Raw genomic sequence first — 114864 nt, forward strand, 5'->3', positions numbered from 1 at the left:
GTAAGACCCCTCATAGACGATGAGGTTGATAGGTTCGGTGTGGAAGTGCGGCAACGCATGGAGCTGACGAATACTAATCGGTCGAGGACTTATCCACGTTTTAATCTCTTAGCATATCGAGTGTATCCAGTTTTGAAGGTACAAAGGTATCTTCTATATTCCTCAGTAGCTCAATGGTGGAGCAACCGGCTGTTAACCGGTAGGCTGGCGGTTCGAGTCCGTCCTGAGGAGCCATTTGCTCCTGTAGCTCAGTCGGTAGAGCGTTTCCATGGTAAGGAAGAGGTCGCAGGTTCGATTCCTGTCGGGAGCACCATAGGATTATTAAATGGCCCGTTGGTGAAGCGGTTTAACACAGCAGCCTTTCACGCTGTCATACAGGGGTTCGAATCCCCTACGGGTCACCATAAAATCTCGGAGGCTTAGCTCAGCTGGGAGAGCATCTGCCTTACAAGCAGAGGGTCGGCGGTTCGATCCCGTCAGCCTCCACCATTTATACTTATCTTTGGATTAAGGAAGGTCGACTAAATGCGCAACGTCCTGTTGCAACGTCGACAATCGAACATCCATGGTCGTCGCGGGATGGAGCAGCTCGGTAGCTCGTCGGGCTCATAACCCGAAGGTCGCAGGTTCAAATCCTGCTCCCGCAACCAAATTTACCTGCACTACGTCGAAAATAGCTTCGAAGTTCAGGTAAACGTATTAATCATGGAGCTGTGGTGAAGTTGGAGTTCACGCCGGTCTGTCACACCGGAGGTCGCGGGTTCGAGTCCCGTCAGCTCCGCCATTTTATCTAACAAGAGTTTCTTGAAAGATATAATTGGCACTATGAAAATTAACTGAAGTATGTTATACTATGAAAGTTGATATGCCGGTGTAGCTCAATTGGTAGAGCACCTGACTTGTAATCAGGGGGTTGTGGGTTCAAGTCCTATCGCCGGCACCACTATTTAGTGGGGAGATAGCGAAGTGGCTAAACGCGGCAGACTGTAAATCTGCTCCCTATGGGTTCGGCGGTTCGAATCCGTCTCTCCCCACCATTCATTAGATGGTATGAGCCATTAGCTCAGTTGGTAGAGCATCTGACTTTTAATCAGAGGGTCGAAGGTTCGAGTCCTTCATGGCTCACCATTTTCACTCATATCATCTGCGGTCATGGCGGAATTGGCAGACGCGCTAGATTCAGGTTCTAGTGGTGGCAACACCGTGGAGGTTCAAGTCCTCTTGACCGCACCAAATGCGGACGTAGCTCAATTGGTAGAGCGTCGCCTTGCCAAGGCGAAGGTCGCGGGTTCGAGACCCGTCGTCCGCTCCATAATATGTGCCCTTAGCTCAGCTGGATAGAGCGTTTGACTACGAATCAAAAGGTCGGGAGTTCGAATCTCTCAGGGCACGCCATCTTATCTTTCATAGTAAATGTCGGGAAGTAGCTCAGCTTGGTAGAGTACTTGGCTTGGGACCAAGGGGTCGCAGGTTCGAATCCTGTCTTCCCGACCATTCAATCACAAGTTGCCGGGGTGGCGGAATAGGCAGACGCAACAGACTTAAAATCTGTCGGGAGTTTCTCCCGTACCGGTTCAAGTCCGGTCCTCGGCACCAATCATGCGGGTGTAGTTCAATGGTAGAACTCCAGCCTTCCAAGCTGGTCGCGTGGGTTCGATTCCCATCACCCGCTCCATACAATAAACGAAGCAGACGGAATGTCTGCTTTTTTTTGTCCAATTTTTCCTTGCGTTAATTCTTTACATTGTGCCAAAACTAGAAACAAGACTCCAGATTACAGGAGGGCACAACATGCGCAAGACACAACTTGTAACAACGATAATCGTGATGGCAGGAATGCTATTGTTTAGTGGATGTGCAGATCGTTACGATCGGGCACCGCAGCAACCCCCAACATCAAAGACTTACTCGATCTACAAGAACCAGAAGCCTGGTGGATTTCGAATCACGCAAATGCACGGCGTAATCGATATGATTAGTGGCCTCATGCGATAAAGGATAGAAATGACAACTGTCGAATTCTGTAGAAAAGAAAACGTGGTAGAAACGTATGTTTTCGTGTAGAGTAAGGCTAAGATCGCTTGCCCAATGGTATTTGATCTCTTGCCTGACCTCTTGCTTATGAGCAAGAGGTTTTTTTAACGCGTAAGAAAATTTAATATCTTGGAGTATTAAGGTTTCTGGAATGCATAAAAAAAGATCGACCCTCGCGTCGATCCTTTTTTCGTTGGGCAAGTATTTCCACTAAATTTGAAGCCTAATCGATTATTCATACGTATGGGGCAAAACAATAATAAATTGAGTAGACATCGGATCTGATTCACAACGGATGCTTCCGTGATGTTTTTCAATAATATTTTTACAGATTGAAAGTCCAATCCCGGTACCGTTATCCTTTGTGGAAAAGAAAGGTTGAAACAGTTGAGCAGCAATTTCTTTAGGGATGGGTTCTCCGTTGTTTTGAACAACGATATGGACGCCGGCCTCGGTAGAATAACTAGAAATAATGATTTCTTTGTCATCGGTCGTACTTCGCATAGCATCCATGGCATTATTGAACAGGTTGACGAGAACTTGCTTCAACCCTTCCTGATAGCAATCAATTGTTCTGGATTCTATTTTACGTGTAAACATAATGTTTTCGGCAATCAAGCGCGGGGTAATCAGAATCTCCAGTTCATTTAGCAAATCGTGAAGATCGACTTTTTTGAATACTTCATCCAGTATTGGTTTTTTGGAGAAGCTTAAGAACCCGGTAATCTGGCGGTGTAAATTATCGAATTCATGCATGATGACCTGGATGTAGGATTCCAAATCTTTTTGGCCGACAATGGATTCGTTAATCAATTTGAGGAATCCCTCAATCGCGCACAGAGGATTACGTAATTCGTGAGCCATGCTGGCCGCTAATTTTCCCAGAATCGTGAGCTTGTCCTTGTGAAGATATGAGATAGTTTCTTCCTTTTGGGATAGCTCTTCATTCACCAGCTGTTCAAAGTGATAGATCGACAGATAGAGACTCTCATCCATCATTTCTCCGATGCGATGTTCAATATAATTAATTTCTTTGTACGTCAAATTCCACTCCATCATAGCTGGAGTGACTACTTTCCAAAAAACATTTCGATAAATTTGATGAGTTCTCAAAATCACCGATAGCGGCATTTCAACGGATCGAAACCAGTTTCCGTTTTCTAATGAAAGTGTATAAAGTTCTTCAGAGACATCTCTGATCAACGAGTTGGCAATAATTTGCGTTCTGCGATCAATAAAAGAACGAGGTACAGAGACATTCTCTAAATGCTGGTTGTTTGATTCCACCCATTTTTCGGCGATTAAAGGACGTAAGGTGAGAATTTTATTGGTGATCTCTTCAAGATTTATAACAATTGTGTCCATCATCAGCTTTTTTCACCCCATGTTTTATCGTAGGGAAGTATGGGGAAAATTTCAAGCAACTTTGCACCTAATTAATGGAAGATAAAACTTCATTTTCCGACAATATTTCTGAGTATTCGATCTTGAATCATGTATAGTGTCTAGTAAAATTGAGCAAATAAGCCTAAGTTTAAACTCTGACGGCTTGTCATGTTTCGTCCCAATCTCGCATAAAAGTAAGAAGTAAACTCGTGCGTGGAGGATGAAAATGGACGGCAACTACTGGATTGCCTTTTTTAACATTATCGTCATCGATCTGGTCTTGAGTGGAGATAATGCAGTGGTCATCGGTATGGCCTGTCGAGGATTGGCGCCAAAGGAACAGAAAGAAGCCGTCTTGTATGGGACTTTGGGAGCTGTTATCTTACGGGTAGGTCTGACTGCGATGGCTACCTGGATGCTTAACATTCCATTTCTCAAATTATTCGGTGGCCTGATGTTATTCTGGATTTCAATAAAAATTTTGACGCAACATGAATCCGACACCAGTGATGTTGCGTACGGCCGCAACCTTAGCCAAGCGATCAAGACCATCATCTTGGCGGATTTCATCATGAGCTTGGACAACGTGCTGGCGGTAGGCGGTGCTGCACACGGAGATGTCTGGCTTGTTTTGTTTGGGTTGGGATTAAGTATCCCTTTGCTGATGTGGGGAAGCTCCCTCGTTGCGAGACTGATCAACCGATTTCCTTTCATCATGTACGTTGGCTCCGCTATTCTAGCCTATACAGCAGCGGAAATGTGTGTGGAAGATCCGTATATAAGCCGCTTTATGTATGCGATGCCATTTTTTGAAATGGTCATACCGCTATTGGCGACCATGGCAGTCATCATGATCGGCAGGTTCATGAGGAAAGCGTAAAGATCTTAAGTAAGACAGCAAGACAGGAAGGAACGAATTTCCTTCTGTGTTGCTTTTTCTTTTTCTAGCGGAGTAAGATGCCTAGTTTCACTTTGATCGGGTAATAATAAAGGCAAAAAAGAAAGGAACCGATGCAATGAATACCGGTATTCTATCACTTTGGGGTATCTGGGATACGATTTACCAAAATTGTTCGCGCCTTCAATACATTGAGAAGGGGAAAAATATCTTTCGTGTCGTTACTCTCCACTACAGTGGGGAACCCCTCACGACCTCAAGCAAGCAAACCATTGAGTCCGGCCATCTTATTATCAAATTACATATACATAACTACCTATTTGCCAACCTGTGCAGAGGGATTAAGAACGATACTCGCATGATTTTGCTACTGCGTCGTCAAATTACAGAGTCCTTGCCGATGCTTGCCGCTTTTCTTGCTGCACACCCCCGAGCGGATGAGATCAAAGGGATCGTTGGCACGACTATGCTATACAAAGGAGTTGAACAACTGGGCTTCTCCATATCGGATGTCCCGATGACGTGGTTTTTTCGCTATAAGCGCTGGTATTTGCGATTGATGTTAAGAATTATTCATCCAGATGGAATAAAGCGTTTGAAGACATTTGATAAAAATATCCCGTTGAAACGAGTCTACATGTCAAAAGAAGAGCTATTGAATCGGTACCTTACTTCACAATAGACGGGGAATGAAAATAATGAAACGGAGAATTTTGATTTGCACGGAAGACTGGGCGGGGAGTGGTCACAGACTTGCCGCTTCCGCTCTCAAGCAAGCATTGGAGAAGCGAGCGTCTAACGGTTCAAGCATTGAAGTTCAAGTCATCAGTGGACTTCGAACGGTCAGTCCCCTGCTTCAGAAGCTCTCCTGCAAAGCGTATCGGACAAGCCTTCGCTATACGCCCGGGCTATGGGAAAAACTGTATCAGCAAGAAAAGAACTGGGGCAAAGCGATGAAGAAACCGCTAGGGAAGTGGCTCGGCAAACGTTTGCTAACGCGGGTGATTGAAGAGTTTGCTCCAGATACCGTAGTAGCCACACACGCGTACTGTCTGGCTGCCTTGTCGGAAGCGAAAAAGATGTCTTCCGTACCGTTTGTGTTGGGAAGTATGCCTACGGATTATTACGTGAACAGCTTCTGGGTTCATCCCGAGGTTGATTTTTATGTGGTTGCTCACGAGGAGCTGAGTTCTTCTTTGCAAGTTTACTATGGAATTCCTTCCGAGAAGATTTTTTCATATGGAATTCCGTTACGTCCGCCGTTTGCTGCAAATCATGGGAGGAATAAAAGCGTTTGGAAACAAGAGATCGGTCTGAAGCCAACCGTCTTCACTGTTCTGGTAACAGGAGGGGAAGATGGATATGGGGATTTCTTGCCGCTATTAGCAAGACTTCTGCAGTCAGGTCGGCCTCTTCAAATTGTGATCATTACTGGCAAGAATGCTTCCCTTTTCCAGATGCTCAGAGAGTTTGTACCAACGGATACCGCTCCGCATACGGTTCATATTTTGGGATATGTGGAGGAGATGTGGGCGTATATCGGGGCAGCTGATGCGGTCATTAGTAAGCCAGGAGGTTTAACTTGCTCGGAAGCGATGGCCATGGGAACGCCTCTAATTGTTTATCGCCCATTACCGGGACATGAACAACGCAACAGCAGGTTTCTTGAGCGTATCGGCGTCACTTCTGAAGCTTCTTCCCTTGATGATATTACCCGATTCATTAACCGTTGGCTGATCCGAAATGAGGAATGGAAGCATACTTGTTCACAGATTCAACAGCACGGAAAGCCCGATGCGGCTTTTGATATCGCTGATCATATCCTCAATAGAGTCTAGCTAAAATTACCATGAATGCTCCCTTAATTGTTTAGGCATATTAAATTTACAGACAAGAGGCATAGGTTGTTAGTGGCATTGAAGGTTGGGACAAGCTAATCTTGAATGCTACTAACAACTCAATAGTAGCAAAATATTCAAACAGAATTGGAGATGAAAGGTTATGGCAAATCAAGGCGGAAGTCGTAACAACCTTTTAGTTCCTCAAGCAAACCAGGCTCTCGATCAATTGAAATACGAGATTGCTTCTGAGTTTGGTGTACAACTTGGCGCAGATACTAGTTCTCGCCAAAACGGTTCGGTCGGAGGAGAAATTACCAAGCGTTTGGTTTCCTTCGCAGAACAACAATTGTCTGGACGCCACTAATTGAATACCTGGATGAAGAAAGAGTCCTCTGAAAGGGACTCTTTTGTATTAACATAATTCCCCTCCATTCTATCCATAATAAATTTAGGAAAGGCGGGGATTTTCTTGATTGCCCTACTGATGATTATGATCTTGATGCTTTTGATCGCCCTCATTTTTATAACTCGTGTGCGGTTACTGTTTTCTTACCAACGGATTCGAGAACAGGATCATTGTGTGATCGAAGTGACCGCTTGGTTTGGACTTATTCGCTATAAATATGAAGTACCCGTCATCAAGCTTTTATCCGGTAAGATAAAGCTACAACGAGAAGTAGAAACGAGCGCGAAAAATGCCGAACCTCCTTCCGATGATTTATTCATAACCGATGAAACGATTAAATATTGGACGGATCATTATGAAGAAATAATTGATCAAGTACATAATTTTTTTCCAACGTTACGTGATTTTCTCAAACACTTGCAATGCAAAGAAATTGCTTGGCATACAAAAGTGGGAATAGGGGATGCGGCAGCCACCGGGACTTTGACGGGAATCGTCTGGAGCGTGAAGAGCATGATCCTTGCGAGTTTGACCAGGTATGTGACCTTGCGTACGTTCCCACGCTTAAGCGTACAGCCTGAATGGAATGGAATCGGGGTACGGACAGAAGTGCGGTGCATTTTTACTGTTCGAGTTGGACATATCATTGTCGCGGGAATTCGTATTTTATTGAAGCTTCGAAAAGGACGCGAGCGGAAATGGAAAACGACTCCATCCAGAGCTTAAGAACGGCGAATTCACGCTAAAAGCAAAGCAAAACAAGGCACCTGCAAAAAAGCGGGGCCTTGTTTTGTTAATCGCCAAATGGTAACTTGCATGGTCAATCAGATTCGTTCCTCATCGATTTGAAAAATGACTTCCAGCAGACCTGGAAAAAGCGCATTCAGATCTTCCTTACGAAGAGAATAATGATGCTGTTTGCATTCAATTCGTACTTTAATGACTCCTGATTCACGTAGCACCTTTATGTGGTGGGATAAAGTGGACTTGGCAACATTCATTTCTAAAAAAGTAGAAGGGCATTGCTCACTATCCTGATACAAACTTCGAGCAATCCTCAGACGAGTAGGATCACTCAGAGCATGAAGGACACAGGTCAGCTTTATACAGTTAACGGTTGGTTGATAAGGTGTTCTCATAACCAAAATGTAGCATAGCGCTTGAAGAACATCAATGTGTAATACGATTTGAAATTCAGAAAAAATATTGTTGGAAAATAATACCGAGATATATTATGATAGTACTATATTTATCGAACTATCAAATTAAAAGGCAGTCGATAAGCATGTATTTAGTTTGAGGAGAAGAATTTATTGGAGGGTGATGGAATATGGGGAATCCTACTCAACAAGCAGTTGATTTTTTTCAAGTAATTCAGGAACGCCGATCTGTGAGACACTACGATCCTACGTGGAAAATTCCACAACAAGAGATGGAGGAAATGCTTGCTCAGGCGGTCTTGGCGCCTTCCAGTTCAAATCTTCAGCCGTGGCGGTTTCTTGTCATTGACGACCCAACGCTTAAGGAGAAGCTGTTGCCGATTGCGCGAAATCAACAGCAGGTTGTAGAAGCATCTGCAATCATCGCTGTATTGGGTGATTATGAAGGCTACAAAAAATCAGAACAAATTTACCAAAAGTCGGTGGAGAAAGGCTTCATGACCGAAGAAGTTAAACAGACGCTTGTTGGGAACATTACCAAATCGTATTCCAACAGAGACCCAGAAATCATCAAAGAAATTGCATTGGTTGATGGCGGGTTGGTATCGATGCAATTGATGCTGATCGCCAAAGCGAAAGGGTACGACACGGTACCAATGGGCGGCTATGATGAACAAGAATTTATAAAAGTTTTCCAAATTCCCAAAAGGTATGTCCCGATCATGTTGATTGCCATTGGTAAAGCGGTGGAACCCGGACATCCGACAACCCGTTTGTCTATTGATGAAGTGACTTTCTGGAATGAGATTTAACGGGTGTGTGATGGTACGAAATAATTTGCCACGAACCAATAATTCCCCTTTTAGTTGACGATTCATTAAAACGATTTCATAAGGGAATGATACTACCTATACTTCATGATTAGCTTACACGTTAAAGAGGAGGTATCATTCATGGCAGACCATCCCATTCAGGGCTTAATGAGAACGACAATGGAAAACCTTAAGCAAATGGTCGATGTTAATACAATTATTGGCGATCCTGTAGAAACTCCAGATGGAAGCGTCATTTTACCGATTTCCAAGGTAGGCTTTGGATTCGCAGCTGGGGGAAGCGAGTTCCAATATAACCATGAGCATCAAGTAAATCATGACGGTAACAGTCATCCGTTCGGCGGAGGTAGCGGGGGTGGGGTATCCATTACACCTGTAGCATTCCTCGTAGTCGGTAAACAAGGAATTCGCTCCATTCCGCTGGAGAACCAAACTCACCTGTACGACCGTATCCTTGACACTGTGCCGCAATTTGTGGATAAGATACAAGGAGTCATGTGCAAAAATAAAGGGCAGGATAACAACACAACCATTATTACAAAGGTGGAGGAAGACGATATCGAAACGATTATGAAGCGGAGCTAGGTCTATCCGAAGTAAAAAAAAGTGGTACCTGTCCAACATGACAAGGTACCACTTCCTATTTTACACCGGTTCCATTTCAAAAGGCTTGGTTCAGATACAACCCGGTTGCCGAGGCTTGTTGAATAAACAGATTGGGTAATAAATAATTGGTATACGGGTTTAGAGAAGGCAATGGATAGGCACCAACCAAAGGGGTTTGTTGAATACGTCTCGTTTCCTTAGACATGAGGGTTGCCACTCCATCAGGACCGCTTAAAGCTGACTGAATCTGTGCAAAATGGTCTTGGAGATTTTGCTCAAGTTTCTGATCATCAACATAAAGTCTGCCATCTGCTAGTTGGTCGACCCCAATGTCATTCAATCTCGATGAAATGCGCTGCGTACTTGAATTCCACGACTGAATGACACTTTTGGACAAAGGCTCCTGTTGGATGTAGGTGTTGAACTGATTGTATTGATGGATAAGAGATTTTACTTGTGAAACCAATTTGGAAGCATTCGCCGTCACTTCGAGGGTAACGGGTCCTGAAGTCACCTGATGAAAGAAAACCGTCACATCTTTAGCGTCCCCAACCGTTACGGTATTGGAGGAGGATGAATAGTTTTTGCCATTTACTTTGTACTGGGCGTCTTCAGCGGCTTGCGTAACCGTACCAATCCCAGATGCTTGCACACTGTTTCCTTCTACGTCGAAGATTGAGAAAGCGTGAGGCAGACCTGTTTCATTGCTGGATAGTTCCAACGTGCTGGTATTCTGTTCATGGTTTTGAATTACACGAGCTGTAAGGCTGCTTTCGCTCTGATTAATCGCCGATGCCATACGAGTGAGGGTTTCAAGGTTAGAATCGTGATTGGACGCCTCAAAAGAAATCGTATGCTCCTGACCGCCTACATTGAGGCGAAACGAATTCTTGCCAGTCTGCACAGATGAAGGAGCACTGGAGTTCAATGAGCTGCCGGTATTTTGCTGTTTACTGGCTAATTTGGCAACCTCTATGGAGTAAGATGCCATGGAAGCCTTAGGCTGTGCTGATCCGGTAAGCTCCTTTTTATTACTTGAGTTAGCCAAACGCATATTAATCAGGCTGTTCGGTTGTTCAGAATCAAAGGACCGGGTTTCTTTGGCCAATTGGTTTGCTTGCTCAATATACTGACTTAGCTTGGCCGAAGTATCCTGGGACCATTGCTGCTGCTTTGAATACAGGGATTGAAAGGAATGACTGGAAATCGGAATAATCGGTGCACGTAATGATGCCTGATACATCTGAAAATTATAGGAACGAAAGCGTTGGGAAGGTATTAGATAAGGAGAGATCGCGTTCATGTCTGCTCACTCCTAGAAAGAATATGATACCTCATTATACTTCTGGTCAGCTAAACCCTCAAGATCTTCCATGGATGAACCTGCCAGTAAAGAAAAAGCGCTCCGTCTAATCATGACGAAGCGCTTCTTTCCTTTTCCGTTATTCTAATTCCAGGAGCAAATCTCCCGCTTCAATGGTGTCTCCCGCTTTCACTTGAATGGCTTTTACCTTGGCGTCGTTCGGAGCTTGAAGGGTAGTTTCCATCTTCATGGCTTCGCTGACTAACAAGTGCTCACCTTTGCGAACCTTATCGCCCACTTCTACCAGTACCTTCAATACTTTTCCAGGCATGGAGGCGCCCAGCTGATACGGATTTTGCGGGTCTGCTTTAGGACGAAGGGATTCCAGGACCTGGGCGGACTGGTCACGGATGAGAATCTCACGTGGCTGACCGTTCAATTCGAAGTAAACGATCCGGTTGCCGTCTGGATGCAGATTGCCCAAACCTACCAGCTTGATAATCAAAGTTTTTCCGCGTTCGATGCTAACCGATGCTTCTTCGCCCGGACGCAAGCCATAAAAGAAAGTTGAGGTGTCCAGAACAGAGAGATCTCCATACTCTTTGATGTTTTGGTCATACTGCAAGAATACTTGCGGATACATAATGTAAGAAAGAACGTCACAAAAAGATGGAACGCGTCCGATTTTTACTTCCAGCTCCTTCTGTACCTTCTCAAAATCAATTGGCGCCAATAGCTCTCCCGGTCGAGTGGTGAAGTAATCGCGACCTTTCAGGATTACTTCTTGCAATTCTTTTGGGAATCCACCCGGTGGCTGGCCCAGATAGCCTTGGAAGAACTGGATTACTGAATCAGGAAAATCAATTCGCTGACCTTTGTCATAGATCGTTTCTTCGGTCAGGTTGTTTTGCACCATGAAGAGAGCCATGTCGCCTACAACCTTGGAAGAAGGGGTTACCTTGACAATATCTCCAAACATGTGATTCACAGTGGAGTACATGCTTTTCACTTCATCCCAGCGGCCTTCCAATCCCACGGCTTTGGCCTGCTGCTCGAGGTTCGTATATTGACCGCCTGGCATTTCATGAATGTAAACTTCTGTGTTACTTGCTTTCATTTCACTTTCGAAGCCTTGGTACAGCGGGCGAATATCCGCCCAATAATCGGACAGCTTGTTGAAAGCCTCCAGATTAAGACCTGTCTCATGTTCCGAGCGCTCCAATGCGGCAACAAGTCCATTCAAGCTTGGCTGAGAAGTCAGACCAGACATAGAGCTGACACACGCATCCACGATATCGACACCGGCTTCCACCGCTTTTAACAGCATTGCCCCTCCATTGCCAGAGGTGTCGTGCGTATGCAGATGAATCGGAATGCCAATCTCTTGTTTCAAGGCGCGAATCAATTCATAGGCGGCGTATGGCTTCAATAAGCCGGCCATGTCTTTGATCGCCAAGATTTGCGCTCCTGATTTTTCCAGTTCCTTGGCCAGCTTCACGTAGTAATCTAAGGTGTACTTAGTTTTGGAAGGATCGAGAATATCACCTGTATAGCAGATAGACGCTTCGGCGATCTTGCCAGTTTCACGAACCGCATCAATGGCGATTTGCATGCCAGGTAGCCAGTTCAAACTGTCAAAAATACGGAATACATCAATGCCATTTTTAGCCGATTCTTTGACAAACGCTTGAATCACGTTGTCAGGATAGTTGGTATACCCAACCGCATTGGCTCCGCGCAACAGCATTTGGAATAAGATGTTCGGGATTTTTTGACGAAGAATCTGGAGCCGTTCCCAAGGGGACTCCTTCAAGAAGCGCATGCTCGTATCGAACGTAGCTCCGCCCCACATCTCCAATGAAAAGAGGCCAGATGCCAGTTTACCTGTAGCCTCGGCAATAGCCACCAGATCATAGCTGCGAACACGTGTGGCGAACAGAGATTGATGCGCATCGCGGAAAGTGGTATCCGTGACTAAAACTTTTTGCTGGGATTGAATCCACTTAATGAGACCATCTGCACCATCACGTTCCAAAATTTGTTTCGTTCCGTCTGGATAAGGTTGGGAAACGGGGGTTTTAGGAATGCGCGGGAATTCAAAAATCGGTTTTTTCTCATTCTTCGCCATTCCCGGATGCCCGTTAACAATGGTGGTGCCAATATAATTAAGCAGCTTGGTACCGCGGTCTTGCGTACCAGGGAACACAAACAGCTCTGGTTTTGAATCGATAAAAGAGGTATCATACTGTCCGCTCAAAAAGTCAGGATGAGTGACTACGTTGGACAGGAATTGCAAATTGGTTTTTACACCGCGAATGCGGAACTCGCGAAGTGTACGGTGCATTTTGCTTGCCGCCTGTTCGAAGGATTTGGCGAAGGTGGAGATTTTCACCAGAAGGGAATCGTAGTAAGGCGTAATGATGGCTCCAGGATAACCGTTGCCGCCATCCAGACGAATCCCGAAACCGCCTCCGGATCGCCAAGCGAGAATTCTTCCAGTGTCAGGAGCAAAGGAGTTCTCAGGGTTTTCTGTGGTTACACGACATTGAATAGCGTAGCCGCTGGTTTGAATTTCTTCCTGAGAATGGATGCCGATTTCATCATCAGACAGAGTGTGTCCTTCGGCGATTCGAATTTGCGTTTGCACAATGTCGATACCTGTGATAAGTTCAGTGATGGTGTGTTCCACCTGGATGCGGGGGTTCACTTCAATAAAGTAGAATTTCTTTTCAGGTGTGAGCAAAAATTCTACGGTACCGGCATTGGCATAGCCAGCCTTTTGCATTAAACGAAGGGCTGACTGACAAATTTCTTCCCGCAGGTCATCACTTAACGTAACGCTAGGCGCTACTTCCACCACTTTTTGATGACGGCGCTGAATAGAGCAATCGCGCTCATAGAGATGAACGACATTACCGTGCTCGTCACCTAGTATTTGTACTTCAATATGTTTGGGCTGTTCGAGATAACGCTCCAAATAAACTTTGGCATTCCCAAAAGAGGAACGGGCTTCAGAACGGGCACGATCAAGGGCATCTTGTAATTCATCCTGGCTGCGAACAATCCGCATGCCGCGACCGCCGCCACCGGAGACGCCTTTGATAATGATCGGATAGCCGTACTCTTTTGCGAACAAGAGAGCTTCTTGCAGGGTTTCAATGGGTTCGGGTGTACCCGGAATAACAGGAATTCCTGCTTCAATAGCCATTTTGCGGGCTTCCACCTTGTCACCGAACTTCTCGATTAGCTCAGGAGATGGGCCGATAAATTTGATTCCTTCTTCTTGGCAGCGGCGGGCAAACTCTCCATTTTCCGATAAGAAGCCATAGCCTGGATGAATGGCATCGATGTCGTTTCTTTTAGCGATTTCAATGATGCTTTCAATGTCCAAATAGGCTTCGATTGGCCCTTTGCCAGCACCCACGAGGTAGGATTCGTCGGCTTTGAAGCGATGAATGGACACGTTGTCTTGCTCGGAATAGATTGCGACCGTACGAATTCCAAGCTCAGTAGCCGCCCGAAAAATACGGATGGCAATTTCGCCGCGGTTTGCTACAAGCAGACGGTTGATTTTTCTCTGTTTCACGATTTCTCCCCCTTGGCGCTCTCTATACAGAATCACAATTCATCTGTATAGAATAAATATACAAAAATTCAACTACATTGACACGACTTTTTGTCGAAGAATCTTTTCTGAAGGTAAACCGTTGATTCGAATTCGGATTGGCCTGGCTATACAATAGCATTATTTTGTTACAAAAATATGAAAACTTGTGTCTGCAATATATCGTTCATAGTATGAAAAAGATTGTTATACTTTATGCTAGTATTATGGGATGGTAGGGTTTGAAGGGAGATTATACATGAAGCTCATCTTGATTATGCTTGTCACCATGCTGATAAGCAGTATTGAAACGGTGTCTTACGCGGCTAGGTTATCCGGGGCGAAAACGAGGCGGGTTGGAGCCTCCACCTCAATATTTAATATACTCGTTGTTCTGTCACGATTTGCCGTGATGGTTCAGGGTCTACTGATTGCTTCGATTGTAGACCATGTGATCGCGATAAATTCGAAGATTATAGACCCGCTTATTCGTGAGCAAAACATACAGGATATGCTGGTTGATTTTAGAGTGATTCTGCTATCCATGTCGGTAGGAATAATTATTGGGATTCTGTTCACACCTTCCGTTGCTCGAATTATCGCGATCGGGACTTTAAAATTAGACAAGCACGGGACTGTTCCGCGCATTGTACTAAACGAGGGGTTATTTCGCACGATTAGCAAGCTTCCTTCACAGATCTGGCTGCCGTCTTTTCGCAGTAATTGGCGGGAGATCAAGCAATCGAAGCTGGCTTATACGTTTTTTACATTAAACGCGGCGATCTTTGCTTTTTATTCGATTGCCAGTTTGTCCTCCCTGTTCGCTGGCGCATTGATTCCCGATCACCGACTGACGGCCAATAGTATGGCTACGTTAATTAATGGGATTGGAACCGTGCTTCTCGTCATTTTCGTCGACCCGGTTAGCGCCAAATTATTGGATGATGTGGTATTGGAGAAGGAGCCAATGCGAGAGCTGAAAGCGGCGGTTTTTCAGTTGGGAGCAGGTCGATTATTCGGCACCTTGCTGGGACAACTTCTTTTATGGCCTTTTGGGTACTTCATCAAATATTTTGTCATCGTGTTCGAAAAAGTATTTTCATGAATATGCCAATCCCTCTTTGTCCACAATGATAGAAAAACAGGAGGGATGGCAAGATGGAGTTTGATCATACTGAGCCTGTCGCCATCTGGAAGCAGTTAATCCCCAAGAAACATTGGCTGTTTTACGAGGACCTGCCTGATGACGAGATGATATTTACCTATCGGAACCGAGTTTATTTTATAAACTTTGATGGGTCCGTTCTCTCCATCCCGAAGCCAGCCAGTCTGGATTTGCTGGATTTTGGGATGCTTCTGGATCGTTTGGCAATCTCGGACGAGGTCATCGATTTTGACGATGAGGGTATCTTTGATTATGGAAGCATACTGAAGCGAATGGGGTATGTAGTGCCTACCAGCCAAAAGCATGAAAAGCATACGTACTCCATTGAGCTAGTGAATACGATTGTCCCAAAGACGTTTACCTCGCGCTATGAGTTGAAGCAGGTAAGCTTTCTTTATGCGCTTTACCACGCGGTGATGAGATGCCATGAGCTGAACGCCAAATCCGACTGGGAGTTTGAGCATGAAGTGAAGCGAATTGAACAGCTTGAGACTCTTTATCGATCGGAAGTGTCCAATAGCGTGTAATCCTGTTGGAGTTTCTTCTATTTTTGTAGTGAAAAACATAGTAAGTTGATGTAAGATAGGTAAGGGATACATAACAATCACCAGGCAATATTGAGGAGGTTTTTTAAAATGACTGTTGAACGTCAAGGTGTTACTACCTTTAAAGGAAATCCTGTTACGCTTTTGGGTAACGAAGTTAAAGTAGGGGACAAGGCTCCTAACTTCAAAGTATTAGCTAACAACCTGACAGAGGTTACTTTGGATGATTCCAAAGGTACTGTGCGCATCATCTCTGTTGTTCCTTCCCTTGATACAGGCGTGTGCGACCAACAAACTCGTCGTTTCAACGAAGAAGCGGCTAAATTGGATGGAGTAACGATCCTTACTGTGTCTGTTGACCTTCCTTTTGCTCAAACTCGTTGGTGCGGAGCGGCTGGAATTGATAAAGTTCAAACAGTTTCTGACCACCGTGATCTTTCCTTCGGTTTGGCTTACGGCGTAGTCATCAAAGAATTGCGCTTGCTCGCTCGTTCCGTTTTCGTTGTAGACGCGAACGACAAAGTGGTGTACGCGGAATACGTGCCAGCTGTTGGTGAGCATCCAAACTACGAAGCAGCGATCGAAGCGGCTAAAGCAGCGAAGTAATTGGTTTAAACTGAAGAAACCGGCATCCATGGGTGTCGGTTTTTTTGTTTTGGTATTGTGTTTTTTGTTTGTTTTTTTGTTTTTTTTTGCTTCACCAGCGTAAGATAAGATTTCGTCCACTAGGAGCATCATTGGAAGTGATACCTAGCGTAAAGAACGGAGAAAGGGATAAGAGCCGTCATCCAACCCCGCAGGGGCGCGAAGCGTTTGGCGGCTCCCTTTCGGAGTGAGCGGAGCGGACTTCCTCAACATCATTGCGAACTTCCACAGAGCGCACTAGGGACGAAATCTTTTCCCCTCCGTAACTCCAATAAGGTATAACGAAGACATATTACTGGCAACACTATTACCACAATCGTTTGAAAAGGAGGGAGATTAAGATGTTTCCTAATCTAAGTGTTGAAGAATTTGAATTCTATCTTGGCGCGCTTTACGAAATTACGTATTTATTGAACGAAAACAAGTAATAAAAAATCTCACCCTTCCAACAAAATTGACGTGAATTCCTTTCGACTGAATATAGATGGTACTAAGTGGAAGGAGTGAGAATAAGAGTGGCCAAACGACTAGATCGCCTTGAGAAATTTCTGACAGGGAATCTACAGATCTCGGATAAGCAACTACCCCTTTCCAAAGAAGCCAGGGATATTTTGACTCGGCCAGTTCAATTACCTTCAGCAAGCAAGGCTGATAAATCAGATGGAAAAGGCAACGCCTGATCAACAAGATCAGTCGTTTTTTTTTATCGACATAAAAGAAAAGACTTCGTCCGCTCGTCGCTCATTTTAAGCGAAACCAAGCGGAGTGAACGAAGGAAGGAAAAGAGTCGGCATTCTTTACATCAGACTAAGAAACGAAGTGATTTTCTTGTCGATCCCTTCTGTAGTGAACGGAGCGGACAGTTGATACTACACGCAAGCTTAAACAGAGCATAAAGGAACGAAGCCTTTTCTCATCTTGAAAACCTCTTGGCTTCCCGGCTGATCAAGCTTGCTTCATTTTATTCGGAGCGGCTATACTGGGGAAAGCAAAAGTGCCCAAGTAAAGGAGTAACATCATGAGTGAAGAACTCTTGCGCATTACCGTCAAAGAGGAGGAAGCCGGACAGACAGTAAGAGACGTCCTGCAACAAAGTTACGGGGTATCCAGACGACTTCTCATCGCGGCGAAGCATACGGGTGAGATTCTGCTTAATTCTTCTCCTGTCTATGTTACAGCCCGTGTAGAAGCGGGCGATGTCATCACCGTCATCTTGCCAGAAGAGTCCTCAGAGTCACTGGAACCGGAAGAGATGCCGCTTGCCATCCGTTATGAAGACGATGATTTCATGTGCATCGCCAAGCCAGCCGGGCTCGTCGTTCATCCGACACGAACCCATTTAAGCGGGACGCTAGCTAATGGGGTGGTTGCTTACTGGCTCAATAGAGGAGAGAAGCGGAAATTCCGACCCGTTAATCGACTGGATAAGGATACCTCCGGGTTGCTTCTGGTTGCGAAGAATCAATGGGCTCACGAGCAATTCTCACGGATGCAACAAGAGAAAACCATGCGAAGAACCTACCAAGCCATAGTTCACGGGTTGCTTGTACTCAATGAGGGAACTGTCGATGCGCCAATCGGGTTGCGTGACGACTCGATCATCGAACGCCAGGTACGTGAAGATGGTCAAACGGCCCGGACACACTATCAGGTTCTGCTGAGAGGACGTGAGGCTAGCTTGGTCGAGCTACGGTTGGAAACTGGCAGAACGCATCAGATTCGCGTTCACATGAGTTATCTGGGACATCCGCTGTTGGGAGACGATCTCTACGGAGGCTCCAGGGAGCAGATCACCAGGCAGGCCCTGCACGCCGTCCGTTTACGGTTCATTCATCCGCGCACAAAAAAGCTGTGTGATTTCCAGGAACCTTTGCCACACGATATAGCTATCCTTGTTAAACAGCTCAAGGCGCTTGACCTGTAAGTCGGAGGGTTGAGCGTTTTTGGGGATAGGGCGTATTCCGTGCTGGCACAAAGAAAGCGTTTACGCTATGATAGGAAGTAGGAGGCTTAAGATGAGTCACTCACCTTTTCGTTACCAATCTTCCAATTACATCTTATCCACCGGATTTTCGCAATTGCCGAAGGGAACACCAATGTCTGACGTCCAAAAGGTATTTGCCTGTTCGTTAGTCATCGATCGGGATGAGGGACTCGTGGTCGACGCATCCTTTACCTTTTTAATGGGATTGAATGAGGAGTTCCTGCGTGGACTGGTGATCGGACACAAATTACCTGAAAATTGGAACGAAATGCAAAAGGAAATCCGCTTACGTTTTCTTACACCGACGCAAGGGGCCATCTTGCAGGCGATTCACTCCGCAATGGACCGTTATTTGGAAGCTGTTAAACAAGACACGGCTAATCAATAAAATCACATAAAGCATCGCTGGCTGTCTATGGGGAGTGGCTCCGTCAAAAGAACTGCTCTCAAATAGAGTAGACAACACCCAGTCTTTTGCTTATCGTCTTTTGAACATCCTCAAATTTGCAGACGGGATCCGTATGCCTAGATGGGTGTCAACTGGTGAAAAGCGGGACTGGGTTTTCTTATTTTTCAGTAGTTTTTAAAGGAGGGTGTCGAATGAAACTGATCAGCTATCAACCGCTTGCACATTCCCAACTGGAGTGGAGTACAGGGATATATACAGATCACGGCATCATTGATCTGGCTACATCATCTATCCGAGCTCCACAAAAGATGCAGCAGCTTCTTGAGGATTGGGAAAAATGGCAAATGGAATTGAATCTTCTTGCATTCGAAAAGGAACACCACATCGCTTTGGAGGAGGTTCGTTTGGGCCCACCACTGCCGCGTCCCGCCAGCTTCCGGGATTTCTACGCTTTTGAGACACACGTTCGAACCTGCAGGCAAAAGCGCGGGTTGGAGATGGTCCCCGAATGGTATCAGTTTCCTGTCTTCTATTTCTCCAATCCAGCCGTGATGACAGGAACCGGTCAGCGCATCATGAAGCCCAATTCGACACGAGAGCTGGATTATGAGCTGGAGGTCGCATGTATCCTTGGCAAAGGCGGAGTCAACATTCCGGTGGAAGAAGCGGATTCCTATATCGCAGGCTTCTGCATTTTGAATGATTGGAGCGCTCGGGACGTTCAGCGGGAGGAAGTCAAGGTTGGACTGGGACCCGCCAAAGGAAAAGATTTTGCCACCTCAATGGGGCCGTATCTCGTCACATCGGATGAGCTTGCCGATGTAAGGATTTCTGACGAGAAAGGGGATCGGTATGATTTGACGATGATAGCCCGAGTGAACGGCAGGGAGTATTCCCGCGGGAACCTTGCGGATATTACCTTTACTTTCGCGCAGATGATTGCGCGCGCATCCGAGGATTGTCCACTATATCCCGGCGATGTCATTGGATCAGGAACTGTGGGAAGCGGATGTATTCTGGAGCTTGGCGGCGAAGAGTACGGATGGCTTCAGCCTGGTGACGTCGTGGAATTGGAAGTAGAACGTCTAGGAGTGCTGTGCAATCGGATCAGCGAGTAATCAGTATATAAGGGGGAAATCAGATGGCCTTTTATCATCGAATGGGTGAACTTCCGCAAAAGCGGCACACGACCTTTTACAAACCTAACGGAGAGTTGTATCGTGAACAGGTGATGGGAACCAAAGGCTTTTCGGGTATTCAATCAATCCTCTATCACCACAATCCGCCAACACAGGTACGAGAAGCGCGTAAGTTTGCTCAGCTTGATCTGGAGTATGTGGAATCTGATGTGTTGAAGCATCGCCATTTTCTCACGTTTGATTTGCCAGCGGGCAAAGATCCTGTGATGGGACGACGTTATCTGATGGGGAATCAGGATGTGGTACTTGGCGTCTCGATTCCGACTGAACCCATGGAGTATTTTTATCGGAATGCGGACGGAGATGAGTTGTTGTTTGTCCATGAGGGTAAAGGGGAATTGCAGACGGTGTTTGGCACGCTTACGTATCGGGAAGGCGATTATCTGGTCATTCCGATCGGTACGACTTATCGAATTGTTCCTTCGTCTGAGAAGACCAGATTCTTGGTCATCGAATCAGAGAATGAAATCGTTTCGCCCAAGCGCTATCGCAACGAGTACGGACAGTTGTTGGAACATTCACCATTTTGTGAACGTGACATTCGACTGCCGGAACGATTGGATACGCATGCGGAAGCGGGAAATTACGAAGTTCGGGTGAAAAAGGGCAATACTTTATACAGCTACCAATTTGATTTCCATCCGCTAGACGTGGTGGGGTGGGACGGATATCTTTATCCCTATGCCTTGAGCATCCATGATTTTGAGCCAATAACTGGACGCATTCATCAGCCGCCTCCTGTCCATCAGACGTTTGACGGACGTAATTTTGTGATCTGTTCATTTGTCCCTCGCCTCTACGACTATCATCCGAACGCAATACCGGCTCCTTACTTCCACAGCAATGTAGAGAGTGATGAAGTCTTGTATTATGTGGCGGGGAATTTTATGAGTCGGAACGGAATCTATGAAGGATCCATCACCCTGCATCCAATGGGGATTCCGCACGGGCCGCATCCAGGTAAAATAGAAGCTAGTATCGGCAAAAAAGAGACACAAGAGCTGGCTGTCATGCTTGATACTTTCAATCCGCTGAAAATGACACGCAAGGCTCTGGAAATTGAAGATGGTAACTATATGTACAGTTGGTTGCCGAAAACGGAATAAGAAAGGGGCACCCCTATGGAAATTGAGATTGGCAAGATTGAACGACAAGACAAATACAAACTTTTAATCGGCTGTGTGGTTCCACGCCCAATCGCCTGGATTACTTCGTTGAACGAGAGCGGAGTGGTGAATGTTGCTCCTTTTAGCTATTTTAACGTCGCCTGCATCGATCCGATGATGATCTCTGTTTCGGTTGCGCGCAAGCCGAACCAGGTGATGAAGGATACAGCCCACAATATCGCGGCGACAGGAGAATTCGTCGTGAATATGGTGGACGCAAGCAATGTGGAAGCCGTTAATCAAAGCTCGGCAGACTATCCCGCAGGTGTCAGCGAAATGGAGGAGATCGGACTTACTCCGGTTTCCTCCCACATGGTGAAACCGCCGCGCCTGAAGGAATCACGGGTCCATTTCGAATGCCGTTTGCATCAAATTGTGACGTTGGGCGATCCCGCCGCCTCGGATTTGATCATCGGGGAAGTGGTTCATGTACATGTTGACGATGCGCTTTATTCACAAGGAAAGATTGATATTGTTCAATTTGCTCCTATTAGCCGACTGGCTGGACATACGTACGGAACTATCGGTGAAACCTTTGACATCCCGCGTCCGATCTACCAACCGAAACCGAACCAAAAGTAAGAGGCTAATCCAAGTCAGACCTAAGACGGAGGACAAATCCCCCTCAAGCCAGTTATGAGCAGACTTGATAATCGGTAGGATAAGAGTATCAAGATTAACGGATCAGAAAGGATTGATTATCATGTCTCGTTTGTACCGTTCAAGAACAGATAAAAAACTATTTGGCGTTTGCGGGGGACTAGCCCGAATCATGGATGTTGATTCAACCTTGGTAAGACTAGCTGTCGTTTTGTTGATTGTGTTCACAGGTATTCCGCTTCTCCTGTACTTCCTCATGGCCTTGATTATGCCGAAGGAACCGCTCTTCTATAGCTACACGGAGGACAAAGATCTGTTCAGCTCTGCCTCTACTGCCAATTATGGCGCATATGATCTGGATCGAGATATTGACCGGATCGAGAAGCAAGCGTTGCAAGCTGAAGTGGTGCGCCTGCGAGCAGAATTAGCCAAGCTTCGATAAAAAACGGAGCCTGGAGAAAAACGAGTCAGCGATTGCTTGCCGAGAAAAAATTTTCTGGAGACTGTCAATCAACGACCTCCCGCTGCATATCTTGTAAGGTGGAAGGAGCAATCCTACATAGGGAGGGAACGGCATTGTATTTGGGAGTTTTCGACATGAATCAACGTCTTGAGCAAACGCGTAAAGTTTTACGTGAAAAAAGGCATCTCAAACAATTACTCGAGGACGATATTCGAGAATTGGAGCGTGACGTTGAGGAATTGGAAGAAATGCTGCTTGTATCAAACCAAAAAGTTTTACGATAAACATGGGGAAAGCTTCTGTTCAAAGGAAACTCGGCAATTGTGTCGGGTGGCTGGGACGGGAGCTTTTCTGTCTGAGCTTGAGAATTGCGTAGCGGATGACGACATGTTAGGATGATACCATTGATTGGATGAAATGGAGGAATTCCAATGGATAAATTTCAAGAGTATCTCGCTCAATACGAACAACAAGTGGAACAAGATATTGATAAGCGTGTCGCGTTTATCCGTGAAGAAATTTTGGACAAAGGGCTCAAGGGTGCCGTCGTCGGGATTTCCGGCGGTATTGACAGTGCGGTAACCGCTGCGCTTTGTGTACGAGCATTGGGGAGAGAGCGCGTGATCGGCGTATGGCTTCCAGCGTACTCACTTGATGTTCATGCGGAAGATGCGAAAAGATTGGCGGATGCCATTGACTTGAATTTGGTTACTATCTCCGTGAATTCGGCTTATGACGCGATGACCGAAGAGATTGAGAAGGTCTTGCCCATTGATGATAAAACCAAAGGAAACACCAAAGCGCGCCTGCGGATGACCTCTCTGTACGCAGTAGCCAACCAAAAAGGCTACCTGGTAGTAGACACCTGCAACAAAAGTGAAATTTACGTCGGGTACATGACCAAGGGTGGGGATGGCCTAGCCGACATTAATCCGGTTGCCAGCTTGACCAAGCATGAGATCCGCATTATTGCCAAGCACTTGGGGGTTCCATCCACAATCTTGACAAAAGCCCCTTCCGCTGACTTGTGGGAAGGTCAAACAGACGAGCAAGAGATGGGCTTCACCTATGAAGATTTGGATCGTTTGCTGATCACAGGGGAGACCAGGGAGAGCGCTATGGAAAGAATTGAGTACCTGCATCGCATCTCTGAGCATAAGCGCCGCCCAATGCCGGAAATCTAGGAGAAGCGTGATGAAACAATTTTCTAATGTTACTGTTTTCACAAGCTGTCTTTGGCAAATCAATTCAACGATTGTGGAGAGACCGGATCGGATTTATGTGTTTGATCCTGCTTATTTTCCACATGAAATAGAACGGATTACTCAGTATGTGACTGAAATACAAAGAAACCGTCCGATCTCGTTAGTCTTTACTCATGGCGATTGGGATCATATCGTCGGATACCGAGAGTTTGCTGATGCTACGGTCATCGCTCATGAGGCGATTAACAAGGACGATCAATTGGCAGAACAAATTGCGAAAGCGAAGCAATTTGACGCAAGGTATTATGTGGATCGGGGGCATGAGCTGCTGATTCCTCAAGTGAACCAACAAATTACAGCTGACTGTACAGTCGAGAATCGTGATGGAGTAGTGTTCATTCCAACTCCGGGGCATACACATGACATGATGGCTACTTATTTTGTCCACGAGAAGGTGCTGGTAGCTGGTGATATGCTCTCAGATTTGGAGTTTCCCTTTATCTATCATGACAGCTCAGCCTACTTGAGCAGTCTGAAGAAACTGAAACAACTTCTTGAGACTAGGGAAATTGAGCTGTTGATTCCTGGGCATGGCCATTGCACGACGAATCTTTCCGAGATGATGAAAAGAATTGAACAAGATGTTGCCTACGTTGAGGCTGTCAGAGAGTTAGTATTTGGTCTTGTTGAGCAAGGGCATAGCAAGGAGCAAATTTGGCCGGAGTTTCAGACGCTGAGGTATAAAGGAGAGGAAATTGGACCAAGCTTGATGGGGCAGCATGAATCCAACCTCGATCAGTTGATCCTGGAAGCGAATCGCCAGTAAATTGCTGATGGGAATTGATTTCTTGCAAAACATTGATTCTGGTCTCGATTTCCTTCATAATAGAGTGTATGTGTTTAGATTGAATTATTGAAGTGTAAGAGGTGGATGTTAATGTCTACAACTGAATTGTTACTTGGAGCAAGCTTCGAAGGTCGCGTTTTGCGCACGTTGCAATCCTTTTTCCGTCGTTCTAACGATGTGTTATTGCGTGAAAGCTTATGGGCTACTGGTCTTGAAATGGATCAAGTAGATGTTGTTATGAGCATGCTGGATGATAACCACACTGTTAGTGAGATCATGGAAAGCCTTCGTCAAAAAGGTGTGTTTAACAAGTAAGGCGGTACCATCCGTTTGAACAATTGCCGCAGATAGACAAAAAACCGGTTTCTTCCATAAAAGGAGGAACCGGTTTTTTACGTTACACGTCTCCTTGTATCAAAGGACGGCGTTCACGTTTCTTACGATATAAAAACAGAATGGCATAAATCAGGAAGTAGCTGCCGATTGATACGAAAACTCCCATAATGGCGCTGCCTGTCAGATAAGCAAGGAGGTTTTCTTTTATCATGGTAATGAATCCTCGTGATTTCTCGATATGATCTTGTAGCGGTTGACCAATGAGCAAGTTACCGATATTGAAGTTTAAGAGCATAAACAAGGGAAGCGTGATTTTGCCAATCACAAAACCAATCAGGGATGCGGAGACACTGGAGCGGAATAACAGATTCATCGGATATAGCAAGATGAACGCCAAACCAAAAGTAGGCAGGGTGATGAACTCAACAAAAATCCCTACGGAGAATCCTCTGGCAATGATGGAAGGATCACCTTTCAAGCGGATCAGTTTGAGGTATTCATACTTTAATCTACGATAGATTGCTCTCCAATGGATATGTCTCCATTTGAATTTTTTTATAGTATCGATCCACACATTTCAAATCCCCTTGTTCAATTTAATAAGTATTTCCATTATACCCAAAAAGAAGGCATCAAGCCATTGGAAGATTAAAACAAAAGGGTTATGAATGTTGCTCTAGCCAACGGACCAGTCTGGGCCATACCTGTTTTTTAGCGTAAGTGCTAATCACCAGGCTTACATGACCTGTTTGCGCTGCCAGGCGTTCTACAGTCTGGCTGGATACCGCTGTAAGAACAGGATCTGCCTGAGCGGGTGTGACCAGTCTGTCATTTTCGGCGATGACCGCTATCAATGGAATTGTGATCTGGTTTAGTTGAATGGGTTGTTGCTCAAGTCTGTACGTTCCGTTCATCAGCTGATTTTCTTGATAGAAACAGCGGATCCATTCAATAAAAGCGGACTTCGGAAAATAAACGGATGCATGAATCCAGCTATCCAAGGCAAGCCATTTGCCAAAATAATCAGGATCTTCTCCATGAAGAATTAACTGCTTCAACGGTAAAAAGATGTTCTCATAAGGACGCATCAACATATTGCCCCAGGTAACCCACTCGCCTGGCACATTCCCTACAGAATGGGCCCACGCCTCTACATTCAGACGTTCGGAGGACAACCAACTGTCAATTACATCCGATTGCCCAAAATCAATAGGAGAAGCAAGCAACGCAAGGGTAGCAGGTTCAAATGTCCGTTCCAGATGTCGGGAAGCATAAGCGGTCCAGATTGCCGCCAAGGTGCCTCCCATGCAATATCCGAGCAGATGATAGGAAGAGTGGCCTTCCACAGTTTGCATGGCTCGGATGGCCCTGGGCAGATAATGGAGCAGAAGCGTTGAGATCCCGATACAAGAATCTTCAGGGCCAAAGCTTCCCCAATCTAATAAATAAACAGTAAACCCTTGCTGAATAAGAAAGGCGATAAAGCTTTCTTGCTCAGACAAATCGAGGATAGTGGGCTTGTTGATTAATCCGTACATGACAAAAAGCGGGATGGAATTAACTCCAGACCCGCTGGTGTAACGGTACAATCTGCTTTTGTTTTTTCGCCAAATCAACTCTCTTGGAGTAGGTCCCAACTGAGGCGATTCCGCAATCTCCAATCGTTTAATCGCTAGTTCGATTTTCGTCGAGAGGAGCGGTTCGCTGTTATTGACAGTCCTATGGTTGAAGCCTTCAGATTGAAAGGTCGTGAGGATTTGGCTGAGGCTTCGCAGATAGTTAATTTGCTGAATCCGATGGAGTGGTGTTGTTTTTGGCACGGCTTGTTTTCCTTGGTTTTGTTGTAGTTGTGGTGGTAGAGGCTTGGGCTGTCACACTGCCCTCTGTCATCGCGGTAAGCTTGTCTGACAGTGAAGTGAAGGCTTGCTGTAAAGCTGTGTAGTCTGATCGTAAGGAGGACAATTCATGCTCCAAGTAGACGATGCGCGCATCCTGTGAAGTTAATTGGGCAATGGAATCTTCCAGCTTCTCGATTCTTTCCTCCAAATAAATTACGGTCTCCGTTGTCTGTGCCAGTTCTTCGCGTGTAGGGAGATTGAGCGAATGCAACCATGTACTGCTCGTTTTGTTCAGCGAATCTTGTAAGTGAGCCGCTGATTGAAGATAGGTTTGAATCCAATCAGCAAACGCGTCTGTTTGAACCACGGGATTGGCTACTGCCGACCACTGCTTTTCCACCAAATCAAACATTGCTTGCTGCAAGGCAAAAATCGGTTGTTGCTCTGCCATCTTGATTCCTCCTCTTGGCATATCGGCCAACACATAATGGACTCGTTTGAATCAATTATCATCGTGAGAATCTTTAGCTGAGTTTGCATTGAGGGGCTTGCCTGTGTAAAGAGAGAAGAAGCTCTCCAGCATTCGGTTGTATTCTCCTAATGCGCTTGCCCATTGTTTCAAGAATTGTTCCCCGGCATCGGTAATTGAATAAAGTCTGCGTGCGGGGCCACCATCGGCTGCGTCCCAAGCAGAAGTGATGAATCCTTCCTTTTCCAGTTGGCGCAATGTCCGATATACGGTTCCCTGATCGACACTGGGAAAACCAAATAAGCTTAATTTTTGAATTAAATCGTATCCATGAGTCTCCCATGATCGTAACAGGAGAAGTAAATAAGGTGTCAACCAGCTTCTTATGGGTTTCACCATATCTTGGTCCATTGGAAACCCTCCTTCGCGAGGCGTAACTATTACTGTTTACTACCTATGTGTAATTTACACTTAAGAACGTAAAATGTCAATGCAATGCCTTACTTTGATTTCCGGTTATCATTTGGCATAATAATGGTAAAATGAGTAAGAAGAAATGGGTAATGAAATGTGGTGAAGGGCATTGCAAGAGATTGTTCAGCAATTTGGCGGCTTTATCGAGCAATATGGATACATTTCTCTGTATGTTTTGTTTTTTCTGGGGATCATCGGTGCCCCCATGCCTGAAGAGACACTGCTGGTCTTTTCCGGTTTTTTGGTTTTCAGAGGAAAGCTTCTGTACTTTCCTACTGTCCTCACTTGCTATTTGGGATCGATTAGCGCAATGACGGCTGCCTATTGGATTGGACGTTTATTGGGGTACCCGTTTATCGAGAAGTATGGAAAACGATTAGGTTTAGGCTATACGTTATACAAACGAACGGAAGAGTGGTTTAATCGAGTTGGGAAGTGGGCGCTGCCAATGGGATATTTCATCCCGGGAGTAAGACAGTACACCGCCTATTTTGCAGGGATTACCAAGCTGCCATTTCCGACATTTATGCTCTATACTTACACGGGTGGACTGTTTTGGAGCGTGCTGTTTGTGACGATTGGCTGGCAATTGGGGGAAAGTTGGCCCACTTTATTTGCTTTGATTTCGCGGAATCTGGCGATATTCTTTGGCGGTTTGCTCCTGTTAATTGTGGGCTTAACCTACGTGCGCAAATTATCGAGTGCCAAGCAAAAAAATTCAACTCTAACGATCAAAAATCCAAACGGGAGGGATTAACATGTCAGACAGTGTCCAACAAGGCGAGAAGCGCGACACACAGGAAGAGGCAACGAAGCAAACGGCGAATCTGCCAGCTATTTTGAAGAAAGAGCCGGTAGAATTGGTACCGATTGAGATACCGGAAGAGCATCAGCGGTTTTATGACAAGCTTCGTAAAAAAATCGAAGCATACATTCGGGAAAAGGGAGTCAAGGACAGTATTGCCCAATATATTCTCCTGGCGCCTGATTTGTTTGTTCTGTTGGCACGTCTTTTGGCGGACAAGCGTGTTCCCATGCAAGCCAAGACCATTGCCGGGATTGCCATTGCCTACTTTATCTCACCCATCGATTTTATCCCAGAGGCATTGTTGGGGCCGCTTGGTTTGACAGATGATGTCGTGCTCGCTGTTTATGCCTTACGCAAAATCCTGGTCGATGTAGACGAGTGGATTGTCCGAGAGCATTGGAACGGTCAGGATGATTTGTTGGAAGTGATTACTCGCGTGATTAAATCAGCGGACAATCTGATCGGAAAGAAGGTTCTGAACAAAATACAAGACGTGCTGTTTGGGAAGAAGCGCTAATTAACAGTGCAGACGCTTATAAAAAATACAGGTCACGAAGAAGTATGGGAAAAGGAAGCGGTTGAAAGATGAGATTTTTAAGTGATTACGCCGAGGGAGAGCGGTTGGTATCGTTTTGTCTCGTAAAAAACAGGGAGATTGGCGTCGCCAGTAATCAAAGCGAATATATGAATTTGGAACTGGGAGATTCTAGCGGCAGTATCACCGCGAAAATTTGGGATGTAAATGAAGAACTGAAATCTATGATTCAGGTGAAGTCGATTGTCAAGGTGGATGCTCAGGTGCAATCCTATCGAGGCAAAAAGCAGCTAATCATCTCGCGGATTCGGCCGGCTTCTTCTTCAGATGAGGTAGCAATTGAATCACTGGTACCAGCATCTTCTTACGCGTTGGATGAACTCTTGAGGAAACTTGAGGACGCGGTGGACGAGCTTAAGAGTCCCGTACTCCGAGCCGTCATTAACGAAATCTTGACGCGCGAGGAACTCAAAAGCCGATTGATCAGCTTTCCGGCAGGCGTGAAGATGCACCACAACTACTATTCCGGGTTGCTGGAGCATATCGTGTCATTACTCGAGGTAGCCAGACGACTGCTCCCTCTCTATCCCCATGTAGACCACGATGTGCTGTTGTCCACTTGCATCCTGCATGATATCGGTAAGCTGTATGAATTAACGGACCCATTCGCCCCGGATTATTCGACTCCCGGACAGTTAATCGGGCATTTGGTGATGGGAGTTGATTTGGTAAGTGACGCCTGCCGGGTGCTTGGAATCGAGAGTGACAATCCAGAAGTGTTGCACCTCAAGCATTGTATTCTCAGCCATCATGGGGACACGGAGTTTGGTTGGGGAAGTGCGGTTTCAGGGAAAACACCGACAGCCATCCTGTTTCACTACCTTGATCAGATCGACAGCAAGATGAATGCTACGGGACAGACGCTCTCTCAAGGCGAGGCGGCAGAGGAAGAGTGGACCTATTCACCAGCGCTCAAAAGAAAGATTTGGAGAGGTTATTAAACTTGTGGTAAAATAAATCCCTTCGTAGTAAACGAGTGAAGGTTATTCCTTTGCTGTTTACACGCTAGGGATTTTTTGCTCTCTATCTGCTAAAAAAATCTTATGGTTGTAGGATTTTTTTTATTTATGTAGAATATCTAGGTTATTCCGCCTCTACGGAAAAGTACTGGTTAGTTAAAGAAGGAGAATGTTCATGAAACGGCCAACCTATACGCCAGCAAGCTACATCAAGAAGGTTTTTCGGCTAGGGGAGCGTTCACTTCCAAAAGATGAAATCATCGATCGCTTAAACCAATGGCTTGAGCAAATAGGAGAACCAACTACGAGTGAACGTGTTTTGAATGAAACGTTATCGTTGCCGGAAAGTCCGGTACGCGTAGGTAGTTCGGAAGCTATCATTGAGCTTACATACCAACCACATCAACTTTTCGACCTCGCCTATCGATATGTACGTGAATCACACGCCCCTAAGTCAATGGAACAAATTTTGCGGGAAGTCCGCAGACAGACGACATTTTCTTGGAATCAGGCTGCCAGACTGCTTATTTTGGAAAAAGACCCTCGTTTTGTTCAATACGCTGGAGATTCCCGTTGGTATTTAGCGGAGTGGCAAGTAATGAACGATCAGGTATATACCTGGATGGTGAAGACAGCAATCGATCGTACGGCCTTGCGGAATGTCCCAATAATGGCTGAACAGGAACTGGGGCTTGCTTTTAAGGAGCATATTTTCGTGCCTGAACAAGATGACCGTTTTGTTGTTTCAGGAGAAAATCTCTACCTGAATGCGGACCTGAAGCAATCAGTCGAACAAGTGCAGGATCAAGAAAAGGATACGCTGATTGATCCCGAAACGATTTTTGAAGAAGTGCAGGTTGCAACAGTTGTCCACTCGGAAGTTGATGCCCTGCAAGAAATCGCTGCTGCAATGACGGTAGTTGAACTAGAAACAGAATCAATGACAACCAAGGAGGAATCCGATATGAATATGACTCAACAACAAGTAAATGCTTCTGTTAAACAGGAAGTATCTCAACATCTCCGTCAAGCATTGGCAATTTTGGAAGCGCGCAATCATCAAATGTCACAGGAAGTTATCAACCACTTCCAAGAAAGCAACATTCAAGCGATTGAAGTGCTGATGAAAGAGAAACATAAGAATGAACAAACAGTAGTTGGCTTGGGCCAAGTACTTGCCCAATTTGAACAACAATGACCACGCTAGAGATCTCTATCCAACTGGAGGAACGGTTCAATTTATTGCGTGAAGTTGTCCAGATGTATCGGTTACGCCTTGTTCAAATGGAGCAGGAGGTTGTTGAATTGTTTGCGACCAATCAGCTTCAAGCGATATCGACTTGCATTATGGAAAAGCAACGGATTGAACAACGAGTTCAAAAGCTGGAGGTTTTCATCGAGCATTGGGAACCTTTAGCGGATATGAAGATCGATTGAATGAATATGGAAAAAGGAAAAACTTGAATAATACTTGTTAAATGCGGTATATATAGTGGGATGAATTGCCCCGCGCATACCGCGCTGGGATGAAAGGAGATTCAACCCCCATGTCAGTCGGTAGAAATGAACTTTGTCCGTGCGGAAGCGGAAAAAAATATAAAAAATGTTGCGGCATTGTTACTCCTATCACCCAATTGCAGGGCTCGAGGGAACAAAAATTGCGTCATGAGTACATGAATTGGATTGAGCGCTTTAATGGTTACATCTCTACGCAATTATCCAAGGAAGAGATGGATCAGGCCAGAGAACGGTTTTCTGACTCCACTGGTTTAACGATTGAAGAGACAAATAACGATTTGTGGGACGTTCATTTTCTGAACTGGTTCGTGTTTGATGTCAATCGAGGAAAATCCACCTTGATTCAAGACTTCGTCAAACAGTATGGCAAGCGCATGGATCGAACGGTACAGCAAACCTTCCTTGAACTTTCTCTTGGGATCTATGAGATTGATGAAGTAGAAGAAGAAATAGTAAAAGCACATAATCTGCTGACCAAAGAAGAGCATCGAATTATTGGCGCAAATGTATTTGGCCCCGAGAACGGACAACTCATTATTGGACGACTATTGCCATTGGGTGTACGCGATCTGCTCTTCTCAGGTAGTTTGATTGTACAACCTGGTATTAAGCCTGCGCTTTTTGATTGGTTGAGTGGGCACAATCTGACCGTCGCAGATGGGCAGAAGACTGATCTTCGCGCGCATACACTCGATTTGTATGGTCTCATTTTGCAAAGCAAGCCAAGCAGAATGAATACCCAGCCGAAACTTCAGGATCGTCTGGTTCGTCGTGTTTATACCAATATAGAGACCGAGCAGTTGCGCAAGATTCTGGAGAAACAGCCGTCTTTTGAGATGAAGAAACGCAATGATTCGGAAGAGATTTGGGTATATTCGTCTCGCAAGGAAGAATTTCTGTTCCGCTCCTTGAATAACACATTGCTTGAGCTCCATGAAGTGTTAGGCGAGGTATTAATCGTGAATGGTCAAGTCTGGATAGAAGGATTTGAAGATCAGATTCAGGATGTTGAGGTTCTTCTTCAGCTCGAGAATCACGGGTCAGTCGAAGAGATTGCCAAGCTTACCTCGACAGGTTCCAAATTAGGCAGAGGAACGATCTTTATCACTAGCCAACCTACCCTTCCGAAGAAGGTCCTTCAATGGGCGGTGCAAACGTATTTTGCCGAGAAATGGTTAGTGAGTCCACATCCGGAAATCAAAAACCTGCCTCCATTGTTGGCTGCCGCCGCCAATGTTGCGGAGTTGCGTGACAGAGTGGAGCATCAGGTTGATAAAATGGAGGATGAGGCGCGATTAGGTGTTGGTGCTGCCCGCTTTATGCGAGTGGAGATGCTAAGACCGAGCCTAGCTCTTCCGGTTCAATCCGTTCATATTCAAAATCTGTTGAATCGTCCATTGGTACAAGGGTTGCCGGACAGCTCCTACACCGTTCAATCGAAGCAGCTTGATGATATCGCCTTGTTCGTTTCTGAAGTGACAGGTGGCAAATCGGACGCAACCATTAAGAAATACGACGAAGCGATGAATCTGTTCCGTTCATTTGTAAGAAGCGCATTTGGTCCGGAATTTACCTGGGACCAGTTAAGAAGAGAAGAGGTAGCTTATTTCCTTGTCCAGGATGTTACCGAGCGCAGTGATTCGTTAACCAAGACATTGGCTGCCAATCTGCTTTCTGTTCTTTCAGCGTTCTTCAAATGGGTGGATAAACAATATGCAACCAATCTGAGCAACAAGCTCCAACCGTTGTTAGGCGATATGAAGGAAGATTTGCCGGAAGCGTATAAATTATTGTCTACTCTGGCGAAAGAAGCTTCTCAAAACCTGCATGAGCGAACGCTCTCTCCACAAAACGTGGAAGAGACACACATGCTTGTACTAGCGAAGCAAGACCAACTTTTGCAAGTTAAGCTTGCGGATGGACAAACCATCGATCTCGCCATCGGTGAAGGGGTAGATTCAGTCCTGGATACAGATTGGATGCTTGCTGGTTTGATTGGTCAAGCGGAAGATGGCACCTGGCACTTATACAGCGCGCCTAAGGTATATCCTCCAGTGATCAGCACGCTTCTAGGAGTTTCCGTTTCCGTTCTAGTATAAAGAAAACGATATAGATCAGCGAAAGAAAGAGCAGCAGCCATACAGATGAGCTGGCCTGCTCTTTTTTTATTGAGCAAGAACTGGAGGGAAGAAAATCTTGAAGGATAGTGTACTGGATCAGATATGTGACCAATTTGGTTGCAAAGAGTCAGAAATCAAACTTCTCGGGGGTTATCACAACAATGTATGGGAGATCAATTGTGGTAGACCCATCGTGATCAAGCTCTTGGATCAATCACCCGGGATCATCGAGACGATTCGATCAGAAGTAGAATGGATGGAGTATTTACTTGAAAATGGTTTTCGGGTCGCTAAACCCGTACGGTTTAACGAAAAACATGAAGTGAAGGAAATCTCGGAACACCATATCTTGATTGCTTTTGAAAAGTTACCCGGGTTTCATGTCAGTGTTGAAAACAAGGAGTTGTGGAACAACGATTTATTTAACAAATGGGGACAGGTCATGGGGAAAATGCACTCCCTAGCCACAGCATATAAGCCAATCAACCAACGCCCGCAATGGTTTAAGCATCCATTATTCAATAAGGAGATTTGCTCATTAGAACCCGCGTTACTGAAAAGGTGGAAGAAGTATCAAGCGGGGTTCAGGCATCTTTCAGTATCTGAGGGCACTTTTGGGCTGATTCATGGGGATTTGCACCATCAAAACTTGCTGTATCAAGAAGGGGAAATATCCATTATTGATTTTGGCGACAGTGAATACCATTGGTTTGCTTACGACATAGCCATCGCCATTTATCATTCGGCGCAAACAATGAAAAAGGGAAAAGTGAGGATGGAATTCGCGAAACGTTTTTTCCATTCGTTTATGGACGGGTATTTTAAAGAAAATTCGAATATAGAAATCGTTTCGCAAATTGATCAATTTATTAACTACAGGCATCTTTTCTCATACGTGTATCATTGGGAATTTTCAGGTAACCATCCGTTCACTGAGTCACAGCGAAACTATCTTGAAGAGATGAGATTATCATTGCTCAATGAAGATTCGTATTTGGGGTTATCATTAGTTGAGTAACGGCTCTGTTGCAATCGATGCAACAGAGCCGTCTTTTTTTAGCTAGATAGAGTGAAGTCGTCTCGTTTATTTATGACCCTCGGTGAAAATTTGGAAGGTTACACCAAACTTGTCCGTAACAATTCCATAACCAGGGCTAAAGAAGGTTTCTTGCAAAGGCATCTTTACTTGTCCACCTGGCTGTAAGGCTTCAAAAATCTGTTTAGCCTGATTCGCATCATTCATAGTAATACAGATGGTCACTTGATCTCCGCTTTGGAGTGTTTGACCCGGGAACGTATCAGAAAACATGAGGTCCGATTCGCCGATTTTTAGCGAGGCGTGTGATACAAGATCTTTTGCTGCTTCTGGTAACGGAAAATCAGGGTTTGGCGGCATTTCACCGAAGCTTTGTTGGAACAAAACTTTGGCGCCTAATGCTTGCTCATAAAACTGAATTGCTTCCTTGGCATTTCCGTTCATCATTAAATAAGGGATCAAACGCAACGTCATGCAGAATCAGCTCCTTAGATTTCTTAATGGGTAGAAAGGCGACTAAATCTTTGAAAGATCACTACCATTATTCCCCACATACTGATTATAAAACAAAGAACGTATGTTTGTAAATTCGGAGATGGGAGCCTTGGCTACGTCATCAAATTCACAGAACCGTAATAATATCTGCCTATTTGGAGTTACAAATACCAAATGGGAAATTTGTATAATGATTCCATGTGAATTATCGTTTTAATCCAACCGATATTGGAGATACACATGCGATGAGGTGTGAATGATGGGGATATTTAGTCGATGGATAGAGAGTCTTGATTATGAAGTTACAATTTCGAAGGCTTGCACACGAAAAAAAAGTCCGCATTCCCGTTGTGATCAATGCCTTTCTGCCTGTTCCAAACAAGCTCTTTTACTACATGAAGGACAAGTAGCAATAGATCGCAACCTCTGTAATGATTGCGGCGAATGTCTGGTTTCTTGTCCAGTGCAGGCTATTAAAGGTATTTATCCGAAAAGAAATCGGATAGGAGAACACCTTGTTTATTCGGATGAGTACGTACCAACAGAGAAGGAATTGCTGGTTCACTATAAAAAAGGGATCAAGGCTATAACAACCGCTGGCAAACAATTGAATGAAAAGTGGAAAGACGTGTTAAGCAAGACGAATGAATCGCTGGAAAAGTTGGGGGAGACTCCTTTTCGTGTGGTCGAGAAGCAGCTGACGCAGGAAGAAGTCACGTATACACGCAGAGAGCTGTTTTTTTTCTGGAAAGAAGAAAGTCAATCACTGCTCAAAGAAATAATGCCCGCTCAATTTCGCTTTAATCAGGAAGACTTGAATCTGCTTCATCATTATCCAGATTTTCAATTTGCAAGTATTGAGGTCAATCAAGAGACATGCTCGATATGTGGAGCCTGCACATTTTTATGTCCAACCCATTGTATAAAGATTGAGGATGGAAAAATGTTGTTGCAACCTAGCCAATGTACCAAATGCAACCTTTGTGCAGAGATATGTCCCGAAAAGGCAATTTCTGTCACTCTAGGAATTTTGCCCAAAAAAGATACGATCCTGCTAACAGCAAAAAAAGTATGTGAGCAATGTGGATCGACTTTTGAAAGTTTGAGTCAGGACGGTATGACTTGTGTCTCATGTACAAAACGGGGAAGGTTCGGGTCAGTTCATGAACGTACAGGCGTGTAGGAGGGGAATGTCTTGACGAAGAGCTTTTCCAATGTTTGTCCAAGAGACTGTTTTGGATCTTGTCGTATCAGAACCGTAGTAAATCAAGGGAAAATTGTTGAACTAACAGGGTTCCCGAAGGATACATACACGCATGGAGCCCTATGTGCCAAAGGGTATGCCTATCATCATCTACAAGAATCTGCGGACAGGGTCCTATATCCCATGAAACAAACAGGTAGAGGATCAGGGAACTGGAAGAGACTTTCATGGGAGGAAGCGCTGGGAGAGATAGCTGATCGGTTAATAAAAATCAAAACAGAAGAGAAGACTCTTTTGCCAGTTTGTCTCAATAAGTATTTAGGAAATACCGGGGTTCTAAACGGAGCGGTTGAAGCATTCTTTCGCAGCATTGGTTATGTCACTTTCATGGTTGGAACCCCTTGTGATTCGGCTGGTATTGATGCTTTGATTTTAAGTTATGGGGCTAGTCGAAAGCCTCGTCCTGAAGACATGGTCAATTCCCGCCTTATCCTGATTTGGGGAGCGAACCCCGCATGGACAGCATCCCATCAGATGCGTTATGTCTATGAAGCCAGGGCACGCGGAGCCAAGATCGTGGTAATCGACCCACAGTACACAGCGACAGCAGCCCGAAGCGACTTGTATGTAGAGGTTAAGCCAGGTGGTGATGGCTATCTTGCGCTTGGGATGGCCAAGACAATTGTTCTTGAAGGGCTTACGGATGATACGTTTCTGAAAGAAGCAACTTTGGGATGGGAACCTTACCGAACGTATCTGTTAACAGTTGAATGGAAGGAAATTACAGAAGGATGCGGTCTCGAGGAGCAAGACATCCGCGAATTGGCTCGTCTTTACGCAGGGGTTAAGCCATCCACAATCTGGCTGGGAATCGGCGCCCAGCATCATCCTTCCGGTGGTCAGAATTTCCGGATCATTGATAGCTTGGCAGCTCTAACGGGAAATATCGGTATTTCAGGTGGGAATGTTCACTATGCGGTATCTGAAATAGCCCCGCAGGTGGGCAATTATTCTGGTATAACACCTCCCCCCGGTTCCAAGGGTTGGGTGAATCCAAGTGGAATAGAGGGACATCGACGTATCGGTACCGGGAGAAATAAGGAATTAGCAAGTTTGACTCCTCCCGTACGATTATTGTGGGTAAGTGGCCGAAACCCGATCGCTCAAGATCCTGAGAGTAAAAGCATACGCAAGGTTTTTCAACAGATTGAGACCATTGTGGTTACGGACCAGAGAATGACGGCAACCGCTGGACAAGCAGACTTTTTTCTGCCCGTATCGACATTTTTTGAATATGAGGATGTTGTGATCTCCAATTGGCATTATGGGGTCGCTATCAATCAGAAAGCGATGGAGCCAGCAGGGGAAAGCAGGACGGATTATTGGATTGTCCGTGAACTAGCCAGAATGCTGAACGAACGGTATCCGGGCTTCAGTACGTTTCCGACAGAGCTTGAACCACATGGCTGGCTAGATTTAGTATTGGAGCCTTACTACTCTGGGTGGGGGATTAAGCACTATCGAGAGCTTGCCATTCATCAGGTACAACTCGATTTTCCTGATGTTCCGTGGAAGGATCATCGCTTTTTAACTCCCTCTGGGAAATATGAATTTTATTCAGAACGGGCAAAGAGTCTAGGTGTTCCCGAAATCCCAATTCCCGCTCAGGTTCAGAAGTCGACATCAGCATATCCGTTGCAGCTATTGAGTGTGCGCAGTTATGCCAGTTTGAATTCTCAATTCCCACACTTATCTAAATTATTGACAGGAGAAGGGTCGAAGCTGCTCATTCATCCGCACACGGCATTAGCCAAGGGAATTGAGGAAGGGCGGGTAGCTTGCGTGTATAATGCACTGGGTGAAATTCGGCTGCCTGTCTTATACACGTATTCTGTACCCTATGATGTGCTAGTGGTATATGTGGGGATGACGAATGAGGAAAACAAAGTGGTGAACTCGTTGTTGGATTTTAGGGAAGCGGATTTGGGTACGTTGAGCAGTGGTGTTCCAGGTCTCTCCTTTCAGTCCTGCTATGTCAATATTACGAGGAGCGTAGGGCATGGCTGAAAAAACCTTTTTGTTTGACCCGAATAAGTGCCTAGGATGCCGTGCTTGTCAGATGTCCTGTGCAACGAACCGGAATTTGCCCAAGGGAGTATTTCTACGTAAGGTAAACGAGGTTGAACTTAAACTAAATGGTCAATGGACGAAATATTTTTTATCATCTGCCTGCCATCAATGCCAGAACCCAGAGTGTATGCGTCTGTGTCCAGAGCAAGCCATCCGCAAGCGACGGGACGGAATCGTGATCCTGGCAACCGATAAATGTACAAAATGTTCGGTGTGTTTGCATGGGTGCCCATTCGAGGCTCCGGTTCGTGATCAAGAGTCAGGACAGATTTATAAATGCGATTTTTGTTACGACAGATTGGATGAGGGAAAAGAAGCCTATTGTGTAGGGGCTTGTCCGGTCAACGCTCTGATGCTCATTGAGTTGCCTGACAACTTTAAAGAGAATCCAGAGTGGGTACGCAGGTTACCCAATGTTCCCAGAGTTCAATTAACCAGACCCTCCGTGCGGTACTATCCGTTAAGGGTTGGCCGTCAAATGCGGCGTAGCAAGGAAGGGTTGAAACAGGGGGGAAGCTATGAAAATGAGGACTGAGATCAGCATTCGACAAGAATGGCTGTCAGCGTTACTAAACAATCGGGATCTTCCTTACTATGCGCGCAAGGTGGCGAGTAGACTGGGCCGTGTCGTACTTATAGTGAGTGCTACCGGTCGAGTGTTAACGCTTCACGATTCAATGGGATCAGGAATTGAATTGGAGGAATTTTGCCCAACACTTCCAGAGTATCAGGATGCAAACAATTGGAATCTGTTAAATGGCGACAGGCTCCCAATTATTCGCGGGCAATGGTTTGATAGTAGTTCAGCGAGCGTGATAACGGAGTATTTAGCAGTTCCCCTGTCTTCAGGGAGTCATCTTGCCGGTTATCTCTATGTATTGGGTGAACCTGATCTAAGCGATGAAGATCAACAGTATCTGTGGGAATCGGCACTGACTGTCATGCTTGCGCTTGAAGAGAAGGGGCGGTTTCAGCAGGAGGAAGAACGCTACCAAACAGAGTTTTTACGGGATATCTTGTACAACAATTTTGATTCCAGGCGAGCCATCCTTCATAAGGCCAAGTTTTGGAATTGGGATCTTGGTGGAGCTTGGGCTTTAGTTGTAGCAGAGGGAACTGGTTTCGTTAGTGCGGAAAACCAACGAGAAGTGGAAATAAAACCATGGATTGATCATGCCGTTAGCATCGCTTGGAGAAGTAATGGAAATAAAATGAGAATCCCTCTTACAATTGTCCAAAATGGTCAAATTTTAATCCTAGTTCCATTGTTTGAATCAGATAAGCGTAAAAATACATTACTCATGAGCAAGTTCCTGGAGAAGCTGATGGAGTCTGCTAGGCAAAGTGGGGTTGGCGAACTGGAAGTAGGTGTGGGGACTTTTGCAGATTCGATTGATGGAGTATACAAAGTGTATCAGGAAGCGAAAATGGCTTTGGAATTAGGGAAAGCGTTCGCTTATCGTTTTCCGTGCTTTTTTGATGAAATCGGCGTGCTGAAGTTTGTATTTAGCCAACCAGCACAAGAACTTCAGGAGTTTGCCCAACGGGTTCTCGGTAAATTATCTGATTATGATCGAGAAACAGAAGCCGGCTTGCAAGATACGTTAATGGCGTATTTTAAAGCTCGTCTACAGATACCGGAGTGTGCGCGCGAACTGTTTATTCATGAGAACACGTTGCGCAACAGATTAAAAAAGATCGAGCAACTAACCAATCTGGATTTACATCGAGTCGATCATTTGTGCAATCTTTATATTGCCCTTGAAGTGCTGCGGCTGGGAGGGGAATCCATGTAATCAATCATAAGGAAAAGACCCAATGGAGTTTTCGACAACGAAGACTCCTTTTTCTTGTGATTTCTACATAGGTAAAAAGATATGCCATAAGCGAAATATCTTCCTCGTAATACTATTCATTCAAACAGGGAGGATATTTATGCTGAAGATGAAGCGTCGCCAGTTCTTAAAAGGTATGGCGGTAACTGCAGCTACAGTCGGACTAGGAATTCCTGGGGCTAAATTTCTGAAAGCCGGATCAGAACCAAACTCTCAGCTGACAGAAAAGGTTTTCCGTACAGGACATTCTAATAACTGCGATGGAGCTTGTGGTCATCTGGTCCACGTGGTTGGTGATCGTGCCACTTTTATTGAAAGTGCCGAATGGAAAACCAATATCGATGGATCAAGTTGTCCGGATTTTCATAAGCGGATCTGCTTGCGGGGTGTCTCTCAACTGCAAAACACGTACAGTCCCAATCGAATCAAGTATCCATATCGTCGGGTAGGTCCACGTGGTTCGGGTGAATGGGAGCGGATCAGTTGGGAGGAAGCGATTTCGACGATTGCGGAGAACCTGAAAAAAGTCCAGAAAAAATACGGAGAGAAGTCCGTCTGGATTGCCCCCTACACGGGTTCTTTGTCGCTTTTGGAAGGTGTGACTGGTGCAGGCTACCGTTTTGCCAGTGCGATTGGGGCCTCTGCCGGGGACTTCATTGGAGACAATCAGGGAGACAGCGCGTGTCCAGCCGGGTTCAACTACGTGTTGGTGGATACGGAGAATCCGGCTAATGGCGGCGGAATGTTTGATGGACATGAATTCTCTGATTATCTCAATTCCAAGGTGATTATTCTATGGGCGAATAATGTGGCGGAAACGGCTATTCCAGATTGGCGCACTGTATGCGAGGCCAGGAAAAACGGTACGAAGCTCATTGTAATCGATCCTCGCTATACTCCAACATCCGCAGCCGCTGACCTATGGGTGCCGATTCGGCCGGGAATGGACACAGCCCTAATTGATGGCATGATGAACTGGATCATTCAGAATAGACGCTACGATGAGGGATATGTACGTCAATATACGGTGGCGCCTTATCTCATTCATCCGGAAACGAAAAAATTTCTCAAGCACAAGGATATTGTAGCGGGTGGGGAAGACAAGTATCTTGTGGTGGATGAACAAGACGGCAAGATCAAGAAGTGTGACGATCCTACATTGGGTAAAGCGGCTTTGTTTGGGACCCATGCGGTTGGAACATGGAAGGCTAGGACTGCTATGCAAGTTCTAGCGGATACATTGTCCAAATACACGCCGGAGTATACGGCAAAGATTACGGAAGTAGACCCTGAAACGATCGTACAACTGGCTAAGCTTTATTCGGGTAACCATCCGGCTGCGATCAAGGTAGGATTCGGACTATCTCACTGGTACCGAGGGGACCTGACCTATCAAGCTTTGCTTACGATGTCGGCCCTGACGGGGAATATTGGGGTACACGGCGGAGGTGTCACGATTGTTAGCGGTGTGTTTACATCAACAGCCTATGATATTCCGCTCTGGTTCTTTCCTGATAACAAGCAGTTTACTTATTTGCCTCCGATGCAAGCCTGTGACGCGATGCTTGAGGATAAACCATATCCGGTTCGCGCCGCGTGGTTTATGGTGGATAATTACGCGCAGCAGATGTCCGATCGTAACAAAGTGTTAAAAGCTTTGGATAAGCTTGATTTCTTGGTTGTCTCTGATTATGTGCTTTCCGCCACAGCGGAGATGGCTGATATCGTCCTGCCAGCCTGTACCTATTTGGAGAAGACGGATTTGCTAGGCTCAAATAACCACTACCTCCAGTATATGCCCAAAATTATCGAGCCGTTATGGGAATCCAAGTCTAACCTTGATGCGATCCGAATGGTTGCTGAAAAAATGGGAGTGGGGCGATACTTTTCCAAGACACCAGACGAGTACATCAAGGAGATTCTGCACATTGGTGATCCTCACGCAAATCCGCTGGTTCGAGGTCTCACATGGGAGCAGCTGACGAGTGGGGCTTATCGTCTGAATACGGAGACTGTTCCGTATGTGCCATTCTTTAATAAACAATTCCCGACGAAATCTGGGAAGATCGAGTTTTATGTAGAGCGCTTGATTCCCTATGAACAAGAGGTTTGCGATTTCAAAGAACCTTGCGAAGCATCTCCCAACAATCCGCTGTTCAAGAAATACCCGCTGGTGTTTCTTAGCACGCACACACGCTTTAGAACTCACTCCCAATACAGTGATTTGCCGTGGTTAAAAGAGATCAATAACAACGGAGAGGGATTCCTCGAAATCAATCCACTGGATGCCGCCAAACGTGGGATTCAGAGCGGAGATGTTATACGAATCTTTAATGACCGGGGCGAGATGAAGGTGCGAGCGCGTTTGACAGAAGGGATCAAACCTGGGGTAACCAATTGCTATCAAGGCGGCTGGGTCACGAAGCAGGTCAAACACTACATTGAAGGACATCCCAATAACCTGACCCATCAAATTGCGAATCCCGCTCAGTCCATTGTCCCCAATTTTCAATCGAATGCGGCTTATTTTGACTGTTTAGTGGAAGTTGAGAAAGTGAAGGAGTGAATGAGGGATGAGTAAGCATTGGGGAATGGTAATTGATCAGAACCGCTGTATCGGCTGTTGGACCTGTGCGGTGAGCTGCAAATCCATTAACAATCAGCCATTGGGAATCTTTTGGAATCGGGTATTAACGACTCAGCAGAGTGAGTCCGAGTCAGCTGCTTCGCCAGCAACTGAAGCCATTGATGTACCACACGGGGTATTCCCGCATCTGGCATTGGCCTACCAGCCAACTTCGTGTCAGCATTGTAAAGACGCACCCTGTGAAAAAGTCTGTCCGGTATCCGCAACCTTCCGCAGAGAAGACGGGGTTGTGCTGGTGGATTATGAACGTTGCATCGGTTGTCGTTACTGTATGGCGGCTTGTCCGTACGGCGCGCGGGTTTTTAACTGGAAAAAACCGGAGTACACACCAGAAGCACCAGTGGGCTATGGCAAGGACTATCGCTCAGATGGTCGTCTGGTGTTTACGCCACAGCGTCCGATCGGAGTTACAGAGAAGTGCACATTCTGCGTGGAGAGGATCGATGAGGGCAAAAAGCCGATGTGTGTGGAACTCTGTCCGGCAGGAGCGCGTTTCTTTGGGGATCTAAATGATCCGCGAAGCGAAGTCAGCCAAATGGGTGGACATCAGTTGATGAGTGAATTAGGAACCCATCCGAGCGTTCGTTATATTCCGGTGGACAAACGGCCTAAGGTTTAAATGAGGGGAGGAGGTTAGATTTATGGAAGGCAATAAACGCGTAAATAAAGGATACGTCGCATGGCTGCTCATTCTCGGGGCCTTTTTGCTCATCGGAATTGCAGCTTGGGTGTATGAACTGATATTCGGTCTGGGTGTAACAGGTATGCGGGATGTAATCTCTTGGGGGCTCTACATTATTTCATTCACTTTTTTTGTCAAGCTGTCCGCGGGTGGGCTGATCGTGGCTTCCTCGGCAGAAGTATTTGGAGCGAAAGCATTACGGCCATTGGCGAAACTTGGCGTGCTCACAGCCGCCGTCTGTATTTCAGTCGCGGGGCTCTCCATCATTGCGGATTTAGGCAGGCCGGATCGTATCCTGAACCTTTTTATGCATGCGCATGTTACGTCACCGATGGTTTGGGACGTGACGATTGTTTCACTTTACTTCCTTTTGGCTGTAGTAGAACTTTGGCTGATGTCTGGAAAGAATCATAGCGTGGGGCGTGAGAGAACTCTAAAAACGTTAGCTGTGATCGGGTTGCCGGCGGCTTTTTCCTTGCATTCCATTACCGCCTTTATTTTCGGGTTACAGATATCCCGGCCATTCTGGAATACAGCGCTGATGCCTCCATTGTTTGTTGTATCGGCCATTGTTTCTGGGACGGCGTTGGTGGCGATTATCGTTTGGATTCTGGAGAAGATCAAAGCAGTAAAGCTAAGCGGAAAAACATGGAATACATTGTGTATTTTGATGGCGGTAAGCCTTGCGATTGATTTGTTTATGACGTTTTGCGACTACCTGACCACTTTATGGGATAAGGTACCAGATGATCTCAAGGTTTTGAGCACTTTATTACCTGGAGGACGGTATGAACCGCTGTTTTGGCTGGAGTGGGTGATTGGCGGAGCGATTCCTTTCATCATTTTGGTTGTTCCTAGCCTCAAGCGCAGAGTAGGACTGGTTGCGATTGCTGCTTTACTGATTCTTGTGGGTGTGTTCGCTTTTCAAACAGAGTTGGTGGTCGCTGGTATGGCCAATCCACTTATCCAGTTGCCGCCAGGAATATCTGTGGGGACCTTTACTTTGGGAGCATCGTCATTTGAACTAGTCGGGCAATATATGCCAACTTGGGTTGAGCTTGCGATCTTGATTGGTCTCCTCGCCTTAATCGCTATACTTACGATACTCGGATATCGTTTCCTTAACATTAAAGGCTCGATGAAGGACAGTGAGGAGTCTTGGAGTCAGTCGGTAAGGGGGGAAACCACTTGAAAAAAGAGGCTGCCAAACTTCTCAGTAACTGGTGGACTTCACCGGACCAAATGTTCATCGAGCATTGGTTAACTCCAGGCAGATGGGGGAGTGTTATTGAACTGTGGCACGAGCTTGATCTTCCGAAGATTCACTTGGTAATGAATCTGTATGTTGCTTTGACCGAGGAAAGCGATCAGATCAGACAAGAGTACGAACGCCTCTTTGTTGGACCGGGACGAGTTCCTTGTCCTCCGTATGAGGCGGTTTGGCAATTGGAACGACCAAGGCATGAAGAGGGAATGGTTACGGGAGAAGCTACTGATGCGGTGAGTAGACTCTACGCTTCGATGGGTCTTCATGCTCAGCCAGGGTGTCCAGAATTTCTAGATCACGTGGCTATAGAATTGGAGGCACTTGCGCATGCTTGGTCGGGTAGAGCAGGATTCATGGATGCCCATCATCTTTTGGAGAATCACCTGGCTAAATGGATTCCCTTGTTTTGTGAATCGGTAGTAGAAGATACCAAATTAGACTTTTACCGAATATTGGCGGTTTTGACGATGGAGTCCGTTCAGAGTTGGGCTGAACAAAGCCGACTAGAAGTTGAGGGATTATTCACTTAACCGAAAGTGTAGATGTGGAGATGAGGTGACCTTCACTCTAGGTGCTGTGAGGCCCGTGACCGACGATGGGCCTCACTCAAACGAAAAAAAGGGGGACTTTTCATGCCAAGGATTTCAATTCCGGGATTAATCTTGATTATTATTCTTGCATTGGTTTTATTTGGGCCCAAGAAATTGCCGGAGATTGGAAGAGCGTTCGGCCAAACTTTAAAGGAGTTCAAAAAAACGACCCGTGATCTAACAGCAGATGTGATGGATGATAAGCAGCCCTAAGGACTGAGCTAAAAGAAGTCGGTTGCTAGAGAGAGGTGTTGATCATAAGTAAGGATCAATTGATCGATCGTTTTGGGAGAATTCATGATTATTTGAGGATCTCCGTTACGGATCGTTGTAATTTACGATGTATCTATTGCAGACCAGAAGAATCGGCAAGTCCTTTCGATCACAAGGAAATTTTACGTTATGAAGAGATTGGGGAAATCGTAAAGGTTGCCGCAAAGCTAGGAGTGAAACGGATTCGATTGACGGGCGGTGAGCCACTTGTCCGACGTGACCTGGAAAAATTAATTAAATTGCTTTCCGACATACCAGGTATTGAAGATATTGCCCTTACAACAAATGGGATATTTTTGGCGGAGAAGGCAGCTGTGCTGAAGAAGGCGGGCTTATCACGTGTCAATATCAGTTTGGATTCTATGAAGCCAAACCGTTATCGACAGATGACCAGAGGAGGGGACATCCAGCGAGTTTTGGATGCAATAGACGCAAGTCTTGCATTAGGTCTCGCACCTGTAAAGTTAAATGTCGTGTTAATGAGAGGATTCAATGATGATGAAATTGAAGACTTTTTATTCATGACCCTTCAGCGGCCAGTCCATGTTCGATTTATTGAATATATGCCAATCGCAAGCGATGCTAATGAGTGGCGTACTCACTATCTGCCGTTAATTTCCGTATTGGAACGAGCGAGTAAATTCGGAAACCCAGCAATCATGACCGGCAATATGATAGGAAATGGACCAAGCGAAAATTACACATTGCCAAATGCGTTGGGAAGCTTTGGGCTTATTCATCCGGTAAGCAATCATTTTTGCGGAACATGTAATCGTCTCAGGTTGACTGCTGATGGGAATCTAAAATCCTGCCTATACTGGGGAGACGAACTTTACATACGACCTTTCACTCATCATCCTGAGGCCTTGAAACAGGTATTTTTAAAGGCACTGTCCACAAAACCTGAAGAGCATGGAATGAATCTCCATAGTGAGGAACAAAGCCATACTCCGACATGGCGCTGGATGTCCCAGATCGGGGGATGAGAAAGATGGCTAGACAAAAGAGCAGACGCCTAGAGATTAGGCCATCTGCTCTTTTCTAATCTTATCCCTGCAATGAAGCTCTTTCCCAACCGCGAATCGTACTATCCTTGGGCAAAAAGAATCCAAGTATACCGATGGACGGAAGAATGGTACAAATGGTCAGAACGAGAGGCAAACCGTAATGATCAGCGATAGTACCGAGGATGGAAGCCCCGATCCCTCCCATTCCAAAGGCAAGGCCAATAATCAAACCGGAGACTGTACCAATTCGCCCTGGTAGAAGCTCCTGTGCGTACACAACTGTGACCGAAAAGCTGGACAACAGGATTAATCCGTCGATAAACAACAAGGGATAAGCCCAGAATCCTTGAACATAAGGCAACAGAACGGCTAGAGGGAGCGCGCCGAGTGTCGAGATGATCATCAGGTTGCGTTTCCCGAAGCGATCCGCCAACGGACCTCCGAAAAAAGTGCCAATTGCGCCGGCCATCAGGAAGATAAACGTGTAGAGCTGGGCTTGATCAATGGAATAGTGCTTGACATTAATCAGAAATAATGGGTAGAAGCTTTGCAATCCGGCACTGATCCAAGAACGGACACTTACGAACAGCACCAGCAAGCTGAGCGCCATCATTCGTTCCGACTTATTCGTTAAGGCAATAGGAGCTGGTTTGGCTTTTGACTGACGATGCTGATTGCTGTACCAGTACGCGATAAATAGCATGACGATAAATGCTAGTCCAGCCGGTACGGTAAACCAGGCAGCGCCCATCTGGCCAAAGCTAACAAAAAAGAGGGCCGTCATTAAAGGAGCAAGTGCCTGGCCGGCGTTTCCCCCTACTTGGAAGATGGACTGGGCAAGTCCGCGTCTTGGGCCTGCTGCCATATGGGCGACTCGAGAGGCTTCCGGATGAAAAACCGCTGACCCTATGCCCACGAGGGCCACCGAGAGTAGGACCATGTGATAACTGGTGGCGAAGGCGATCCCGACCATTCCCGTACCTGATACCAGCATGGCGATGGGCAGTAAAAAAGGACGCGGGACCTGATCGGTGATATACCCGATGACAGGCTGCAAGATTGAGGCGGTAACATTGACAACAAGGATAATGAGACCGAGTTGGGAATATTGGAGAGCCAGATTCTTTTGTAAAATTGGTAGTAGTGCTGGAATTACGGCCTGTAAGCTGTCATTAAGCAGGTGAACCAAACTGACCGCAAACAAGATCTGATAGACCGTTTTATTGGAAGCCGACATGGGGGTGTTCTTTCACTCCTATCTATATTGTATCTGTAAAATGTACCACCAACGTTTAAGGAAGTCACTATATCCGTAGAATTTTCAGACAATGATGTAACTTAATGGTAAGAATTGTTATAATAAGAGGAGTTACAGGTTCCTCATGTCTTATTTTATTCCTTCATGATGGAATGGTATCACCTAGAGTCAAAGAGGAGGAGTCACATGAGTATACAAGGTCGTTGGTTGGTGGTCGGTGCAGCAAATGTAGATATCAAGGGAGAACCAGATCAGACATTGTTGTTGGGGACAAGCAATCCGGGCGTTGTCCATATCTCACCAGGCGGGGTAGCTCGTAACGTGGCGGAGAATCTGGGACTCTTAGGGGAAGATGTTACGCTTTGCGCCTTGGTTGGGGAGGATACAGATGGGGAATCACTTAAGCAATTGACAGCGAGCAGAGGTGTAAGTACCGTAGGCATGCTGCGATTGGCCAATCAACGGACAGGAAGATATGTTTCGATACATAATGAACAGGGTGAAATGATCGCGGCGATCGCAGATATGGAGATTAATGAGGCCTGGACCGAGGAACATCAAGCGCTAGGGTTGGAATTTATTCGAGAACATAAAGTTTCAGGTGTTTTAATTGACGCCAATGTACCAGTGCATGTCATGGACGCTTTTTTGGAAGCGGCCAATGTGGAGAAGATTGCCATTGTTGCCGCACCTGTTTCGCCTAAAAAGGCCCTGAAATGGAGAGGGCGCTTGCATGGTGTTTCTCTCCTTGTATTAAACCAGCAAGAAGCCGCCGTTTTGAGTGGAATGGATATCGAGACCAAGAGTGATATCGAGAAAGCTGCCGCTAAGTTGCACGATCAAGGGATCGCGTATGTATTCATCACGAAGGGTGGCGAAGGGGTGTGCGCGTATCACAATCAGGAATTGGTCTGGTTATCGGCATTGGAAGCTGAAGGTAAAGAGGCTACGGGTGCTGGAGACGCCTTTACGGCTGGAGTGATGTACGCTTTGACGAAAACAGACTCTTTAATCGAGCTTGCGGCCTACGGGTTGGTGATGGCGAAATCAGCGCTGGTAAGCAAACAGTCTGTTGCCGAGTTGATTGACATCCATCGATTGGAAGAAGCGAAAAACGAGTACATAAGGAAAATGGGTGCCTAATCCTTGAGCCTGCTGGTCAAATCGACAGCAGGCTCAAACATTTTTCTACAAAAATTTTCATTTTTATGATACAATATTTAGCAGGTCTTTTGCTATAAATCCCCTCTCATCAACTGATATCTTCCAATTCGTATTTGTCCCAAAAAAGTGTCGAATGCCGCTTGTACGATTTTTTTGAACGTTTACATATAAATGATAGTACTGTAAAGGCTTTATAACCATCTGGACTGTATAAGGAGAATGATTAGAATGCCTAAACCAGTAGCACGGGAACAAGCTGCTACCACTAGACGTAGCCCAGTTAAGCCGAAAAAAAAGAAAAAGCTGAGGCGTATTCTTACCTTAGGTTTATTGTTATTGCTGATCGTTGCTGGTGGAGCTACTGCTTCCGTCTACTGGAAGGTAGATGACGCAATTAATTCAGCCAGCTCTGACCAACGAGACGGCGTTAGAACACTGGCGGCCGGTGTAGATAACCTCTACCATTCTGACAAGCCCATGTCCATCGTCATTCTAGGACGAGACACTCGGAAGGAAACGGGGTCACTCAATACGGACGTGATGATCACTGCTGTTGTTGATCCGGTTACCAAGAAGGTCACGATGCTCTCTATCCCACGGGATACACGTATTAAGATTCCGGGGTATCGGGGTTATCATAAAATCAATTCGATCTATGCGAACGGCGAGGCCGAACGACGTCAAGCCGAAGTGAGTAATCAGATACCGACGGAAAATGGTGTGACCTTAACCAAAAAGACGATGGAGCAAATGCTCGGAATCCCGATCCAGTATTACGTGGAAGTTGATTTTGATGGATTCAAGTCTATTATTGACGAGCTGGGCGGAGTCCAAGTGAATGTCGACCGCAAGCTAGTCTATGATGATCCAACCGATAATACGCACATCAACCTTGAACCGGGTTTGCAAACCTTGAATGGTGAACAAGCACTCGGCTATGTTCGCCACCGTCACGATAACCGAGGGTTGAAATATTTCTCCAACGATTTTGACCGCAACCGTCGTCAGCAGGAAGTCATTAAAGCGGTGATGGATAAAATGACTTCATTTGAGGGCTTTACGAAGGTCTTTAAAGTGATTGAGGTAGCAGGACAACACGTTCATACAGATTTGTCGCCTGACCAGATCAAAGGCTTGGCGGTTAACTTTAAAGGGGTTAATTCCAACAATATCGAAACATTGGAAAACGACGCCTACTGGAATGCTAGCATTGGTTATACCTTGTTGCCATCTGACAAACTGAAAGAAATCCGCAGCACTTTGCAAACGCAAATGGGTGTCAATGATTCTGTAGCCGAATTGAATGATTCCGTTACGGGTGAAGGTCCGCAGGAAGCCACGGCCAATAGCAATCCAGTTAAAAAGAAATCAAGCAAGCATAATACCGTATCATCCAAAATAGATTCTTCTAAGCCGAAGGAATCAACTGATCCAACCCAATCTGGCAAACAAACAACATCCCAAGATCCAGCAGCAACACCACCGCCAGATATTGCGTCGCCTGCTCAGCCGGAACAGGGAACTGACACAAAAAGTAGCGGAACAGAGCCGCCACCGGATATTGTACCGCCGGCAAACGCCAATCCCGGTGGAGCGAATACAACTCCCCCTGCAGGCAATGGTACCAACGGATCAAATGGATAAAGCATAAAACCCGAAACAACTTCAGGAATCAGGAGGAGACAAAAATCCTCCTGATTTTTTCATATTTCAAGGGTTTATTCACACATAAAACATGGTAAAATAATAGTATATAAAAACTGATACTTCTGAAAATTAAAGCCGAAGAGGATGAGGAGGGGTTTGTATGACACTATTTTGGGTTAACCTAGCGCTCGTACTAATCTTTTTGGTTCTTTTTAGTCGCCAACAACAAGATGAGATGGTCTACGATGAAGAGTTTTTCCTCCAAAACCCTGGGGCCCTGGAAGAATATCAGCAGATGCCGATCGAGTTCCAGAAAGCCTTTTTTCGGAAGCACAAGGAATGGATTAAGGAGAAATATATGCGGGGGGACAGTTACGTGTTGGGATACTGCCCTAACCAAGAAATCCGGCGGGCTTGGCTGACGGAGTTCGTCACCAGAAAAAGCTGGGGTGGCCCATCTGCAACTCCATAGAGGAAAGGAAGCCAGTAATCGTGTCTGCGCGCGGTTACTGGTTTTTTCTGGTCGACTAGAAGCTCAACGTCCTGTTGAAACGCCGACATTAGCTCATCCTGAGCGTCACAACTAAGGTTCTACCGGCGCCAGAGGCTTGGAATCGCCAAGTTTTCTTTGTTAAACTAGACAGACAGGCTATGAAAAAAGGAGTGAGGAGAATGCAAATCTATGAGTGGATAGCAATCGGTATCATTCTTTTCATCGTACTATATGGCTTGATTGCCTCAAATGGAAGAAACATGCGCAAAGAACGTTTTCGCTCGAATAATTCAAGTGATTCAGGAATCTATAGTTATACGGACTCCAGTGGACCCAATCACCATTCGAACTGCTCAGACGGCTCGAAAGGCGGATGGTTTGGCGGGTGGTTTGATGGCGGCTCTGGAGATGGTGGATGTGGAGATGGAGGAGGCGGTGGAGACGGCGGAGGTGGCGGTGGTGACTAGACAATTTTTCTACTACAATAAACTTGAGATAGTTTTGAAAAGGAGAAACATACATGCTGGAAAAAATGGTGCAAATCCTGGAGAAATATTTACAACAAGAAGGGCAAGTAGCCGATATCCTACTCAAGTCAGAGCAGTCTGTCTATGATGCGGGAGACGCGCATGAGATCGAGCTGAAATTCGTTTCCAATGAACACTCGGATGACCCAATCGCACATATTCATTTGTATCCGATTGACGAGGAAACATGCGAAGTGGAGGTTGAAGTGATTTACAGGTCAACAGAGGACCAACCCAGAAGCGTCTCCACATGGTGGGAGCAAATGGCCCAGATTGTTGAAGGAGCAACCGTTACCGAGAAAAAACGGTTTGCCTCTCCAACAGAAATACTGGAAACGGAGTGGATTGTGAATTACTTCTTTCTAATCAGTCTTGATGAGCAAGAGGAAGCCGTTTCACAGAAGCTTCTTGCCAAATGCGCCCAAGAAGTGGGGAAGCTTGTTCGACTATAACAAATTAATAATCAAAAGGGACAGCCTGTAAATATGCTGTCCCTTTGCATTTCTCCATTAGATTAAACAAGAGCGTCTTGTGATTTCGCTTTAACAGTCAGTCCTGTTTTTTCTTCGTATACTTTGAACAAGGCGGCCATATCTTCTTTTGGATACTTTTCTTTGGCAAGCTCGTACATTTGCTCAGCGAGTTGATTGATGGGCATGTCCATTCCATAGGATTGTGCCAGTTCTGTAGCAAGCTTCATATCTTTATGCAGCAGCTCATTACTGAAACGTGCGACAAAATCGCGTTGGTGGACCAGTGGTACAATACGATGCAGCATTTTGCTGTCCCCTGTGCTCACCGCAAGCACATCGTAGAGCAATTGCGTGTCCACGCCAGCTTTTGTCGCCAACAAAAAGGTTTCAGCCAAGGCTGCGGTATGTACGCCAATCAGATAATTGTTCATTAACTTCACGATGCTTCCGCTGCCAATCTCGCCAATATAGAACAAATTTTTACCCATCGCTTCAAAAGCGGGCAGTGCTCGCTCGTAATCCGCTCGACTGCCTCCACACATGATGGCTAATGTGCCAGCTTCCGCACCCATTGGGCCTCCACTGATTGGGGCATCCATATAAGAGCCACCTTTGGCTTGAATCGCTTCGTGGCAGCGTTTGTTCATCAAGGGGCTAACCGTACTGTGATCAATGATCAGTTTACCGGTTAAATTGGCCTCCAGAATACCGTTCGCGCCAAAGTACACTTCTTCGATGGACGGGGGAAGTGGCAGACATGTGAGAAGAATATCCACTTCTTCCGCTAATTCACGAGGATTTGCCGCTTCCACTGCACCCATATTGACAGCCGTCTCAATTGGTCCGCGATTTCTTGATACGACATGAACACGAAATCCGGCTTTTAGCAAATTGCGCACCATCGGCAAACCCATTGTTCCAAGGCCAATAAATCCAATTTTCTCCATTCGAGTATCCCTCCACTTTTCTATCTAAGGCATAGTCTACATGGGTATCTGTTCGCATTCAAGTTTGAGACCAAAGATAAATTTCAAGGGGGACAGAATATTTGGATAAATAAACGGAAAACCAAACCCAAAAGAAGGATTTTCAAAGTTTCTTCAAGAATTGTTAGCACAAAGAATATGAATGAGTATTCATTCAAAGTGTGGAGGGGATTCTCTATGCAACTTAACCGAGTACTTGAACCCATTCAATTGGCAGCGCTTACTTTACCTAATCGGATTCTGATGGGGTCGATGCACGTTGGAATCGAGGGAATGGATCGCGGGATGGAGCGTCTTGCCGCATTTTATGCGGAACGAGCCAAAGGCGGCGCCGGATTGATTGTGACAGGCGGGATCGCCGTATCTCCTGAAGGGGGAATCGGTCCAGAATACTTAAATATTTACTACGACGATCATATTGAGCAGGCGCGTATCATCGCCGATGCCGTACATGAGGAGGGCGGGCGCATTGCTTTGCAATTGTTTCACACAGGGCGCTATGCGTATAAGGAAAAAACAGGACTTGATCCAGTGGCACCGTCACCGCTTCGGGCTACGATTAACACAACGACACCACGTGAGTTGACAGGTGAAGAAGTGGAAAAGACCATTCAAGATTTTGTGGATGGAGCTGTGCGCGCCAAAAGGGCGGGATTTGACGCGGTTGAAATCATGGGCTCTGAGGGATATCTAATCAACCAGTTCCTATCCCCATTAACCAATAAACGAACAGATGAATGGGGCGGAGACTTTGAGCGCCGCAGCCGGTTTGGCGTAGAGATTGCTCGTCGGGTGAAAGAAGCGGTTGGGCCAGCGTATCCGGTGATCTTCCGCATGTCCGGGCTTGACTTGATGCCAGAGAGCACGACGATGGAAGAGACCCTGAGGTTCGCTCAGATGCTCCAGCAAACAGGCATGGATGCCTTGAATGTAGGGATTGGCTGGCATGAGTCCCAGGTGCCGACGATTTCGATGATGGTGCCACGTGGCTCCTTCGTATGGGTCGCGCAACAAATTAAATCCGTAGTCGATATACCTGTTGTCGTCAGCAACCGGATTAACGATGTCCGTCTTGCGGAAGAAATCTTGCGCACTCACTCTGTTGATATGGTCTCGATGGCTCGTCCATTTTTGGCGGACCCGTATATTGTAGCCAAAAGCGGAGCAGGACAGTTTGACGAAGTGAATACTTGTATCGCCTGTAACCAAGCTTGCCTGGATCATGTGTTCTCGGGTAAGCCAGCTTCTTGTATCGTCAATCCAGTAGCTGGACGCGAGCTTGATTTGCCGTTAGTGCCGGCAAGCGAGAAGAAACGAGTAGCGGTCATCGGCGCAGGTCCCGCTGGTTTGGAAGCGGCGCGGGTGCTCGCCGAACGCGGACACGAAGTTGTCTTGTTCGAGAAGTCAACGGAGATTGGCGGACAATTGCAATACGCCAAGCAAGTTCCAGGGAAATCGGAATTTAATGAGACTCTTCGCTATTATCGAACTCGTTTACATAATCTAGGGGTGGAGTTGCGCTTGGGCACGGTTGCGACAGCGGATAGACTTGTCGTCGAGAATTTTGCGGAAGTCGTTGTCGCTACTGGTGTGACACCACGTACGCCAGCCCTTCAAGGTGCCGACCTGCCGCATGTGGTGAACTATTCTCAGGTGTTTGAAGGAAAAGCCCGCGTAGGTCGTCGTGTGGTCATCATCGGTGCGGGAGGTATCGCCTGCGACTTGTCCCACCTGCTTTTGTCTAGTGGAGGGGTTCCAAGCGAGGCGAGGCCTTACCTGGTCGGCTATCATATACTTGATCCGAAGAACGTAGAACGCTATGCCGCTAGTGGACGTAAGATTACCATGCTTCGCCGAGGTAAGCATGTGGGTACTGGATTGGGGAAAACAACGCGTTGGGCGACAATTGCCACTCTAAAGCATCACGGAGTGGAAATGATGACGCAAATCGACTACAAGGAGATTACCCCAGAGGGTGTCGTGATACACCAAGACGGTGAAGAGAAACTGATTCCAGCCGATACGGTCATTATGGCTGCTGGAGCGAATCCGAATCGTCATTTAGCTGAAGAGCTGGAAGGTCGCTTACGTGTCCATATCATTGGGGGAGCCAAGGAAGCTGGCGAGCTTGACGCGAAGCGAGCGATTTATGAAGGGACATGGATTGCGCGTCAAATCTAGTCAGGCAAAAGTACACATTTTGAATGAAAAAGGAAGCGTGGAGCTTGGAGCTTGACCCGCTTCCTTTTTGGTTGGCTTAGGCCAAGAGAAAAAGAACGTGGAGATTATAGCTGCAACGAAAGAAGTTCAACAAACAACACCTTGTCAAGCGATAAATGTGACGATATAATGAAAATATAAATTAACAGAATTGTTAGAATTTATGCGGGCGAAATAACTGCAGAAATGATCGTAATAGGCAATCGGTATCGATCCTCTAGGTGATGACCTTGTAACTGTTGGAGCAAACCTAACGATTCGTGATGGGGGCGATCAGCATGGAAGGAATTCTGCTTGTGGAATTGGTCTTTACAACAACTGTTTCAGTGTTGGCCATGTTCTTGCCATTTCTCATGTCTAAGGCTGACAAGTCAGAAGCATAAAGCCAAAATTCAATCGAATAAACAATGCTCCCGTTTGACATTGCGATCAAACGGTTTTTTTTGTTTCCGGCATCTTAATTTATCCAACAATTTCATTTATTGCCACTTTTATGCCTTTTATTTACAATAGAGTAGGAAAGGGAAATTTTTTATTCTGCAATCATACATAAAGGATGATGAATCATGAGATGGAAGCCGCTAGTGCTGTTGATTGCGCTTCTCATACTGCTTGCCGGATGCAGCCATTCCACAACATCGCAAAAGGTCGAGAGCTCAATCTCGGATGATGAGATGAAAAAGGTAGCGACGGAGTGGATTACGAAACAGCAAAAGCTGAATGAAGCGACGGACGAAACAGATCTTAAAAAGCGAATCAATGAATTGTACGTTCCAGATGGTACGGCTGCGGACAATGTATTCAAAATCGCCAAGAAGAGCCTTGGAAATCAAGTGGCCGTGAAGATCGATCGTTTGAGTGTTAACTCAATTAGCGCGGAAAGTTTTGAATTTAAAGCCATGTATGAAACCACGTACGTATCCCCGAACAAAGAAACCTTCACCCGCGCCGAAGAACATACATTTGTGCTGCAAAAGGTGAATGGAGTATTTAAGTATGCGAGCAATCATTAGAGGACCCGAAGTTTCCTCAGGAGAAAACAATTCACGATGAAAGGCATCCACTTCAGAAGATGGATGCCTTTTGCTATGCCTTATAAAGTTAACCCAAATCTCTTCAATTCAATAAAAATACCTTCCAGTTGCCTTCCTTTTTCCGTGAGCGTATATTCCACACGCGGCGGGACCTCCGGATATACCTTTCTTTCCAAGATTCCATGATCCTCTAGCTCCTTCAGGCGGAGCGAAAGCGTCTTCGGGCTGATTCCATCCATCGATTTCAATAAGTCGCTGAATCGCATTGTTCCTTCAATCAGCAGATCGCGAATAATTAAAAAAGTCCATTTCGTCCCAATCACGTCAAGTGTCTTGGCAATAGGGCAAGGTTCACCAGGTGCTCCTTTTGTTAGTACAACCGATTCAGTACCACTCATGGAAACATCCTTTCCTTTCCTTTTTTGAAGATTTTCTTGTGAGTATTTTCTTTACTATATCACAATAGTAACTTTACGGAAACTATATGAATTAAATATCACTACTTCCCTTAATGAAGCAAATGTAATTATGATACTTATGAAGCGGAATTCAATCTTTTGAGGAGGTAGAGGTATTCACCATGGGAAAAAATATCTTTATTATTAACGGTCATCAACAATACGGCTCAGCGGAAGGAAAGTTGAACAAGACCCTGACGGACAAGATGGTGAGTTTGTTAAGTGAACAGAATCAAGTAAAAACCACCATTATTCAAAATGGTTACAGCATCGAAGAAGAACAACAAAAGTTTTTATGGGCCGATCTTGTGATTTACCAAACCCCAATCTATTGGTTCAGTGTGCCGGGATTGCTGAAGACCTATATGGATGAGGTTTATGCTTACGGATTGTTTTTTAAGGGCGGTGACCAATATGGGCGGGGTGGAATGTTGACGGATAAAAACTATATGTTTTCAACCACCTGGAATGCTCCTGAAGAAGCGTTCAATGATCCAGCGCGCTTTTTTGAAGGGAACAGTCTGGAAGATGCTTTAAGCCATCTGCATCGCTCCCAGAAGTTCCTTGGAATGAAGCCGTTCAAGAGTTTCGCTTGCTATGATGTGGTGAAAAATCCTCAGATCAATCAATTTGTATCCGAACTGGAAAAGCATCTGAAATCGGTTCTGAATGTTTTATTTAGATAGGATTTAAGAGGGAGGAATCAACATGCTGCAAGATCAAAAGGTTGTCATTATTGGTGGAAGCTCCGGAATCGGTTTGGAAACCGCTAAACAAGTGATCGCGCAAGGAGCGGAGGTCATCATTGCCAGCCGTTCCGAAGATAAATTACGGCAGGCGACTGATCATTTAGGAGCAAGAGCTGTGGCCCATCAACTGGATACCACGCAAGAAGGGCAGGTACACGCTTTCTTTGAACAAATCGGCTCGTTCGATCATCTTGTGGTTAGCGCGGCAGAAACATCTGGCGGTCCTTTCCTCGAAACGGATACAGCCCAAGCCAGACAGCTGTTTGAAAACAAATTCTGGGGTCAGTACTACACGGCCAAATACGGTGCTCCGAAAATAAAGCCAACTGGCTCGATCACCTTATTCTCCGGGGTTGTCGCCTACAAATCGATGGTTGGTTCGTCAACTCTAGGCGCAGTCAATGCGGCTGTATCGAATCTGGGACAGACCTTGGCGTTAGAGCTTGCTCCCATCCGTGTGAACATCGTTTCTCCCGGGATCATTGATACCCCTTCCCGCAGTAAAATGCCAGAAGAAGCCCGCAGTAACTTCTACGCTACGGTGGGAAACAAACTTCCAGTGAAACGAATTGGTCAAGCGGAAGATGTTGCGCAGAGTGTACTATATCTGCTGCAAAATCGTTTTGTGACCGGAACGGTTCTTCATGTGGAGGGAGGACATATTTTAATTTAGGACCAAAACGTCAGACAGCCACTATTCCTCAACAGGCTAGAGGAGTAGTGGCTGCTATTCGTTCATACTGTCATTTTACTCAAGGGATGCGAGAGTCTCCCATGCTGCCACCACTCTATTCTTTCCAGTGGTTTTGGCAGTGATTTCCGCGTTGTCCGCAAAGCGGATGAGCTCCTCGATATTTTTGGCCTGACATAATTCACTAGATGCTACACCGGCGCTAATCGTCACCTGATAAGGACGTCCGATCGCGAACTCTTCTTCGATCTGCTGTCGAAGCTGTTCGGCAAGCTGCAAGGCTACCTTGCCATCCGTCTTGGGGAGAATCAGTAGCAATTCCTCGCCACCGAAGCGTCCCGGGATGTCGTTCTTGCGAAGAAGCGAGCGGAGCATATCAGCCAGTTCACGAAGCACCTTGTCACCTTCCTGATGGCCATACTCGTTCACTCTCCTGAAGTTGTCGATATCGATCATGATGAGTGATAAGTCAAGCCCATGCCGTTGTGATACCTCAAACTCTTCACGCAGCTTACGAAGGAAGAATCTTCGTTGATAGAATCCTGTCAGGTTGTCGATCATCATTTCCATATAGTGTAGCGCATTGGCGATGTGCGGCTTAATAAAAGAAAGAAAATGTTCCATATGAAGACGCTTGGTATCGGCTAGGTCATTGGCGTAAACGTTAAGTTTGATGAACTCGTCACCCTGCTGATACAGCATGTACTCATATTGAGACTTCGATTGTTTGGATTTCTGGAACACCAGCTGCTCGTTCTTGTCAATCAAGCCGATCGCGGAGTAGAACAGCGTTTCCTTTTGGTAAAACAGATTGCAAGAGATCGCCGTATGCGTAACCGGAAAATAACGGAACAACGAGTTGGACAGCTTCTGAAACGTGTTGGTAAGCTCCAGCGATTCGGTTACCTGCTCACTCAATTGAATGATAATTTGCAGATCAAGAGATTGGTCTAAAAGCTGCGTGCGTTCTTCCATCAATCGTTGGACAGTGGGGTCAGCGCGCATCACCGAGTCACAAGGAATGTAGTCAGGCTGAACAACCTCGGCCAATTTGACGGTGAGAGACTTGCTCCGGTGATCCTTTTCGATTAACTGATAGCCATTGGCGGCGCGACGCAGATAGAGCATCGAGCGCTGCAAGTCTCTTTTTTGCATCGTCAGATCAGCATATCCGCGGTGCAAGTCAGGCCAGAAAACATCATACCCGTAGTTTTTGAGATACTCCTCAAAATTCTCCAATTCCTCTTCCGCTTCAAGTCTGTTGTGTTTGAGCAGCAAATCGACCATTTCCCGATAAGACCAGCCCGTTTGCAAACGATAACCATTCGCAGCGATACTCTGTCTGAAATAGTCGCATGCTTGATCCACATTGCCTGTTTGGGCCTGATAGAGACCGTCGATGAAAAGTGTGTATTCATTCGGTTGCTCCCATTCGCAAGGAGAAGGCAACTTTTTGCCCTGTCGATAGGTCGAGTAGCGAGAATACACCTCCATGATGAAGTTGGTGAAATTGGTTGATTGCTGTTTAGACAGCTGGACGTAGATCTCATCAAACTGTGACCATTGCTCCCATTCACAGGAGTATAAGAGCTGATGGGTATGATATTGCTCCAGTAAATCCTTGCGTCTTAACTCATCAACCTGTGGCACATTGAGCATATGATACCGATAGCTGGATGCGTCACCTTGATAAAGAGAAATTTCCATGCCGTTGAGATGGCTGATTTGTTCCTTTCCTTTAAATCCATACCGTTTGGAGATGTCCAGACAACGCTGAATGTAACGACGGGACAAGCGAATATCACTATGGAAAATAAAGGAATTGGATAACTCGATCATCAAATCCTGGTGCGGGGTTCTTTCTAATGTCGATTCGATCTTATCCAGCAGTGCGGCGGCCCATTCCTCCAGCTCAGGGAAGTACTGAAACAAAACAATCGTATAGTTGATGCTAAGCTCCGCAAAGGTACGCGTAGAAAGACGGTGCCGGTTAGGATAAAACACATTCAAATACGCGCGATGAATGATTTCAGCGTTTTCGCGGTGGAGCGGAGCAAAGAAATCGATATAGTTCAAGAGAATGGTCGCATATACCTTTTCGATTAGGGTTTGTGTAGGGTCCAACAGGAATTCCAATAATTCTTCTTTGACCGCTGCTAGATCAAGCTGATTGGTAAAGAGATGGATCCGCATCAGCACAAAACGATCGATGCCTGACTTGGTTCGCTTCACAATTGATTTTGCTACCTTTTCCGCTTGGGGGTACATATTCAGCCGCATATACAGCTGACAGAGCAATCGATCCCAACAAATAATCTTGGTGCGTTGCAGTTTGTGTTGTAATTGTTTGATATCCTCAATGAGCAGACGTTTGCGATCAACAGTCAGCAGGTTGCGAATTCGTCGATAGTACTTAATCAAGTAAAAATACTCGGTCCGACTTTCCTCGGCGAGACGAGCAATCTCAATCAGTGTAGGGTAAGAGATAAAGCCAACTTTTTGCAACAGCGGCAGGGCTTTTCGATAATAGGCGACCTTACTTCCAATGGGTAAATCAAGCAATAAACGCTGGGTTACATCGAATGGGATAAATAGGCTGTCCTCGGAGAAAATCAGGACAAGACCGGATCGCGCAAGCTTTCTCAACATTGGGAAAAAGTGAGTGTCATCCAGATCGTTCGCTGCAAAAATAGTTCTCGCTCGTATCGGGTGTGGCATGCAGGCAAAAACCCGTAATAATTCCAACTCTTGCTCATGTAAGCTGTTCAGTCGTTGATCCATTAAATGATGGATATCAAGCTCGGCCAATACCTGTTTGCATGTAGGAGTTGCAGCCCAACCATTTCTCGTTAGTTGGATACCTCGAGTATGGATAAGCTCGTCCAAAATCATCGGGCAATGATGGTACTCGATTTGTTTTTCCATCATCCACTCAGACAACAGGAACAACAGGGAGTCTTCCGCACGGCCAAATTGCGAGATTAACAGGCTGTGATACAACTTGGTCTCTTTTTGGCCCAAGGTAATCGTGAAAAAGGATGCCGCTTGAAACAGACTTGGACGAGTTGTCCCGTTAAAAATAGCGTGAAGACCTGTGACGCGAGCGCCGTAGCGTTGCCAAAATAACAGAAATACACGCTGAGAGTCTTCATCGAGAAGTTCCGAATCCTCGTACAGATAATAAAAGCTCTGAAGCTGAAACAAGGGAAGGATCTCCGTGTAGAAGGAGTACAACCAATCTGCCAAAGAGTGAATCAAATCATTGCCTTCAAAGTGACTGCTTAACAGGTGTTCGAACTTGCGTGTGAGCCCACGGAGTTTACTGCTTGTTTCAGGCAGGTATCGATAGGCCGTGTACAGCGTTCGTTCAATTGATTCGCGAAGGGTAGAGAAGGGCAGATTTTTGCAACGAATCGTAAAGAAAAAGTGATATTCGAGAACCTCCATGACGTGATGGCGAAGAACGTTGAGACGCGTGACCTCATCTTCACAAATGATCCCCATTACCTGTAATCCTTCCGACCGGAGGAAAGACCGGAGCGCTTGTTGACTCCTGCGATCAATCGGAGGAACCATCGGATGAAGCCATTTCACGTCTGTCTCGATATGGAAGTCGTTTATCGCATGCGAGGGCTGATCCAAAAGGGCCAATAGGTCAGCCATAATCTCCTCGACCGAGATGAAGCTTTCCGGCATCACGATTAAACGATGACACAATACATGAATATTCTGCGGAAGCGTTCCACTCACCATGCGATGTTTATCGGGCAAGCGACCGCCACACACCCATTGAATCATCATGCCGATGGAGTAGAAATCACAGACACGAGTCATTTCATGTTTCCGAGAATAGCTGGAAAACAAAATGTACGGAAAATCGTCCAGTAAATTATTCACAAACGGATAGGCGGAAGGATAAGGCTGGACATCTAGGATTACCGTATGATTCTGCGGGTGAAAATAGATCAGCTCGGGTGACAGAAAACCCATAAAAAACTGGTTCTTATGTAACTTGGCAAGCGCATCTGTTAGGGAGATAATGATTTTGATCTTAGCCAAATTATCCAGTTCTACATTATTTATGTAAGAAAGCGGAAGATATTTTTCTGGAACTGGTGGTAAAGATGCATACAGATTATCCCCGTCAACAGACCATTCGATCAATTGTCGAAAGTTTTCTCCAGAGGCCACTTGCTGCCACTTATTCAGCCGATCAATCATCAAACTTTGATGGAAATACTTCCATGTTTTCTTATGAAAATGAATTCTCGTGCCAAAAGCATGGTGCGTCAAGGTCATACAACGTTGGGATGGTGGTTGATGAGTTGAATCATGTTCCATGACGTCACTCCATTTTCCAGAATTATTTGCAAACATCAGTTACTTTCAGATAATATATTTTATACTGAATTTTACTAATAGAAAAGGTTATATCGCTGTATTATAAATCACAAGCCGTGTCAAGATTTCGGAGGTTTTGTCGAAAGACTTCCTTTTCAGGGGAATTCAGTGTTAAATAATGAGGACACTACATAATTAGAGATAAGTAGGAGAGGCTGGTGTAGGTCGTGAGTGAAAACGGAATCCTGTTGGGGAAACGTCATTTCCTTTATTGTAAAGACAAAACAATTAATGTGGAAGGCTGGATCTTCTATCTAACACCCGGCTATAAAGTCATTGCTGGCGGATCCTCTCAACCTGGTGAAACGATGATTAGTCTTTATAAGGAAAATGAGAAAATCGCTCAGCTATCATTAACTCATAAAAATTCAGAGTCTAATTTGATGATTCAAGCCGTATCCAGTGACATTTCGCTTGAAGTGTCTTCTTTGCTCCAAACCGTTACACTTTCCGAAAAAAACTAGAGGTTCGTCCACCGGTTGTTTCTTGTGCCTGGTGGCTTATTTTTTTTACTGAAGTTTGTGATAATAGGTGCATAGTTACCACTGGAGGAGACAAGACACAATGGATCAATTGAAAATAGGAGATTTTCATTTATTCTGGCTGCAAGGCGGTCTAACACAACTGGATGGAGGCGCCATGTTCGGGGTAGTTCCCAAGGCTCTCTGGAGCAAGCGATATCCGAGCAATGAATTCAATCAAATACCTCTTCGGGCTGATCCGGTCTTGATCCAGACACAAGGGAAGAATCTCTTGATCGAATCGGGAATTGGGAAGAACCGACTGAATGAGAAGCAGAAGCGCAACTACGGATTGGCGGAGGAAGCGAGAATTGAAGACTCGCTGAATGAACTGGGACTTACGACACGGGATATTGATAAGGTACTGATGACACATATGCATTATGACCATGCCAACGGACTCGTTTCAAGGAATGGAGAAGAATTGTATTCGACTTTTCCTAATGCCGCAATCTATGTGCAAGAGTTGGAATGGGAAGAGATGCAAAGTCCCAATATTCGTTCGCGCAACACGTATTGGGAAGAGAATTGGAAGCCAATCCAGTCTCAAGTCATCACATTCGGTGAAAACTTAGAGGTTCTGCCTGGTATTACGATGCACCATACTGGCGGACACAGCTATGGACATGCCATCGTTCAACTGGAAAGTCAAGGGGAGAAGCTTCTTCATCTGGCTGATATACTGCCAACACACGCCCATCAGAATTCACTCTGGGTGATGGCTTACGACGACTATCCGATGACTTCGATATTTGCCAAGGAAAAGTGGATCAAGGAAGGAATTCGAGATCATGCGTGGTTCAGTTTCTATCACGATGCCATTTACCGCGCAGTGAAGTGGAACGAGCAGAACGAGCTGATCGAGAAGCTTGAACGGTCAGCAGAATAGTTAACAAAAAATAATTTCTTGTTAAAAAAATCTAAATAATGAATTGACGAACCTAATCTCGCTCTCTACAATAAGGAAAAATCCGAGAAACTGTACTGTTGACCTTCTTGAACAGACAGTTTGAAGGGGTGGAGAGCTTGGGTAGGGTTCGTCATTTTTTACAGGAGTTTCATCCCATCATTCATTCGCTTTTGATCGGGACTGTTTTAGTCAGGGCGGCTGGATCCATGAGTATGCCATTTCTGGTGATATATTTATCAAAAACAACCAGTATGGATTTGCCAACCATTGGGCTGATTGTTGGCGCGGGTCCGCTCGCTGGAACGATTGGAGGCTTTGTCGGGGGGACGTTGTCCGAAATCATTGGGCGCAGGCGTGTGATGATGATGGCGCTGTACGTCTGGACGTTTGTATTTTTGGGCTTTGCGTTTGGGAGCGGTACGCTGTTCTTCCTTCTGCTCAGCATTTTAAGCGGGCTGTGCCGATCGTTTTACGAGCCGGTTTCACAGGCTTTGATGGCGGATTTGACGACGCCGGACAGACGGTTTCGGGTATTCTCGCTGCGCTACACCGCCATCAACGTTGGGGTTGCGGTGGGGCCGATCATTGGTGCTTTGCTGGCTGTAAAGGGAAGCGCATTACCATTCGTGGTCACAGCCATTATTTATCTGATCTATGTCATCAGCTTGCAGGTTCTCTTAAATCGCTTCGGGATCAAGCAGATTGAGGGACAGAAGAAAGAACAAATTACCTTTCGAGGAGCTTGGGATGTCGTGGTCAAGGATTCCGCTTTCCGTCTCTTTATCGTGGGAGGTATTCTGGGGGCGATCGGCTATTCGCAAATGACCGGAAGTCTCTCCAAATTCCTGGAGATGTCAATGGCGGATGGGGTCAAACTGTTCTCCATCCTGATGAGTGTCAACGCGATCGTGGTCGTCGTTATGCAGATTCCCTTTACTCGCTGGGGTGAAAAAAGAACTCCCCTCCAAAGCATCTTGGTGGGGAATATCATGTACGCCATCGGGGATATCGGATTTGCTTACGCCAATAACTGGACATATTTTATCGTATCGATGGCGTTCTTTACTTTCGGTGAAATCCTGACCTTTACCGCATCAGACGTGTTTATTGATCGACTGGCGCCAACCAAAATGCGCGGCACCTATTACGGGGCCAAGAGCTTCAGCAACCTGGGGCATTTTATCGGGCCATGGATTGGCGGGATTATACTCACTTCCTATGGCGGTTCTCCGCTGTTTCTGCTGGTTGCTGTTATCTCCCTTAGCAGCACGTTATTCTACTGGTGGGGACAACAACAGTATCAGCGAAGCACAGGCAAACAGATGGAGGCGCTTAAGCCAGAGCAATCAGCCGGTTGATTACTGCAATGCGCGCAGGATTCGTTCAGCGATACGAGCGTAGCCATCACTGTTGGGATGAAAATGGTCGGTATAAAGATACTGGCGCTCCTTCTGGTAAAACAAATCATAGGTAGGAACGACCAGCACGTGATTATAGTTTGCGGCGATCTGACTGGCTTCGTAATTCCAGGCGATGACCGGACCCGCTGTATCTGCGGCAGCTTCTGTATCACCAAACGGATTATACAGCCCAATGTAGATAATGGTCGCGTTAGGATTGTATTGGTGAAGCTTTTGGAGGATCTGTGTGTAGTTCTTACGTAGAGCAAGGGTAGCTTGCTCTATTTTCTTTTTGTCCAGCTGTTGCAGGGTGTCGCTTGACTGGAACAAATCATTGCCGCCAATCGTGAAGGTGATGATATTGGCTTGGGCTAGGAGCTTCTGGACTTGTGATTGATTGAGTTGGTCAAGGAGTCCAGCTGATTTCAATCCGTTAATCCCAAGGTTCGTCAGTGTAATCGGCTGTTTTTTCTCTTTTTCCAGCGACTGGCGCAGTCGACCTATATATCCTAATCCATCGGCGTCTCCAGTCCCTCTGGTCAGTGAATCGCCGAGTGAAACGATGTTAAGCGTTCCTGTGGGAAGCGGAGCGGGCTTGGCCGAGGGATTCGTGTTTCCGCTCTCGGGAAGCTGGGGTTTGGCTGGGGCCAGGGTCTCTGGATGAAGCGAGAGACCAAAACCTGTAAGCAGGATCAGAAAAGATAGCAAGGCGAGAATACCTACACTTCGCCATAACAGGTGACTTCGATTGACTCGTTTTCCTTGGGGGGGGCGCACGGAAGTGTCCTCCTTTTTCGTTTTTATATGAGTGCATGTTATACTAAAATCACTTTGGAAACAACTGTCTTAAAGATTAGGCGAGAAGGTGAGCAGGTATGTCGGAAGTGGTTTTATCCGTTTCTCACTTACAAAAGACGATCGGCAAGCGAAAGATCATTCAGGATATCTCATTCGATATGATCGCGGGAGAAGTGTTTGGATTTCTTGGACCGAACGGAGCCGGTAAGACAACGACCATCCGCATGTTGGTTGGATTAGCCAGCGCAGATGCGGGAGAGGTATTGATTGGCGGCTACTCCCTCACCGAACAGTTTCCTAAAGCGATCTCTCAGGTGGGGTGCATCGTGGAGAACCCGGAGCTGTATAAATTTCTGACCGGAAGAGAGAATCTGGAGCTTTTGGCCCGAATGAGCAGCAAAGTATCGCTTGAGAGGATTGAAGAATTGATTGATTTTGTTGATTTGCGGGAAGCGATTGATGACAAGGTCAAGACATACTCGCTGGGTATGCGCCAGCGATTGGGAATTGCGCAGGCACTCTTACATAAGCCCAAAGTATTGATTCTCGATGAGCCGACGAACGGACTTGATCCTGCCGGGATTCGCGAACTTCGCCAATTTATCCGCAAGCTGGCCGTAGAAGAAGGACTGGCGGTGTTCATTAGCAGCCACTTGCTAAGCGAGATTGAGATGATGTGTGATCGGGTGGCGATTATTAACAAAGGCAGGGTCATCTCTGTAGGATTGGTTCAGACCTTGATGGAACAGTTTGCGGATCAGGTGGAATGGGAATTCGAACTGGATCAGCTAGAAGCGGGACAAACCGCGCTGCAAGAGCTTCCTTTTGTGACTGAGACGTGGATTACGCGGGAGCAGACGGTGAAGTGTCGGATGGATCGAGAGCAAATCGCCAAGGCAAATGAGAAGCTTGTGGCAACAGGTATCCCTCCCAAAGGCATCGGCTCCAAGACGGTTACGCTGGAAGACCTCTTCTTATCCTTGACGGGAGGTGATTCACATGGGCGGTAGAATGATTGATTTAATCCATAATGAAACCTTGAAGCTGTTGAAACGTCGCCGCTTTCTGGTGGTGATTCTCATCCTGGCGATCATTATCCCGATTTTCACCTATGCGCAGTACAAATCGGTCCTGACCGCACAGGAGCGGATGGGGACCTCGGATTGGCGTCCCTTGCTCCAGCAGAAAATCGTTGATATGACGAATCGCTTGTCCTCCAGTCGGCTTCCAGAAGAATGGCGGCAATGGATCAAAATCAATATTCAGCAACAACAATACTACCTCGATCACGATATTAACCCAGATGCGCCGGGAGGACCTACATTCTCGCGCGAATTCATGGATCAGGCAGTCGCGCTTTTCTTGCCCATGACCATTGTGGTTTTGGCGGTCGACTTGATCTCGGCGGAGCATAGTGAAGGGACAATCAAACTATTGCTCACCAGACCAGTCCGACGGTGGAAGATTCTCACCAGTAAGTTTCTGACGCTGATTCTCTTCACCTCGTTAACGGTCATCCTGGCGCTCGTCATGTCGTATCTCATCTCTGGAGTGGTATTCGGCTATCGCGGTTGGGATATGCCTGTCTTGACCGGGTTTAGGGTCGTGGGCGGGCAGTTGGATACTTCTCATGTCTTCATGCTCCCACAGTGGCAATATCTGCTGTTGCAATACGGGCTTGGCTGGTATGTCTGTCTCGTGGTTGGCACGATTACCTTTATGGTCTCGGTATTGGTGCGCAGCGCGGCAGCTGGGATGGGGATTATGATGGCCGCGTTGATCAGCGGAACGATTCTTACCCAGATGGCTTCCTCGTGGGAGCAAGCCAAATACCTCTTCATCGTCAACCTGCAAATCACTGATTATCTGGCGGGTTCACTGCCTCCGATCAAAGGAATGACCCTTCCGTTCTCGCTTACCGTGCTTACGGTATGGGGGGTAGCCGGTTTGATCGTGGCCTATGGAATGTTTGTAAAGCGGGACGTGACGACTTAGTCCGCGCAAAAAAGAAGCTCTTCCTATTCAAAGGGAGAGCTTCTTAGCGTTTGCGGATCACTTCTTCCATTTCGTACTCTTCGCCATCTCAATCAGACGATCAAGTGTACCGCTATGAGCAGAAAGGATGACGTAGAGATGTTGATTGTTTGAATCGTTGATGAAGTGAACAGCATGCTCATTGGCTGGGCTGGACGGCGGCAGTTGATAGGTTACACCGATTGCCTGATTGCCGTTCACCGAAAACAATTGGCGGTTGGCGAAAACTCCCGGGATAGAAAGTTGCTTATTTTCTTCGACAGGCTTTACTTCAACACTGATTTGGTCTGAACCATTCCCATAAACAGCCGTTGTTCCAATGACGTGCTTGCTGGTTTGCGATTCATATTGAAGGGACAACGAAATGAGTGAAAATCCTTCCGGTAAGCGCTCGAAAGCAGGAATCGGCATATCGGAAGCTTGTACGGCAGTTGGAATATCCGTAAAGGTAGAAATCGTGATATCCTTTTGATTTGCCGATGCCGCGGCCAAGGAATAGACGGTCTTAGGCGCAGGAGGTGTTACTTCTTCACCTTGTTGTTGCTGGTCTGGAGCAGGTGTTGAAGTGTTTGCTGTCGTATCCATATTGCCTTTCGCAGCGTCTTTGGCTACTGCCGACATGGGAACTTTCTCCTCCACTGTTGTCGGGGTTTCGGGGCGTTTAGCTACTAGCGCATGATCCATTGTGGCATCATTCATCGTTGTATTATTCATCGCAAACCCATTCATTGCTGTCTCATGAGCAGCTCCTTGCGGCGGAAGTAATGGACCTTTGCGTGAACTCACTTCCGGTTTGATGGGGGTGGTGCTTCTTGGACTCATGGCAATGGCCGTATCCATCGTTGGAGGACTTTGTTTCGTCGCAGGCTGACTAGAACCCTCCGAAGCTGGAGCAGTCGCAGGATTTTCCTTTTTCGCTGGTTCCTGCTGTACTGGTTGAACCGGTTGGACAGATCTTATTGAATTGTTTTCACTAGCTTTCGAAGAAGGAGTATTCGCTAAAGCCGTTACTTGATTATTTTGTGTAACCGATGCCGTACCTTGGGATAAGGCTAATTTACTCTCGTCTTGGCGAGAAAATTCCTGATAAGAGAGTAAACCGACCACCAATAGAGCGGCTGCAGCACTGCCCCAGGCGGTGAAGGAAGAAAAGAGACGTCTCGCTTTGGGAAGTGAACTCTTTTGTTGGGTGATTAAATGTTCTGCGGCTGAGTGAGGCGGCAGCCCCCCTTTTCCAGATGAAGCATAGATCGCCTGCATGATTTTATCCTCTAACTGGGGAGAAGGCTGAGGGAACTCTTTCAAGTACATAACCTCCTCATCGCTTAAACTGTTCGCTTCGATCCAGAGTAGGCAATCATTACAATTCTCGATGTGGGAGAGAGTGGCATCGTCTGTGCCGATTATCCAATTCTCTCTAAACTCCTGGCAGTTCATGAATGAGCCCTCCTTCCGATCGTTGTAGTATTTTGGCTAATTCTTGTCGAGCTCGAAGGTACCTGACGCGAGCGGTAGATTCCGCGACGCCTAGCATTGAAGCGATTTTGTCAAACGGGTATTCGTGTGTGCAACGCAGAACAATGACTTCCTGATAGGAATCTGACAGCTGAGCAAACGCCTCTTGAATCTCACGGCGTTGCTCCTTGTTGAGCAAGGACTCCTGCGGAGATTCGTCCCGAGATTCAGCGGGAATGTAAGCCAGCTGTTCATCAGAATCGTGATATTTGCGTCTTCTTAGAAAATCAATGGTTCGATTGCGAGCCATGGTATGTAACCAGGTGGAGAATTGGCTGTCACCACGATAGGAAGAGAGCTTTTCGTATGCTTTAACAAATACCTCCTGGGTCAAATCCTCCGCATCCGAATGGTTGTTCACCATTTTATAAATAAAAACGAAGATCATGCGTTGGTATTTTTGGATCAAATCGCGGTATGCTTCAAGATCCCCGTCCAAGATCTGCTGGATAATTACACTATCCGTTTGCATTGATCTTTCGGCCTCCCTTCCCTATTTATCTGACGACTGTTTTGTCTCTATGTTTCAGATTTAATCAAATTATTTAACTGGAATTTTATGGATTTGTCAACTGATCTTCTTCAATATTTTCATAGCGGTAGCCTTGCTCAATCAAAAACAGCTGACGTTTGGCGGCAAATTCCTGTTCCCGCGTATCCCGCGTCACCAGTGTGTAGAAAGTAGCCGTGTTATTGTCTGGCTTCGGTCGTAAAATTCTACCGAGACGCTGTGCCTCTTCTTGCCTGGAACCATACGTCCCAGAAATTTGGATGGCGACATTGGCGTCAGGCAAATCGATCGCGAAATTGGCGACCTTGGAGACAATCAGGCATTTTAACTGTTTGGTTTTGAATTGCTGATACAGCTGCTGGCGTTCTTGTTCCTTTACTTTGCCAGTGATTAAAGGCACCTTCAAATGTTCGGCAACCTTCTCCAGCTGATCGATATATTGACCGATGATCAGCACCTGATCTTCCCGATGCTGTTGGACAAGCTTAGAGAGAACGTCCAGCTTGCGTGGGTTTTCGGAGGCGATTCGATATTTTTGCTGGATAGTAGCATGCGCGTAGGCTTCACGCCATTTTGGCTCAAAAGAAAGCCGGACCTCTTTGCACTGCGCTTTGGCAATCCAGTCCTGCTCCGCCAGCTCTTGCCAAGACATATCATAACGCTTGGGTCCCACTAGTGAGAAGACCTCATCTTCTCGTCCATCCTCACGAATCAGCGTGGCCGTCAAACCAAGTCGTCGTTTCGCTTGAATACTGGCTGTCATGCGAAAAACCGGAGCTGGCAGCAGATGAACCTCATCATAGATCAAAAGCCCCCAATCTCGCTCATGAAATAGGGCCATATGGGGATAATCTTGATCTTCCTTACGATGGTATGTAAGCATTTGATAAGTGGTAACCGTGATAGGTTTCACGTCTTTTTGTTCGCCCGTATATTCACCAATTAGCGAGGGGGCAATGTTGGTTTTATCCAGGATCTCGCTGATCCACTGGCGTACGGAAGCCGTATTTGTCGTCAGGATTAATGTAGCGGTCTGGATTTGGCTCATCGTTCCAATTCCAATGACGGTTTTACCCGCGCCGCAGGGCAAGACCAATACGCCATTTCCGCCGTAAACCGAGCCGCCCGCGTAAAAGGCTTGTATCGCTTCCTGCTGATAATCGCGAACCTGCAAGTGTCGCCCTCCTGCCGTGGTCTCGCTCAAGGCAATCGAAAGAGGCTCCCCTTCTGTATAGCCGGCAATATCTTGTACGGGGTAGCCCAGCTTAATCAATTCATGCTTGATCAATCCGCGCGAGTAAGGAGCAATGAGAAACTTCTTGGAGCTAAGGCGATCCGTGACATAAGGTTGCAAAGAAGGATACTGTAGCACCTCTTCCAAGATGAGCGGATCATCACTGACAAGTTGAAAGGAATCTTCCTCGCGCTCCAAGCGGATCAGCCCATAACGGCTAAAGGTATCCTGAATTTCTTTGGCCAAAATCGGCGGGATGCCAAATTTGCTATAGCTCTGCAAGGAATCCAGAATTTGCTCTGCGCTAAACCCGCTTGCGGCCGCGTTCCATAAGGAGAGCGGAGTGATTCGATAGGTATGGATATACTCGGGGCTTTTGATTAATTCAGCAAAGCCGGTAATCGCCTGACGAGCTTTTGCAAACAGGGGGTTGTTGACCTCTAAAAGGATCGTGCGATCACTCTGGACAATCAGAGGGAGCTGCAATGGATTAGACACAAAAACGTCACCTCAGACAACTTCTTTGACACAATCGTACCATAATTCGCTACTAAAACCTAAAACGACAAGAAAGGCAGGAAAAGGTGGTGGATCTGTCCATAAAAGCGTTTACATTTTGCCTAACGCTTGATACAATAAGGCTACGGCGGAGTTAATCCACGCCAATCAAAACAGAAAGGGAGCGAATGTACATTACTGGTAGGAACACAACCTGAATTAAATTCTTTGGGGAGTGATGCCTGAACTAAACCTGCCGTCTACATTGGGTCTCATAAGAAAGGAAGCACATCATAAGTGAATAGTAAGGAAGTACGTTAGCCCTGTCCGGTCTTAATGAAGAGCGTGACAGGGCTATACTATTTTTGAAGACACGATGATTTCAGACAAACCATCAGAGGAATGGTTTTTTTTTGATAGGTGGGAAACAATAGCTTAAAAAGCGTCGGGAAAAATGCGAAAGGAGGGAGAATGGGTGTACCTTGAGTCGCTATCGGATATCCTTTTTAAGCTATTCTTGGTTCTTCTGCTCGTATTTTTGAACGGTTTTTTCGTTGCGACCGAGTTTGCTGTCGTCAAGGTGAGGGAGTCCCGCATCACTCAGCTTATCGCAGAAGGGAACAAAGGGGCGCGTGATGTTGAACAATTAATTCATCATCTGGATGCTTATTTATCAGCCTGCCAGCTAGGGATCACGTTGGCTTCGCTTGGACTGGGGTGGTTAGGTGAACCAGCTGTGGCTCGTTTGCTTCAACCGATATTTGACTTTTTTCGTCTGGGAGAGTCTTGGTCTCAATCCATATCCTTTATCCTTGGTTTCTCTATTATTACCTTCTTACATATCGTACTAGGGGAGCTTGCCCCCAAATCATTGGCGATTCAACGATCTGAAGCGATCGCTCTTCGAGTAGCCAAACCGATTTCGATGTTTTATAAAGTGATGTATCCGTTCATTATCTTTTTGAACTGGGCGGCAGCCAAATTTCTCGATCTACTGGGACTCGCTCCAGTTTCAGAACACCAGGCGGCTCATACGGAGGAAGAAATTCGAATTCTGGTTAACGAGAGTCACAAAAGCGGGTTGATTGATCAGACGGAGTTAATGCTGGTGGATAATATTTTTGATTTCTCCGAGACAATGGCAAGAGAAATCATGGTTCCTCGAACCGACATGATTGTATTGAATTTGCGCGATTCATTTGAGGAAAACGTTGAGATTGTCCGCAACGGGCGATATACCCGCTATCCGATCGTGGATGGAGACAAGGATCATGTGATTGGAAGTCTGCACATTAAGGACCTGCTTTCCTACAATTGGAGCGATAAGGAACAGTCCTTGGAACCGATGATCCGTTCCATTCTAACCGTACCGGAGACAATCTCCATTAGTCGTTTGCTCGGTATGCTGCAAAAGCAGCATCATCAACTGGCGATTCTGATCGATGAGTATGGTGGGACGGCTGGACTTGTCACAGTAGAAGATATTCTGGAGGAAATTGTCGGAGAAATCCAGGATGAGTTTGATGACGAACGCCCGGAAATGGAGAAAAAAGACGACATCTATTCATTCGATGGCCGCATGTTGTTGGAGGAAGTGAACGAATACCTGAGTCTGTCGTTGGATGACAGCGAAGTGGATACGATCGCGGGATGGATCTACATGCAGATCGATCATCCCCCCAAGGTGGGCGATACCGTACGAGAGGGAGGGTATGAGTTTAAGGTGAGTGAGGTGGACCACTACCGAATTCACCGCATCACGGTCAAAAAACAGCCGCAGCAGCCACAAGCAGCTCCAAGTCCAACGTAACCCTCATTTCTGGCAAAAGGAAATGGGGGTTGTTCTATTCTAAAATAGGAATGTTCAATTGCTTTATAATTAGAAAGTAATTGAACATTCCTTCCTTTCGCGTAAGCCCACTTAAGAAAAGACTTCGTCCGCTTGAGCTCATTTTAAGCGAAAACCAAGCACAAAGAACGTAGGAAGGAAAAAGAGTCGGCATTCTTTACATCAATGAGAAACGAAGTGATTTTCTTGTCGACTCCCTTCTGAAGTGAATGGAGCGGACAGTTGATGCGACTAGTGAGCTTAAACAGAGGATAAAGCGACGAAGTTTTTTCTAGTTCACAAAATTGACACAAATTGTTGTGGAACCGCTTTCTTCCCTTTACGTATAATAGTGTAATAATCTATCCACCCGTGAAAGGAGATAAACCGTGCCTATCAGCGAAAAGGACAAGCACATTTACTTTACTTCCATTCGACTAATGATATGTGTCGGCCATTCGGATGGATACATGAGTCAAAAAGAGATTAACCGAATTTATCAAATGGTTGAACAGGAGCATTTTACATTACGAGAGCGACAAATTCTCATGAATGATATAGATGAGCCGAAACAGCCCGAAGCCGTTGTGGCGGATTTGGCTCTCCTGAGCAAGCTGGAAAAACTGACACTCTTAAGACAACTGTATCATGTGGCGATAGCGGACCGGAAGCTTTCGGAATCCGAAAAAAACCAAATACGCCGAATTGCCGATCTTTTGAAAATTGATCGAATGAAGCAGCAACAGGTTGAAGAATGGATCATTGAAGGAATCCGCTGGCGAGAAAAGTGGAAACAAATTGTGGAGGAATAGGCTTCTGTCCAACCCATTTGAGCACGTCAAACATACCATGTGTACAGAGAATTCCTCTCTGGGGGTATATACGTGCATAAAATTCTTACTTTTCAGCAGTCTAAAGGTTTCCATCAATGTGTAGAATGTCTGCAAAAAGAAGAAAAACTGAAATCTATTGTGAAGAATTTGTCTCATATTCGTTCGGTTGTTGTTGCCGAATCGGATCTTGAAACCCTATCAAAGCTTCTTGGCAAATCAAAGTATCAGGTATCCAATGAAGTGAAGGTACGGCTTCACTTTACCGACGAAATTCCGTGGGGCGTAGCAGAAGTAGGTGCAGAGAAGTTCTGGACAAAAACCAGAGGGCACGGTGTGAAGGTTGCCGTTCTGGATACTGGGATTCTCAGTACGCACCCTGACTTGAGGGGTCGAGTGAAGCAACGTGTGAATTTTGTAAGCGGAAGCGGTAGTGCCATGGATGGTCATGGGACTCACATTGCAGGCACCATCGCCGCGATCGTGAATAACCGTGGGATTGTTGGCATCGCACCAGAGGTTGATTTATATGATGTCAGGGCATTCGGGCCGGATGGTACGGCGAATATCAGTGACATTATTCAAGGGATCAACTGGGCCATTGAAAACAAGATGGACGTTATCAACATGAGCTTTGGCTCTGAGGTAGACAATTTCGCGTTAAGGAACGCCATTCGCCAAGCGCAAAAAGCAGGGATTACCATGGTGGCATCGGCAGGGAACAACGGCAAAGCCTTAGAGTACCCAGCCGCCTACAAGGGAGTTGTCTCTGTTGGCGCCATTGATCAGAGTGGCAAGCTGGCTGATTTCAGTTCTCGAGGAAAGGGCCTGAGTACTGTAGCGCCAGGGGTCAAAATCAAATCCACATGGTTAAATAACGGCTACCTTGAACTGGATGGAACATCGATGGCGGCTGCCCATATTTCCGGAGTGCACGCGCTTCGATTAGCTGAGAAAAGAGCAGCCATGCAAGCCAAAAAATCGGCCAAAACCAAAAATTCTTCTGAAGCCAACAAATCGTCTGAAACCACCAAACCAGCTAAAGCCACCAAATCAGCTAAAACCAACAAATCAACCAAAGCCAATTAAATAAGTCCAACCAACCCTCCGCTTTGAACGCATTGTTCGAAGTGAGAGGGTTGTAGTATTTTCTTATGCTTTTTTCATTTGCTACAATAGAGGGAATCAGAAAAGGAGGAATCTCAATATGCTGCGGATTTTGGTAACAAACGATGATGGAATAGACGCATTGGGGATCCACCGCTTGGTCGAAGCGCTACTCGTTTTTCCAGACGTTCAAATTACAGTAGTTGCTCCTTCCCGTGAGCAAAGCGGGGTAGGGCACGGAATAACCTATCGGGAGGCGTTAGCGCCCGCGAAGCACGAGTTTCATCAGCTGCCAGTAGAAGCATGGAAGGTGAATGGAACACCCGCAGATTGCGTCAAAGCAGCGTACCATCTCCTTTTACAGGAAGGCAAAAAGCCGGATATCGTCTTCTCCGGCATCAATGTCGGGAATAACTTGGGACGAGATGTCTATTACTCTGGTACATGCAGTGCCGCGAGAGAAGCGGTGATCTTAGGCATTCCAGCGGTTGCCCTCTCTTACGATAACTTTTTTCATAGCGATAATTATGGTGAAGTGGTGGAGATTGTCCGACCGATCTTACGTCAATTTCTGGACAAAGCCAAGGCGAAGGAATTCCCGCAAGAGGTATTCTGGAACGTAAACATCCCTCATCTTCCGCAAACTGAAGTAAAAGGTGTTGTTCCTGCCGTTTTATCTCTTTATCACTACGAGGATAAATACCACATGGAGCATGAAGGGTATTGGCTTCGCCGCGAATATCACGAGGTGAATGAGCACCCAGCGGATGAAGATTATCGTTTGTTGACGGACGGGTACATAACAGTCACACCGGTTCATATTGATTCTACCGATCGCACTTTGCTCGATGAGATCAAGACATGGTCTGTCAGTCAACACTGGAAGAAAGGGGAATAGTCATGGCAAGTCACGACCTGTTTCGTCCGTTGATTTCACTTCGGCCGGACCTCCATTCTCCATCTCATGAGACAATTTCCCAAGCGCTCCCGACTGAAGAGTTCGCTGATTTATACACGAATATTCGCGATGAGGGCCTGACCCATTTTCCACGGATTGATTCCCGCGGAAATGTCGAGCTGTACCTTGTATTCGAAAGCATTGACGACTTTAGTTCCGCCACACACGGAGAGGTTTATCTGGAGTTTAAAAGCTATCAGGATAAATTGCTGGCCATCATCTGGACGTTGGATGATCCACTGAATCCATTAGGTTTTCCCATGAGCTTTAACATTCAGGAGAAGCAGGACCGATACATGGCGCTTCGTCTTCTCGATCAGCCACAAACATGGGTTCATTATGTGGCTTTTGTTGATCAAGAGATCCTGCACATTTACTCCGAAGCTATCTCTTTTCCCACGGAGGAAAAGTCACGCGTCGAATCACTTGTCCACGACCTATATGAAGAGAAAGCTGACACAGATGAAGAGGCTTCACGAAAGCGACATGAAGAGATGGAAATTAAAGAGCTTCCGACCGAAACGATTACGGCGCATACCTTACCGGAGGAATCGCTACTTGAGAGCGGGACGGCTTACGTGTTCGATTATCAGCGTTTGATCGCCGCACATGGCCCACAAGAGGCACAGGTAGTCCTCATGCAGGCCGTACATCAGGCGCTCCTCATCATGCGTCGCCATTATCGGAGTGAAGTGAGGGAGACCACGTTTACAGTCTGGGCGGCTGAGAGGGGACCGTTACTTTACTTGTTCGTGACGCCTAGTCTTGAGCATCTTTTTGAGGTAGTTCACTATAGCGAAGAGGAAGCGAATCCATTCTCCAAGACGCTTCTGGCCATTCCTCAGTTTGTCGAGACGATGGAGGGCGCCCCGCTAGCGTTGGGAGCTTATCCGATCATGCGATATGTGCAAGGCAAGTGGATGCACGTGGAACTGGATGAAGCATTCCAGACGACTCTTCACGAGTTGTTTGCCCAGCATTATTCCGGCGAAGACAATCCATTTGAGATGAATTTTCTTACATAATTTATCTATGGCGAAAATATGGTAAAAGTAGTCAATTTTCAACAAAGGAAATGACAATAAGGAAAAGCGAATAGGAAAGAACAGGAAAATAAACGACGAGGTGAGTGAATATGTACGCTGTTCAACCCTATTTGTTCCAAACCGTATCTAGCCATTCTCGTAAATTCCAAAACGAAGTGGAACAACTGGCCCGCCAATACTCACTAAAGATCGATGGGGGATTCCCTGCTTTGGAATTACAGGTGTCACCAAAATTCCAAGCATTGCTGGAGTATACCTTGTGGTGCGAAAGCGGAATGATTGCCATCAAAGGTAAACTTCAATTTAACGAAAGCCACTCCGAGCTGTTAGAACCAGTCCCTGTCTCCATACGCTTCTCCATCTCCACGAATCAGGATACGGACGGTGAATACATCAAGCGACGCGTAGAAGAGTTTTGTGGTCGTGATGTGGAGCTTCAATGGTATATGGAACCACTTAGGCACAATGGGCACATCGAGTTATCCTTGCAATTTCTCTACATCCCTTCATCCGGAACGCTATTGGAATATACCCGCTATATTCTGGGAATTCTAACGGGGCGGGTTGTGGCGGCTTAAACAAAGCCGAAAAGACATGTATTCAACATCGAGAAGCTCTCCCGCGGGAGGGCTTTTTTAATGGATAGTACATAGGGAGGGTATTCATGCGACTGTTTGTAGCATTTGATGTTCCAGATGAAGCGGTAGCGTATATTCAAGAGGCTCAACAAAAAGTAAAGCAATTCGTCAAAGCGGATAGGTGGCAGCCGATTCACAATCTTCATCTAACCTTGCATTTTTTGGGGGAGGTAAACGATGACCTGGTTCCTCTGATTTGTGAGGATATGAAGATTGTTTCCTCGATCATCCAACCCTTTACTCTGGTGCTTGGCCAATTTGGAGCGTTCCCGTCACCAGAACGTCCGCGAGTCCTTTGGTTAGGGTTGGAGGGAAACCTCAAGTCTCTCACCCAAACCCATGAGCTTCTGGGCAAACGATTCGATCTGCGGCAAGGTCTGGAATACGACACACGTTCATACAAGCCGCATATTACCCTAGCGAGAGGTCCACATACGAAGAACGGTGCTCTTCCGTTAGAGGAATGGAATCGGGAAATCCTCACCGAGCTGCCTCCTCGCTGGCAAGTAAACCGGATTAACCTTTATCGATCGGAATTGAAGGCGACAGGAGCAGTCCACACGATCATTCACAGCGCTGAACTGGCTCATAACGTTTTGGCGTAAACTTTGGAAATGGGATTGACAAAAAATAGTGTAGTACAACGTCAAATTTTTGATTGACTTGAATAAACTGGTTAAGAAAGAGGCGTTTGCGAAGCGGATGCCGGGGGGTATTAGTGATAGACGTCACTTTGTAAGAAAGCGGTGGGAACCCATGAGTGAGTTTACTACCGGAGTACTATACCCGTGTAAGTATGAGCCCAAATTACTCCTGCACCTGTCCAGATTTAACCAACCCTATTTTCATAAAAATATTAACGAAGGGTGGAATGCGTTCTTTCTGGAAGACGAGTGGCTTGAGACGGCCGATACGATTCAATTTCTCCTCAGGCTCTCAAACCATCATATTCCTTTGTTGTGGTTCCATGACGCGGAGGAGACTGGATGGGGATATCGCTTGTTTGACGGAGGAGCAGAGGTTTCTTCCGCCACGATCAGCTATGAGCTGGATATTGAAATGACCGAGGAGATTCTCGCGAAGCGCTACCCAACCATCGAAATTGCTGAGGAAGTAATTCATAACGACAAATTACGCCAAGAATATGATGAAGTCTTACATCAAGTCGTGCATTCTGATCGTTTTCAACAAGAGGTGGGCAAAGGAATCTCACGTTTTCGTCCACAATCGTTTAATCGTTTTCTTTCCCATAAGCAGGTTCAACAGTTATGTTCCTTGTTCGATGTATCCATGCTAACAGAATTTGACGATGATCTCGGCAGCTCCCTCCTGTACGATTCCGTTGATTTGTTCAAAGAAATCCTCGGAATCGAAGAGATGATGTGGGTCAATTACGCATATTTAGCTAGTGGTGGACGAGAGTAGAGTATGGGATACGAAAATGAAAAAATGCCAGGACAAAAGTGTCCGGCATTTTTGTTTTGTAGTTTTTTCGCCTTTAGCTTTTTTCTGTTTAGCTTAAACCTGCTTAAAAAAGACTTTGTCATTCGTAGTCTCCTTGGAAGTGATAACCTAGCGTAGGAGTGGAGAAAGGGGCTAGAGTCGCCACCCAACCCCGCAGGGGCGCGAAGCGTTTGGCGACGTCCCTTTCGAAATGACGAAGCGGACAGTGTATACCCCTTAGCGAACTTCCACAGAGCGTAGAGGGACAAAGTCTTTTTCCAACTAAGCAGTTTTATGCAACCACTCTCCAAAAACCTCATCCAAATTCAACATCAATATCAGACGATCCTCCATCCGGGCGATACCTTTGAGATATTTGCCTTCAATTCCGGCATAGATCGGCGGAGCGGGCTCAATCTGCTTGACCGGGATGCGGACAACCTCCGACACTGCGTCAACCAGTATGCCAAGCTTTAGATTCGGCATGGATATATCAACAAATCGGCTGTCTTCCGTCATAGGAAGCGGCTCAAGCCCAAACATTTTACGCAAATGGACGATGGGCAGAATATTTCCGCGCAAATCAATAACTCCTTCAACAAACGGTGGTGATTTAGGAAAACGGGTAACCGGCAATGGTTTAATGATTTCTTTTACAACCGAGATTGGCACCCCGTAGAATTCTTCGCCCATTCGAAGCAGGATCGCATGATAATAATCCCCTTCATCTCCCCAACTGAATGTACCTAGTGGTTCGCTCATAAATCAATTCCTCCTAGCAACTCTCTTACCTATCTTCTACCCAGGGATCTATGGGAAGAAACCTTCCCCCGATGAGTTTTTAGGCATTTACCTTTTAATCATTCGACGGAAAAGGAAGAATTCCTAGGGAGACGAGTACCACAAGCAAAAGACTTACGCCAAAACTGACAAATACGTTACGAGTGAACCGCATCGCGATCAAACAAATCAGACTGGCTACAATCAGCAAAGGACGGATGACCAAGTGATGCTGATCGATCAAAACAGACGGAAAAATTAAACCGGCAAAAATGCCAATTGGAATAAACGTCAGACCATTTTTAAGGCGGGGAGAGAATCGATCACTTGGCAGCCGTAAAAAAGCGCGCCTGCTCGCATAGGTAACCGCGGCCATTCCGAGAAAAAGAAGTAGAACCGATAAGGTACTCATGCTGTTTCCACCTCACTCGTCAAGGACTCTTGGGCGGAAGTTTGTTTCTTTTCATCGGTAGGCAAGAAATAACCAACCGCAAAAGCAATCACACCCGCAATTAACAGATGCAAGCCGCTTGGCAAAATGAAGCTCATTCCGACGGCTACAGCCCCACAGATCACAAAGGTTACAACCCGAACCAGGGAAGTCAATTGATAATAAGCAAGTGCGAGGAACATAGCCGTGAAGCTAAACCCTAGACCAAGCGCTTCCGGATCAGGAATCCATTGACCCGCCACTGTGCCAAGCAGGGTGCCTGTGAACCATCCCAGATAGAGAGATAGACAGACAGAGGTGATATACGCCGCATCACTTGAATGGTGACGAAAGCGGTTCAGCGAGATGGCGTATTGTTCATCGGTCAGAAAGAAGGCAAAAACATTCACTTGTCTGCTTGAGAATTGCTGATAATGCGGGGAGATGGATAACCCCATTAACAGATGACGTGAGTTTAGCAGGAAGGTTGCCAGTACAATCGCCCACAAACTGCTATGTTCGCTTATCATCGAGAGCGCGGTAAATTGTGCTGAACCGGCGTACACGACAAGGGACATGGCGAGTGTCTGCCAGACGGTTAAACCGGCCTGTAAAGACAACATGCCAAATATCGCACCAAACAACATAAGACTAACCGTGATTGGTAAGGAGTCCAACAGGCCTTGCCGCCAAGAGGACAAATTGGGTCGGGCTGAATTCACGAATGACGCTCCTTTCAACTTGTAAGCACTGAACCAAGAATTTGCATGCCAGATTTGATCTGATCACTTGTTTCACTCCTTGGAGCGAATTATATGGTTTACACTATAATCTGATTGTTCTTGAAATAAAAGAGCCAATTCTTCTATTTTGAAAAACCAGTCAGATTTTACAGGTACAGTGAAAAAGCAAAGCAGACAGACTACTTTGCTAGAAACTCTCATAAGTATGAATGTCGATTACTTCAGTTCAGGAGGAGTGTCCAGAGTATTGCCGACCTCCAAGGCGAACTCAAAGTCTTCTATGTCGTAAAATTGTACCGGAATCTCATGTTGAAGCATACGTTCCTGCCAATCCACCTGATCGGTAAGGATGGAAGCGTGAAGCCGCATGGCGGTGACCATCAGCTCTGTTTCAATCGGGTCAAAAAGCTCTCCCCAGGAAGCTGGATCGCTTGCTTTTATCAACGTGAATTGAATATGATCCTGAAACGGAAAGGTAATAGTGGACCAAGGGGCCACTAATGCTCTCTCCATTTGTTTACGCTTGAAGGGTTCGGAAAAGTAGTGAATCATGTCCTTCAGTACGTCACGCACATGCCGATCGTCTGCGGGATCAGGCATGATCGGTTCTGTTGTTTGCAAGATTTCGTCTAGTTCATAAATGGTGGACAAAGGCAAGACATATTCCACCGGTTCGGATGGGGAGAGTAGTTCACCATAGATGGCCAACATAACGCCCTCCATCACAAAACGCTTTCTCATCGGATAGCCCCCCTTGTATCCCATGATACTCAAATCATGGATTGACAACAACCCTCTTTAGCGAGTAACATATTAGTACAAGTGAATGTGTTCTTCCAAAGGGGAGTAGCTTTTACAGCAAAGTCGTCATTACAGGACTAGATGTCCTCGGCTTTGTTGGCAACGTACCTGTTGTTAGCAAGACCTTTGCCTATGAACTATCGTAGGTAAGGGTCTTTTTATTTTGACCTCTTGCCTACAGACAACAATCGTATCTTGTCAATAAAGCGAAGAGGAGTTGGATTGAATGTTTGGAATGGAATTTACGGAATTTATTTCATCACTTTTGTTGATTATTGCCATTGATATTGTTTTGGGTGGCGATAATGCGCTTGTGATTGCCATGGCAAGCCGCAAACTGCCCGCTGAACAGAAAAAGAAGGCGATATTTTACGGGACTGCGCTTGCTATCCTGATTCGAATCGTCGCAACTGTGGCGGCCGCAATGCTGCTTCAAGTCAAATATTTGTTTCTAGTCGGGGGACTTATCCTCGTGTGGATATCCTATAAATTATTGGCTGATGAGAACGAAAGCCACGATATCCAGGCGGGAAATAATTTGATGCAGGCCATTAAAACGATTGTTTTGGCCGACGTCATGATGGGGCTGGATAATGTACTGGCTATCGCGGGTGCCGCACATGGCGAATTGTTGATCATCATCATTGGTCTTTTAATCAGTGTTCCGATTATGATCTGGGGAAGTAATTTGATTTTGAAAGCGATGGAGCGCTATGCTTGGTTAATTTATGCGGGTTCTGCCGTGCTTGCTTGGACAGCGGCCAAAATGATCACACATGAAAAGGCCATTGAACATCTGTTTGTCTCACCATGGGTATTGTATGGCTTCAAACTTTTCGTGGTTGCCTTGGTGATTGGCGCAGGGCTGTGGTCTCGAACAAGAATGAATAAGGCTTCACAGCTTCACAAGAAGCATGAAATAGAGCTAGAAGAGAAGAATCAAGCGACCGGTTCTTAACTATAGAGAACGACCGTTTTCACAGCAAAAAGGCAGGCTATTCGTTAGCCTGCCTTTTTGGTATTTCAGAAGGAATTAATCTGCAGCTACCCGGTCTGTGCGACTGAACCAGCGAAACGGGTTAAGCGACCAGCGAGCACCTGTGCGATCCGTCCGATGCTTGCGCCGGGTCAAGCGTTGATGCATAAGGTCCATTTCAAATGTGACACGACGCATCTCCAAGCGCAGCGATTCCTGTCTTTCTTCCATATCCGCTATTTTTTGAAGAATGGTGCTTTGCATTTGCTGCATGGTGGAGAGGTTCGCGATTTCTTGTTGAAATTGGAGTAAGGCTTCACTTACGGTCAATTCGATTTCGCGAAATGTTGACTGCAGCTGCTTGGAATCCTGAAGCATCACGGCTGTTTCATTGGCCGCCTCCTCTTCATCGATAAACCGCATATCTTCCGTGAGTAGTCCTTCTGCCATCATTTGTTGATGTATATCTCGAAGCGAGGAGTTCCCTGCATCTTTTCGAATTTTCACTTCTTTCAGCAATTGGAAACCAAGTTCACTGATCAGGTAATGACCTTGTGGATTCTTCTGCTTGTCCGTTATCGGGACAAACAAATCAAGCCAATTACGCAAAGTTCTAACGTGTACATTCAACCGATCCGCTACTTCCTTCGAAGCCATCCATACCTGTACATCCAGACTCATTGCTATCACTCCTTATCGAACCTTTTCCGAGGTAAGCTCATTATAGCACCTATTTTTCCCGGAAATAGAGAATCGACAAAGGTTCTAAAAACTAGTGGATTTTCGGCAGGATCACGTGCTTTTGTCAATTGATGGAAGCTCGTTTTCGCGGAAAAATGTAACCTGCCCCAGCTCTTCCTCATAGAGTACCCACTCCGGGTTTTGGCCCTTGATGGAGCCTACATTAATCGCCCAATATCTTGCGGGATCCAGCTGAATTGGGGTGCCAAAATCGAACGGTTTCTTTTCAGGCGACCACTTTTTCCCCGCCCATCTAACCTGAAAGAGCCTGCTATAGTGCGTATGTCCAAAGAAGAGAAGGTGCTTCTTCATTTGCCGAGGATAGGGAAACCAATTCTCTTCATTGACGAATTGATGGCCATGCTCCAAACGGGCATCGGACAGCTCAATCGCTTGAGGAAGCGTCAGGTAGAATCGCAGGTCTTGATCTGCTTGATAAAGCGGAATCAGACTTCGGATTCTCTCTTCCTGATTGCCCGTGATGCAGGAGATGTTTTTTAATCGTTTGTATAATTTGGGGTCATGATCAACGACTTGATCCAGAAAGGAGAATTGAAAGGTATGGAGGTGAGTCTTGCTAATTTTGCATTCAAAAAGATCCCCTAAACAATAAATATGATCCACCTCATGCAAAGCGATAGACTCCAATACCTGACGAAGTTTCTTACGTTCTCCGTGGATATCGCTGATGATCGCTATTTTCATCGCCATCTTCCCCCAATCCAAACTCATTACTTTCTGTATTGTATCATTCACACGAGTAGCAGGAAACCTTTTACATAATCACGCGAAGATCGAAATAGAATGGATGATAGGATGTCCTAATCGCTACACAGAAAGAAGGGCGAGACTCTTGTCGCTATCTTTACCGATCCTCTTGATCATCGCAGCGCTGGCAAGTGTACTGGGTGGTTCCTTGCTATATTTTCGAAAAACGTGGTCAGAACAGTCCTTGCTCGCATTGGTCAGTATTGGCGGAGGATTACTTTTCTCACTGACGATTCTCGATATGCTTCCCTACAGTATGGGAGAACATCAATCGCGCATGCCGTTTGTCTTGCTCGGATTCGCCTGTTTATTCGTAATTGAAGCGCTCTCCAAAAATGATCATGAAATCGGAATTTCGAGTGTCATCGGGATTACCTCAGGATTTCTGCTGCATGCCTTTATGGAGGGGGTTTCCATGGAGGCTAGCTTCCAAGTCAATGCCCAGTTGGGACTCTCAGTTTTCCTCGCGCTTATTCTGCATAAAATTCCAGATGGGATTTCACTCGCCTCAATCCTGTTAATTGCGACGGGGAAAAGAGAGATCGCGTTTCTCGGGGCGACGGCCTTAGGCATCGTCACATTGCTCGGAGCGTGGGTAATGGACCTCGTGGAGAAATCCTTTGCCACAGTTGGCGTTGATCTTGTTTTTGCGATTGCCACAGGTGTGTTTCTTTACGTATCCGCCAGTCACCTGGTTCCGCTTATTCAGCGAAAAGGGGGAAGAAACAGCAGCTTATTTTTTTTCTTAGCTGTTTTGGGGTATCTGATCCTTTCTCTTTTCTTTCAAGGAAACAACCACACGCACGTATAGAGCAAGCCGTTTTTTTCCACTCTACAAGTATCCGATTAACAAGGAGGCGAACAGATGGCTGACACAGTAGATTCAATGATGAAGGAATCTAGCCTGCAAGAAACCAGTCAAAGCGTACATACGCAATCCGAGTTGCCGATACAAGGAACAGCCCTCAATCCGATCGAAACCAAGTGGAGTATGAACGATACGGCGACAGCCATGCCAGCGGATCAGTTAGCGAATGCCATGCAACAAGGTGAGTAGACTTGCCCGGATTAGCCACCATGCTTCCCTTCTGTCAAAATTCGACCAGCTTTGCTCTCGTAACTGAAGAGAGAATCGTTTATAATGGCTAAGAATAAGTTGGTAGGGAAGGAGCTTTTTACATAATGAATACTTTATTGCAAGGCAAAAATATCGTAGTTATGGGTGTGGCTAACCACCGCAGTATCGCATGGGGAATCGCTCAATCTCTGTCCAAAGCAGGAGCAAACCTGATTTTCACTTATCTTGGCGAGCGTTTGCGCGAGAATGTGGCGGAATTGGCCGCAACATTGGATCAACCGGAACAAATCCTCATTCCTTGTGATGTATCCAAGGATGAAGATGTTGCTCGCGCTTTTGCTGAAATCAAAGAAAAAGTGGGCGTAATTCACGGATTAGCTCATTGCATTGCATTTGCTAAAACAGAAGAACTTGACGGTGAGTTCGTGAATACCTCTCGTGACGGTTATGCGTTGGCGCAAGACATTAGCGCGTACTCCCTTGTAGCAGTTGCGCGTGAAGCTCGTCATCTGATGACAGAGGGCGGAAGTATCGTTACCTTGACATACCTTGGCGGAGAAAAGGTCATCCCGAACTACAACGTAATGGGCGTAGCAAAAGCAGCCTTGGACATGTCTATGCGTTATCTGGCGAGTGACCTGGGTAAAGACAACATCCGTGTCAACGCGATTTCCGCAGGTCCAATCCGTACGTTGGCGGCTAAAGGTGTTCGCAACTTCAATGCGCTGATCAAAAATATTGAAGAAAAAGCACCGCTTCGTCGCACCGTAGACCAATCTGACGTTGGGGATACCGCGCTCTTCTTGTTCAGTAACCTGTCTCGCGGTATTACTGGTGAACTAATCCACGTAGACGCGGGCTACAACATCGTCGGTTATTAATCGCACCTTCAGCTGTTAAGAAACTTCGCAACACGAATAAAAGGCTTCCTCTCTTGAAACCCTAAGAAAAAAGGGCAAAGGAGGAAGCCTTTATGTTTTGGCCATTTGCTACATCTGTAGAAGAGTTGTTGATTTATACAGGAAGAGCCGACCTGTTTTATTACGCCGATGATCAACATCCCAAACAGGAACCATCCGACGAGACAAGCGGTGAATCTGCTAACTAAGAGAGGGTACCGATGAGTACTGCCCCATCTCTTGAATAAAGCGAGAGGCTCTGGTTTTGCGTCCAAACCGTTCGATTGGAACGCCGATGTACAGATTGTGCCTGGCGCGTGTAATGGCGACATACATCAGCCTGCGTTCTTCTTCCAACAGGGTATTGTTGCTTTGCCGAAGCTGATCCAGCGCATACTCATGCGGGAGTACCCCTTCGACGGTATCCACGACAAAAACCGTGTCAAACTCAAGCCCTTTGGCCCGGTGAATGCTCATCATCTGGACGCTGCCTGAGTTGGTTCTCTGGTTCCTTTGTTGCTTACGCCATTCTTGTTCCTGCGTAAGCATAGTCTGTACATAGGTAAGGAAATCCTTGATCGTCACGTGCCGTCTAGCTGCGATCAGCAGTTGTCGCAGGTCATCTGTCGCATGCTCATCTTCTTGACCGGCGCGTTCTTTTGCCCGTTTCTTCACATAATCTCGCAGCTTCAACTCTTCATAAATCGCTTCCAACGCTTGAGCAGGGGTACAGCTTCCTAACTGGGAGAGTACCTCTTTTACTTTTTGCAGATGCTTACGCTGGTACGGTTTGAGAGAAGTCAGCTGAGGCAGGATCTCTAGGAGGCTCACGTCCTCCAGGATGGCCTGACTGCGTATTTCATTAAACAGGGAAGCGGATACGTACAGGGTCGGCAGAATTTCTTTAATCGCAAGAGCGTCATCCCAATCGACACTTGTGCGCAAATAACCCAAAGCAAAGCGAACTACCTGCTTCTGATAGAAAGGCTCGTCCTCAAGAGTGAAAGCGACCGGAATCTTCGCCTCACTCAAGCGCTCCCAGATCGGACGCGTCGATTCGTAGGTGCGAAAAAGAATCGCAAATTGATCCACAGAGGCTCCCAATTCCATTTGATAAAGAATCTCGTCCACAATCCGAGAAGCCTGTTCTTCCTCATCTTCCGGGTGGAACAGGATGCTTTCGCCTTCCTCCGGGTGGAAGGACTTCAGTTCTTTTTTCCAGCGTGCCCGGTTGTTGTTGATCAGGGAGTAGCCCAAACCGACAATCGCCGAGCGTGAGCGGTAGTTAACCTCCAGCGTGATCGAGTGGGCATTCGGATAATCCTTGGTAAAATTCAGGATGTAAGAAGGATTGCTGCCGCGGAAACCATAGATCGATTGGTCGTCATCCCCGATGACACAGAGATTGTTTTGCGGAGCAGCGAGCAGTTTTACAGTCTCGTACTGAATCTGATTAATGTCCTGGAACTCGTCGATCATCAGGTATTGAATACGCTCTTGATATAGCGTCCGAACTTTTTCATTGTCACGCAACAATTCATAGCAGCCCATCAGCATATCGTCAAAATCAAACCAGTGAGCCTTCTGTTTGGCTTCCTCGTAGAGCGGATAGAGGATTTGTGCATTCCGTTCCTCATCCGTTGAGGCATGGGTCAAGGTGATCGCTTGTGGAGATAGATTCTCATTTTTCCAGCGGCTGATATACCCCAGGGCAGCCTGCAAATCCGATTCCGAGAGGTGGGCAATTTCAGTAGGATGGAGAATGCCTGTTTCACGGATCATCCGGCACTTCTGCCATTCCTGTTTCAAAAGACGAGAGTTGTCCCAGCGCTTGGGGTCATGATGGGTAATCATCCGATAAAACAAGCTGTGAAACGTACCGGTGATAAGCTGACTAGCCTGAGTTCGCGTCAAGGTAGCGGCGAGGCGCTGTTTCATTTCCTCCGCCGCTTTGGTCGTGAATGTAACGACCATAATGGAACGGGGGTCCACTTGCTTGTCGTGAATCAGGTGTGCCGCGCGTGCCGTCATGACCTTGGTTTTGCCGCTACCCGCCCCCGCAAGGATCAAGAGAGGACCCTCCGTATGCTGTACCGCTTGACGTTGAAACGGATGCAAGCTGTTGTCACGCTCTCCTTGAATCGCCTGAATCGCTTGCTTGGGTGCGAGACGGATTCGGTAGCTTTTCGGCTTTGCGACAGGAGGGGGAGTCGAATCACTTTGAATAGAGCGACCGCGGGGAAGTCGAAATCCCCCTTGCCAGGTCGATTCGTCTTCAGGTTCGTTTACAGTTGAATCGCTTGCGACAGCGACCTCCTGCGAGGAGAGATGGCTGCTTTCGTGCTTCAAGACGTATTCAGCGGGAAGCTCGTCCATCTCTTCATAGGGACACATCGTGTTGGTTGTATGTGTGAAGAATGGTTCAAAGCTAACACCAGCCACCAGTCGAAGAGCATCCTCACACAATGGACACTGAAGCTGGTTATTCGAAGCCAGGACACGCCAGTGAGGAATGTTGGTGTATGTATCTGAATGAAGTTGTATCATCTTGTCCGTATGTCTTGCGAATTTCACGAAGTGTTCACCCCATCTACTGGTTGTCAAACCAAACGGACGTGACCGTTTGGTGGAGGGTTAGCCATCTCAAGGATTTTTAGCCGAAAAAGAAGTGTCCCTCGATTAGATCAGGGACACTTGAGTAGTTTTTACTGGGCTTGCATCAACACATCATCATCTTCATGACGTGATTCCGTTGTATTATCTTCTATCATCTTAATACTAACACGTGTGATGCGGTGTGTATCAAATTCGGTGATGGTAAACAAATAGTTTTCGTATTGGACTGACTGGCCTTTGGCTACCTTTTCATTCAGTTGGCTGTAGAGCCATCCGCCGATCGTGTCTACATCATCTGAGAGAATCTCCACTTGAAGGTAGTCATTTAATTCAGTGAGCAAAGTTTTCCCAGCAACAGACAAGACGTTGTTGCTGCTTTCAATCTCAGGGCGTTCATTCTCGTCAAACTCGTCTTGAATATCTCCGACGATCTCTTCCAGAATATCCTCCATGGTCAGAATACCAGCCGTACCACCGTACTCGTCGATGACAATGGCCATCTGCGAGCGGCGCTTCTGCATCAAACGAAGAACGTGGCTGATTTCCATGGACTCGGGAACGGTCAAGACGGGGCGAATCATATGTTTAATGTCAGCTTCACCCTTGGTTAAAGCTGTCAGATAAAAGTCAGATGCGTGTACAAAGCCGATGATGCGGTCTTTGTCTTCATGCGCGACAGGGAAACGTGAATGGCGTGACTCCCGAATGATGTCCAGGTTCTCCTGGAAGGAGTTGTCGTCATAGAGACAAATCACATCGATACGCGGGATCATGATTTCACGAGCCAAACGCTCCGAGAAATCAAACACATTGTCCACCAACGCCATCTCGTTCTGGTCAATATGGCCGCTCTTGGCGCTTTCGTTTACAAGAATGCGAATTTCTTCTTCCGTGTGAGCCGAATCCGACTCAGAGACAGGTTCAACACCTAAACGCTTTACGAAGAAATTAGCCGCACCGTTCAAGAGCCAGATGGCCGGATAGCTGATTTTATAGAAAAACACAAGCGGCCCTGCCACCCATAATGAGACGGACTCCGCCTTTTGAATCGCGAGTGACTTCGGAGCCAATTCCCCTAACACGATGTGTAAAAAGGTGATGACACAAAAAGCCAAGAAAAGAGAAATGGTTGTTACGACTGAAGGGGGCAACTCAAAATTACCAAGTAAAGGTTTGACAATTTTCTCGGCAATTGCTGGCTCACCAACCCAACCTAATCCAAGTGATGCGAGTGTAATTCCCAACTGACATGCTGACAGGTATGCATCCAGCTTTTGGGTAACGTTTTGCGTAAATTGCGCGTTGGTATTGCCTTCGCTCACAAGTTGAGTTAAGCGGGACTGGCGGACTTTCACCAGTGAAAATTCTGCTGCGACAAAAAATCCATTGAGTAATACAAGGAAGAAGATCAGCAGCAGATCAAGAAATGCCCCTATCGGAATACTATCCAAGTAGCTCTCCATCCTTTACGTTAGCGAAAGGAGGAGAATTCACCTCCACATTTACAAGTATGATTTACTTTTCATTTTACGAGCCAAATTGAGAAACATTCTTACCTGTCTTCCTTTTTACATACAAATAGTATATCAGTTTTGTTTCAATTGATCAAAACAGTGTGAATTACAGAGACAGTTTATTACAATTCCTGAGAGCTTATCGGGATCAATTTTGACGGTTTTTCCTTCGAATGCTTTGATTCTTGGTGTTTTTCTCCGTGTAGGTCGTTTCACATGCGAAATGGTAAGAGAAAAACTTTAGTCGCGGCTAATTTTTATGGTAAAATGATCCAATTCAATCGTGTGAATAATAATGAAAAGTTGAGGGAGGATCAAGATGAGCAATAGGCCGACGATGATTACAGAGCGCGTTGGATATTTCCCGGGAAGTGTTAATATCGGAATAGTGATTGGGGAAACGGGAGCGATTCTGATCGATTCAGGACTCGACAGTCAAACCGCCAAAAAAATCAAAAAAGGGCTGGACGCCATAGCCCAGCCGTTGCGCGCGATTGTGCAGACTCATTCACATGCGGATCATTTTGGCGGAAATGCTTATTTGCTATCCATGTATCCAGAGGCTATTTGTTATGCGCCGCCTTTGGAAGAAGCAGTGATTCGCAACCCCATTCTGGAACCGATCTATTTAGGGATGGGAGCTGCTGTTCTTCCAGAGCTGAACAACAAGTTTCTATGTGCGGAAGCTTCACGGGTAGACGTGATTTTGCCTGAAGAGGGAGAAGTTAAGATCGATGACAGAGCCTTCACCATCCTGGCGCTCCCTGGGCACAGCTGGAAGCAAATTGGCGTGGTTATAGAGGATGTATGCTTTGCTGCGGATAGCTATTTTGGTCAGGAGACGTTGCGAAAGCATAAAATTCCGTTTCTTATCGATGTTCATGAGACAATTGTCAGCCTGGAAAAATTAAAACAAACCAGCTATCAGGGGTATTTGCCAGGGCATGGCGCTTATGAGACAGCGGTTGAGGATACGTTGAACGACAATATCCGCTGCCACCTTGACCTGATGAAGAGGATTGAGCAGTTATTTACATCTCAAGCGCTAACGCTGGAACAGGGCTTAGCCAATCTCTGTGATGATTTGGACGTTCCAATCGATAACCTGAGTAAATTCGTCTTGTTTCGTACCGCATTCATGGGATATCTTGTCGGGCTAGTGAAGGAAGAGAGGATTACGTATCGATTCGAAGGAAATCAGTTGCTTTGGGGCAAGTTTTGAGAATCGCTGTCGGAAGGATTGGGAGAAGGAGCAACGAGATAATCAGCGATCTCGGCCAGCTTGTGTTCAGCCGCATGGCGAATCGCTTGGGGAATCATGAAGTCGCCTGAGGAGTCTTCCAGTAAGAATTTTGATTCGAGGTAAGGCTTGCCGATTTTCACGGACAATTCGCCTTTTCCGGAAAAGCTATGCGTGGAAAGACTGGTGGGTATCCGCAGAAAATAAGAAGTGCTGGTAGCCGAGTCATAAATCACAACATCATAGAGAGGAGTATCCTCGTGTCCCATCCGGCGAAAACCTTGCTGCCGCAGCATTTTGTCGACGAATGACAGAGGTTGAATGACACCAGTGAGGGTTTTTACTCTCAGTTGCATATTCCAAGTCCTCCTTGCTATTGTGTTGTTAGCGTTTCCCCCTTACTATATGAGATGAAAATTCCTTTATGATTACAATTCGGAGGTATGCCATGACATTGGAACTTCGCGCCGATTTACATAGCCATACACAAGCTTCAGACGGCACCTGTACGCCATCTGAGAACGTCAGAATCGCAAGTGAACAAGGCCTGCATACAATCGCGATCACTGACCATGATACAGTGGCTGGAATCCAGGAAGCACTGAAAGCTTCAAAAGAATACGGAGTACAAGTGATTCCGGGTGTAGAAATCAGCTCGGTTGGTATCGGACAGGATATTCACGTCCTCGGCTATTTTATTCCATTCGAAGATGAAGCTTTCCTAGAGGAGCTATCCCGTCTTCGCGACACTCGTCACGAGCGCAACAAGCTGATGATCGCCAAGCTCAATGAACTGGGCATCAACATTACGCTGGAAAAAGTGTACCAACGCAAAGAAGGCACAGATAAAAACATTGGTCGCCCTCACATTGCCGAAGAGCTGATGGAGATGGGGATTGTGGGAAGCATGGAAGAGGCTTTTGAGAAATATCTGGGCAAGGGCGGACTCGCCTACATCAACCCGCCTCGCATCTCGCCGCAGGAAGCCATTCGCCTGATCCGCAAATCCGGTGGAGTAGCGGTACTGGCCCACCCTGGGCTGTATGACAACAATGATTATGTGGAAGAACTCATCGTCTGCGGATTAGATGGAATTGAAGTCTGGCACCCGGACAATTCAGAAGAAAATCGCCAGCATTATATGCGTTTGGCGGAAGAGTACGGTCTGGTGATGACTGGCGGATCAGATTTTCACGGCTGGCGGGGAGAAGAGCCCTTCCACGCCATGCTAGGTTCCTCCACGACATCTGTAAAAGCGGTAGAACAGCTGCAAAAGCTGGCCGCAAAGCGTCAAGATCAATTGGCAGGGAAATAAGAAAAGAGGTGACTCCTGTGCGGGGTCACCTCTTCGTTTGTTAAAGTGTTTTTTCCATCGCAATATGATCAATACCGGCTTCGTCAAAAACCTCGCCAACCGGTTCATACCCGAGCTTTTCATAGAATCGTTGGGCATGGCATTGAGCGTTCAGCTTTAGTTTGGAGAAGCCCTGACGACTCGCTTCTTCCTCAATTTTTTTCATCAGCTGCGCTCCTAGGCCTGTCCCCCGTTGTGTTTTCATCACGGCAACCCGTTCTACTTTTCCAACGCCGTCAGTATAGGTGCGGATGCGGCCAGCGCCTACAGGAACTTCCCTATCATATGCGACGAAATGGGTCGTGGGGGCGTTGGATTCGTCATGCTCGTCTATTTCTAGGTCTTCCGGTACCTCTTGCTCCTCAATAAATACGAATCTTCTAACATCTAACGCGTCTTGTCTCTCTTGTTCGGTTGAAACGATGCGAATATCAAAGCTACTGCTCAACAGCATTTCATTCCTTTCCATGTAAGATCAATGGTTTAGATCTATGACTTTAATAGAGAACAGATCCTTCCAGGGAGGAAGGATCTGAGAAATTACAGATAGGTTAGCCCTTCAGGTTAAAGGATTGTACAACCTTCCACGTCTTATCTTCTTCTTCAGAGATCAGTTGGAAGGAATCAATCTCGGAATCAAGATCAAACTTCATCATTCTTAATTGACCAGCAACGTCCTTGCATTCGTCATCCGTCAGGTTACGACCAATGGTTACATGAGGAACGAAGGCAAAAGATTGCGCTCGCAGACCAAGATACTCTACCAACGTGAGATGCAATTTTTCAAATGGCTCTTTGTTTTGGACCGCCAAATAAAGCGTGTTGCTTGTTGGATGGAACGTAGACACGCGGTGAAACTTAACGGTAAAGGCATCCGTAGACTCGGCCGCTTGCTGTATATTCTGAACAAGCCCAGGCACTTTTTCTTCATCTAATTCAAAGGTGTCAACCAACCGAATGAACGGTGAAATCAGTGCGAAATGAGAATCGTAACGCTTGCGGTAGGAATTAGCCACTTCCTGAACTTCATTGGAAGGAAAAATGACGAGACTGTATTTTTTCATACTGGAACCCCTCCTTTAATTTTCACTTCTGCTGATCATAACATCCAGCTTCTATATTACCAGAAGATTCGCCTTTTGTGTAATCTTACACCCTCCCGTATATCTGTATGCACTTTTAGCAAGACTGAAAACGGGAGGTGATTTCTCTGAATACAGCTTGGATGATGACGTATATTTTTTTAGGTCTTCTTACCTTGGTTTCATTAACTTTTTTATTGATTTTTTTTGTTCGCCGGACGGATATGGAAGAGTTCTCTGTATCGCAGAACAGAGAGGACAAACAGCCTACAGAATAGGCAGTTGCTCTATTACTTTTTCAAAAAGTGATGCAAGATATGCGGCAGATTCGCTTGCCAATAACCCCATGTGTGGTCACCCTCGAAGGTTTCATAGCGGAGGGTGATCTTTTTATTATGCAGAATTTCACGCATCTGTTCATTTCCTTCGACCAAGTCCAGCACTCCTCGAGAGGTTTCCACTTCTCGTTCCTGTGTGCCAATCTCCATATAGACAGAGAGCTGCGGGGAAATCTCCCATTCATTCACTTTTGCGCAAAGCGAAGAGGAAAACGCGCCAGACTGAGCAGCGACTTGTCCAAAAGTGTGGGGATAAGTAAGCGCCGTAAACAAAGAGACAACCCCGCCTAACGATTCACCAAGCAAAGTTCTGGCATGCCCCAACGGATGCGTCGAGTAGTGGCGATCGATATAAGAAACCACTTCTTCCGCTAGAAAGCGCTTGTACTGGGCATGTTCTTCGCCCTCGGGATGGTAGCGACTTGTCCGTTTTTCTTTCTTCACCGGAATGAATACCGCAATCACATCCTGAGTCTCGCGGGAATGTGAAAACTGGTCAAGCAAAGATGGCAGGCGCCCCAGCGACAGATAATCGTCCCCATCCTGGATATACACAACCGGATAGGAGTAGAGAGGCGTGTACCGATGAGGCGTATAAATCATAATCCGTTCCTCTGTTCCCAGATGACGGCTTGTCAGGATTACTTCTTGAATCGAGCCTTTGGGTATATCTACTGAAACCACCAGCGGTACCTCCTCCAATAGATCAATGTCTTTTTGTGTATTATACCCGAAGCAATAGGAAGGGAGGAAGAGATCGACTCTCTGGGAAGTGCCTGCATAAGAAGCAACACCTTCTTGTCGATAGACCACCATTCTACAGCTAGACTTCCTTCCCTTTCGGTGAATCAACTCCCATTTACACCCATGCCCGAACAATTGTGTCTCATTTGGAATTTTGTCGCAATTTAGCTAATGTATGATACTATATAGAAACATGACTTCACTTTTCAGCGTGGAAGGAGTTGTCTCACTTATGACCAAACAAGTACACAGTAGAGAAGTCAGAAGCGCGGCCATTCAACGGCTTCATGATCGAGGCGTGAGAGAGGAAGACATCGCGGAGATTGTCTACATGATGCAATCCCCTTATCATCCGAATCTTACAATGGAACCTTGCATCGCCAGTGTCAAAGCGGTACTGGAAAAGCGCGAAATCCAGCACGCCATCCTAGTTGGAGTGGAACTGGACATCCTTGCCGAAAAAGGAATGCTATCAGAACCATTGCAATCGATTGTAGCCGCTGACGAAGGGCTGTTCGGTTGTGACGAAACCCTCGCGCTTGGTTCTGTATTTGGATATGGAAGTATCGCCGTCACCACCTTTGGCCATTTGGACAAACAAAAAATCGGGATCATCCGACATCTGGACAACAAGAGCTCCGGCAAAGTGAATACCTTCCTGGACGATTTGGTGTGCAGTATTGCCGCTAATGCGTCTAGTCGTATGGCGCATCGTCTGCGTGATGAGCAAGAGGAAGCGGAGACGGATCGCCTGATTCATTTGACTCAAGTGGAGGATGAGGAGCAGGCTGGGTAGGGAAGGACGATGTGCTTGTTGAACAAGCTTGGAGCATAAATGAAGTGGTTTACAGGAAATGGTAGAGGAGAAGCGGGGGATTGCAGGGAATACCTGGCTATAGAACACTTCGTGTTGGTAAAATGATGTGATCGCTTTCGCTTTTCTTCGCCATATACTAGTTCAATCAAGTAGTTCTACTAAAAAAATGAATAAAAACTGCATTTCCCTCTTGAAATTATCTCCGAAATGCGATATATTTATTTTCGTCCCGTTAAAACCTCACTTGAGGGCCCTTAGCTCAGTTGGTTAGAGCGGTCGGCTCATAACCGATTGGTCGTAGGTTCGAGTCCTACAGGGCCCACCATTAATCGTTTAGTTTCAACCCAATTTCATTTCAAATGTGATCCGGTAGCTCAGTTGGGAGAGCACCATCTTGACAGGGTGGGGGTCGCTGGTTCGAACCCAGTCCGGATCACCATACATAAGACGTTGGAAACTCTTGAGAAATCAAGGGTTTTTTAATTTTTTAAGTCATTCCATTTTTCTAATATGTCCGATAAAGAACTTATTTCATAAGTTCTTGTAGTTGATCTTTCTTAAATTCTAACCTAGACAAACTTTTTCTCCTTTTATCAATAACTTTCCAGTCCAATTATTGTAAACTATCTTTATGGCAAAAGGGACTCAATAAGGAGAGTTTATACTTATGAAGGATAAAAAAGGTTTTTACGAGGAACTTCAGTTACATAACACCAACTATCCCGATAATCATAAAGCATACCGTATATCACCAAGTGAATACGCAAATGCTTTAACCTATTATATTTCAAATAAAGTCGGAAACACTCTCAAAGAATTAGCCAATAATGAGAAGTTTGAAGAAATGATAAATGTGGTTACCAACCTAGAAAGACAACTAGAGAACGATAGTCTAAACGACTTACTCAGACCTTTATCAAGCATTCAATATCGGTATGACGACGAGTTAATTCCAATTATCTACCCTGAGATGTTTTTTAGTATGCCACATCTTGTAACAAATCAGAATAAGAGCGGACAAAACTTTTTTAAGATATTGCGAACTGAATTAATAACAGCTGATCGAGTTGACTTCATGGTTAGTTTTATTCGTTGGTCTGGGTTGCAGTTACTTTTGCGCTCAATTGATGAATTACATAAACAGGATAAGCAGATCAGAATTCTGACATCGACATACATGAATGTGACAGAGCCTAAAGCATTACGAAGATTGTTTGAATTAGAAAATGTTCAAGTGAAGCTCTTTAACTCCGGCAATACCTCATTTCACACAAAGGCCTATTTGTTTAATCGAGATTCTAACCTGAACAGTGTCATTATTGGTTCTTCCAATCTATCTTTCTCAGCCATTCAAAATGGGTATGAATGGAATGTGAAGCTTCCAGATGCTCCTCATATTCCTATTTATAATAAAGCGGCTTTATTGTTTGACGAACTTTGGAATGATGAGCGTGCATTAGATTTAACCTTGGAAAAAATTAATGATTACGAATCACATTTTGAACAAAAGAAAATCGAGAGAACAATAAGCTATGTACCAAGTCCTAGTGGGTATAAGGTAGCCGAGGCCACAATCAACTATGACATGGATATTTCAAATAATATTAAACTTAAACCAAATGCGATGCAAAAATCAGCATTAGAAGCCTTAAAGGAGACAAGGGCAGGAGGAAATAAAAAAGGTATAATCATTGCTGCAACTGGAACAGGAAAAACATATCTTTCTGCATTTGATGTTCATCAAATGAAAGCAGAAAAAGTATTGTTTATTGCTCATAGAGATGAACTACTTGAAAATGCTAAAGAAACATTCATCTCGGTCTTTGGCTCTGAAGATATGATGGGAAAAGTAACAGGAACCATTAAGGAGTGGGACAAACCCTTCCTATTCTCTACAGTACAGACGTTACATCGTGAAGAATCCTTGGGTAGGTTTTTACCTACGTATTTTGATTATATTATTGTCGATGAATTTCATCATGCAGAAGCAGATACTTACCGTAAGATACTAGATTATTTTCAACCTAAGTTTTTGCTTGGAGTAACAGCAACTCCTGAACGTATGGATGGACGGGACGTTTTGGCTCTATGCGACCATAACGTGGTGTATGAAATAAGATTACATCAAGCGCTAGATGCAGGTTTACTTGCTCCATTCCATTATTTTGGGCTGGGGGATACGGTAGATTATGATGATATTGCTCAACAAAATGGTACCTTTGTTGAGGAAGCACTGGTAAAAGCGTTGAAGTCACATGAACGTGTTTCTTATATCATCGAAATGATTGAAAAGTTCGGGAATGACGGAAAGCTAAGAAAGGCTTTGGGATTCTGTGCTTCTGTTGAACATGCTATTTTTATGGCAGAAGAATTTAATCGTCGTGGGTATCATGCTACTTGTCTGACTGGTGAGGATGATCCTGGAATACGCAGACGAACTATCAAACGTTTAGAGGATGAAAACGACCCACTTGAATTTATCTTCACAGTCAATATTTTTAATGAAGGAATTGATATTCCATCGCTTAACCTTGTGCTTTTTTTGCGTCCGACAGAGTCAGCAACAATTTTTATCCAACAATTGGGTCGCGGGCTTCGTAAATCAGAAGAGAAAGAGTTTGTAACAATACTCGATTTTATTGGTAATTATCAGCGATCTTTTATTGTTCCACTTGCATTATCTGGACAAACCAATCACAAGGCATTCGATAGGGACGCTCTTAGGGTCATTGTGGAAACAGAATTCGCTAGTTTACCGGATGGTTGTTTCGTTGAATTAGAGGAGATTTCACGTCAAAGGATTTTGGACAAGATAAAACAAATTCGTATGGATGATAACCAGATGTTAGCAAGTTTATATGCTGAGTTCCGACGTGAATTAGGCTATTCTCCTGAAATTGAAGATTTCCTATACTCACCAGCTGCACCGAGCCTCCATTTCTTTATCCAAAAGTATGGATCATGGGTCGAAACAAAAAGGAGAATGAAAGACACAAACGATTTTGATGAAGAAGTTTTGAATTCTAAACTAACATTAGAAATTATTCAGCGCATAGAACAGTCCATCCCAATTAAGTGGCCGTATGAGTTTGCAGTTTTGTCGTTAATAGATCGTTTAAAGAATATATCGGTAGGGGATATAATTAACTTTTTAACAGAAAAGTTTGGAATTCCAATGAAATATGAACACCACGAGAGCTATATTATTCGAGCTATGGAGCGTCTTGCTCAATCCAATAGAAAACAAACTTGGGCTTTTGGAATGTTCGAAAATAATACTTTCATAGTTAATGATGATATAAAAGGTACTTGGAATGATTTGAAGTTTCATAATTATTTTCAATCAAGAATTGAATATGGACTAGTGGAATTCAGGCGGACCTACAATCCTACTTCATTTTTCAAGGGAAAACCAAAAGTACAACTCTATCAAAATTACACTAGAAATGAATTAATATATCTCTTTCAATCTGAAGCCAAGGAAGGTTCTTGGAGAGAAGGAATTAGCAGGGTAAAGAATCACTATCTTTATTTTGTAACATTGAAAAAGGATGAGGAAAAAACTGCTGAACACCTAAACTACCACGATTACTTTATTGATAAGAATCATTTCCATTGGCAAAGTGCGAATCAAACGTCTCATGTTTCCGAAAGAGGGCAAGACTACATACATCATAAAGACAGAGATATCCACATTCATTTATTTGTACGAAAATTTGACCAGATGCATGGAAAGACACTTCCTTTTACTTACGTTGGAGAGTTAGACTATTTAAGTAGCGTGGGAGATAAGCCAATGAGTATTACTTGGAAGTTACATCACACGTTACCCGATGATATTTATCTTGATTTTGTGCGATAGATAAGGAGGATAAAAATGAAGCAAGTAGATGTAGTTGGTGCCGTTATAGTAAATGAAGAACATAAAATCTTAGCTGCTCTACGTTCTAAGCAGATGTCCCTACCAGGGATGTGGGAATTCCCAGGTGGAAAAATTGAGAAAGGTGAGATGCCACAGGATTCGCTTATCCGTGAGATAAGAGAAGAACTTGAATGTGATATAGAAGTTGGAGAGCTCGTTAGTGACTCTGTTTATGAATATCCAACTGTGAAAGTACGTCTTATTACATACTTTGCAAAGGTCGTGGGTGGTGTTCCACAAGCAAGTGAACATGAAGAATTAAGATGGATAACACGTGATGAGTTGAACTCCTTACAATGGGCACCAGCTGATTTGCCAACAATTGATGAATTACGGAGAGAGAAAATAGTTACTTTTCGCTAAATCTCTTAATCTAATCGTGTCATAATTCTATCTACAACGCGCGTATTTGAATAAATTACTAATTTAGTTCCAGAGCATTCAGGGATTTTCTTCGTTACTTAATTATCACGAAAGAAAGAGCAGAAATCATCTGCTCTTCAGGCTGTCGAGAAGGTCGGCAGCCATTTTTATTTCACTATATTTTAATGCGACACCGTGTAAATACGTTATAATAATCTTGTATTTACATTAACTGGTAGGCGATTATTGTGCTTTCCTCAAAGCTTTTCTAGGACACTCCTTTTTTAAAAATAACACTACACTCCAACCAAACCCACCCACCCCAAAAACCCAATTGACAGAACCACCCAACGAGAGTATCCTTTAGTCAGCACAATGTTGTGCCTACAAGACAAGCAATGAGGCTTCATAGGAATTTATTTCCTATGGAGCTTTTTTTATTTTTTCAAACAATCTTTTAGGAGAAAAGGAGCGAAACCGAATGGCAAAAATCAGTTTTAAAACGGATATTTATCTGGGAACTGGTTCTCTGGAGCGGTTATCCGAATTGAATGGTCAGAACATCTTTGTGGTGACAGACCCCTTTATGGTGAAGTCTGGAATGATTGATCGTATTACTGACAAGATTGCTGAGAAAAATCAATTTGAAGTATTCGACGATATTGTGCCGGATCCACCTATTGAGACTATTGTCGGCGGGGTTAGCAAGCTGATGGCTTTTCGCGCGGATGTGATTATCGCGCTGGGTGGTGGATCAGCGATTGATGCGGCGAAAGCGATCAAAGATTTTGCGAGGAAGATTTCCGGACTGAATTCGGTTCGATTCATTGCTATTCCGACAACGAGTGGAACAGGGTCAGAAGTGACTTCATTCTCTGTCATTACGGATCAGGCCAAAAAAACCAAGTATCCGCTGGTGTCAGACGAATTTCTTCCGGAAGAAGCGATACTGGATCCTGAGCTTGTAAAAAGCGTTCCAGACTTTATTACCGCAGACACCGGTATGGACGTGTTGACCCATGCGATTGAAGCTTATGTGTCGACGGATGCGAACGATATCGCGGACGCGTTAGCGGAAAAAGCGGTGCAATTCGTATTTGAATTCCTGCCTCGTGCCTATCAGAATGGTAATGATATGGAAGCACGTGAAAAAATGCACAATGCGTCCTGCATGGCGGGAATGGCGTTTAACCTGACCTCTCTCGGTCTGAATCACGGGATTGCCCACGTGGCTGGAGCCAAGTTGCATATTCCGCACGGTAGAATGAATGCGCTTTTATTGCCGTATGTGATTGAATACAATGCTGAGCTGAAAGGATTTGCGGACGGAGTTTCTTCCGCAGCGGCAATCAAATATGCCAAGTTGGCCAAGATGCTCGGCTTGTCGGCATCCAATCCACGTGTAGGGGTAAGAAGTTTGATCAATGCGATTACCTCCATGCAAAAGCGGTTGAATATGCCTACAACGTTCAGAGCATGCAAACTGGATTATGCTCAGGTGGAGGAAGCGAAGATGAGCATCGCTGAAGGAGCACTGCTTGATGGCTGTACCAAAACCAATCCGCGTACCCCAACGAAAGAAGATGTCATTGGAATTTTGAACAAATTGAGTCAATAATGTATGAATCTCGTGAATTAGTGAAATAGACCTAGTCAAAGTTGTTGACGGTCAAATAGAGTTGGATTATAGTGATGATGACACAAAGACGTGTTACCAATAACGCTTGAAGCAATGGGGCTTCTCTCTAAGATGATCTTATATCATTTGAGATGAAGCCTTTTCTTTTCCAAAAAAAAGAATGAAACCGTTTTTGTATGTCACACATGTAAGGAAGATTTTATGAGCACTGAAACTGATAAACCAAGGGTAATTCAGGAGTTTGTCCCAGGGAAACAGGTTACTCTGGCTCATCTAATTGCGAATCCAAACCAGGACATCTGGAAGAAACTCGGACTAGCGAATGAGAAAATTGAGGCCATCGGGATCCTGACCATCACACCAAGTGAGGCTACGATCATCGCGGCAGACATCGCGACGAAGGCAGCTGGCGTGAGCATCGGGTTTGTCGATCGGTTTAGCGGTTCACTCGTCATCACGGGGGACGTCGGATCGGTTGAATCTGCCTTAACCTCAGTTCTGGATGGGTTGAGCACCATTCTTCACTTCTCTACATCACCGATTACGAGAACGTAGGGAAGAGGGCGAACAGATGAAAAAAATAATTTTCATGGGTCAGTCGGGAAGCGGAAAAACCTCCCTCTGCCAAAAACTGCACGAACAAGCTGTTGTCTATAAAAAAACACAAGCTATTGAGACATTTCAACACGCGATTGACACTCCGGGCGAGTACATGGAAAACAGATTCTATTATAAGGCACTGATCGTAACCAGCGTTGATGCGGATGTGATCGGACTCGTACAGGATTGCACGGCTACGGAAAATTACTTTCCTCCTTCTTTTGCCAGCGTATTTGCCAAGCCGGTGATTGGTATTGTGAGCAAGGTAGATCTTGCGACCGATGCACAGGTTGCTACAGCAAAGGAGCGGCTAAGAGAAGCGGGTGCTTCTAGTATTTTTGAAGTTTCCGCGGTAGATGGAACTGGTATTGAGGAAATCAAAGCATATTTGGAAACGCTTTAGCTGGAAACTTTCTAGGTGTGAAGTCATTTCCATTACATACAACGAGGTGTATAACGGAATGAGTGGAACTATTGTCATTGTGGATGATGAACCAATTATTAGAATGGACGTCAGAGATATCTTGGAAGAAGCCAACTACACGGTTGTAGGGGAAGCTTCCGATGGATTTGAAGCCATTGAAGTATGCAAGCAACACGAACCCGATCTGGTTATCATGGATATTCAGATGCCCGTCTTGGATGGGTTGAAAGCAAGCAAGCGCATTTTATCTCAAAAGCTTGCCAAAGGGGTTGTGCTGTTGACGGCATATTGCGATACAGAATGTGTGGAAAAGGCAAAACAAGCGGGTGCTCTCGGGTATCTGGTGAAACCGCTGGATGAAAAGTCGCTGATTCCAATGGTAGAGGTTAGTATCGCGCGTGGTAAAGACATTCAACGATTGGGCAAAGAATTGGACAAGGTTTCACAAAAGCTGGATGAACGAAAAGTGATTGAAAAGGCAAAAGGATTGTTAATGAACGATTCCGGGTTAACAGAAGAGGAAGCTTACCAAATGATGCGTAAGCTGAGTATGGATCGAAGATGTCCTATCATTGAAATTGCCCAGACAATTGTGGAGACCTATGAATAGAGCAGATCATTCCTCCAGGATTCAATCACTTTGTCGAAAGTATACGCCTTTCAATGATAAAGATATTGACAAACTCATCGAAGTATCCAAATCTCTTCAACATATCATCGAATATTATGAGTGTGATGTGTTTATCGATGTGCCGTCCAAGCACTCCAACGAGGCGATTGTCGTGTATCATGGCGATCCCGGCGGTGGAAAATCTGTCTACCAGCGTTCCGTTGTGGGGGAAAAGGCATTACGAGAAAATGAGCCTGGTGTTATTCGAACCTTGGAAACAGGGATTAGCTCAAAAGGATTAAAAGCGAAAACACAGGAGAACAGGCTGGTCACCCAAACTGTTTTTCCGATCAAGAACGATGAGAAAGTGATCGGTGTCTTGATTCTTGAAAAAGACGTAAGTGAGGATATCAAGCAAAACTTTGAAATTCAAAAGAACAATTATAAATATGAAGCTCTTACGTCTACACTAAGCGATATGATTAGAACAAATGAATTTATCAACAATCATCTAGACGATGGAATACTCATCTTTGATAAAAATGGATATCTGCAATTAAAGAACAACAAGGCTGATATTTACTACAAATCTTTAGGCTACATGCAGGATATTCAGGGCTTGCATTACGATAACTTGTCATTGGACAGGACAACCTTTGCGAAAGTGATGGAGCAAAGTAATGGGGAGCAGCCCAAACAGCAAGATCGCGTTGAAGTGTCGGTTGGCAAGTATTTCTTTTCGATCAAAAAAATCCACATGAGCGAGAAGGACTTGTGTCTGGCTGTCGTTTGCCGTGATATTACAGAGATCAAGAACAAAGAGGCGGAGATCATCTCCAAGTCTGTGGCGATCCGGGAGATCCACCATCGTGTGAAAAATAACCTGCAAACAGTTGCTTCACTCTTGCGTATTCAGGGGCGTCGATGCTCCAGTGATGAAGCCAGGAAGTATCTGAATGAAAGTGTTAGCCGGATTCTGTCGATTGCCGCGACACATGAATTGCTCTCTAAGCAGTTTAATGATGAAATCAACATTGTGGAAGTCATCCAGAGCATTGTCTCGAATATCAAACGCTGCTATATCTATGAGAAGTCGATTGATATAGAGGTAATCGCGGAAGCGGAAGTGTCCGTAGATAGTGACCGGACCGTTGCGATTGCTCTAATCATCAATGAGCTGTTGCAAAACTGCTTTGATCATGCCTTTAGTGATACGGATAAGGGAATGGTTACGATCTTTATCAAGGAAGAAGACGATGACATATCCATTGCCGTCATCGACAACGGAAAAGGCTACAAGGCCGAAGATAATCAGCAGACAAGCCTTGGACTTAGCATTGTATCAAGCTATGTGAAGGAAAAGTTGAAAGGCAACATCCTGTATGAATCGGATGGCGACGGAACAAAAGTGGTCTTTGACTTCGAAAAATAAGGTTTAACGCGGCGACTACAATGAGGTAGCGTCGAACAAATAAGCAAAGAAGCTTAAGGTTATAAATCCCTATTTTGGTGGATTTATTATAACTTTAAGCTTTTTTGTTTCTTAGAAGCTTTGGAGGGAGGTGAGGAACATAAGAGAAACGTTGCTCAGCGTCGGTATCGATATTGGTACCTCGACGACACAACTGGTTTTGTCAAAGCTCTATATCGAGAATATGGCCTCTAGTTTTACCGTCCCACGTCTAGTGATTTCGGATAAAGAGGTGGTGTATGAAAGCGAAATTATTTTCACACCGGTTCTCGATGACAACCGAATCGACACAGCGGCTATCCGAGCGTTTGTCGAGCGGGAATACAAAAAGGGAGGGGTTGACAAACAGGATATTCAGACAGGCGCTGTGATTATCACGGGGGAAACCGCCCGAAAGGAAAATGCCAATGACGTATTGCTGAATCTCAGTGGATACGCGGGAGATTTCGTCGTGGCCACAGCTGGTCCCGATCTGGAGAGCATCATCGCCGCTAAAGGGGCAGGTGCTCACGCCTACGCAAAAGAGCATGCCACTTCTGTCGTCAATCTGGACATTGGTGGTGGCACAACCAATCTGGCAGTATTTTGCAATGATGAACTTATTGATACAGGCTGTTTGGATATTGGCGGAAGGTTGATCAAGGTTGACAAGGCGACTGGAAAGATTACATATATTGCCGACAAGATCAAACGATTGATCGAACGAAAAGGGCTTTCCATTCAGCTCGGTCAAACCGCTACACCCGAGTTGCTCATGCCAGTCATTGACGAGATGGTCAAGCTGTTAGAAGAAAGCGTAGGGCTGCGAGCGCAAAGCGATTTTTACGAAACCATCTTGACGAACAAAGGATTGAAGCTTGAACGGCCAATCACTTGCGTCTCTTTTTCCGGAGGCGTTGCCGATTACATTTACGCCGGGGAAACAGACGATGTTTTCCGATTTGGAGACATCGGAGTCCTGCTGGGACGCTCAATCCAAAAGTCGGCAATGACGAGGGACTTGAAGCTGATCACTGCGGCGGAGACAATCCGCGCAACGGTGGTTGGGGCAGGCTCTCATACGACGGAAATCAGCGGTAGCACGATCACGTATACCAATGAAATTTTCCCGTTAAAAAACATTCCGATTCTGAAACTTGCCAAGCAGGATGAAGAGCTGGACTCTGCGTCGCTTGGACGAGTGATTGCCGAGAAGCTTGAATGGTTCCGAGTGGATGGAGAACTACCCAATGTAGTCGTCGCCTTTACCGGTCTGAAAAATCCGAAGTTCACAGATGTCGAGCGCTACGCCGATGGATTGCTGATGGGAATGAAGGCGCTGATTGAAAAAGCGAGTCCGTTAGTTGTGGTTGTCGAGAACGATATGGCGAAAGTGTTGGGGCAAACCATGTATGCGCGTCTGCAATACAAGAAAGATGTAGTGTGCATCGATAGCATCTCTGTTGACAATGGCGACTATATCGACATCGGGAAACCCGTGGCTAACGGAACAGTGTTGCCTGTAGTGATCAAAACATTAATTTTTAACCAATGAACCGATCAGAGAGGAGGATTTCAATGATTTTAAAAACTAAATTATTTGGACGTACCTATCAATTTGCGTCCATCATTGATGTCCTGGCAAAAGCTAATGAAGAGAAATCCGGTGACCGATTGGCGGGGGTAGCCGCTACTTCAGCTGAAGAGCGTGTTGCAGCCAAGGTGGTTCTGTCCAACTTAACACTGTCTGACCTGCGCAATAATCCTGTTGTTCCTTATGAAACGGATGAGGTAACACGCATCATTCAAGATGACGTGAATGAAAGAATCTACGACTCTATCAAAAACTGGTCAGTAGAAGAACTGCGCGAGTGGATTTTGAATGAAAACACTACTGGTGAAGATATCAAGCGTATCTCCCGTGGTCTTACTTCCGAAATGGTAGCTGCCGTTGCCAAAATCATGTCCAACCTGGATTTGATCTACGGTGCAAAAAAAATCCGTATTACCGCTAAATGTAACACTACGATCGGGTTGGAAGGAACCCTGGCATGTCGTTTGCAGCCAAACCACCCTACTGATGATCCAGACGGTATTCTGGCATCGTTGATGGAAGGTTTAACCTATGGTGTAGGTGATGCGGTATTGGGTCTTAACCCGGTAGACGACACAGCTGAGAGTGTTACACGTGTATTGAAAAAATTTGAAGAAATGAAAAATAAATGGGCCATTCCAACGCAAACCTGTGTATTGGCTCACGTAACAACCCAAATGGAAGCGATCCGCAAAGGTGCTCCATCTGACCTGATTTTCCAATCGATTGCGGGTTCCGAAAAAGGAAATGAAGCATTTGGCTTCAACGCAGCGACGATCGAAGAAGCAAGACAACTTGCCTTGCATCAAGGTACATCAACCGGACCTAACGTTATGTATTTTGAAACTGGACAAGGTTCCGAATTGTCCTCCGACGCTCACTTCGGCGTTGACCAAGTAACCATGGAAGCTCGCTGCTACGGCTTTGCGAAACGTTTCCAACCATTCTTGGTAAACACAGTTGTAGGCTTCATCGGACCAGAATTCTTGTATGACTCCAAGCAAGTTATGCGCGCTGGTCTCGAAGACCACTTCATGGGTAAATTGTCAGGCATTCCGATGGGTGTTGACGCTTGCTATACCAACCATATGAAAGCTGACCAAAACGACATCGAGAATCTTGCTGTTCTGTTGTCCGCTGCTGGTTGTAACTACTTCATGGGTATCCCGCACGGCGATGACGTTATGCTCAACTACCAATGCACAGGCTATCATGATACCGCTACCCTGCGCGATTTGATGGGATTGCGTCCAATCCGCGAATTTGAACAGTGGATGGAAAAAATGGGCTTCATCGAAAACGGCAAGCTGACCAAAAGAGCCGGCGACGCTTCCGTATTCTTACGCTAGGGAAAGGGGGAAGAACTTGTGGTAAATGAAAATGATCTTAAACAAATGATTGAAAACATTCTGGTCCAGATGGTAGCCAAACCACAGGATGCAGAAAAAGTGCAAGAGAAGGTAGCAGCAGCAATGACCCAAATCGACAGCGAGGGTATCCTTGAAGATATTACCGAAATCGACCTCAGAAAACAAATGTTGGTACCAGAACCAGAAAACCGTGAAGGGTTAATGGAAATGAAGCTGAAAACCCCAGCACGTGTCGGTATCTGGCGTGCAGGCCCACGTTACAAAACTACCACAATGCTTCGTTTCCGGGCAGACCATGCGGCAGCCCAGGATGCCGTCTTCTCCGACGTGGATGAAGCGTTTGTTGACAAAAATGGACTTGTGAAAGTGGAAACCGCCTGTAAGGACAAAGACGAGTATCTGACTCGTCCAGACCTTGGTCGCCAGTTCTCCGATGACATGATTCGAATCATGAAAGAGAAATGCGCGAAAGCACCAAAAGTGCAACTTGTCGTAGGGGACGGATTAAGCTCCGCGGCGATCGAAGCCAACATCGAAGATATGATCCCTGCGATCAAGCAAGGCTTGAAAATGTATGGTATCGAGCTGGGTGCTACCCTGTTCGTTAAACATTGTCGCGTTCCTGCCATGGATGTGATTGGTGAAGTAACCGATGCTGATGTCGTTTGTCTGCTCGTCGGAGAACGTCCTGGACTTGTTACTGCCGAATCCATGAGTGCCTACATCGCCTACAAACCAAAAGTGGGTATGCCGGAGGCGAAACGTACGGTTATCTCCAATATTCACAAAGGTGGTACTCAAGCGGTTGAAGCTGGAGCTCATGCGGCAGAATTGATCAAAACCATGCTCGATAAAAAAGCGTCGGGTATTGACTTAAAACAGTAGGAATGGAGGAATCACAATGAAAAATGAACCGATTCGCGGTACGGTTTTGTCGGTCAAGATTATTTCGAACGTAAGCCCTGACTTGGCAGAAAAGCTGGAATTGAAACCGCATCACAAGAGTTTGGGAATCATCACCGCTGACAGTGACGATATCACCTATACTGCTCTGGATGAGGCAACCAAAGCAGCTGACGTAGAGGTTGTTTATGCGAAATCGTTTTATGCGGGAGCAGGCAACGCATCTACCAAGCTGGCTGGTGAAGTAATCGGAATTTTGGCCGGACCTAGCCCGGCAGAGGTGAAAAGTGGCGTAAGCATCGCGATTGATCATATCGAGAATGGTGCTCACTTTGTTAGTGCGAACGATGACAACTCCATTCCATACTTTGCTCACTGTATTTCCCGTACAGGTACCTATCTGTCCAGTGTTGCCGGTGTTGAAGAAGGCGAAGCGATTGCTTATTTGATCGCTCCTCCGGCGGAAGCAATGTACGCATTGGATGCGGCTTTGAAAGCGGCAAGTGTCAAACTGGTTGCCTTCTATGGACCACCTTCCGAAACAAACTTTGGCGGCGGCTTGTTAACCGGTTCTCAATCTGCTTGTAAAGCGGCCTGTGACGCATTTGCTGCTGCGGTGGTTTATGTTGCAGAGAACCCAACCAGTTATTAATACTGAGGCAGGATTATGAGTTTGAAAGCGTTGGGCCTCATTGAAGTACGGGGATATTTGGGTGCGATTGAAGCTGCCGATAGCGCCTTAAAAGCTGCCAATGTGACTTGCATCGGTGTTGAAAAAGTAAAAGGCGGTCTGGTTACCGTCAAATTGCTCGGAGACGTTGGAGCGATCAGAGCGGCTGTCGAAGCTGGTGAGAAGGCAGCCCAAAACTTGGGCCTCCTGATTAGCAGCCACGTGATTGCTCGAATGCACGAAGAAACGGCTAATCTGATTCTTCCGCAAGAGGAACCGGCTGCAGTTGACGATCCAACACCAATAGCTATTCAGTTGGAAGATCATTGTGAAGACAACCAAGATTCCAATGACGATCCATTGTTGACTGATTCCGAAGAATATGCGGAAGAAACAGGTTCGGAAGCTGATCAGAGCAACGAAAGCCTTCCTCAGACAGAAGCGGTACAGTCTGACAAATCGGGAGCGATCCCTACACCCGCCCATATCATTCGCGGCAGGTCGCTGCAAGATATGAAGGTCGTTGAGCTTCGACGTCTGGCGCGGAGGCTCAAGATCAAGACGATGACCTTCAATGAAATCAAATTTGCCAAAAAAGATAAACTGATTGCAGAAATCGGAAAACATATGAGAGGGGAGGAGAGTCCGTGGAAATAGTAGACAAGGACTTAGCTTCCATCCAAGAAGTACGTTGTTTGATTGCGAAAGCGAAGGAAGCGCAAAAACAATTAGCCGCAATGAGCCAAGAGCAAATTGACCGGATCGTCAAAGCAATTGCTGATGAGGGGTTTGCAGAGAGGGAAAGGCTAGCCAAAATGGCCTGTACCGAAACAGGCTTCGGACGATGGGAAGATAAGATCATCAAAAATACTTTTGCCTCCAAGTATGTGTACGAATCGATCAAAGATTTGAAAACCGTAGGCATTTTAAAAGAGGACAAAGAAAACAAACTGTTGGAAATCGCTGTACCAGTTGGGGTTATCGCAGGGCTGATCCCTTCGACTAATCCAACTTCCACTGCGATTTACAAAGCGATGATTTCGATTAAGGCAGGGAATGCGATCATTTTCTCGCCACATCCAAATGCGCTGAACTGCATCTTGGAAACAGTTAAACGGATCAGCGAAGCAGCCAAACGCGCAGGTTGTCCAGATGGAGCAATCGCTTGCTTGACTCTTCCAACGCTTCAGGGAACCAATGAATTGATGAAGCATAAAGATGTCAACCTGATCCTTGCAACAGGCGGAACTCCAATGGTAAAAGCAGCTTATTCTTCCGGTACACCTGCGATTGGAGTAGGACCAGGAAACGGGCCAGCCTTTATCGAACGCAGTGCCGATATTCCGTTAGCTGTTAAACGAATTCTAGATTCGAAGACCTTTGATAACGGTACGATCTGCGCATCTGAGCAATCTGTTGTCACAGAAGCCTGCATCAAGGACGCTGTCATCAGTGAGTTCAAAAAACAAGGTGCTTACTTCTTGACCAAAGAAGAAAGCGACCGTCTGGCAGCCTTCATTATGAGACCAAACGGTTCCATGAATCCACAAATTGTAGGGAAAAGCGTCGAGCAAATCGCCAAGTTGGCTAAGCTGGATGTACCTGCCGGTGCACGCGTGCTGATCGCTGAAGAAAACCGTGTGGGACATGAATTCCCTTATTCACGGGAAAAGCTGGCTCCAATTCTTGCCTTCTATACGGAAGAGAACTGGGAAGCTGCTTGCGAGCGTTGCATCGCCATCCTGAACAATGAAGGAGCAGGACATACCCTGATCATTCACTCTCAGAATGAAGAGATTATTCGTGAGTTCGGCCTCAAAAAACCAGTCTCTCGTATTCTGGTCAATACACCGGGCGCACTTGGTGGCATCGGGGCAACTACTGGTTTGGTTCCTGCGCTTACACTTGGCTGCGGATCCGTCGGTGGCAGCTCCACCTCAGACAATATTGGTCCAATGAACTTGTTGAACATCCGACGTCTCGTTTACGGGATGAAAGAACTGGAAGACTTGAAGGGCGACGATGCAAGCCAAAAGGCGAATGTTGACCTTTCCAGCAAAGAAGATTTGGTTCAATACATCGTTAAACTCGTGATGCAAGAAATGAAATAAGCAATTTTAATCCAAACAACCTAACTAATTGAAATCCTAAGGAGGATACACATTATGGCAAGCACAAACGCTCTTGGAATGATTGAAACTAAAGGTATGGTTGCTGCAATCGAAGCAGCTGACGCAATGGTAAAAGCAGCAAATGTTCAACTGATTGGTAAGGAACATGTTGGTGGCGGTCTCGTAACCGTACTAGTACGCGGTGATGTAGGTGCTGTAAAAGCGGCTACTGATGCAGGTGCAGCAGCAGCTGAACGCGTAGGCGAACTCGTTTCCGTACACGTCATTCCTCGTCCACACATGGAAGTGGATGCAATCCTGCCAAAAGTACTCGAATAGGAAGGCTTTTAGCGGATGTACCAATGCCAACTTGGCATTGGTACGTCTGTAAGCCCCAACGAGCTACCAACAGGCCATTTGCCGAGTAAGGGATGTGAAAGGCAATGAGTGTCATTACAGAAAGCGAAGTCAGAAAACGCCTACGTGATAATAAGATGGACGTTTTCGAGGTACCCAAGGGTTCGATTGTGACACCTTCCGCAAAAGGCTTTTTACTGGATCAAAAAATCGAAATCAAGTATGTCGATACGGTAGATACCTCATCTACCAAAGAACCAGTCAAAACAGATAAGGTTGTCAAAGTGGAGCCTATACCGGAACAGCCACTCAAGTTTCAAACAGTCTATGGCGGGATGCTGGCGGAAAAGCCAGAACACATGACTCACTTGTATGGAAATATGCTAGTGTTCAAGGATCATAAGCGGATTATCTTGCGCGGCCGGTTGGATTCGTTAGAGTCGAACATCCTGGACGCCCAGATCATGGCCCAGAGATTAGCGATGCCCAAACTGATTGAAGACCTGGAGGAAATCCTTTCCTTTGTCCGCAATCTGGTTCGCTGTGAAGTCCTGAACGAGCAGGTTGGCGAGTTCTTCCTGCAAGGCATGTCGGCTCCGGATCTGCGTGAAAGATCGCATCATCCGAAAAAATATTTTGGCATAGAGCACTTCTTTCCCCATTATGACATGGGCGAGGCTGTTGTTGTGTTAAACCGTTTACGTACATTGACCAGAGAGACAGAGCTTGTTGCGTATCAAGCATTTCGTGAAGAATTCGGGGCAGTGGATCGCGAGGACATCATTCGAGCATTAAATCGTCTCTCTTCTCTGTTCTGGATCATGATGTTCAAGGTGCGAACCGGACTCTACAAATAAGCAGGAGATCAGACAATGGAACAGACGATGATAAAGCAATTGATCGATGAAGTGGTTGGCCGCATTCACAAGGAACTATTTATCGAAGTGGAGGCATCAGGCCGCCATGTCCACCTTAGCCAGGAAGACCTGGAAACCTTGTTCGGAGCAGGGTATGAACTTACCCCATCTCAAGAATTGTCACAGCCGGGACAGTTCGCCTGCAAGGAACGTGTAGTTCTCATCGGGTCAAAGGGCGTCTTGCAAAATGTAGTGGTATTAGGCCCAGTCCGCAAGCAAACCCAAGTAGAACTCTCCTTGACGGACGCTGTTGCTTTGGGTATTCCTGGAGTAATCAAAGAAAGCGGAGATCTCGATGGAACACCAGGGATCACAATCGCCTCTGCTAAAGCCGCCGTTAAGATCGATCAGGGAGCCATTGTGGCCAAACGGCATATCCATATCAATCCAGAGGACGCGGCCAAGTTCGGTGTAGCGGACAAGGAACTGGTGCAAGTGAAGGTGCATGGCAAACGGCCACTGATTTTTGATGACGTGGTCATTCGAGTAAGCCCGAAATATCGTACCTACATGCATATCGACTACGATGAAGCGAATGCGTGCGGTTTTAAGAAAAATGAAACTTTCGCCCAAATCGTCAAGAGATAGGGGGTGAATCGCATGAACATGGAGACGCTGGTAGAGGAAATCGCCAAGGAAGTATACGCGAGACTATACAAGAAATTGGAACAGCAAGAGGACGGCAAGCAAAGAGCCGTTATTATCTCCCAAAACAAGGACGAAGCCTTGGAGCGTATGCTGTGTGAACAGTATAAAGTCATGTATCACGAGCCGCAAATGCGCAATTGCGATCTGGTCATCATACCAGAAATGTGTGTCAAGCTGCTCGCCAATCTGGCCAATGGCTTGGCGAACGAAGCGGCAGAGCGATTTATTATGACGATGCTTTTAAAAGGAAGAAAGGTTGTCGTTCTTGAAGAGGGGCTTTTGTACCGAAGATTCAAAAAGGTCGCTCCGGTCATGGTGTACAAGCTGTACGAAGATTATGAAGAGAAGCTGAGAAGCTTTGGCATAAAATTCGTCTCAAGAGATAACGTCCTGAAATCCTGCGGGACAAGC

The 114864-nt window shown here is 45.8% G+C and carries 115 protein-coding genes, 17 tRNA genes and 1 rRNA gene (1 of these 133 only partly in view); 104 read left to right on the forward strand and 29 right to left on the reverse strand.

All coding sequences use genetic code 11. The features are described 5' to 3' along the window. The 17 genes from ACQCN2_RS07000 to ACQCN2_RS07080 all read left to right on the forward strand — a co-directional run. Positions 1 to 97, forward strand: a 23S ribosomal RNA gene (locus ACQCN2_RS07000); the annotation flags it as partial. Positions 98 to 159: 62 nt separating this feature from the next. After that, positions 160 to 234, forward strand: a tRNA-Asn gene (locus ACQCN2_RS07005). A 3-nt stretch (positions 235 to 237) separates the two neighbouring features. Next, a tRNA-Thr gene (locus ACQCN2_RS07010) sits at positions 238 to 313 on the forward strand. A 14-nt stretch (positions 314 to 327) separates the two neighbouring features. Further along, a tRNA-Glu gene (locus ACQCN2_RS07015) sits at positions 328 to 404 on the forward strand. 9 nt (positions 405 to 413) lie between these two features. Continuing rightward, positions 414 to 489 (forward strand) — tRNA-Val (locus ACQCN2_RS07020). 84 nt (positions 490 to 573) lie between these two features. Further along, a tRNA-Met gene (locus ACQCN2_RS07025) sits at positions 574 to 650 on the forward strand. 57 nt (positions 651 to 707) lie between these two features. Further along, positions 708 to 784: transfer RNA gene (locus ACQCN2_RS07030), tRNA-Asp, on the forward strand. An 83-nt stretch (positions 785 to 867) separates the two neighbouring features. Beyond that, a tRNA-Thr gene (locus ACQCN2_RS07035) sits at positions 868 to 943 on the forward strand. Between the two features lie 9 nt (positions 944 to 952). Continuing rightward, positions 953 to 1037 (forward strand) — tRNA-Tyr (locus tag ACQCN2_RS07040). Between the two features lie 15 nt (positions 1038 to 1052). Then, positions 1053 to 1128: transfer RNA gene (locus ACQCN2_RS07045), tRNA-Lys, on the forward strand. An 18-nt stretch (positions 1129 to 1146) separates the two neighbouring features. Continuing rightward, a tRNA-Leu gene (locus ACQCN2_RS07050) sits at positions 1147 to 1233 on the forward strand. A gap of 3 nt (positions 1234 to 1236) precedes the next feature. Next, positions 1237 to 1312, forward strand: a tRNA-Gly gene (locus tag ACQCN2_RS07055). A 6-nt stretch (positions 1313 to 1318) separates the two neighbouring features. Further along, positions 1319 to 1395: transfer RNA gene (locus ACQCN2_RS07060), tRNA-Arg, on the forward strand. A 22-nt stretch (positions 1396 to 1417) separates the two neighbouring features. Further along, positions 1418 to 1494 (forward strand) — tRNA-Pro (locus ACQCN2_RS07065). Between the two features lie 14 nt (positions 1495 to 1508). Then, positions 1509 to 1596 (forward strand) — tRNA-Leu (locus tag ACQCN2_RS07070). A gap of 5 nt (positions 1597 to 1601) precedes the next feature. Continuing rightward, a tRNA-Gly gene (locus ACQCN2_RS07075) sits at positions 1602 to 1675 on the forward strand. A 116-nt stretch (positions 1676 to 1791) separates the two neighbouring features. After that, the gene (locus tag ACQCN2_RS07080; RefSeq protein ID WP_426928194.1) at positions 1792 to 1995 is read left to right on the forward strand and encodes a hypothetical protein; all 204 of its coding nucleotides are present in this window, start codon (positions 1792 to 1794) and stop codon (positions 1993 to 1995) included. 270 nt (positions 1996 to 2265) lie between these two features. On the opposite strand, the gene ACQCN2_RS07085 is transcribed toward ACQCN2_RS07080, so the two are convergent. Further along, positions 2266 to 3402, reverse strand: coding sequence for a sensor histidine kinase (locus tag ACQCN2_RS07085; RefSeq protein WP_426928195.1), 1137 nt, complete (start codon positions 3400 to 3402; stop codon positions 2266 to 2268). A gap of 244 nt (positions 3403 to 3646) precedes the next feature. Here ACQCN2_RS07085 and ACQCN2_RS07090 point away from each other — a divergent pair, with 244 nt between their 5' ends. The 5 genes from ACQCN2_RS07090 (at position 3647) to ACQCN2_RS07110 (ending at position 7291) form a co-directional block, all read left to right on the forward strand. After that, positions 3647 to 4300 carry a TerC family protein gene (locus ACQCN2_RS07090; RefSeq protein ID WP_426928196.1) on the forward strand — a complete coding sequence of 218 codons (654 nt, stop codon included), beginning with the start codon at positions 3647 to 3649 and terminating at the stop codon, positions 4298 to 4300. Between the two features lie 136 nt (positions 4301 to 4436). Further along, positions 4437 to 5000 carry a YkoP family protein gene (locus ACQCN2_RS07095; RefSeq protein WP_426928197.1) on the forward strand — a complete coding sequence of 188 codons (564 nt, stop codon included), beginning with the start codon at positions 4437 to 4439 and terminating at the stop codon, positions 4998 to 5000. 16 nt (positions 5001 to 5016) lie between these two features. After that, positions 5017 to 6156, forward strand: coding sequence for an MGDG synthase family glycosyltransferase (locus ACQCN2_RS07100; protein WP_426928198.1), 1140 nt, complete (start codon positions 5017 to 5019; stop codon positions 6154 to 6156). 163 nt (positions 6157 to 6319) lie between these two features. Beyond that, positions 6320 to 6523 carry an alpha/beta-type small acid-soluble spore protein gene (locus ACQCN2_RS07105; RefSeq protein ID WP_426928199.1) on the forward strand — a complete coding sequence of 68 codons (204 nt, stop codon included), beginning with the start codon at positions 6320 to 6322 and terminating at the stop codon, positions 6521 to 6523. Positions 6524 to 6628: 105 nt separating this feature from the next. Beyond that, complete coding sequence (locus ACQCN2_RS07110; protein WP_426928200.1) at positions 6629 to 7291, forward strand: DUF2953 domain-containing protein; 663 nt, start codon at positions 6629 to 6631, stop codon at positions 7289 to 7291. Positions 7292 to 7389: 98 nt separating this feature from the next. Here ACQCN2_RS07110 and ACQCN2_RS07115 read toward each other — a convergent pair whose 3' ends face one another. Then, positions 7390 to 7704: an ArsR/SmtB family transcription factor gene (locus ACQCN2_RS07115; RefSeq protein WP_426928201.1), complete on the reverse strand. Its 315-nt coding sequence runs from the start codon at positions 7702 to 7704 to the stop codon at positions 7390 to 7392. A gap of 191 nt (positions 7705 to 7895) precedes the next feature. Between ACQCN2_RS07115 and ACQCN2_RS07120 the strand changes: the two genes are divergently transcribed. After that, positions 7896 to 8537 carry a nitroreductase family protein gene (locus ACQCN2_RS07120; protein WP_426928202.1) on the forward strand — a complete coding sequence of 214 codons (642 nt, stop codon included), beginning with the start codon at positions 7896 to 7898 and terminating at the stop codon, positions 8535 to 8537. Positions 8538 to 8678: 141 nt separating this feature from the next. Beyond that, entirely contained in the window at positions 8679 to 9143 is a 465-nt protein-coding gene (gene ytfJ, locus ACQCN2_RS07125; RefSeq protein ID WP_426928203.1) for a GerW family sporulation protein, read from the forward strand. A gap of 76 nt (positions 9144 to 9219) precedes the next feature. On the opposite strand, the gene fliD is transcribed toward ytfJ, so the two are convergent. Together fliD and pyc are read right to left on the reverse strand one after the other, a co-directional pair. Then, positions 9220 to 10467, reverse strand: a complete 1248-nt coding sequence (fliD, locus tag ACQCN2_RS07130; RefSeq protein WP_426928204.1) for a flagellar filament capping protein FliD — start codon at positions 10465 to 10467, stop codon at positions 9220 to 9222. 139 nt (positions 10468 to 10606) lie between these two features. After that, entirely contained in the window at positions 10607 to 14053 is a 3447-nt protein-coding gene (pyc, locus tag ACQCN2_RS07135; protein ID WP_426928205.1) for a pyruvate carboxylase, read from the reverse strand. 277 nt (positions 14054 to 14330) lie between these two features. Here pyc and ACQCN2_RS07140 point away from each other — a divergent pair, with 277 nt between their 5' ends. The 14 genes from ACQCN2_RS07140 to ACQCN2_RS07205 all read left to right on the forward strand — a co-directional run bounded on the left by ACQCN2_RS07140 (position 14331) and on the right by ACQCN2_RS07205 (position 24614). Then, entirely contained in the window at positions 14331 to 15176 is an 846-nt protein-coding gene (locus ACQCN2_RS07140; protein WP_426928206.1) for a lipid II flippase family protein, read from the forward strand. Between the two features lie 53 nt (positions 15177 to 15229). Next, the gene (locus ACQCN2_RS07145; protein ID WP_426928207.1) at positions 15230 to 15763 is read left to right on the forward strand and encodes a hypothetical protein; all 534 of its coding nucleotides are present in this window, start codon (positions 15230 to 15232) and stop codon (positions 15761 to 15763) included. Positions 15764 to 15871: 108 nt separating this feature from the next. Next, on the forward strand, positions 15872 to 16387 hold the full coding sequence (tpx, locus tag ACQCN2_RS07150; RefSeq protein ID WP_426928208.1) for a thiol peroxidase: 516 nt from the start codon (positions 15872 to 15874) through the stop codon (positions 16385 to 16387). 554 nt (positions 16388 to 16941) lie between these two features. Next, positions 16942 to 17106, forward strand: coding sequence for a hypothetical protein (locus ACQCN2_RS07155; protein ID WP_426928209.1), 165 nt, complete (start codon positions 16942 to 16944; stop codon positions 17104 to 17106). Positions 17107 to 17444: 338 nt separating this feature from the next. After that, on the forward strand, positions 17445 to 18350 hold the full coding sequence (locus tag ACQCN2_RS07160; RefSeq protein ID WP_426928210.1) for an RluA family pseudouridine synthase: 906 nt from the start codon (positions 17445 to 17447) through the stop codon (positions 18348 to 18350). A 91-nt stretch (positions 18351 to 18441) separates the two neighbouring features. Then, complete coding sequence (locus tag ACQCN2_RS07165; RefSeq protein ID WP_426928211.1) at positions 18442 to 18798, forward strand: DUF3870 domain-containing protein; 357 nt, start codon at positions 18442 to 18444, stop codon at positions 18796 to 18798. Positions 18799 to 19010: 212 nt separating this feature from the next. After that, positions 19011 to 19937 carry a fumarylacetoacetate hydrolase family protein gene (locus tag ACQCN2_RS07170; RefSeq protein WP_426928212.1) on the forward strand — a complete coding sequence of 309 codons (927 nt, stop codon included), beginning with the start codon at positions 19011 to 19013 and terminating at the stop codon, positions 19935 to 19937. A gap of 23 nt (positions 19938 to 19960) precedes the next feature. Beyond that, positions 19961 to 21124 carry a homogentisate 1,2-dioxygenase gene (locus ACQCN2_RS07175; RefSeq protein WP_426928213.1) on the forward strand — a complete coding sequence of 388 codons (1164 nt, stop codon included), beginning with the start codon at positions 19961 to 19963 and terminating at the stop codon, positions 21122 to 21124. A gap of 15 nt (positions 21125 to 21139) precedes the next feature. Next, a complete protein-coding gene (locus ACQCN2_RS07180; RefSeq protein WP_426928214.1) occupies positions 21140 to 21766 on the forward strand; it encodes a flavin reductase family protein in 627 nt (208 codons plus the stop codon). Between the two features lie 121 nt (positions 21767 to 21887). Then, the gene (locus ACQCN2_RS07185) at positions 21888 to 22226 is read left to right on the forward strand and encodes a PspC domain-containing protein (RefSeq protein ID WP_426928215.1); all 339 of its coding nucleotides are present in this window, start codon (positions 21888 to 21890) and stop codon (positions 22224 to 22226) included. Between the two features lie 155 nt (positions 22227 to 22381). After that, positions 22382 to 22531: a hypothetical protein gene (locus ACQCN2_RS07190; RefSeq protein ID WP_426928671.1), complete on the forward strand. Its 150-nt coding sequence runs from the start codon at positions 22382 to 22384 to the stop codon at positions 22529 to 22531. Positions 22532 to 22678: 147 nt separating this feature from the next. After that, a complete protein-coding gene (gene nadE, locus ACQCN2_RS07195; RefSeq protein WP_426928216.1) occupies positions 22679 to 23431 on the forward strand; it encodes an NAD(+) synthase in 753 nt (250 codons plus the stop codon). Between the two features lie 10 nt (positions 23432 to 23441). Then, positions 23442 to 24278, forward strand: a complete 837-nt coding sequence (locus ACQCN2_RS07200; RefSeq protein ID WP_426928217.1) for an MBL fold metallo-hydrolase — start codon at positions 23442 to 23444, stop codon at positions 24276 to 24278. Positions 24279 to 24389: 111 nt separating this feature from the next. Beyond that, entirely contained in the window at positions 24390 to 24614 is a 225-nt protein-coding gene (locus ACQCN2_RS07205) for a hypothetical protein (protein ID WP_426928218.1), read from the forward strand. 82 nt (positions 24615 to 24696) lie between these two features. Here ACQCN2_RS07205 and ACQCN2_RS07210 read toward each other — a convergent pair whose 3' ends face one another. The 4 genes from ACQCN2_RS07210 to phaQ form a co-directional block, all read right to left on the reverse strand. Beyond that, positions 24697 to 25209 carry a DUF2062 domain-containing protein gene (locus tag ACQCN2_RS07210; protein ID WP_426928219.1) on the reverse strand — a complete coding sequence of 171 codons (513 nt, stop codon included), beginning with the start codon at positions 25207 to 25209 and terminating at the stop codon, positions 24697 to 24699. Between the two features lie 88 nt (positions 25210 to 25297). Continuing rightward, positions 25298 to 26455 (reverse strand): hypothetical protein, encoded by a 1158-nt coding sequence (locus ACQCN2_RS07215; RefSeq protein ID WP_426928220.1) that lies wholly within the window; start codon positions 26453 to 26455, stop codon positions 25298 to 25300. Next, on the reverse strand, positions 26415 to 26924 hold the full coding sequence (locus tag ACQCN2_RS07220) for a hypothetical protein (RefSeq protein ID WP_426928221.1): 510 nt from the start codon (positions 26922 to 26924) through the stop codon (positions 26415 to 26417). Before ACQCN2_RS07220 ends, ACQCN2_RS07215 begins: the two co-directional genes overlap by 41 nt. Positions 26925 to 26975: 51 nt before the next feature. Next, positions 26976 to 27353 carry a poly-beta-hydroxybutyrate-responsive repressor gene (gene phaQ, locus ACQCN2_RS07225; RefSeq protein WP_426928222.1) on the reverse strand — a complete coding sequence of 126 codons (378 nt, stop codon included), beginning with the start codon at positions 27351 to 27353 and terminating at the stop codon, positions 26976 to 26978. Positions 27354 to 27525: 172 nt separating this feature from the next. Here phaQ and ACQCN2_RS07230 point away from each other — a divergent pair, with 172 nt between their 5' ends. The 7 genes from ACQCN2_RS07230 (at position 27526) to ACQCN2_RS07260 (ending at position 34434) form a co-directional block, all read left to right on the forward strand. Next, positions 27526 to 28173 (forward strand): DedA family protein, encoded by a 648-nt coding sequence (locus ACQCN2_RS07230; RefSeq protein WP_426928223.1) that lies wholly within the window; start codon positions 27526 to 27528, stop codon positions 28171 to 28173. A gap of 1 nt (position 28174) precedes the next feature. Further along, positions 28175 to 28741: a YkvA family protein gene (locus ACQCN2_RS07235; protein ID WP_426928224.1), complete on the forward strand. Its 567-nt coding sequence runs from the start codon at positions 28175 to 28177 to the stop codon at positions 28739 to 28741. A 68-nt stretch (positions 28742 to 28809) separates the two neighbouring features. After that, positions 28810 to 29760: a 3'-5' exoribonuclease YhaM family protein gene (locus ACQCN2_RS07240; protein ID WP_426928225.1), complete on the forward strand. Its 951-nt coding sequence runs from the start codon at positions 28810 to 28812 to the stop codon at positions 29758 to 29760. Between the two features lie 193 nt (positions 29761 to 29953). Beyond that, a complete protein-coding gene (locus tag ACQCN2_RS07245; protein ID WP_426928226.1) occupies positions 29954 to 30976 on the forward strand; it encodes a hypothetical protein in 1023 nt (340 codons plus the stop codon). A 44-nt stretch (positions 30977 to 31020) separates the two neighbouring features. Then, positions 31021 to 31215 (forward strand): hypothetical protein, encoded by a 195-nt coding sequence (locus ACQCN2_RS07250; RefSeq protein WP_426928227.1) that lies wholly within the window; start codon positions 31021 to 31023, stop codon positions 31213 to 31215. A gap of 110 nt (positions 31216 to 31325) precedes the next feature. Continuing rightward, a complete protein-coding gene (locus ACQCN2_RS07255) occupies positions 31326 to 33395 on the forward strand; it encodes a YecA family protein (RefSeq protein WP_426928228.1) in 2070 nt (689 codons plus the stop codon). Between the two features lie 97 nt (positions 33396 to 33492). Then, positions 33493 to 34434: a phosphotransferase enzyme family protein gene (locus ACQCN2_RS07260; RefSeq protein WP_426928229.1), complete on the forward strand. Its 942-nt coding sequence runs from the start codon at positions 33493 to 33495 to the stop codon at positions 34432 to 34434. 66 nt (positions 34435 to 34500) lie between these two features. On the opposite strand, the gene ACQCN2_RS07265 is transcribed toward ACQCN2_RS07260, so the two are convergent. Then, positions 34501 to 34926: a VOC family protein gene (locus ACQCN2_RS07265; protein ID WP_426928230.1), complete on the reverse strand. Its 426-nt coding sequence runs from the start codon at positions 34924 to 34926 to the stop codon at positions 34501 to 34503. A 277-nt stretch (positions 34927 to 35203) separates the two neighbouring features. On the opposite strand from ACQCN2_RS07265, the gene ACQCN2_RS07270 reads away from it, so the two are divergent. From ACQCN2_RS07270 to moaA, 10 genes are all read left to right on the forward strand, one after another. After that, positions 35204 to 36130 carry a 4Fe-4S binding protein gene (locus ACQCN2_RS07270; protein ID WP_426928231.1) on the forward strand — a complete coding sequence of 309 codons (927 nt, stop codon included), beginning with the start codon at positions 35204 to 35206 and terminating at the stop codon, positions 36128 to 36130. A 12-nt stretch (positions 36131 to 36142) separates the two neighbouring features. Beyond that, positions 36143 to 38218 carry a molybdopterin-dependent oxidoreductase gene (locus tag ACQCN2_RS07275; RefSeq protein ID WP_426928232.1) on the forward strand — a complete coding sequence of 692 codons (2076 nt, stop codon included), beginning with the start codon at positions 36143 to 36145 and terminating at the stop codon, positions 38216 to 38218. Then, positions 38211 to 38816: a 4Fe-4S dicluster domain-containing protein gene (locus tag ACQCN2_RS07280; RefSeq protein ID WP_426928233.1), complete on the forward strand. Its 606-nt coding sequence runs from the start codon at positions 38211 to 38213 to the stop codon at positions 38814 to 38816. The genes ACQCN2_RS07275 and ACQCN2_RS07280 overlap by 8 nt, the downstream gene beginning before the upstream one ends. Continuing rightward, positions 38800 to 40077, forward strand: coding sequence for a PucR family transcriptional regulator (locus tag ACQCN2_RS07285; RefSeq protein WP_426928234.1), 1278 nt, complete (start codon positions 38800 to 38802; stop codon positions 40075 to 40077). Before ACQCN2_RS07280 ends, ACQCN2_RS07285 begins: the two co-directional genes overlap by 17 nt. A 139-nt stretch (positions 40078 to 40216) precedes the next feature. Beyond that, on the forward strand, positions 40217 to 42682 hold the full coding sequence (locus ACQCN2_RS07290; RefSeq protein WP_426928235.1) for a molybdopterin-containing oxidoreductase family protein: 2466 nt from the start codon (positions 40217 to 40219) through the stop codon (positions 42680 to 42682). Positions 42683 to 42689: 7 nt separating this feature from the next. Then, complete coding sequence (locus ACQCN2_RS07295) at positions 42690 to 43382, forward strand: 4Fe-4S dicluster domain-containing protein (RefSeq protein ID WP_426928236.1); 693 nt, start codon at positions 42690 to 42692, stop codon at positions 43380 to 43382. A gap of 22 nt (positions 43383 to 43404) precedes the next feature. Further along, positions 43405 to 44637 (forward strand): NrfD/PsrC family molybdoenzyme membrane anchor subunit, encoded by a 1233-nt coding sequence (gene nrfD / locus ACQCN2_RS07300; RefSeq protein WP_426928237.1) that lies wholly within the window; start codon positions 43405 to 43407, stop codon positions 44635 to 44637. Further along, positions 44634 to 45242, forward strand: coding sequence for a TorD/DmsD family molecular chaperone (locus ACQCN2_RS07305; RefSeq protein WP_426928238.1), 609 nt, complete (start codon positions 44634 to 44636; stop codon positions 45240 to 45242). Before nrfD ends, ACQCN2_RS07305 begins: the two co-directional genes overlap by 4 nt. 102 nt (positions 45243 to 45344) lie before the next feature. Then, the gene (gene tatA, locus ACQCN2_RS07310; RefSeq protein ID WP_426928239.1) at positions 45345 to 45515 is read left to right on the forward strand and encodes a twin-arginine translocase TatA/TatE family subunit; all 171 of its coding nucleotides are present in this window, start codon (positions 45345 to 45347) and stop codon (positions 45513 to 45515) included. Between the two features lie 41 nt (positions 45516 to 45556). Then, on the forward strand, positions 45557 to 46561 hold the full coding sequence (gene moaA, locus ACQCN2_RS07315; protein WP_426928652.1) for a GTP 3',8-cyclase MoaA: 1005 nt from the start codon (positions 45557 to 45559) through the stop codon (positions 46559 to 46561). A gap of 61 nt (positions 46562 to 46622) precedes the next feature. Here moaA and ACQCN2_RS07320 read toward each other — a convergent pair whose 3' ends face one another. Then, positions 46623 to 47819 (reverse strand): MFS transporter, encoded by a 1197-nt coding sequence (locus ACQCN2_RS07320; RefSeq protein WP_426928240.1) that lies wholly within the window; start codon positions 47817 to 47819, stop codon positions 46623 to 46625. Between the two features lie 207 nt (positions 47820 to 48026). Between ACQCN2_RS07320 and ACQCN2_RS07325 the strand changes: the two genes are divergently transcribed. The 5 genes from ACQCN2_RS07325 (at position 48027) to ACQCN2_RS07345 (ending at position 52123) form a co-directional block, all read left to right on the forward strand. Continuing rightward, positions 48027 to 48983: a carbohydrate kinase family protein gene (locus ACQCN2_RS07325; protein WP_426928241.1), complete on the forward strand. Its 957-nt coding sequence runs from the start codon at positions 48027 to 48029 to the stop codon at positions 48981 to 48983. Between the two features lie 249 nt (positions 48984 to 49232). Further along, on the forward strand, positions 49233 to 50648 hold the full coding sequence (locus tag ACQCN2_RS07330; protein ID WP_426928242.1) for an LCP family protein: 1416 nt from the start codon (positions 49233 to 49235) through the stop codon (positions 50646 to 50648). 163 nt (positions 50649 to 50811) lie between these two features. Continuing rightward, the gene (locus ACQCN2_RS07335; protein ID WP_426928243.1) at positions 50812 to 51123 is read left to right on the forward strand and encodes a hypothetical protein; all 312 of its coding nucleotides are present in this window, start codon (positions 50812 to 50814) and stop codon (positions 51121 to 51123) included. Positions 51124 to 51323: 200 nt separating this feature from the next. After that, positions 51324 to 51611, forward strand: a complete 288-nt coding sequence (locus ACQCN2_RS07340) for a hypothetical protein (RefSeq protein WP_426928244.1) — start codon at positions 51324 to 51326, stop codon at positions 51609 to 51611. Between the two features lie 53 nt (positions 51612 to 51664). Further along, positions 51665 to 52123 carry a hypothetical protein gene (locus tag ACQCN2_RS07345; protein ID WP_426928245.1) on the forward strand — a complete coding sequence of 153 codons (459 nt, stop codon included), beginning with the start codon at positions 51665 to 51667 and terminating at the stop codon, positions 52121 to 52123. Positions 52124 to 52185: 62 nt separating this feature from the next. Here ACQCN2_RS07345 and ACQCN2_RS07350 read toward each other — a convergent pair whose 3' ends face one another. Then, positions 52186 to 53091, reverse strand: a complete 906-nt coding sequence (locus tag ACQCN2_RS07350; protein ID WP_426928246.1) for an NAD(P)-dependent oxidoreductase — start codon at positions 53089 to 53091, stop codon at positions 52186 to 52188. Positions 53092 to 53307: 216 nt separating this feature from the next. Between ACQCN2_RS07350 and ACQCN2_RS07355 the strand changes: the two genes are divergently transcribed. Both ACQCN2_RS07355 and ACQCN2_RS07360 read left to right on the forward strand, forming a co-directional pair. After that, positions 53308 to 55311 (forward strand): oxidoreductase, encoded by a 2004-nt coding sequence (locus ACQCN2_RS07355; protein ID WP_426928247.1) that lies wholly within the window; start codon positions 53308 to 53310, stop codon positions 55309 to 55311. Between the two features lie 605 nt (positions 55312 to 55916). Continuing rightward, complete coding sequence (locus ACQCN2_RS07360; RefSeq protein ID WP_426928248.1) at positions 55917 to 56363, forward strand: hypothetical protein; 447 nt, start codon at positions 55917 to 55919, stop codon at positions 56361 to 56363. Positions 56364 to 56443: 80 nt separating this feature from the next. On the opposite strand, the gene ACQCN2_RS07365 is transcribed toward ACQCN2_RS07360, so the two are convergent. Next, positions 56444 to 56782, reverse strand: a complete 339-nt coding sequence (locus tag ACQCN2_RS07365) for a winged helix-turn-helix transcriptional regulator (protein WP_426928249.1) — start codon at positions 56780 to 56782, stop codon at positions 56444 to 56446. A 182-nt stretch (positions 56783 to 56964) separates the two neighbouring features. On the opposite strand from ACQCN2_RS07365, the gene ACQCN2_RS07370 reads away from it, so the two are divergent. Both ACQCN2_RS07370 and ACQCN2_RS07375 read left to right on the forward strand, forming a co-directional pair. Next, the gene (locus ACQCN2_RS07370) at positions 56965 to 57528 is read left to right on the forward strand and encodes an NAD(P)H-dependent oxidoreductase (protein ID WP_426928250.1); all 564 of its coding nucleotides are present in this window, start codon (positions 56965 to 56967) and stop codon (positions 57526 to 57528) included. 22 nt (positions 57529 to 57550) lie between these two features. Beyond that, the gene (locus tag ACQCN2_RS07375) at positions 57551 to 58264 is read left to right on the forward strand and encodes an SDR family oxidoreductase (RefSeq protein WP_426928251.1); all 714 of its coding nucleotides are present in this window, start codon (positions 57551 to 57553) and stop codon (positions 58262 to 58264) included. A 75-nt stretch (positions 58265 to 58339) separates the two neighbouring features. On the opposite strand, the gene ACQCN2_RS07380 is transcribed toward ACQCN2_RS07375, so the two are convergent. Further along, the gene (locus tag ACQCN2_RS07380) at positions 58340 to 62623 is read right to left on the reverse strand and encodes a GGDEF domain-containing protein (RefSeq protein ID WP_426928252.1); all 4284 of its coding nucleotides are present in this window, start codon (positions 62621 to 62623) and stop codon (positions 58340 to 58342) included. Between the two features lie 227 nt (positions 62624 to 62850). Here ACQCN2_RS07380 and ACQCN2_RS07385 point away from each other — a divergent pair, with 227 nt between their 5' ends. The 3 genes from ACQCN2_RS07385 (at position 62851) to ACQCN2_RS07395 (ending at position 65472) form a co-directional block, all read left to right on the forward strand. Continuing rightward, complete coding sequence (locus ACQCN2_RS07385; RefSeq protein WP_426928253.1) at positions 62851 to 63147, forward strand: hypothetical protein; 297 nt, start codon at positions 62851 to 62853, stop codon at positions 63145 to 63147. A 100-nt stretch (positions 63148 to 63247) separates the two neighbouring features. Next, positions 63248 to 64093 (forward strand): YtnP family quorum-quenching lactonase, encoded by an 846-nt coding sequence (locus ACQCN2_RS07390; protein WP_426928254.1) that lies wholly within the window; start codon positions 63248 to 63250, stop codon positions 64091 to 64093. 137 nt (positions 64094 to 64230) lie between these two features. Then, positions 64231 to 65472 carry an MDR family MFS transporter gene (locus ACQCN2_RS07395; RefSeq protein WP_426928255.1) on the forward strand — a complete coding sequence of 414 codons (1242 nt, stop codon included), beginning with the start codon at positions 64231 to 64233 and terminating at the stop codon, positions 65470 to 65472. On the opposite strand, the gene ACQCN2_RS07400 is transcribed toward ACQCN2_RS07395, so the two are convergent. Next, positions 65473 to 66291 carry a GDSL-type esterase/lipase family protein gene (locus tag ACQCN2_RS07400; RefSeq protein ID WP_426928256.1) on the reverse strand — a complete coding sequence of 273 codons (819 nt, stop codon included), beginning with the start codon at positions 66289 to 66291 and terminating at the stop codon, positions 65473 to 65475. A gap of 98 nt (positions 66292 to 66389) precedes the next feature. Between ACQCN2_RS07400 and ACQCN2_RS07405 the strand changes: the two genes are divergently transcribed. Next, on the forward strand, positions 66390 to 67322 hold the full coding sequence (locus ACQCN2_RS07405; RefSeq protein ID WP_426928257.1) for an ABC transporter ATP-binding protein: 933 nt from the start codon (positions 66390 to 66392) through the stop codon (positions 67320 to 67322). 1 nt (position 67323) lies between these two features. Then, entirely contained in the window at positions 67324 to 68307 is a 984-nt protein-coding gene (locus ACQCN2_RS07410; RefSeq protein ID WP_426928653.1) for an ABC transporter permease subunit, read from the forward strand. Between the two features lie 57 nt (positions 68308 to 68364). On the opposite strand, the gene ACQCN2_RS07415 is transcribed toward ACQCN2_RS07410, so the two are convergent. From ACQCN2_RS07415 to ACQCN2_RS07425, 3 genes are all read right to left on the reverse strand, one after another. After that, the gene (locus ACQCN2_RS07415) at positions 68365 to 69783 is read right to left on the reverse strand and encodes a hypothetical protein (RefSeq protein ID WP_426928258.1); all 1419 of its coding nucleotides are present in this window, start codon (positions 69781 to 69783) and stop codon (positions 68365 to 68367) included. After that, positions 69764 to 70333, reverse strand: a complete 570-nt coding sequence (locus tag ACQCN2_RS07420) for an RNA polymerase sigma factor (RefSeq protein ID WP_426928259.1) — start codon at positions 70331 to 70333, stop codon at positions 69764 to 69766. Before ACQCN2_RS07420 ends, ACQCN2_RS07415 begins: the two co-directional genes overlap by 20 nt. An 85-nt stretch (positions 70334 to 70418) precedes the next feature. Continuing rightward, positions 70419 to 72104 carry a DNA repair helicase XPB gene (locus ACQCN2_RS07425; protein WP_426928260.1) on the reverse strand — a complete coding sequence of 562 codons (1686 nt, stop codon included), beginning with the start codon at positions 72102 to 72104 and terminating at the stop codon, positions 70419 to 70421. Between the two features lie 475 nt (positions 72105 to 72579). Here ACQCN2_RS07425 and ACQCN2_RS07430 point away from each other — a divergent pair, with 475 nt between their 5' ends. The 8 genes from ACQCN2_RS07430 (at position 72580) to ACQCN2_RS07465 (ending at position 79936) form a co-directional block, all read left to right on the forward strand. Further along, the gene (locus ACQCN2_RS07430; RefSeq protein WP_426928261.1) at positions 72580 to 73914 is read left to right on the forward strand and encodes a hemolysin family protein; all 1335 of its coding nucleotides are present in this window, start codon (positions 72580 to 72582) and stop codon (positions 73912 to 73914) included. A 407-nt stretch (positions 73915 to 74321) separates the two neighbouring features. After that, on the forward strand, positions 74322 to 74744 hold the full coding sequence (locus ACQCN2_RS07435; protein ID WP_426928262.1) for a tellurite resistance TerB family protein: 423 nt from the start codon (positions 74322 to 74324) through the stop codon (positions 74742 to 74744). A 72-nt stretch (positions 74745 to 74816) separates the two neighbouring features. After that, entirely contained in the window at positions 74817 to 75851 is a 1035-nt protein-coding gene (locus ACQCN2_RS07440) for a S8 family peptidase (protein WP_426928263.1), read from the forward strand. 118 nt (positions 75852 to 75969) lie between these two features. After that, positions 75970 to 76767 (forward strand): 5'/3'-nucleotidase SurE, encoded by a 798-nt coding sequence (gene surE / locus ACQCN2_RS07445; RefSeq protein WP_426928264.1) that lies wholly within the window; start codon positions 75970 to 75972, stop codon positions 76765 to 76767. Positions 76768 to 76769: 2 nt separating this feature from the next. Then, a complete protein-coding gene (locus ACQCN2_RS07450) occupies positions 76770 to 77852 on the forward strand; it encodes a hypothetical protein (protein ID WP_426928265.1) in 1083 nt (360 codons plus the stop codon). A gap of 110 nt (positions 77853 to 77962) precedes the next feature. Beyond that, complete coding sequence (locus ACQCN2_RS07455; protein ID WP_426928266.1) at positions 77963 to 78451, forward strand: hypothetical protein; 489 nt, start codon at positions 77963 to 77965, stop codon at positions 78449 to 78451. A gap of 86 nt (positions 78452 to 78537) precedes the next feature. Next, positions 78538 to 79116: an RNA 2',3'-cyclic phosphodiesterase gene (thpR, locus tag ACQCN2_RS07460; RefSeq protein WP_426928267.1), complete on the forward strand. Its 579-nt coding sequence runs from the start codon at positions 78538 to 78540 to the stop codon at positions 79114 to 79116. 151 nt (positions 79117 to 79267) lie between these two features. Then, complete coding sequence (locus ACQCN2_RS07465; protein WP_426928268.1) at positions 79268 to 79936, forward strand: hypothetical protein; 669 nt, start codon at positions 79268 to 79270, stop codon at positions 79934 to 79936. A 300-nt stretch (positions 79937 to 80236) separates the two neighbouring features. Here ACQCN2_RS07465 and ACQCN2_RS07470 read toward each other — a convergent pair whose 3' ends face one another. From ACQCN2_RS07470 to ACQCN2_RS07485, 4 genes are all read right to left on the reverse strand, one after another. Then, the gene (locus ACQCN2_RS07470; protein WP_426928269.1) at positions 80237 to 80716 is read right to left on the reverse strand and encodes a chemotaxis protein CheW; all 480 of its coding nucleotides are present in this window, start codon (positions 80714 to 80716) and stop codon (positions 80237 to 80239) included. Between the two features lie 94 nt (positions 80717 to 80810). Further along, the gene (locus ACQCN2_RS07475) at positions 80811 to 81146 is read right to left on the reverse strand and encodes an AzlD domain-containing protein (RefSeq protein ID WP_426928270.1); all 336 of its coding nucleotides are present in this window, start codon (positions 81144 to 81146) and stop codon (positions 80811 to 80813) included. Continuing rightward, positions 81143 to 81886 carry an AzlC family ABC transporter permease gene (locus ACQCN2_RS07480; protein WP_426928271.1) on the reverse strand — a complete coding sequence of 248 codons (744 nt, stop codon included), beginning with the start codon at positions 81884 to 81886 and terminating at the stop codon, positions 81143 to 81145. Before ACQCN2_RS07480 ends, ACQCN2_RS07475 begins: the two co-directional genes overlap by 4 nt. Before the next feature lie 237 nt (positions 81887 to 82123). Then, on the reverse strand, positions 82124 to 82648 hold the full coding sequence (locus ACQCN2_RS07485) for an ADP-heptose synthase (RefSeq protein ID WP_426928272.1): 525 nt from the start codon (positions 82646 to 82648) through the stop codon (positions 82124 to 82126). Positions 82649 to 82934: 286 nt separating this feature from the next. Between ACQCN2_RS07485 and ACQCN2_RS07490 the strand changes: the two genes are divergently transcribed. Further along, positions 82935 to 83666, forward strand: a complete 732-nt coding sequence (locus tag ACQCN2_RS07490) for a TerC family protein (protein ID WP_426928273.1) — start codon at positions 82935 to 82937, stop codon at positions 83664 to 83666. 75 nt (positions 83667 to 83741) lie between these two features. Here the strand turns inward: ACQCN2_RS07490 and ACQCN2_RS07495 are convergent, their stop codons facing one another. Then, the gene (locus ACQCN2_RS07495) at positions 83742 to 84359 is read right to left on the reverse strand and encodes a hypothetical protein (RefSeq protein WP_426928654.1); all 618 of its coding nucleotides are present in this window, start codon (positions 84357 to 84359) and stop codon (positions 83742 to 83744) included. Positions 84360 to 84476: 117 nt separating this feature from the next. Continuing rightward, complete coding sequence (locus tag ACQCN2_RS07500; protein ID WP_426928274.1) at positions 84477 to 85130, reverse strand: metallophosphoesterase family protein; 654 nt, start codon at positions 85128 to 85130, stop codon at positions 84477 to 84479. 148 nt (positions 85131 to 85278) lie between these two features. Between ACQCN2_RS07500 and ACQCN2_RS07505 the strand changes: the two genes are divergently transcribed. The 4 genes from ACQCN2_RS07505 to ACQCN2_RS07520 all read left to right on the forward strand — a co-directional run bounded on the left by ACQCN2_RS07505 (position 85279) and on the right by ACQCN2_RS07520 (position 87379). Continuing rightward, positions 85279 to 86004: a ZIP family metal transporter gene (locus tag ACQCN2_RS07505; protein WP_426928275.1), complete on the forward strand. Its 726-nt coding sequence runs from the start codon at positions 85279 to 85281 to the stop codon at positions 86002 to 86004. 54 nt (positions 86005 to 86058) lie between these two features. Then, positions 86059 to 86250: a hypothetical protein gene (locus ACQCN2_RS07510; protein ID WP_426928276.1), complete on the forward strand. Its 192-nt coding sequence runs from the start codon at positions 86059 to 86061 to the stop codon at positions 86248 to 86250. 125 nt (positions 86251 to 86375) lie between these two features. After that, entirely contained in the window at positions 86376 to 87152 is a 777-nt protein-coding gene (gene fabI, locus ACQCN2_RS07515) for an enoyl-ACP reductase FabI (protein WP_426928277.1), read from the forward strand. 92 nt (positions 87153 to 87244) lie between these two features. After that, positions 87245 to 87379, forward strand: a complete 135-nt coding sequence (locus ACQCN2_RS07520; RefSeq protein WP_426928278.1) for a hypothetical protein — start codon at positions 87245 to 87247, stop codon at positions 87377 to 87379. Here the strand turns inward: ACQCN2_RS07520 and ACQCN2_RS07525 are convergent. Further along, a complete protein-coding gene (locus tag ACQCN2_RS07525) occupies positions 87372 to 89744 on the reverse strand; it encodes an ATP-dependent helicase (protein ID WP_426928279.1) in 2373 nt (790 codons plus the stop codon). The genes ACQCN2_RS07520 and ACQCN2_RS07525 overlap by 8 nt on opposite strands. A 131-nt stretch (positions 89745 to 89875) precedes the next feature. Further along, the gene (locus ACQCN2_RS07530) at positions 89876 to 91237 is read right to left on the reverse strand and encodes a hemolysin family protein (protein WP_426928280.1); all 1362 of its coding nucleotides are present in this window, start codon (positions 91235 to 91237) and stop codon (positions 89876 to 89878) included. A gap of 382 nt (positions 91238 to 91619) precedes the next feature. Between ACQCN2_RS07530 and ACQCN2_RS07535 the strand changes: the two genes are divergently transcribed. Further along, complete coding sequence (locus ACQCN2_RS07535; protein ID WP_426928281.1) at positions 91620 to 92522, forward strand: MBL fold metallo-hydrolase; 903 nt, start codon at positions 91620 to 91622, stop codon at positions 92520 to 92522. Here ACQCN2_RS07535 and ACQCN2_RS07540 read toward each other — a convergent pair. Next, positions 92498 to 92896: a hypothetical protein gene (locus ACQCN2_RS07540; protein WP_426928282.1), complete on the reverse strand. Its 399-nt coding sequence runs from the start codon at positions 92894 to 92896 to the stop codon at positions 92498 to 92500. The genes ACQCN2_RS07535 and ACQCN2_RS07540 overlap by 25 nt on opposite strands. 92 nt (positions 92897 to 92988) lie before the next feature. On the opposite strand from ACQCN2_RS07540, the gene ACQCN2_RS07545 reads away from it, so the two are divergent. Next, positions 92989 to 93855: a PHP domain-containing protein gene (locus ACQCN2_RS07545; RefSeq protein ID WP_426928283.1), complete on the forward strand. Its 867-nt coding sequence runs from the start codon at positions 92989 to 92991 to the stop codon at positions 93853 to 93855. Positions 93856 to 93895: 40 nt separating this feature from the next. On the opposite strand, the gene ACQCN2_RS07550 is transcribed toward ACQCN2_RS07545, so the two are convergent. The 3 genes from ACQCN2_RS07550 to ACQCN2_RS07560 all read right to left on the reverse strand — a co-directional run bounded on the left by ACQCN2_RS07550 (position 93896) and on the right by ACQCN2_RS07560 (position 96130). After that, positions 93896 to 94342, reverse strand: coding sequence for a GNAT family N-acetyltransferase (locus tag ACQCN2_RS07550; protein ID WP_426928284.1), 447 nt, complete (start codon positions 94340 to 94342; stop codon positions 93896 to 93898). A gap of 103 nt (positions 94343 to 94445) precedes the next feature. Next, positions 94446 to 94958 carry a 2'-5' RNA ligase family protein gene (locus ACQCN2_RS07555; RefSeq protein ID WP_426928285.1) on the reverse strand — a complete coding sequence of 171 codons (513 nt, stop codon included), beginning with the start codon at positions 94956 to 94958 and terminating at the stop codon, positions 94446 to 94448. 308 nt (positions 94959 to 95266) lie between these two features. Beyond that, positions 95267 to 96130, reverse strand: a complete 864-nt coding sequence (locus ACQCN2_RS07560; protein ID WP_426928286.1) for an alpha/beta hydrolase — start codon at positions 96128 to 96130, stop codon at positions 95267 to 95269. A gap of 160 nt (positions 96131 to 96290) precedes the next feature. Between ACQCN2_RS07560 and ACQCN2_RS07565 the strand changes: the two genes are divergently transcribed. The 20 genes from ACQCN2_RS07565 to ACQCN2_RS07660 all read left to right on the forward strand — a co-directional run. Beyond that, positions 96291 to 96854 (forward strand): phosphatidylglycerophosphatase A family protein, encoded by a 564-nt coding sequence (locus ACQCN2_RS07565; protein ID WP_426928287.1) that lies wholly within the window; start codon positions 96291 to 96293, stop codon positions 96852 to 96854. Between the two features lie 269 nt (positions 96855 to 97123). Beyond that, a tRNA-Ile gene (locus tag ACQCN2_RS07570) sits at positions 97124 to 97200 on the forward strand. A gap of 38 nt (positions 97201 to 97238) precedes the next feature. Then, a tRNA-Val gene (locus ACQCN2_RS07575) sits at positions 97239 to 97314 on the forward strand. Positions 97315 to 97542: 228 nt separating this feature from the next. Further along, the gene (locus tag ACQCN2_RS07580) at positions 97543 to 100737 is read left to right on the forward strand and encodes a DUF3427 domain-containing protein (RefSeq protein ID WP_426928288.1); all 3195 of its coding nucleotides are present in this window, start codon (positions 97543 to 97545) and stop codon (positions 100735 to 100737) included. Between the two features lie 15 nt (positions 100738 to 100752). After that, on the forward strand, positions 100753 to 101160 hold the full coding sequence (locus tag ACQCN2_RS07585) for a (deoxy)nucleoside triphosphate pyrophosphohydrolase (protein WP_426928289.1): 408 nt from the start codon (positions 100753 to 100755) through the stop codon (positions 101158 to 101160). Positions 101161 to 101641: 481 nt separating this feature from the next. Next, positions 101642 to 102778 carry a 1-propanol dehydrogenase PduQ gene (locus ACQCN2_RS07590; RefSeq protein WP_426928290.1) on the forward strand — a complete coding sequence of 379 codons (1137 nt, stop codon included), beginning with the start codon at positions 101642 to 101644 and terminating at the stop codon, positions 102776 to 102778. A gap of 222 nt (positions 102779 to 103000) precedes the next feature. After that, positions 103001 to 103354 (forward strand): ethanolamine utilization microcompartment protein EutS, encoded by a 354-nt coding sequence (eutS, locus tag ACQCN2_RS07595; protein ID WP_426928291.1) that lies wholly within the window; start codon positions 103001 to 103003, stop codon positions 103352 to 103354. 16 nt (positions 103355 to 103370) lie between these two features. Next, positions 103371 to 103802 carry a EutP/PduV family microcompartment system protein gene (locus ACQCN2_RS07600; protein ID WP_426928292.1) on the forward strand — a complete coding sequence of 144 codons (432 nt, stop codon included), beginning with the start codon at positions 103371 to 103373 and terminating at the stop codon, positions 103800 to 103802. A gap of 58 nt (positions 103803 to 103860) precedes the next feature. Then, positions 103861 to 104433: an ANTAR domain-containing response regulator gene (locus ACQCN2_RS07605; RefSeq protein ID WP_426928293.1), complete on the forward strand. Its 573-nt coding sequence runs from the start codon at positions 103861 to 103863 to the stop codon at positions 104431 to 104433. Then, the gene (locus tag ACQCN2_RS07610; protein WP_426928294.1) at positions 104426 to 105865 is read left to right on the forward strand and encodes a histidine kinase N-terminal domain-containing protein; all 1440 of its coding nucleotides are present in this window, start codon (positions 104426 to 104428) and stop codon (positions 105863 to 105865) included. The genes ACQCN2_RS07605 and ACQCN2_RS07610 overlap by 8 nt, the downstream gene beginning before the upstream one ends. A 139-nt stretch (positions 105866 to 106004) precedes the next feature. Then, complete coding sequence (gene eutA, locus ACQCN2_RS07615; RefSeq protein WP_426928655.1) at positions 106005 to 107438, forward strand: ethanolamine ammonia-lyase reactivating factor EutA; 1434 nt, start codon at positions 106005 to 106007, stop codon at positions 107436 to 107438. Positions 107439 to 107461: 23 nt separating this feature from the next. Continuing rightward, positions 107462 to 108826, forward strand: a complete 1365-nt coding sequence (locus tag ACQCN2_RS07620; RefSeq protein ID WP_426928295.1) for an ethanolamine ammonia-lyase subunit EutB — start codon at positions 107462 to 107464, stop codon at positions 108824 to 108826. Positions 108827 to 108871: 45 nt separating this feature from the next. After that, positions 108872 to 109732, forward strand: coding sequence for an ethanolamine ammonia-lyase subunit EutC (eutC, locus tag ACQCN2_RS07625; protein ID WP_426928656.1), 861 nt, complete (start codon positions 108872 to 108874; stop codon positions 109730 to 109732). Positions 109733 to 109748: 16 nt separating this feature from the next. Then, the gene (gene eutL, locus ACQCN2_RS07630; protein ID WP_426928296.1) at positions 109749 to 110402 is read left to right on the forward strand and encodes an ethanolamine utilization microcompartment protein EutL; all 654 of its coding nucleotides are present in this window, start codon (positions 109749 to 109751) and stop codon (positions 110400 to 110402) included. 15 nt (positions 110403 to 110417) lie between these two features. Further along, entirely contained in the window at positions 110418 to 111077 is a 660-nt protein-coding gene (locus tag ACQCN2_RS07635) for a BMC domain-containing protein (RefSeq protein WP_426928297.1), read from the forward strand. Then, positions 111068 to 112531, forward strand: coding sequence for an acetaldehyde dehydrogenase (acetylating) (locus ACQCN2_RS07640; RefSeq protein ID WP_426928298.1), 1464 nt, complete (start codon positions 111068 to 111070; stop codon positions 112529 to 112531). The genes ACQCN2_RS07635 and ACQCN2_RS07640 overlap by 10 nt, the downstream gene beginning before the upstream one ends. Positions 112532 to 112585: 54 nt before the next feature. After that, the gene (locus tag ACQCN2_RS07645) at positions 112586 to 112870 is read left to right on the forward strand and encodes a BMC domain-containing protein (RefSeq protein ID WP_426928299.1); all 285 of its coding nucleotides are present in this window, start codon (positions 112586 to 112588) and stop codon (positions 112868 to 112870) included. A 104-nt stretch (positions 112871 to 112974) separates the two neighbouring features. Continuing rightward, a complete protein-coding gene (locus ACQCN2_RS07650; protein ID WP_426928300.1) occupies positions 112975 to 113745 on the forward strand; it encodes a cobalamin adenosyltransferase in 771 nt (256 codons plus the stop codon). A gap of 15 nt (positions 113746 to 113760) precedes the next feature. Beyond that, positions 113761 to 114393: an ethanolamine utilization phosphate acetyltransferase EutD gene (gene eutD, locus ACQCN2_RS07655; protein ID WP_426928301.1), complete on the forward strand. Its 633-nt coding sequence runs from the start codon at positions 113761 to 113763 to the stop codon at positions 114391 to 114393. A gap of 12 nt (positions 114394 to 114405) precedes the next feature. Then, a protein-coding gene (locus ACQCN2_RS07660) for a flavoprotein (protein ID WP_426928302.1) crosses the window boundary here: on the forward strand, positions 114406 to 114864 show its 5' portion. It continues 240 nt past the right edge of the window; only the first 459 of its 699 coding nucleotides appear in the window; it begins with the start codon at positions 114406 to 114408; its stop codon lies off the right edge, out of view.

Origin of the sequence: Brevibacillus ginsengisoli (assembly GCF_050113715.1) — a bacterium.
Classification (GTDB): domain Bacteria; phylum Bacillota; class Bacilli; order Brevibacillales; family Brevibacillaceae; genus Brevibacillus_H; species Brevibacillus_H ginsengisoli.

Excerpts from the sequence above, each read along its gene's own strand:
- ACQCN2_RS07080 (WP_426928194.1), top strand. The coding sequence starts at position 1,792 with ATGCGCAAGACACAACTTGTAACAACGATAATCGTGATGGCAGGAATG.
- ACQCN2_RS07085 (WP_426928195.1), bottom strand. The coding sequence starts at position 3,402 with ATGATGGACACAATTGTTATAAATCTTGAAGAGATCACCAATAAAATT.
- ACQCN2_RS07090 (WP_426928196.1), top strand. The coding sequence starts at position 3,647 with ATGGACGGCAACTACTGGATTGCCTTTTTTAACATTATCGTCATCGAT.
- ACQCN2_RS07095 (WP_426928197.1), top strand. The coding sequence starts at position 4,437 with ATGAATACCGGTATTCTATCACTTTGGGGTATCTGGGATACGATTTAC.
- ACQCN2_RS07100 (WP_426928198.1), top strand. The coding sequence starts at position 5,017 with ATGAAACGGAGAATTTTGATTTGCACGGAAGACTGGGCGGGGAGTGGT.
- ACQCN2_RS07105 (WP_426928199.1), top strand. The coding sequence starts at position 6,320 with ATGGCAAATCAAGGCGGAAGTCGTAACAACCTTTTAGTTCCTCAAGCA.
- ACQCN2_RS07115 (WP_426928201.1), bottom strand. The coding sequence starts at position 7,704 with ATGAGAACACCTTATCAACCAACCGTTAACTGTATAAAGCTGACCTGT.
- ACQCN2_RS07120 (WP_426928202.1), top strand. The coding sequence starts at position 7,896 with ATGGGGAATCCTACTCAACAAGCAGTTGATTTTTTTCAAGTAATTCAG.
- ytfJ (WP_426928203.1), top strand. The coding sequence starts at position 8,679 with ATGGCAGACCATCCCATTCAGGGCTTAATGAGAACGACAATGGAAAAC.
- fliD (WP_426928204.1), bottom strand. The coding sequence starts at position 10,467 with ATGAACGCGATCTCTCCTTATCTAATACCTTCCCAACGCTTTCGTTCC.
- ACQCN2_RS07140 (WP_426928206.1), top strand. The coding sequence starts at position 14,331 with ATGAAGCTCATCTTGATTATGCTTGTCACCATGCTGATAAGCAGTATT.
- ACQCN2_RS07145 (WP_426928207.1), top strand. The coding sequence starts at position 15,230 with ATGGAGTTTGATCATACTGAGCCTGTCGCCATCTGGAAGCAGTTAATC.
- tpx (WP_426928208.1), top strand. The coding sequence starts at position 15,872 with ATGACTGTTGAACGTCAAGGTGTTACTACCTTTAAAGGAAATCCTGTT.
- ACQCN2_RS07160 (WP_426928210.1), top strand. The coding sequence starts at position 17,445 with ATGAGTGAAGAACTCTTGCGCATTACCGTCAAAGAGGAGGAAGCCGGA.
- ACQCN2_RS07165 (WP_426928211.1), top strand. The coding sequence starts at position 18,442 with ATGAGTCACTCACCTTTTCGTTACCAATCTTCCAATTACATCTTATCC.
- ACQCN2_RS07170 (WP_426928212.1), top strand. The coding sequence starts at position 19,011 with ATGAAACTGATCAGCTATCAACCGCTTGCACATTCCCAACTGGAGTGG.
- ACQCN2_RS07175 (WP_426928213.1), top strand. The coding sequence starts at position 19,961 with ATGGCCTTTTATCATCGAATGGGTGAACTTCCGCAAAAGCGGCACACG.
- ACQCN2_RS07180 (WP_426928214.1), top strand. The coding sequence starts at position 21,140 with ATGGAAATTGAGATTGGCAAGATTGAACGACAAGACAAATACAAACTT.
- ACQCN2_RS07185 (WP_426928215.1), top strand. The coding sequence starts at position 21,888 with ATGTCTCGTTTGTACCGTTCAAGAACAGATAAAAAACTATTTGGCGTT.
- ACQCN2_RS07190 (WP_426928671.1), top strand. The coding sequence starts at position 22,382 with ATGAATCAACGTCTTGAGCAAACGCGTAAAGTTTTACGTGAAAAAAGG.
- nadE (WP_426928216.1), top strand. The coding sequence starts at position 22,679 with ATGGATAAATTTCAAGAGTATCTCGCTCAATACGAACAACAAGTGGAA.
- ACQCN2_RS07200 (WP_426928217.1), top strand. The coding sequence starts at position 23,442 with ATGAAACAATTTTCTAATGTTACTGTTTTCACAAGCTGTCTTTGGCAA.
- ACQCN2_RS07205 (WP_426928218.1), top strand. The coding sequence starts at position 24,390 with ATGTCTACAACTGAATTGTTACTTGGAGCAAGCTTCGAAGGTCGCGTT.
- ACQCN2_RS07220 (WP_426928221.1), bottom strand. The coding sequence starts at position 26,924 with ATGGCAGAGCAACAACCGATTTTTGCCTTGCAGCAAGCAATGTTTGAT.
- phaQ (WP_426928222.1), bottom strand. The coding sequence starts at position 27,353 with ATGGACCAAGATATGGTGAAACCCATAAGAAGCTGGTTGACACCTTAT.
- ACQCN2_RS07235 (WP_426928224.1), top strand. The coding sequence starts at position 28,175 with ATGTCAGACAGTGTCCAACAAGGCGAGAAGCGCGACACACAGGAAGAG.
- ACQCN2_RS07240 (WP_426928225.1), top strand. The coding sequence starts at position 28,810 with ATGAGATTTTTAAGTGATTACGCCGAGGGAGAGCGGTTGGTATCGTTT.
- ACQCN2_RS07245 (WP_426928226.1), top strand. The coding sequence starts at position 29,954 with ATGAAACGGCCAACCTATACGCCAGCAAGCTACATCAAGAAGGTTTTT.
- ACQCN2_RS07255 (WP_426928228.1), top strand. The coding sequence starts at position 31,326 with ATGTCAGTCGGTAGAAATGAACTTTGTCCGTGCGGAAGCGGAAAAAAA.
- ACQCN2_RS07265 (WP_426928230.1), bottom strand. The coding sequence starts at position 34,926 with ATGACGTTGCGTTTGATCCCTTATTTAATGATGAACGGAAATGCCAAG.
- ACQCN2_RS07270 (WP_426928231.1), top strand. The coding sequence starts at position 35,204 with ATGATGGGGATATTTAGTCGATGGATAGAGAGTCTTGATTATGAAGTT.
- ACQCN2_RS07280 (WP_426928233.1), top strand. The coding sequence starts at position 38,211 with ATGGCTGAAAAAACCTTTTTGTTTGACCCGAATAAGTGCCTAGGATGC.
- ACQCN2_RS07285 (WP_426928234.1), top strand. The coding sequence starts at position 38,800 with ATGAAAATGAGGACTGAGATCAGCATTCGACAAGAATGGCTGTCAGCG.
- ACQCN2_RS07290 (WP_426928235.1), top strand. The coding sequence starts at position 40,217 with ATGCTGAAGATGAAGCGTCGCCAGTTCTTAAAAGGTATGGCGGTAACT.
- ACQCN2_RS07295 (WP_426928236.1), top strand. The coding sequence starts at position 42,690 with ATGAGTAAGCATTGGGGAATGGTAATTGATCAGAACCGCTGTATCGGC.
- nrfD (WP_426928237.1), top strand. The coding sequence starts at position 43,405 with ATGGAAGGCAATAAACGCGTAAATAAAGGATACGTCGCATGGCTGCTC.
- tatA (WP_426928239.1), top strand. The coding sequence starts at position 45,345 with ATGCCAAGGATTTCAATTCCGGGATTAATCTTGATTATTATTCTTGCA.
- ACQCN2_RS07320 (WP_426928240.1), bottom strand. The coding sequence starts at position 47,819 with ATGTCGGCTTCCAATAAAACGGTCTATCAGATCTTGTTTGCGGTCAGT.
- ACQCN2_RS07325 (WP_426928241.1), top strand. The coding sequence starts at position 48,027 with ATGAGTATACAAGGTCGTTGGTTGGTGGTCGGTGCAGCAAATGTAGAT.
- ACQCN2_RS07330 (WP_426928242.1), top strand. The coding sequence starts at position 49,233 with ATGCCTAAACCAGTAGCACGGGAACAAGCTGCTACCACTAGACGTAGC.
- ACQCN2_RS07335 (WP_426928243.1), top strand. The coding sequence starts at position 50,812 with ATGACACTATTTTGGGTTAACCTAGCGCTCGTACTAATCTTTTTGGTT.
- ACQCN2_RS07340 (WP_426928244.1), top strand. The coding sequence starts at position 51,324 with ATGCAAATCTATGAGTGGATAGCAATCGGTATCATTCTTTTCATCGTA.
- ACQCN2_RS07345 (WP_426928245.1), top strand. The coding sequence starts at position 51,665 with ATGCTGGAAAAAATGGTGCAAATCCTGGAGAAATATTTACAACAAGAA.
- ACQCN2_RS07350 (WP_426928246.1), bottom strand. The coding sequence starts at position 53,091 with ATGGAGAAAATTGGATTTATTGGCCTTGGAACAATGGGTTTGCCGATG.
- ACQCN2_RS07355 (WP_426928247.1), top strand. The coding sequence starts at position 53,308 with ATGCAACTTAACCGAGTACTTGAACCCATTCAATTGGCAGCGCTTACT.
- ACQCN2_RS07360 (WP_426928248.1), top strand. The coding sequence starts at position 55,917 with ATGAGATGGAAGCCGCTAGTGCTGTTGATTGCGCTTCTCATACTGCTT.
- ACQCN2_RS07365 (WP_426928249.1), bottom strand. The coding sequence starts at position 56,782 with ATGAGTGGTACTGAATCGGTTGTACTAACAAAAGGAGCACCTGGTGAA.
- ACQCN2_RS07370 (WP_426928250.1), top strand. The coding sequence starts at position 56,965 with ATGGGAAAAAATATCTTTATTATTAACGGTCATCAACAATACGGCTCA.
- ACQCN2_RS07375 (WP_426928251.1), top strand. The coding sequence starts at position 57,551 with ATGCTGCAAGATCAAAAGGTTGTCATTATTGGTGGAAGCTCCGGAATC.
- ACQCN2_RS07380 (WP_426928252.1), bottom strand. The coding sequence starts at position 62,623 with ATGGAACATGATTCAACTCATCAACCACCATCCCAACGTTGTATGACC.
- ACQCN2_RS07390 (WP_426928254.1), top strand. The coding sequence starts at position 63,248 with ATGGATCAATTGAAAATAGGAGATTTTCATTTATTCTGGCTGCAAGGC.
- ACQCN2_RS07405 (WP_426928257.1), top strand. The coding sequence starts at position 66,390 with ATGTCGGAAGTGGTTTTATCCGTTTCTCACTTACAAAAGACGATCGGC.
- ACQCN2_RS07410 (WP_426928653.1), top strand. The coding sequence starts at position 67,324 with ATGATTGATTTAATCCATAATGAAACCTTGAAGCTGTTGAAACGTCGC.
- ACQCN2_RS07415 (WP_426928258.1), bottom strand. The coding sequence starts at position 69,783 with ATGAACTGCCAGGAGTTTAGAGAGAATTGGATAATCGGCACAGACGAT.
- ACQCN2_RS07420 (WP_426928259.1), bottom strand. The coding sequence starts at position 70,333 with ATGCAAACGGATAGTGTAATTATCCAGCAGATCTTGGACGGGGATCTT.
- surE (WP_426928264.1), top strand. The coding sequence starts at position 75,970 with ATGCTGCGGATTTTGGTAACAAACGATGATGGAATAGACGCATTGGGG.
- ACQCN2_RS07450 (WP_426928265.1), top strand. The coding sequence starts at position 76,770 with ATGGCAAGTCACGACCTGTTTCGTCCGTTGATTTCACTTCGGCCGGAC.
- ACQCN2_RS07455 (WP_426928266.1), top strand. The coding sequence starts at position 77,963 with ATGTACGCTGTTCAACCCTATTTGTTCCAAACCGTATCTAGCCATTCT.
- thpR (WP_426928267.1), top strand. The coding sequence starts at position 78,538 with ATGCGACTGTTTGTAGCATTTGATGTTCCAGATGAAGCGGTAGCGTAT.
- ACQCN2_RS07465 (WP_426928268.1), top strand. The coding sequence starts at position 79,268 with ATGAGTGAGTTTACTACCGGAGTACTATACCCGTGTAAGTATGAGCCC.
- ACQCN2_RS07470 (WP_426928269.1), bottom strand. The coding sequence starts at position 80,716 with ATGAGCGAACCACTAGGTACATTCAGTTGGGGAGATGAAGGGGATTAT.
- ACQCN2_RS07475 (WP_426928270.1), bottom strand. The coding sequence starts at position 81,146 with ATGAGTACCTTATCGGTTCTACTTCTTTTTCTCGGAATGGCCGCGGTT.
- ACQCN2_RS07485 (WP_426928272.1), bottom strand. The coding sequence starts at position 82,648 with ATGAGAAAGCGTTTTGTGATGGAGGGCGTTATGTTGGCCATCTATGGT.
- ACQCN2_RS07490 (WP_426928273.1), top strand. The coding sequence starts at position 82,935 with ATGTTTGGAATGGAATTTACGGAATTTATTTCATCACTTTTGTTGATT.
- ACQCN2_RS07500 (WP_426928274.1), bottom strand. The coding sequence starts at position 85,130 with ATGAAAATAGCGATCATCAGCGATATCCACGGAGAACGTAAGAAACTT.
- ACQCN2_RS07510 (WP_426928276.1), top strand. The coding sequence starts at position 86,059 with ATGGCTGACACAGTAGATTCAATGATGAAGGAATCTAGCCTGCAAGAA.
- fabI (WP_426928277.1), top strand. The coding sequence starts at position 86,376 with ATGAATACTTTATTGCAAGGCAAAAATATCGTAGTTATGGGTGTGGCT.
- ACQCN2_RS07520 (WP_426928278.1), top strand. The coding sequence starts at position 87,245 with ATGTTTTGGCCATTTGCTACATCTGTAGAAGAGTTGTTGATTTATACA.
- ACQCN2_RS07535 (WP_426928281.1), top strand. The coding sequence starts at position 91,620 with ATGAGCAATAGGCCGACGATGATTACAGAGCGCGTTGGATATTTCCCG.
- ACQCN2_RS07540 (WP_426928282.1), bottom strand. The coding sequence starts at position 92,896 with ATGCAACTGAGAGTAAAAACCCTCACTGGTGTCATTCAACCTCTGTCA.
- ACQCN2_RS07545 (WP_426928283.1), top strand. The coding sequence starts at position 92,989 with ATGACATTGGAACTTCGCGCCGATTTACATAGCCATACACAAGCTTCA.
- ACQCN2_RS07555 (WP_426928285.1), bottom strand. The coding sequence starts at position 94,958 with ATGAAAAAATACAGTCTCGTCATTTTTCCTTCCAATGAAGTTCAGGAA.
- ACQCN2_RS07560 (WP_426928286.1), bottom strand. The coding sequence starts at position 96,130 with ATGGTGGTCTATCGACAAGAAGGTGTTGCTTCTTATGCAGGCACTTCC.
- ACQCN2_RS07565 (WP_426928287.1), top strand. The coding sequence starts at position 96,291 with ATGACCAAACAAGTACACAGTAGAGAAGTCAGAAGCGCGGCCATTCAA.
- ACQCN2_RS07580 (WP_426928288.1), top strand. The coding sequence starts at position 97,543 with ATGAAGGATAAAAAAGGTTTTTACGAGGAACTTCAGTTACATAACACC.
- ACQCN2_RS07585 (WP_426928289.1), top strand. The coding sequence starts at position 100,753 with ATGAAGCAAGTAGATGTAGTTGGTGCCGTTATAGTAAATGAAGAACAT.
- ACQCN2_RS07590 (WP_426928290.1), top strand. The coding sequence starts at position 101,642 with ATGGCAAAAATCAGTTTTAAAACGGATATTTATCTGGGAACTGGTTCT.
- eutS (WP_426928291.1), top strand. The coding sequence starts at position 103,001 with ATGAGCACTGAAACTGATAAACCAAGGGTAATTCAGGAGTTTGTCCCA.
- ACQCN2_RS07600 (WP_426928292.1), top strand. The coding sequence starts at position 103,371 with ATGAAAAAAATAATTTTCATGGGTCAGTCGGGAAGCGGAAAAACCTCC.
- ACQCN2_RS07605 (WP_426928293.1), top strand. The coding sequence starts at position 103,861 with ATGAGTGGAACTATTGTCATTGTGGATGATGAACCAATTATTAGAATG.
- ACQCN2_RS07610 (WP_426928294.1), top strand. The coding sequence starts at position 104,426 with ATGAATAGAGCAGATCATTCCTCCAGGATTCAATCACTTTGTCGAAAG.
- ACQCN2_RS07620 (WP_426928295.1), top strand. The coding sequence starts at position 107,462 with ATGATTTTAAAAACTAAATTATTTGGACGTACCTATCAATTTGCGTCC.
- eutC (WP_426928656.1), top strand. The coding sequence starts at position 108,872 with ATGATTGAAAACATTCTGGTCCAGATGGTAGCCAAACCACAGGATGCA.
- eutL (WP_426928296.1), top strand. The coding sequence starts at position 109,749 with ATGAAAAATGAACCGATTCGCGGTACGGTTTTGTCGGTCAAGATTATT.
- ACQCN2_RS07635 (WP_426928297.1), top strand. The coding sequence starts at position 110,418 with ATGAGTTTGAAAGCGTTGGGCCTCATTGAAGTACGGGGATATTTGGGT.
- ACQCN2_RS07645 (WP_426928299.1), top strand. The coding sequence starts at position 112,586 with ATGGCAAGCACAAACGCTCTTGGAATGATTGAAACTAAAGGTATGGTT.
- ACQCN2_RS07650 (WP_426928300.1), top strand. The coding sequence starts at position 112,975 with ATGAGTGTCATTACAGAAAGCGAAGTCAGAAAACGCCTACGTGATAAT.
- eutD (WP_426928301.1), top strand. The coding sequence starts at position 113,761 with ATGGAACAGACGATGATAAAGCAATTGATCGATGAAGTGGTTGGCCGC.